Raw genomic sequence first — 108,186 nt, forward strand, 5'->3', positions numbered from 1 at the left:
TGCGCCCTGGCTGCTTCGCCATTTCTACTGGGCCGTCAGGGCGGCTTTCCGGGAATTGGTGAAGGGTCCTGCGTTCGATCGCGAACTCAAGCTGTCGCACTGGCCGATCGTCGTCATGAATATGCTCGGAGCGGGCAAATTCGCGGTGCTTTTGCTGGCGAGAAGACCAGAGACGCCGCAAGTGCGGCAGGATCGACAAGCAAACGCCGAGGCGAGGGTGAATACGCCATAATGCGACTGTTGCCGCCAAGCCTGCCCATGCTGTACCGCGCGCTCGGAAAGAGGCAGCTGCGCCTGCTTCCCGCCGTGGTGGTACTTGGTCTTGCCAGCGCGGCCCTCGAAGGGTTCGGCATAGGATTGATCATCCCCTTGCTGAACATCATCATGGGGCAGCAGGATCAAGCCGGAATGGCCGGTTTCTCCGCCGTCTTCCAGCATGTTGGATCTGACCTGAGCGAGCGCGACCGGTTGATCGTCATTTCGCTCGCCATCCTCGGCTTGATCCTCCTGAAGAACATTCTCGCCTTCGCCAACACGCTGCTGACGACCTTCATCCATGGCAAGGCAAGTCATTCGATCCGCAGCGCGCTTTCGGAGCAGCTCCTGAAGGTGGGTTACCCATTCTTCCTGCAGCAAAGCCCCGGCCGGCTGCTCAACATCATCTCCAACGAATCCTGGCGGGCGTCGGATGCGATCCAGATCATGCTGGCGGCAATCGTCAACGCATCGGCGGCAATCATCCTGCTGGCTTTTCTGCTGCTGCTGTCGTGGCAGATGACATTGCTGGTCACATTGGGGCTGGCTCTGGTCCAGATCGCGCACGCCATGCTGTCGGCCAATCTGAAAGCGCCCAGCCGTAGCGTCGCCTCCCGCAACAGCAATCTCGCCTCGCAGATGCTCCATCTCGTGCATGCCGGACGTCTGATCCGCATTTTCGGACAGGAGGAGCGCGAGAAGGCGGTATTCGACCAGGCATCCGACGCGGTTCGCCGGGCTGGCTTTGTCCTGCTTACCCGTCAGGGAGCGTTGCCGCCGCTGACCGAGGTTCTGCACGCGATGCTGTTTCTGGCGGTGGTGATCGGCGCCTGGTTCGCGGATATGAATTTCCCGCTGATCGTGGCGTTCGTCATACTGCTCTACAGGCTGCAGCCCTATATGCGGGCCCTGCAAATGGCCTGGAGCCAGCTGCAAGGCCTGAGCGGATCGCTTGAAGAGGTTCAGTGGATGCTGGATCCGTCCGACAAGCCCGAGCCTCCGCAAGGGAGCGGACCGTTCCACGGCCTGCATCAGGGAATCAGCTTCGACGACGTGACCTTTACCTATTCTGGCGCGGACCAGCGCGCGGTCGTGCTGCATGCGGCGACGTTCGACATTCGCAGCGGCCGCTCGACGGCGCTGATCGGTCGCTCGGGCGCCGGCAAGACGACGATCGTCAATCTTCTGTGCCGTTTCGTCGAGCCCGACGCCGGCAGAATTCTCGTGGACGGCTCGCCACTGAACCAGATCGATCCCAGCCAGTGGAGGAAGCAGATTGCATTGGCCAGCCAGGAGCTGGAACTGGTTGATGGCAGCATTTTTGAAAACATAATCTATGGGCAGGAGACGGCCTCGGCCGCCGACGCCGAGCGCGCGGCAAGGCTGGCCGAAGCGCATGAGTTCATCCAACATCTGCCGCAAGGCTACAAGACGGTGGTCGGCTACAGGGGCGTCAACCTTTCAGCGGGACAGAGGCAGCGGATCGCACTGGCGAGAGCGCTGGTACGCGATCCCGATATTCTCATCCTCGACGAAGCCACCAATGCTGTGGATGGACTGTCGGAAGCGGCAATCGTCGAGACGCTGAAGTCGAGGGCCGGCCGCCGCACGACCATCGTCATCAGTCATCATCACAGCACCATCTCGTTCTGCGACGACGTGGTGATCCTCAGCGGCGGCCGGGTAAAGAAGCAGGCGCCTTTCGCCGCGCTGGCGACGCTCAGCATGGACGAGCTTTACCAGCACGAGCCGGTCGACCGGTAAGGATGCCGCCAGCCATGGCGGCGCTCCATGCGGTGCTGGTGTGTGACGATTTCGCGCAGCGCATTATCGGTGCGGTGTTCGGCGGCATGGCCTTTGGCCAGCAGCATGGTGTTCGACGCCATTCGCGCAAAAACCCGCCCCAGCTTTCCGGGGCGGGTCTGTTGCCTGAGGCGGAACTCCACACATGGCCGCGACAATGATGGTCGCGCCAGGCTGGTGAAGATCGGGTTAACCGACAATTTGATTCAAGTCCGGCTGTGGATATTTGCTTTCGGGTAAAGCGGGTCGGCCATCCTTGGCGGACGGCGGGCAACAAGGAGAAGCTAATGAAAAGCGACTTTGCCGCCGCACACCTCCACCTGGAACGAGCCTGTCACTACCTGCGCGGCGACGACGAGACGAGCAGCGAGGTTCGGGCTGCTTTGGATCTTCTGATCGAGACAATCGTCGCGGCCCAGTACACGCGGCCAGGCGCGGACGTGGTGGAATTCCCCAGAACGGCAAGGCTGCGCTAGGCCGCGATCGCTCCGACGCGGCAGCGTGAAACCAGCCGATCAATCATACGCTTGAGTTCGCCTACCCCCTGACATTGAACGCCACCCGGCTCATGCCTTCCTGGCCCTCTGGTCCAGGCAGGCAGGGGAGCGTATCCTTGCCACGATCATCCTTTGGGATTGTCTCGGGAAGGAGATGGCGATGGCTGAGGCAGCGCGTCACGACGCCTGGCAGGCCGGGGATAGCTACGACCTCTATATGGGACGATGGAGCCGTCAGATCGCTCCCCTGTTCCTCGATTGGCTTGATCCGGCGGAAGGGCTGGACTGGCTGGAGGTGGGTTGCGGAACCGGCGCGCTTTCGGCAGCCATACTGGCGCGTTGCAACCCCGGGAGCCTGGTGTCGCTGGACCCGTCGGAGGGCTTTCTCGCCAAGGCGCGGGCAAACGTGGCGGATGAACGCGTCGCGTTTCTCGCAGGCGATGCGCAGGCCCTGTCCGTGGAATCCGCCAGCAAGGACATGGTCGTGTCGGCGCTGGTCCTCAATTTCATCCCTGACAAGGAGAAGGCGCTGGCCGAAATGCGGCGGGTCGCCCGCGACGGAGCGACGGTTGGCTTCTATGTATGGGATTATCCCGGCGGCGGCGTGGAGTTCATGCGCGCCTTCTGGACCGCCGCGAAGGCCCTCGATCCCGCCGCCGCCGACCTCACCGAGGACCGGCGCTTCCCCTTCTGCACGCCCGACGGGTTGACCGATCTCGCAGGCAAGGCCGGCCTCGTTGCCGTCGACTGCACCAGGATCGAGGTGCCGGCCGTGTTCAGGGATTTCGAGGACTATTGGCATCCCTTCACCCTGGGCGCGGGGCCAGCACCCGGCTATTGCATGAGCCTCGCGCCGGAAGCGCGCCAGAGATTGATGGAAAGCCTCCGCGACAGCTTGCCGCGCGGCAAGGGCGGATCCATTCCCATGAAGACGAGAGCCTGGGCAGTCAGGGCCAAAGTTGCCCGCTGACCGCGAGATCTCGTCGCGCTAGGCATGCAGGCCGGCGACGATATCGGCGTTTCCTTGCAAAGTTCGGGTTGACCGCTCCCGGGCGCAAAGCGACACTCCACCTTGATGGACGCGCAGGATGCAGGAGAATGCAATGGACGAGCCCGATCGTTGGCGTCACATGGCGAGCGCGCCAAGGGATGGCAGCCGGATCCTGGTCACGGTCAGACCGTCCGAACAGGGGCCGGCGGAAGTCGACCTAGCTTACTGGTCGCGGGCCGACCAGTTCGGCGCCGAGGGCTGGCGCGCCTCCGACTCCTCGCCGGGGCGCGTGGTCGAATATGCCGAGCCGGAGCTGAAATGCTGGATGCCGCTGCCGTCGGCCAATCTGAGCAGGGGGTCGATGCCTTCACCCTGGGAAGGCGAGGACGTGCCGCTGCTCGACGGCTCCGGGATCTGAGAGACCGTTTGGAAATTCTACTCTGGCGGCCATCTGATGGCGTTTTCTGCGCTTCCGGTGCTCACGGACCCAAATGTCCGCTGCGCTCCGGTTCTCGAAACCACCACCATATGAATCGCCAGAGCGAATTTCGAAACGGTCTCTAAGGCGAACGGACAAGCTCACGCAATAGGCGCTAGCCGCCGCGGCTCATTTGGGCCGGCGTACCGCTCTCACCATGCCGCCGGGTCCGCCGCCGCAGAAGAAACAATCGCCGCCATCGGATTCGAGCCCGGACACGCCTTTGCCGGCCGGCATATCCAGCCGCTGCAGAACCTCGCCGGTCCGCGGATCAACCTCCCGCACATCGCTCTGGTCGCCCTCCCAGGTGCCATGCCACAGCTCGCCGTCAACCCATGTCACCCCGGTGACGAAGCGGTTGGATTCGATGGTGCGAAGAATTGCGCCTGTCTCGGGGTCGATCTGGTGGATCTTGCGGTCGCGGTTCTGCCCCACCCAGAGCGTGCCTTCGGCCCAGGTCAGCCCTGAATCGCCGCCGCCGCCAGGCGCCGGGACGGTGGCCAGCACCTGGCCTGTGTCGGGGTCGATCTTCTGGATACGGTCCTTGGCGAGCTGGAACAGGTGCCGGCCGTCATAGGCGGTGCCGGCGTGTGCCGCGACATCGATCGTGCACAATGTCTCGCCGCTCGCCGGGTCGAAGGCGGTCAGTCTGTCACCCGAGGCAAACCATACCTTGTTTCCGTCAAAGCTCACCCCATGCACGCTCTCCACCTCCGGAAAGGGTCCGTATTCGCGCAGGATTTCGGCCGCTGCATGTTTCATGTCGCTATCCTCACCATGTTCGTGATGCTTTCTTATCCATTCGGCAGCGGCGCCGGGAGTAACAAGGTGGTCGTGAATCCGGCCACTGGCGGCGTCATCCAGCGGCGCGCCCGCCCGTGCCCGAACGACTGCACCTTGCCGGCCTCGGCGAGTTGTTCCAGCGCGCGCTGCACGCTGCGCTGGCCGGCGCCAAGCGCCAGCGCCAGCGCCGAGCTTGCCCAGGATTCACCATCGGCAAGGAAGGCAAGCACCGCCGCGTGCCGCTCTTCGATCGGCCGCGCCAGCACCACCACCTCGCCGGCATGGCGCGGCGCCAGCGCAAAGCCCCGGCTCGTCGCGCCAATGTCGGCCAGCATCCGCAGTTCCGCGCGCAGCCGGCCGATCTCGACCCGCAGCCGCGCGCGATGCGATTCATCGGCGTGCTTGCCGCCGAAGGCCCGCGCGATAAGCGTCGCCCTCGACACATCTCCAGGCCAGGCCTCGGCGAGCGCGCGCGCCAGCGCAAACAGCACCGGGCGCGTTGCCAGCGAGACCGTGGTTTCCTGCTGGCGCGCGGCATAGCGGAAGGTATCGACGACCAGCGCCGACGAGGCCTGCAACGCCTCGACTTCCTCAAGCAGCAGCGGGCGCTCCTCACCCTGTGCGACGAGCCGCGCCGCCGGCGTCTCCAGCGCCAGGAACGCGCTGTCGACCTCCGCCATAAGGCCCGGGATGCCGGCCTGGCGGGCGGCATGGCGTGCCCACTCCAGCGCCGTGCGGGCTTTTCTCGTCTTGAGACGCCGCATCGCGATGCCGGCGACAGCCAGTTCATGCGCGGCCCTGGAGGCCGGCGGAAGTGGCGCCGGATCGAGCCCGGCCAGCACATGCTCGGCCTCGTCGAGCCGGCCGATCAGCAGCAGACGCCGCACTTCGAGGTGTCCGGCATGTGCGGCGTTCAGCCGGTCGCCATGCTTTTCCAGCGTCGCCCGCGCAGTGTCGAGCGCCTTGGCCGGCCAGCCGAGGTCACGCGAGACCAGCGCGATCTCGGCCTCGGCGACGATGCATCTGGCGCGCGCCACCGCCTCCTTCGGGCCGAAGGCACGCACGGCCCGCCGCAGCAGCAGCTTGGCGCGATCGAAATCGCCGAGCTGCGCCATGGCGATGCCGCGCAAGGCGAGTGCCGGCGCGTCCTCGCGCAAGGCGACGCGGTCGAGCGCGCCGAGCGGATCACCCGCCGCCAGCGCCAGTGCCGCGGCCGTGATCAGCGAGTCCATTCAAATCCCGTCACGCCAAATCCCGGCACACCAAATCCCGTCACACTTGTAACTCCCACCTTCCAGCGCAAGGCGCCTACTCTATCTCACGAACCGCAAGCAACAACACGTCGCGCCGGTGGCACGACACAGGCTGGCAAGGAGAAGACCATGACCACGCACACCGCAATGAAGACACCACCTGTCGTTTCGCAGCAAGCCTGGGAAGCGGCGCGCGAAGAGCTGCTGGTGAAGGAAAAGGCCACGCTGCGCGCCAAGGACGCGCTTGCCGCCGAGCGCCGGCGCATGCCGTGGATGGCGGTGGAGAAGGCCTATACGTTCGAAGGGCCTGACGGGAAGGCGAGCCTGCTCGACCTGTTCGAGGGCCGCCGCCAGCTTATCGTCTACCGCGCCTTTTTCGAGCCGGGCGTGCATGGCTGGCCGGATCACGCCTGCCGCGGCTGTTCGCTTGGAGCCGATCAGGTCGGCAATCTCGCCCATCTGAACGCCCGCGACACCACGCTGGCCTACGCCTCACGTGCGCCGCAGGCCGACATTGCGCGGCTGAAGAAGCGGATGGGCTGGGAGATGCCCTGGTACACCATCACCGACAGCTTCGACGCCGACTTCGGCGTCGACGAGTGGCACGGCCATAACGTGTTCATCCGCGACGGCGACCGCATCTTCCGCACCTACTTCATCAACAACCGCGGCGACGAGGCGATGGGCACCGTCTGGAGCTATCTCGACGCGACGCCGCTCGGCCGCCAGGAGGTTTGGGAGGACTCGCCCGAAGGTTATCCCCAGACCCCGACCTACAAATGGTGGAACTGGCACGACAATTACGATGCCGCGCCCGACAAGAAATGGGACGAGGTGTCTAGTGCCGGCGAGGCGGCGTTCCGGGACAAGGACGACTAGGGCGATGGACTTGGGGGGAGCAGCCGGCGCCGTTTGCGAGTGGCGCCGGAGCTCCGCTCCCATTGGCTAGCGCCAGCGCTCTATTGCAGGAGACAGATCATGAGCACGATCCATAGAGATGTCGGCAGCGCGCTCCCCGGCGAAAACGCAAACGCAACTGGCGCGGCAGCCCCTGGCATTGCCGACTGGCTGTGCCTTGCCGCGGCCCCGACCTTCGCCCTGATGGCGCTGCTCACCATTTTTAGTGACGATGCTGCGATGCTGTGCATGGGCGCGAATGCCTCGCCGTTTACCGGCCTGCCTCTAACCGGAATGCCGGCGATGTATCTCTTGATGAGCGCCTTCCATCTGACGCCCTGGCTGAGGGTGATTTCCGGCCGGCAGGCCCGGTAGGGGGCCATCCACCCCCTTGTCCATCCGAAGGGCGACGCTGCCAATCTTCCCATAGGAGGTAGATCAGCAGCGTCGCCGTCGGCTCTCGGGCTTGACCTTCAGAACAAAAATGCCGCCGTGGCAGGGTTCGGGCCGTTGCGGCCGTCGGGCGAGTCCATGCCGCGGATGACCTCGAGGTCGTTCGGTCCCAGCTCGAAATCGAAGACATCGAAGTTGGCGGCGATCCGCTCCTGATGGATCGACTTTGGAATGACGATCAGCCCTTCCTGAAGATGCCAACGGATGATGATCTGGGCCACCGACTTGCCGTGCTTCCTGGCGATGCCCGCAAGGGTCGGGTCGCTCAGCAGCCGGCCGCTGCCCAGCGGACTCCAGCTTTCGATGCGGATGTCGTGCCGGGAGTGGTAGTCCCTGAGGTCGCGCTGCTGAAAGCGGGGATGCAGTTCGATCTGGTTGACCGTGGGCGTCACGCCGGTCTCGCCGATGATCCGCTCCAGATGGTCCTGGTTGAAATTCGAGACGCCGATCGACTTGATGCGGCCGGCTCGCCTGAGGTCGATCAATGTCTTCCATGCCTCGACATATTTATCCTGGCTGGGTACCGGCCAGTGGATCAGGAACAGATCGATCCGGTCTATGCCGAGCTTGCTCATGGTCTCGTCGAAAGCCAGCAGGGCGGCGTCACGCTGATGCGCGCCATTGCGCAGCTTCGAGGTGATGAACAGCTCGCGTCTCGGCACGCCGGCCGCGCGGATTGCCTGTCCGACCCCTTCCTCGTTCTGATAGCCCTGGGCGGTGTCGATCAATCTGTAGCCGGCCTCGATTCCCCAGCCGACGACTTGCGCCGTGATGGCTGGATCGACCTGCCACACGCCAAGGCCGATCTGGGGAATGACGGACCCGTCGTTCAAGGCAATTTGTTCGGGTCTTTTCAAGGTGGTTTGTTCAGGCATGTTCAGGTCCTTCTCCATCGTTCCGCCCGGCGCACGCTCTATCTAGTCTCAATGCCCGCCAAGGCGAGTCGCTATCAGGAAAATGTGAGGACAAGGACGCACGGCGCCGATCCACCTGCGCTTCTGGTGGCGAAGACGGACAAGACAGGACGAAACAACGCGCTCATCGAGGCCATCAAGGGCCGGCACTACGAGATCGCGGAATATTTGCTGGGCTCCGGGAGAGTGAACTTTCTCAACAAGGAGATGAGGCTGAACGCCCTGATCTGGGCAGGCAGCAGCCGTAACCGTCACCTCAGCGAAAAGCTCGAAGCGGCGATCCATACTTTCTTCGAAGGCAAGTAAGCCTCGCTTCCCACTACAGCCAACCGCCGGCGCGAAGCGACCAGCAATCACTTTCGCGCAAGCGGCGTCGACCGGCTTTTGAGGAGGCGAAAGATCTGCAGCATGTTCAGGCTGATGAAGAACATGTTCCAGGCGACCACGTTAAGCATTGGCTCTGGCTGGCTATAGAAATATGTTGCCAGGCAGCAGGCTGCCACGATAGTCAGGAGACGCAAGCGAAGCATATCCATGGTAAAATACGCGATCACATACAGAATGTTCGCAAAGTTGACCAAAAGTTCCATGTTCATGTCCTTTCCGGCGATGCCTTTGCCGGTATTCGCAGGCCTGTTGTTCCGAGGTTCTATGCAGGGCGGCGAGCAGCCGCCCTGGATAGAACAGTCGAGACCTGCTCTTATTCGCCGCCGAAATCGGCCTTGAAGGTTTCGAAATCCACCTGGAGACCGTTCAACACCGTGCTCCAGTGGCGCACATAGGCTGCCTGCACGACGGCTTCGGCGACTTCCTCGTCCGTCGCGCCTGCTTTCTTGGCGAGGCTGGTTTCGAGCCAGATGCAGTACTGGCAGGGGATCTGCGCCGCGACCGCGAGGTTGATCAGCGACTTGACTTTCGGATCGAGCTTGTTGCTTGGGTCCGCTGCAAGGCCCTTGCTCATGGCCCAGGCACCGGCGACGGCGCTCTTCGGATATGCCTTCACGTAGCCCGGCACGAAGCCGTAGGCAGCCTGAACGTCCCTGTAAGTCTGTTCGGGCGTCGGCATCTGCTGGGCCTTGGCCGGCGCTGCGAAAGCGAGAGAGGCAACAGCGAACGCTGCAGCGATGTAGGTCAGTCTCATGGTCGTTTCCTTTCAGGTTCACCCCCCCTCTTGAAGGCAGGCGAACGGGTTCGGGCGAACCTGATGGTTCGGCCGGTTTGTTAAATTCCGAAGCTTTTCAGTGGCTTCGAGCGAAGTCTGACGACGAGATCGGGCACGTCCATTTTCGAGGACGGCTGCGGGCCAGCATCGACAGATTGGTCGTCTCCAGATGGTTGCCGACGTGCCCTCCACTTGGTGTCGTTGAGCGGCGAGCCGGGTTCCACTTGGGTGGCTGGTGTCTATGCGGGAGGAGCTTGAGGGAACAGGTCAGCTTTGGAAATAAACGGTCCGAAACGGACAGGTTGGCGCACAAGCCAGTGTCAAGCTGCAAGCGGCGTGCACAATCTTTCTATCCAGCGGCAGCCTGGAAGAACGCGGCCGGAGGCGGAAGCATGCGGCGGCGGTATGCGGCCGGTGAAAGGCCGACAAGTTTCCTGAACAGGCGACGGAAACTCGACGCCTCGGCGTAGCCGACCTCGCCCGCTATGTCGTCCGGCGGCATGTCGGTGGTTTCGAGCAGATGCTTGGCTTCCTCGATGCGCAGCGTCTGGACATATTCAATGGGCGACTGGCCGGTGGCAGCGCGAAAGCGACGCAGGAAGCTGCGCTCGGTAAGCCCGCTCTGCTCAACCATCGCCGCGACCGGGGTCGCGCTTGCATAGTTGTCGGCTGCCCACAACTGCGCGGCGCCGACCAGCGGGTCCTTGTGCTGGCGCGTGACGGTGAGCGAGGCGAAGGGGAGCTGCCCGTCTGCATGCCACTGCAGCAGGAAGAACTTTGCGATGCGACGCGCTTCCTCCAGGCTGTGGACCCGCGCGATAAGATAAAGCAGCAGATCGTGCCAGGACGTCGTGCTGCCGGCCGTGATGACACGGTGGCCTTCGCCGACCGGCACCAGCACGCGCTCCTTGCGCAGCTTGATCCGCGGAAACCGGCTGCGAAAATCGTTCTCCCACGCCCAATGGGTGGTCGCATCTTGTCCGTCCAGGAGGCCGGTCATCGCAAGCAGGGTCGAACCCGTACAGACGGAACACACAATGGCGCCTTCGGCGTGGGCTCCGCAGATCCAGTCGGCGATAGCGGAATAGGTGTTGGGCACTGGATCGCCCGGCATCACCGCCAGATCCGGTATGATCACGATGTCGGGCGACGGATGATCGGCGAAACGGCCGTCCGGGTGGATCGTCGCACCGTTGAATGTACGCAATGGCTGGCCATCCATGGAGAGAACAACCGGCTTGAAAACGGGGGCAGGGTGCTGCCGGTGCAAAAGCTGCCATGCGAGTCCTACCGAGGACATGACTTCGTAGATGCCGTAGACAACCGAGGCGGCAGCCTCCGGCGTTGCGACAATCGCAATCGCCAGGGGATCGTCAGGCTTGCGTGGCTTCATGTCCGTTTTGCACCGTTTCGCGTCAAATGAAAGCTAGCATTTTACGACGAGTGCGAACAGCGCTGGCCGCACGGCAATCAGAATTGCCCTGGGGTTCTCGGCCCTTTGGGCAAGATGGAACGAAACAACGCGCTCATCGAGGCCATCAAGGGCGGCACTATGAGATCGCTGAATATTTGCTGGAATCCGGGAATGTGACTTTCTCAACAAGGAGATGCGGCTGAACGCCCTGATCTGGGCTGGCAGCAGTCGTAACCGTCATCTCACGAGAAGCTGTAAGCCGCGATCCATCATTTCTTCGAGGGCAAATAGCTGTTGCCGAAGCAAGACCTGGCCCGATGATTGCCACTTGCCGGCTTCGGCGTCTCCAACCCGTGAGGAGAATGTCGCCCTCTCTCGGCTAGAAGCCACGCGGCCCTACGCGAGGAAGTTGTACTGGGGGCATGGTGATTAGCCGGCTTCATCGTAAGTGCGTCCGTCGCCTGCGTTTTTCAATCCGGCCTCCATCTGCGAAGGTGACGGTCGTATCGCGGTTTGTGTCATTCGAACAGACGAGGACAGTGGCCAAGCCTGTGCCTAGCGTGAACTTGGCCCTATGCGCTCACAATCGGGAGAGAGGTTGAGTTTGTATCCGGCCTGTATGGGAGGCGAGGATCAAACCCTGAAAGCTCCCTTCCTGATGGCGTTGTACGAGAAGGGAGTCCGGTTATGAAGTTCAAAGCTCTGATCAAGCGTGCCGAGGTTGTGGATGGAGCGTTCGAGCAGCTCGAATCCGATCTGGCAAATGCGTTCGATGAATGTATCAGCCTGGACGATGAGTGGCCGCCGGAGGATGCGGTCGGTATCTTGGACGAGAATCTCGCGGCAAGGAATGACAACACGCTGCCTGAGAACGATGCGATGTCCGAGGACAATGCGCTGCTGCTGGAGGACAATTCGGGCGAAACCGCGCGGCGGCTGACTTCCCACGCCCAGACGCGGCTGGCCGCATTGAATGCCGTCGACGAGCTCTTCCACGATGCGCAGGACTATATGGGGGAGATCAATGCGAAGCTGTCGGAGATCGCGACCTCGCATCATTTGACCGGCGAATATTTGAAGCTTCTTCACGGCGACATTCTTCGCGCCAACGAATTGGAACTGGCGAATGCCAGCCTGACCACGCAGCAAAGAGCGCTGTCGGACCAGCTTCACGACGCTACCAAGAAGCAGCGCGAGCGCGACAGCGCCATCGAGACCCTGCAGCAGCGCGAGACAAGCCTGATCGAGGACAAGGAAGCGCTTCGCGTTGCGCTGGCCGCGGCCAGGCTGGAACTGGTCGTGGCAGGCAATGCGAGCGCAAAACGCGAGGCGGAGTTCGGCGACCTCGTCAAAACGATCTCGGCCAAGACGGTCGAGGTCGACAGACGCTCGCGCGAGAACGAGATGCTGCGGGAAAAGCAGGTCAGCCTTTCGATCGACCTCGACAAGGCGCTGAAGCGGGAAGCCGAGGCGCGGCATAGGCTGGATGAACTGTCGACGATCCACGCCAATGACGCGGCGCGGCTTGCGGACCTGCTGGCTGCGCTCGGCAAAAGCGAAAAAGAGGAAATGCGGCTGCAGAAATCGCTTGATGTCGCGCAAGCCAAGCTGTCGGAAATGACCGAAGCGGCGCGTATCAGGGAAGGCGACAAGGAAGCCGAGCTGCAACGCAGCCTGGCCGAGATGAGCGGCCTGCGGTCTGAAATCCAGGGCCTGCAATCGCGATTGCAGCTTGCCTCGCACGAGAACAGCGAAGCCGCCGGCGAGATCGCCAGTCTCAAGGCTCGATGGAACGATGCGGTTGCCGAAAAGCAGATCGCGGAGCAGAAATTGTCCGCGCTCGTCAAGGAGAACGAGCACGACAAGATGAGCCTTTCGACGGTGAGCGCCAACCTTTCGCAGCTTTCCCTGCAGCAGGCTTCCGAACAGATTCAGCACGATGTCCAGAGGCAGGAATGCGAGGATCTGCGCGCCGAGGTGGCAATGCTCAACGCCCGGGTCAAGGAACTGTTGCCCTATGAGCGGCTCCATAAGGTGACAAACGCCAGGTCGCGCGAAGACACCGTGGTCGAGATCACCGGCGCGGTGGCGGAGAAGGCGCGCGCCACCAGCAGGCGGCGCGTCCGTCCGAGCCTGCGCGCCGCGTCATAGGCAAGGCGCGGCGCCGAGCGCGTGACGATCGTGATCGCCGTGGACCGGGCCGGCTGCTCATGGCTTGGCCTCAACTCATCGCGTAAACGTCTCGACGGTGATGCGTGCGAAGGGGCGGGCACAGGAGGGGCTCGCCCGTGATAATTCGTGTTGCTGCCGAGAAAGTTCGGCGGATGCGGCTTTCGCTGCGATCAGATAGCCGGCCTATTCGGCAAGCCGTGACAGCACGAGGTAGGCGGCCTTGACCCGCGCATCGTTCGGATAGTTCTTGTTGGCGAGCATCACGATCCCGATTTTCCTGGCCGGGATATAGGCGACATAGGCGCCGAAGCCGTTGGTGGACCCGGTCTTGTTGAGGATCACATCGCCTCTTGGAGCCATCGGCGGGTCGATCGCGGTCGCCGGGACAGAGCCCAGCATTTTCGTCGAGTTGCCGGCGACAATCTTTGCCAGCTCGACCGGATAGGGATATTGCTCCCAGATCAGGTCCTGGATGAGTTCACCAGAGCGGAAGTAGCCGGTGTGCGTGGCATCGACCGCACGCGCGATACTGTCCGGCACCTTGCCGATGCCCATGTTCACTTCAAGGAAGCGGGCCATGTCGACTGTGTTCGACTTGACCCCGTAGGCCTCGATCGCGAGCAGGGCAGGGGTGACCCTGGCCGGCTTGTCTTTGCGGTTGTAGCCCCATGCGTAGGATGCCATCTCCGCCTTGGGCACTTCGATATAGGTCCGCTGCAAGCCGAGCTTGGGGAAGAGCTGCTTTTCCATCAGCGTCCGGGAGCTTGCGCCCATCGCCCTGGCAGTCGCCATGCCGAGAAGGCCGACGCTGGGATTGGCGTAGGTGCGGTACATGCCTCGAGCAAATTGCGGCCTCCATTGGCGATAGTAGGCGATGAGTTGCTTCTGGTTCTTCACCGCAGCGGGCAATTGGAGCGGAAAGCCGCCGGCCGTATGCGTGCCGAGATCCAGCAGCCTGACATCGTCGAGGGCACTCCCTTTCAGCTCGGGCATGTGTTTGCTGACGCTGTCGCCGAGCGACAGCTTGCCCTCGACTTCGGCATAGGTAGCCAGGGTCGCCGTGAAGGTCTTGCTGACCGAACCCAGCTCAAACAGTGTGTCGTGCGTGACGGCTGCCTTGGTATCCTTCGCGGCCACACCGTACTCGATGAAATAGCGCTCGCCGTTCATCGTCACGGCGACGGCCAATCCTGGAATCCCGTATTGCGCGATCATCGGCTTCATTGCGTCGTCGACTGCCTGCCGCACCCTGTCGGCCTGATCCGCACCATAGGCGCTGGACAACCCCATCAACGCACTGGCGACGAGGTTGGAAGCGATCCTGGCAGACAGTCGGCTGGGCATGGGAGGTTCCTTTCAGTTGAACGGTTGCGGTTTATGACCCCTTCGAACCAAGGGCAAACAATGATAAATCGGATCAGCTATTAGATTATCTTGGGCATCGATGGTTCGACCTTATCTGCCACTGAACGCGCTGCGGGCGTTTGAGGCCTCGGCCCGGCATCTCAGCTTCACACGAGCCGGGATCGAACTGGCGGTAACGCAGGCCGCGGTGAGCCAACAGGTCCGATCTCTCGAACAGAGGTTGGGCATTCAGCTGTTTCGCAGACTTCCGCGCGGTCTCAAGATAACGGCGGAGGGTGAAGCGTTGCTGCCGATCGTCAGTGATGCCTTCGATCGCCTGGCAAGAACGCTCGACCGCGTTGGATCGGCGAAGGTGCGCGAACCGCTCGTCGTTGGAGCCGTCGGAACCTTCGCGGTCGGCTGGCTGCTGCCTCGGCTGGAGGATTTCCGGCGTGTCCATCCGTTCGTCGAACTCAGGCTTTCCACCAACAACAATCGCGTCGACATGGCCGCCGAAGGTTTGGATTTCTCCATCCGTTTTGGCAACGGCGCCTGGCATGGCCTTGATGCGACTGAGCTTTTCCAAGCGCCACTGACGCCGCTATGCACGCCCGAACTGGCAGCCACGCTGCATACGCCACAGGATCTGGGCGAGCTTACACTTTTGCGCAGCTATCGCATGGACGAATGGAGCCGCTGGTTCGGGGCTGCCGGCACGGACGTTCCGCCGAACATCTCAGGGGCGATCGTATTCGACTCATCGCTCGCCATGATGGAGGCTGCCGAACAAGGAGTGGGGGTTGCCCTCGCTCCAGCGCTGATGTTCTCACGGCAATTGCGGAACGGTTCGATACGGCGTCCGTTCCCGGACGCCATTTCGCTCGGCAGCTATTGGCTGACCAAACTCAAGTCGAAGACGCCGACGGCCGCGATGCTGGCGTTCGCCGGCTGGATCGCCGCGCAGGAGCCGGGGACCTTCGACGGGCTGCCTGCCGATGCGCCTTCGCCTCCTCAGCCCTGAAGCGAATTTCCGCCGTGGGTGGTGCCACGAGCGTCCGGGAGCGAATGAGCAGGAGGTGGAGCGTTGCCCGCCCTTCATCAGTCCTTTGCGGACTTCCCAGCCCCAAACCTCAAACCATCCATCAAGAGCTTGACCAACCGCCGCGAGCGGTCGCGCCAGTCCTCGGTGTCGGGCGCCGAATAGATGCCGCCGAGCGCGTGCAGGACATCGGAGGCGTCGACATCGCCGCGGATCGTGCCTGCCGCCGCCGCCGCCTCGACCAGCCGTCTGAGCGCTTGCGTCACCCGGCCCGAAATATCCGAAAACAGCGTCGAGTTGGTGGACATCAGGATGCGAAGGCTCGTCGACAGGCCACGCTTGGTGGCGATGTAGTCGACGAAGCGCTGCATCCATTGTTCCAGCGCGAGGTCGGGCGGATGATGCAAAGCGAGTTCGTCGGCGGCCGCGCACAACCCTTCCACCTCGCGGCGATAAACCACCTCGACCAGATGCTCGCGCGTCGGAAAATGCCGGTAGAGCGTGCCGATGCCAACGCGGGCCTGGCGGGCTATCTCCTCCAGCGAGGCATCGACGCCATGCGCGGCAAAGGCGGCCGCGGCGACCTCGATCAGCCGGTCGCGGTTGCGCTGCGCATCGGCGCGCAGCTTTCTTGTCGCTGCGGCGTCGGGGTTGTCTTCAATCGTTACGGACGGCTGTGAAGCCAATTTTTTCTCCACTGTCGAATATGGGGCTTGAACCCATGCGGGTCAGCCCCCACGTAATAAACGGAGGCGCCTCCGTTTTAGTGGAGCACCCTTATCATATAATCAGGGGACCCGGTATGTCACGTGTTGACAGGATAATCTCCCCCCTTGAGGGGGAGATGCCCGGCAGGGCAGTGGGGGTCGGTTCGACCGAGCGCGGCCTCCTCCCTTGCGACAGTGGAGGTTGGCGCTCCCTGCGAGACGACCCCCTCTGGCCTGCCGGCCATCTCCCCCTCAAGGAGGGAGATTAGCTCTCACCATCGCCTCGCCATTCCTTCGCCCTACCCCTCAGCGTCAAGCAACTGGAGCCAGACGCCCCATGACAAGCAAAACCCTGATCCCCATCCAACTTCAAATCAACGGACATCGCCACGAATTGGAAGTCGAGCCGCGCGTTACGCTGCTTGACGCCTTGCGCGACCATCTCGACCTGACCGGGACCAAGAAAGGCTGCGACCAGGGCCAGTGCGGCGCCTGCACCGTGCATGTCGACGGTGAGCGCGTGCTGGCCTGCCTGACGCTTGCCGCCCAGGCCGAGGGCAGGGCGGTCACCACTATCGAAGGGCTCGCTGGTGAGGATGGCACGCTGCACGCGGTGCAGGCGGCCTTCCTCGAACAGGACGCCTTCCAGTGCGGCTATTGCACGCCGGGACAGATCATGTCGGCGGTCGCCTGCATCCGCGAAGGCCATGCCGGGTCGGATGACGAGATCCGCGAATACATGGCCGGCAATCTGTGCCGCTGCGGCGCCTATCCGCACATCGTCGCCGCCGTGCGCCAGGCAGCTACGGAGGTCGCGTCATGAGGGATTTTTCCTATCTGCGCGCCAGTTCGGTCGACGCTGCACGACAGGCTTCGGCGCTGCCGGGCGCCATGCTGCTTGCCGGTGGCACCACGCTGATCGATCTCGCCAAATGCGGTGTCGCCGAGCCTGATACGCTGGTCGACATCAGCCATCTCAGGGGGTTCGACGCAATCACGGTCAATGACAGTGGCGCCACCATCGGCGCGCTGGCAAAGATGAGCGGCGTTGCCGACCATGCCGATATCAAGAGCCGGTATCCCGCCGTCTCGGAAGCGCTGTGGCAGGCGGCCTCGGCGCAGATCCGCAACATGGCGACCATCGGCGGCAATCTGATGCAGCGCACGCGCTGCCCCTATTTCCGCGATGGCGAAAACTTCCCGGCCTGCAACAAGCGCAGGCCCGGCAGCGGCTGTTCGGCGATCGGCGGGGTGACGCGCGGCCATGCCGTGCTCGGCACCAGCGAAGCCTGCATCGCCACCTATCCCGGCGATCTCGCCGTTGCACTGGTCGCCTTCGATGCAATGGTGCATCTCGGTGACCGTCAGGTCGCGGTCGACGACTTCTTCCTGCTGCCGGGTGCTGCGCCACAGCGGGAACATGCGATCCAGCCGGGCGAGGTGATCACCGCGATCAGCATTCCAGCCTCCGCTGCTGCCAGACGCTCGACCTATCTCAAGGTCCGCGACCGGCAATCCTATGAGTTCGCTGCCGCAAGTGCCGCCGTCGGTATCGAATTCGAGGCGGATGGCCGCACGATCCGTGATCTGCGCGTGGCGCTTGGCGGCGTCGCCACCAAACCGTGGCGGGCGCGCGGTGTGGAAGCGGCGCTGAAGGGCAAGGTGCTGGACACGGATGCCGTCAAGCGCGCCAGCCTGCTCGCCGTCGAAGGCGCCGTCGACCATGGCGCCAACCATTACAAGATCGAACTGGCGCCGCGCGTCGTCGCCCGTGCCATCCTTAAATTGGGAGAAACGGCATGACCGTTCACATGAAAAGACATGGTGATGCTTCCGACGGTACGGAGGCTGTCGGCGGCCGGTTGTCGCGCGTCGATGGTCCGGCCAAGATCACCGGCGCCGCCAAATACGCGGTCGAGCAGCGGCTCGACGGTCTTGCCTATGCCGTGCTGGTCGAAAGCACGATCGCCGCTGGCAAGGTGCGTTCGATCGACACGGACGCTGCGCAAGCCGCGCCGGGCGTGCTCAAGGTGCTGACGCCGGACAATATTCCGCCGCTGAAAACCGCTTCGGACTGGTTGGGCACGCCGCCGCCGGATGCGCCCTACTGCCCGCTGGCGCGCGACATCACCTTCTCAGGCCAGCATGTCGCCGCAGTGGTGGCCGAGACTTTCGAGCAGGCCGTAGCGGCCGCGGCACTCGTCAGGGTCAGCTATGACGAGGCCCCGGCCATCGTCGACCTCAGCGATGGCAAGGCCGGCGACGGTATCCCGATCGACGCAATGACCAAGGAGTGGGGCGACGCGGCGGCGGCATTCGCCGCCGCCCCGGTCCGGATCTGCGCCGCCTACAACACGCCGCGCGAATACCAGGCACCGATGGAGCCGCATGGGCTGATCGCGCGCTGGGAGGGCGACCAGCTGACGGTGTGGGAGCCGAGCCAATGGCTCGACGGCATGGCGCGCACCTATGCCGAATGGTTCGACGTGCCGTTCGAGAATGTGCGGCTGGTGTCGCCCTATATTGGCGGCGGCTTCGGCTCCAAGGCGCTGGCGCTTGGCCATGGCGCGGTGGCGGCGATTGCCGCAAGGATGCTGGAACGGCCGGTGAGACTGGTGATGACGCGGCCGCAGACCTTCACCGGTTATGGCGGCCGGGCGGCGACGCGGCAGACGGTGACGATCGGCGCCGACGCCGATGGAATAATCCAGTCGATCGTGCATCGCGGCGTCAATGAAACATCCATCGACGGCATGTGGGTCGAGCCGTTGGGCTCGACCACCTCGATCATGTATCAGGCGCCCAATTTCTCCTCGCGGCAGAATGTCGTGCGGGTCAATTCGGTGGTGCCCGGCGCGATGCGCGCACCGGGCGAGAACCCGAGCGCCTTCGGCATTGAAAGCGCCATCGACGAGCTTGCCTACGAGGTCGGCATCGATCCGCTGGAGATCCGGCTGCGGAACTATGCCGAAGAGGATCCGCACGCCAAGAAGGCGTGGTCGACGCGGCAGTTGCGCGAGGCCTATGCCGCCGGCGCCGAACGTTTCGGCTGGTCGAAGCGCAGCCCGCAGCCGCGCTCGATGCGCGACGGCAACCAGCTGATCGGCTGGGGCGTCGCCGCCGGCACCTATCCGGTGCGGCGCGCCTACGGCGAGGCCATGGTGCGCATCCTGGCCGACGGCTCGGTCGAGGTCGAAAGCTCGTCGATCGACATGGGGCAGGGCACCTACACGATCCTGGCGCAGACCGCCGCCGAAACGCTCGGCGTGCCGGCAGACAATGTTGTCGTGAAGCTCGGCGACTCGCGCTTTGCCCGCGCGGGCGTCACCGGGGGCTCGCGGCTGGCCGGGGTGATGACCGGGGCGGTGCACAAGGCGGCGAGTGCGGCGCTCGACGAGCTGGTCGGGCTGGCGATCTCCGATCCGCGCTCGCCGTTCCATGCGCTGCAGGCCAACACGCTGGTCGTCGCCAATGGCCGCATCGCCTCGCCGCGCGGCGAAGGCCCGGAGGTCTCGATCGCCGAGCTGCTGGCCAGCGTCGGGCGCGACCGGATCGAGGCGAAGGGCGACACCATGCCGGCCAATTCGACGGCCGAGGAGCGCTACAAGAACTACACCACCATCGCCATGGCGCTGCCGCACACCGAGGGCGATTATTCCAGGTACAGCTGGTGCGCGCATTTCATCGAGGTGCGGGTCGACGAGGATTTCGGCACGGTCAGGGTGTCGCGCGTGGTGTCGGCGCTGGATTCGGGCCGGCTCTACAATCCCAAGCTCGCCGAAAGCCAGTGGAAGGGCGGCATCATCATGGGCATCGGCCAGGCGCTGCTGGAGGAAGGCATCGTCGACCGCCGCCATGGCCGCATCGTCAACAACAACCTCGCCGACTACCTCGTGCCGACCAATGCCGACATTCCCGACATCGAGGTGATTTCGGTCGGCATTCCCGACCTGCATTCCTCGGCGCTCGGCGGCAAGGGCGTGGGCGAACTCGCCATCGTCGGCGTCGCGCCGGCGATCGCCAACGCGGTGTTCCATGCCACCGGCAAGCGGATCCGGGATCTGCCGATCACGCTTGAGAAGCTGATCTAAGGTTGTCGGTACGGCTGCCGATCTTTCCAACAAGGGAGTTCGGCAGTTTTACCGCTGCGATAGCACCGAGCGCTATGTCCAGTCGATTTCGCCGTGGTCGGTTTTGGTTGTCATCGCTTCCGGCGGCAGCCGATCGCAAAAGGCAATGACATTCAGGCAATCATATCGAGCGCTCGGGACGATCAGGCCGTCATAGTCGAGGAAATGTGCAACCTCACCGATATCTTGCGACCTGGGATATTCAGCATTCTTCTCTTGATAGGAAAGTTGCCCATAGCGCGCGGTGTCCAGACCAAGTGCCTGCAACGCAGCGAGGTCGAGCAGTCGGAGAGCCCGTTCCAACGCCAGATCAATCTCAAAAAGATTGTACTTGACGCGTGAGGGGACCACCGGTTGCCCGCGCGTGAGGTGGAATCTCATTTCGCTTAGTGCGCCCTCCCGCCTTTCGGAGGTGTAGAGCACGTCAAATGTTCCATCATCCCAACGGCCACCTGAGCTCGAGCACTGGGTCGGATCGCGGCCCTGGCGCACCACGCGCCAGACCGTTCCGGAGTATTCGACCGGAGCGATCGCCTCGATGGCGTCAATGAGCTGGTTATCGCGTCGTTTCCTTCCGGCGGTCATCAATTAAAGGAAGACCTCGTTCTCAAGCCGATCGATCACCTTGAGGACGTCGATGCTACGGTCATCGTGAATAAGGTCGATCGCTCTTTCCCCGTTCAACTGGGGGTGCCGGGCATAAAGCCATGTCCTGATTTCGCTCGCCTCGTAGAATTCCTGCAGACGGCCGACGATGTAATGCAGGTCCGACAGGATAAGCTCGCTTCGCGGCTGCGGCTTGATGTCTCCGGCCTTCCATCGGGAAACCGTGGCTTTCGAAACCTCGGTGATGTTTGCAATATCAGTACCCTTGAGGCCACCAAGAGTGCTCAATTCGTCGAGGAATCTTGGGACTGCCCGCAACGCCATGCTCATCTTTTTTAGACTCCTGTTTGGCAATGCGCAAATGCGTTTCACGAAAATGAAATATGAAACCATAATGTTAATGTCAAGGCAGGTTGTGCTCGTGAGCGAAGCAAGGAGGCGCCACCGATGCTTGAATTTACGGACCCGACACCTCTGTTATGCGCGGCCGGTTGGCAGGAAACGGGTGGTTCGCGGGGGTTGTTTCGCCCATCTCTGATGGCAGAAGAAGCCATTGGAGGCAAAGCCATGACCATCCATTCGATAGGTTCGAAAGCGGCGGTTCGGTCGGCGCAAACGCGGGTCGCCGGATATGATTGGAAAATGCTGGCCGGCGAGTTGAGCAACCACGGCTGCGCGGTGATGGAAAAGCTGCTGACGCCGGAAGAATGCCAGGAGATCGCCAGTCTTTACCCGCATGAGGAGCATTTCCGCAGCCATGTCCACATGGCGCGGCATGGTTTTGGCAAGGGCGAATATCGCTATTTCCGTTATCCCTTGCCCGACCTGATCGGCGGGTTGCGCAGCGCGCTCTATCCGCAGCTTGCCGCGGTCGCCAACGACTGGAACGAGCGCATGGGCATCGCCCAGCGCTACCCGGCCGAACATGGCGCGTTCCTCCAACAGTGCCACGAGCAGGGCCAGACGCGGCCGACGCCGCTGTTGCTGCAATACGTTCCCGGCGACTTCAACTGCCTGCACCAGGATCTCTACGGCGACCTTGCCTTTCCACTGCAGGTGGCGATCCTGCTTTCGGAGCCGGGAAAGGATTTCACCGGCGGCGAGTTCGTGCTGACCGAACAGCGGCCGCGCATGCAGAGCAGGGCCGAGGTGGTGCCGCTCAGCCAGGGCGACGCGGTGGCCTTCGCGGTCCACAACCGCCCGGTGCAGGGCACCAAGGGCAATTACCGGGTCAATCTCAGGCACGGTGTCAGTCGGCTTCGCTCGGGTATGCGCCACACCGTCGGCATCATCTTCCACGACGCGAAATGACGCCTGTCGGCGACGGAGGAGCGGTGCAGACGCGATGGCCCGTTTTCAAGCGCGAAACAGCGCCAGCTCTTCGGCCGTGAGATGGCGAGCCTTGCCCTTGGCGAGGTCGCCGAGCTGCAAGCGGCCGATCGCCACCCGCAGCAGGCGGAGCACCTCGATATCGCAGGCGTCCAGCATACGGCGGATGTGGCGGTTGCGGCCCTCGTCGAGCGTGATTTCCAGCCAGGCGGTGCTGGTGCCGCTGCGCAGGATGCCGATCGAGCGCGCCGTCAACAGCTCGCCATCGACCGTCACGCCGGCGCGCAGCCGCGCCAGCAGGGCCGCGTCGGGCTGGGCGGCGACCTGCACGTGATAGATCTTGGCGACGTGCGAGGCAGGGTCGAGCAGGCGCTGGGCAAAGCGCGTGTCGTTGGTCATCAGGAGCAGGCCTTCGCTGGCCTTGTCGAGGCGGCCGACCGGCGAGACGAAAGGCAGGTCGAGCCCGGCCAGGCAATCATAGACGGTGCCGCGATCCTGCGGATCGTCGCGGGTGGTGACCAGGCCGCGCGGCTTGTTCAGCATGAGGTAGACCTTGCGCTCGGCAACGACGCGCCTTTCGTCGAACTCGATGCGGTCGCGGCCGGGATCGACGCGCATCGAGCCGTTGCGCACGATCTTGCCCGCGACCTTGACGCGCCCTTCGGCGACCAGAACTTCCGCCTGCTTGCGCGAGCACAGGCCGAGCTTCGACAGCGCCCGGCAAAGGCTCACTCCCGGGGGGCTTGCTCCCTGAGAGGTGGCTTCGCGGCGCGGTCGGCCGCTGTTTGGTCGCGGCGTCATGGGCTTGCGTGATCGTTCCCGCAAAGATCAGGGCTTTCTCGCCGGCCCGGCCTGGGCGAGCGTTGCCATGCCGTCGCCGAGATGCTTGCGCAGGACGCGGACGGCCGCGGCGGCATCGCGGTGGCGGCAGGTCGTCAACAGGTCGCGGTGCTCCTCCTGCGATTGGCTGCGATAGTTGAGGTTCGACAGGAGAACACGCACGTAGCGGTCGGCGGCATTGTGATGGGCCTCGATCAGGCCGAGCAGCCGGGCGTTGCCGCAGGCGCTGTAGAGCGCCAGATGGAAGATACGGTTCAGCGTGCCCCAGCGGCCGACATCCGGCTCGGCGTCGATCTGGTTGAGCACATGGCCGGCCTCGTCGAGTTTTTCCCTGGTGAGGTTAGGGACCGAGAGCCGCAGCGCTTCGCTCTCGAGCAATTCGCGGACGGCGAAGATCTCCCTGATCTCGGTCGTGTCCATCCTGGCGACATGGGCGCCCTTGGTCGGATGGATCGAAACGATGCCTTCGGCCTCGAGTTGGCGTAGCGCGTCGCGGACCGGCATGCGACTGAAGCCGAAGCGCTCGGCAAGGTCATCCTGGCGCAGCGGCGTGCCCGCCGCCAGGCTGCCGTCGGCGATCGATTCGCGCAGCACATTCGCCACCTGTTCCGCCACCGTCAGCGGTTTCTGCACCAAGCCTTCGCCCAGACCACGCAATCGATGCCTCCCTGTTACGTCGACCCCTGTTTACGTCAACCCATGTCACGCGCCGGCCTTGCCTAGCAGAAAGCCGCTTGCCTGGATATGTGGATTCCCGTATACGAGTATACGAGACGGCTTTGCATGTTATGCACGGGGGAACGCCATGGCGCTTACACCGGGTGGCAGGAAATCGGGCTCCAGACCGGTGGATGCGATCGTCATCGGCGGCGGCATTGCCGGCTGCACGCTGGCTTACGAACTGGCGTCGCGGGGCGTCAAACCGATCATTCTCGAGCAGGGCGTGATCGCCGCCGAATCATCGGGACGCAACACCGGCACCTTGCTCAGCGGCCCGCAAAGCGAAGTCGTCGAAATGCTCGATGCCTGCGCGGCGATCTATGCGGAGCTGGCCGAAGGGCCGGTGCCTTTCGAGTTCGGCAGGATCGGCCACCTTCTCATCTCGGAGGACGAGGCCAGTTTCGAGGCGGCCGGCGTGGTGGCGGATCGCTACCGGGCCGCCGGCATTGCCATGGAAAAGCTCACCGGCGCGGAACTCGCGCGCGACCATCCCCGCATCGGCTTCAAGGTGGCTGGCGGCTATAGCGTCGGCCGCGCCTGGACGCTGGAGCCCATGGGGGCGACCCATGCCTTCGCGCATGCCGCCCGCGAGGCGGGCGGCACAATCCGGACAGGGCTTCGCGTCGCCCAGATCTTCTCCAAGGGCGGCAAGGTGCAGGGCGTGCTGACCGACCAGGGCATCATATCAGCCGATCTTGTCTTCATCGCCAACGGGTTGTGGATGAGCGACCTGCTCAGGCGCACCGTCGGCGACGGGCCGCTGCCCGGCCTGCCGTTCACCGCCGGCCGCGGCTGGCTGATCCAGCTCGGCAAGCTCGACTTCGAGCTGCCATGGATCGTCGAGGAACTGACCTGGCCGGATCAGGAGGAACTGGGACGGCGGATGCGCCTCGAAGGCCTTGCCGATGTCGCCGCGCAGCGCGACGACCAGCCGGCCGTGGAAGCCATCTGCCTCAATCCGATGCGCGGCGGCGATGCCCGGCTCGGCGCGTCGGTGCAGCCGGCCTTCCGCGATCTCGTCCGCAATACCGACATGGCCAGCCGGATCGCCGGCCGCACGCTGCGCATGCTGCCCGGGCTCGGTTCGCCGCGGGTTAGCAACGTCTATCCCGGCAACCGACCGATGCTCCGCGACGGTCTTCCGGTCGCCGGCAGGACCGCCGTCGAGGGCCTGTTCGTGCATGGCGGCATGGGCTCCATCGGCATGCACGCGGCACCGGCCACGGCGCGCTGGCTGGTGGAAGCCGTGCTTGCCGGCGGCGGTAACCCGGCGCAGGAATGGCTGCGCCCGGACCGTTTTCCCGGCTGGGGGAAATGAGCGGCCCGCCTCTCAAACAGATTCACCCCTGGTGCGCATCCCTTTGAGAGTAAAGAGGATTCTGTTGCCTAAGCGCGTCGTGTCTGCTGCGTGGGACGGAGAGGCCGGCGGGACAGAGTCGGCGTCGTAGAGCGTCGGCTTCGGCGAGCAGGCCTTGACGCGACAGGCAGTGTTCCGTCTGATGCCGCAAGCAGCGCAACGCCAGCCGGGAGATCGCTTGATACACTCTCGTTTGCTTCGCTATCTCGACGAAGTGGCCCGCTGCGGCTCGATCCGCAAGGCGGCGGTGACGCTCAATGTCGCGGCGTCGGCGATCAACCGGCAGATCATCGCGCTGGAGCAGCAACTGGGAACGCCGCTTTTCGAACGGCTGCCCGGCCAGATGCGGCCGACCGCGGCCGGCGAGGTGCTAATCACCCATGCCAGGGAGACGCTGAAGCATCACCGGAAAGCGATCGAACGGATCGAGACGCTGAAGGACGGGCGGTTCGCCAGCGCCTCGATCGCCACGGTGGGCGGGCTCTCCAACGACATGCTGTCCTACGCGCTGGCCGAATATCGCCGCGAACGGCCGTTTACGCGGTTTTCCGTCAGCGTGCTGGCGGCCGACGACATCGCGGTGCAGGTCGCCGCCGGCGAGATCGATCTGGGTTTTGCCTTCGATCTTCCCGAAACGCCCAATCTGACGGTGGGCGCCTCGATGCTGAGCCCTTGCGGCGCCGTCGTCCTGCCCGACCATGCGCTTGCCTCGAAAGCCGTGCTGCGCCTCGGCGACCTCAGGCGGTTTCCGCTGATCATGCCGCCGCAGGGCGTGATGCTGCGCGACCATTTCGACCATGCCTGCGCCACCGCCGGCCTGTCGCTGGAGCCGGTGCTGGAATCCAACAGTTTCGAACTGCTCAAGCATTTCGCGCTGCTCGACCAGGGGGTCGCCATCCTCAACCGGATCGACGTGCTGCACAGCCATCTGTCGGGGGCGGTCTCCTTCATCCCGATCGCCGAGCTTTCCCGCTTCACCCAGCGGCTCAGCGTCGTGCACCGCGCCCGCGGCCGGCTGGCGCCACTGCCCAGCCATCTGCTGGAAAGGTTGTGCAGCCTGATCACCAGCCAGAGCGGATCGTGAAACGCAAGAGGTGCTTGTGGCTTAGAAACCCGTCGTTCGCGGCGGTGGTGTCAATAGTGGAACCGGCACTGTGCAATCAGCAGGCCGTCCTCGGTCGGCCGGTACACCAGCCGGTGTTCCTGCGTGAGGCGCCGCGACCACCAGCCTGACAGCGGCCCGCGCAATGGCTCCGGCTTGCCCGTGCCGGTGAAAGGCGTGCGCAGGCATTCCTTGATAAGCCCGTTGAGGCGCAGCAGCAGCTTCGGGTCGGTGGCCTGCCAGTGCAGGTAATCCTCCCAGGCCTGCTCGTGAAAGACGAGCTTCACTCGGAAAGCTCGCGCTCGCTTCCCTTGCCCTGGTCGAGATCGGCGATCGCGCCAAGCAGCCGCTCGGCGTTCGCCGGGTTGCGCAGCAGGTAGCGCGTTTCCTCATAGGAGGCGAAATCCTCCAGCGACATCAGCACCGCTGCCGGCTTTCCCTTGTCGCGGGTGATCAGCACGGGGGCATGATCCGCCGTCACGCTGTCGAGCATGGCGGCAAGGTTCTTCCGTAGATCGCTGTAAGAGGTGGTACGCATGGCCTCATATGTACGTATTTGAGTACAATATGCAAGAGAGGATTGCCTGCCCGCGTCGGACGGTAGTCAGGTCCCAACCTGTCCCCGTTGCCTTTTAGGCATCGGGGCGCGCGCGCTTTGATGCTTTGAGGCGTACGCATTTTCGGTCACATTCCCCATGGGAACACAAAGCATGTCGCCCAGAAGTGCGCAGCGAGTTTGGGGCAACGACTTGCATAAAAAGCGAGCAACGCCGCGCAGGCGACGCGTTGCGACCAGCGAAAACGCTGCTCAAACAAGGGGAACAACAATGACAGCCGATGCTCCGCAACCTCGCAGTCTGGTCACGACGGGAGGCGTCTCGATCGGAGGCGCGCCCGTATCCTACACCGCCATCCTGGCGGCACTCGTCGCCGTGCTCGCCTTCATACCGGCCTCGATCGTGGTCGGCGGCATGGGGGGAGGGTGGCCGCTGCACGACGTCATCCATCCGCTGCTCGGCCTGCTGCTTGGTCCGATCGCCGGGCCGATCGCCTCGGTCGTCGGCATCGTCATCGGCAACGTCATCGCGCCCTACACCAATCTTGGACCCTGGAGCCCGCTGATGGGCGCCATGAGCGCCTTTGCCGTCGGCATGGTCATGTATCCAAAGCACTCGCTCTGGTATGTGCCGTGGATCATCACGCTGGCGGCGAACCTGATCTACCTCTGGCAGTCGCTGTCCTTCGGCATCGGCTTCTGGCTGTGGCTGAGCAATGTCTTCACGGTCGACGTGGCGCTGATCCTGATCGCCATTCCACAGATCAGGAACTGGGCGATCGACCAGATCCGCAATGGCGCGGCCAGCCTGTCGCTCTATGGCGCCTATTTCGTGGTGTTCTTCTTCGGCTCGACGGCGGGCATCCAGCTCAACTGGGTGCCGTCCTTCGCGACCAATCCGTGGCCGGCCGAAGTGTGGCCGCCGCTGGTCTTCATCATCTTCGCCGAGCGCGTCGTCTTCACCGCCGTCGGCGCGCTGGTCGCCTTCGCGCTCATCGCCGCCATTCGCCGGTCTCCCATCGCAAAGGCGAAGCTGGCGGGTTACTGATGCCGCAGGCCAAGACAGTGCCGGGGGAGGATGGGCAAATGCCCATCCGGGATGGACATCCGCCCATCCCGGATGAAGCACCGCTCATCCGCTTCGACAATGTCAGCTACCGCTATCCCGGCGCCGACCGACCGGCGCTGGACAAGATCAGTTTGACGATCGGCCGCGGCGAGATCGTCGGCGTGATCGGACCGACCGGCGCCGGCAAGACGACGTTCTGCCTGGCGCTGAACGGAATCGTGCCGCAATTCTTCGGCGGTGAATTCTATGGCAGCATCCATATTGCCGGCCTCGACGCCATCGAGACGCCGACCAGCCGGCTGGCGCAACTGGTCGGCATGGTGTTCGAGGACCCCGAAACGCAGATCACCGCGACCACCGTTGAGGGCGAGGTGGCCTTCGCGCTGGAGAACCTGAAAGTGCCGACGCCCGAAATCGTCCGTCGTGTCGGCGAGGCGCTGAAGGCGGTCGGTCTCGCCGGACAGGAAACCCGGCATCCGGCCAATCTGTCGGGCGGCCAGAAGCAGCGGCTGTCGATTGCCGCGGCGCTGGCGCTGTCGTCCGACATCATCGTGCTCGACGAGCCGACCTCGCAGCTCGACCCCGTCGCGTCGGCGGAAGTCTTCGCCATCCTGCTGAGATTGAATCGCGAGAACGGCCTGACGGTCGTCATAGCCAGCCACGCCAGCGAGGAGCTCGCCGAAATCGCCAACCGCGTCCTGCTCATCTCCGACGGCAAGATAGCGGCCGAAGGGCCGCCCGAAACGGTCTTTGCCGCAACTGACATGCTGGCCGAGCATCGCGTGCGCCCGCCCGACATCGTGCGCAGCTTCGAGGTGCTTGTCCGTGATGCCAAAAATTCCAGTGCACCTGGCCGCCGCAAACCGCCCGCCCTGCCGGTGACGCTCAGTGCGGCCGAAGCGGCGATCAAGGCATATCCGCTGACTGTCTCGTTGCCGGCCACCGCCCCAATGGAGACGCGACGCGATGTCTCCGAGGCCAGGATTGCGCTGGCGGTCAAGGGGCTGACCCATATCTATCCCGATGGCACGCAGGCGCTGCGTGGCGTCGATTTGACGGTCGCCAATGGCGAGTTCCTCGGCATTGTCGGCCGCAACGGCAGCGGCAAATCCACGCTGGTGCGGCATTTCCTGCATCTGCTTTCGCCATCCTCGGGCGCGGTGCGCGTCGGCGGCGAAGATGTCTCGACGCTCAAGGTGAGCGAGCTTGCGCAGCGCATCGGCTATGTCTCGCAGAACGCGCATGCCCAGGTCTTCTGCGACACGGTGGCCAAGGAAGTCGGCTTCGCGCTGTCGATGATGAAGCGGCCCAAGAGCGATATCGATGCCGCCGTCAGCCGCTCGCTGGTGGCGATGGATCTTGCCCAGGCCGCCGACCAGCATCCGATGTCGCTCAGCCGCGGCGACCGGCTGCGCGTCGTCATCGCCGCCGTGCTGGCGCTCGAACCTGAAATCCTGATCTTCGACGAGCCGACCACCGGCCAGGACTGGCGCGGCTCGCTGGCCATCCTCGACATGCTGCAGACCCTGAACCGGATGGGCAAGACGGTGGTGCTCATCACCCATCATCTCTATCTGCTGCCGGGCTATGTCGACCGCCTCGTCGTCATGGATGGCGGCAGGATCGTCGGTGACGGCGCGCTGCGGGACGTCTTCTACGACAATTCGGCGATGGAAGCCGCCGGCCTGGTGCCGCCGCAGACGGTGCGCTTCGCCGGGCATATGCCGGCGCTTGGCGTCGCCCGCCCGCTTGGTCCGGACGATCTGGCGGCAATGCTCGGCGCCCGGCTGGAGGTCGCCTAGATGGTCAGCTACGCCATCCAGCTTTTGCCGGCCGAGACCATTTTCGCCCGCGCCGACATGCGGGTGAAGTTCGCGCTGCTTCTGCTGGCAAGCTCGCTGATCTTCGTCTGGAACAGCATTGTGCTGCAGGCAGCGTTCCTGGCCGTCATTGTCGGGCTGATGTTCTCGGCGGGCATCACCGCCGCCACCATCCGCAAGCTCACTCTTATCGTGTTGCCGGCGCTGGTGCTGATCACGGTGGTCCAGGGCCTTTGGAGCCCGTTCGGCAAGACGCCGGTCTTCGCCGTGCCGGCCGGCGTGCCGCTCATCGGCTCGCTCAACATCTTTTTTTATGTCGAAGGCCTGCTGTTCGGCCTGGTGGTCTGCTGCCGCGTGCTGATCCCGATGCTGGCGTTTCAGCTGGTGTTCATGACCAGCCAGCCCAACGATATCGTGCTCGGGCTGGTGCGGATCGGCGTGCCCTACCGCATCGCCTTCCTGTTTTCGACGACATTCCGTTTCGTGCCGCTGCTGTTCCAGGAACTGGAGGGGATCAAGGAGGCGCAGCGGCTGCGCGGCATCGACATCGATGGCATCGGCATGCTGCGCAAGCTGATCGCGCTCGGCCGCATGCTGGTGCCGCTGATCATGATCTCGCTGACCAAGGCCCAGCTGATGGAGATCGCGCTGCAGGCGAAGGCGTTCAGCGGCTCGGCCGACCGCACCAGCCTGCATCCGTCTCGCGAAAGATTGTCGGCCGGCGAAATTGTGGCCATCGGCGCCTGCTTCGCCGTCTTTGCAGCGGCGCTGGCCAGCCGGTTGCTGTTCGGTTTTGGAGGTGAGGTGCTGTGAGCATATTGGCCCCCGACGCCAGGATCGATTGCGATGCCGCCACGCTCGCCATGCTCGAGCGGCAGGCGTATGCGTGGAAATCCGGCGACTTCTCTGCCGCGGCCGCCGACTGGCATCCTGACGGGGTGCTGACGGCGCCGGGCAACCGGGTGCCCTACCATTGGCTGGGGCGCACCATCGCCGATTTTTATCGCGACTATGGCGATCTCAGCGTGACCATCACCACCGCCTTTGCCTCCGCCGACGGCAGGCGGATCGCGCTGGAATGGCTGTGGGAGGTGACGCGGCGGCGCGACGGCGCCCGCAGCCTGAGCGAGGACGCCATACTCATCGATCTCGACAGCGACGGGCGCATCCTGTCGTGGCGCGAATATTTCGACACGGCAAGCGCCGTGGAAGACCACCACCACAGACCCCAGAGTTCAGCATGAAAGTCCTTGTCGTCTATTGCCACCCTTGTACCGACAGCTTCAACGGCGCCGTGCGCGACACCGTGCTGGAGACGCTTGCCGAACGAGGCCACGCGGTTCACCTCCTCGACCTCTATGCGACCGGCTTCGATCCGGTCATGCGCGCCGACGAGTGGCGCGGCTATGGCGACAAGGCAGGCAACCTCGAACCGGTCATCGACCGGGCGCAGGAATTGCTGTGGGCGGAGACGGTCATCTTCATCTACCCGACCTGGTGGTACGGGCTGCCGGCCATGCTGAAGGGCTGGCTGGAGCGGGTGCTGGTGCCGGGCTTCGCCTTCGACATGCCGACGGCGCAGCGCGGCCCGCGACCCAAGCTGCGCCACATACGCCGGGTGTTGGTGATGACCACATGCGGTGCGACGCCGCTGATGAGCTGGATCATGGGGCAGCCCGGCCGGCGAACCCTGCTGCGCGGCTTCCGCTCCGTCTGCCATCCGCTGTGCTCGACCAAATTCCTGGCGCTCTACCGGATGGACACCGTCTCGGCGGCCGAGCGCCAGGCGCATCTGCAGCGTGTCAGGAAGGCCGTCGCCAGTCTGGGGCATGCAGCATCTGCACCTTCAGACGCGGTGCAGAAGGTGCATCGCGTCTGAAGAGGTTTCAGGTGCGCTCCATGTTAGCGCGTCCCGATAGCCGCGCCGCATCCAATCGGCCGATCGGCAGGAGAAGCGCGACAAAAGTCAATTCGACGCGGGATCGCTCAGCGTCTCGACAACGAAAGACGCGGCGATCAGGTCGTCGGCATCGAGCCGGAGCGAGCCTTCACCTCCTCCCATGATGGCGGCGACCTTCTGGAAGGTCTTCATCTCGTGCCTGGAGATATCGGCGTCCTGCATCCTGGCTTTGAGATTGGCGACGCGCAGACTTAGCGTGTGGGACGTTCCAATTTCACGGTTCGACATAATGCTGTGCTCCTCCCCAACCCGTGCTGATGTGCCCGCCCGCCAGGTATTCGGGTCTGCCCTTTCTGCCTAAATATAAGGCATCGCGAATACAGCGGCCCGAACGCGCGGTGAAAGCGAAGGTTCCAGCGCTAGACGGTCACGAAATAATACGGGGCGGGCGATGGCCGGCGCGACATCGGCCGCGGGATTGCGGAAAGGTTACTCCGAAAGATTGACTCTATCCCCTGGGGGAGGATACGAAACAGGCATGTCCGAAGGCATTCACCATTCGCATCCAGCCATCATCAAGCGCCTGAAACGCGCGCAGGGCCACCTTGCGGCGGTGCTGTCCATGTTCGAGGCGCATCGCCCCTGCGTTGATCTGGCGCAGCAGCTCCACGCCGTTGAAAGCGCCATCAGCAGCGCCAAACGCGAGCTGATCCACGATCATATCGAACATTGCCTGACAGACTCCGCGGAAACCGGCACCGCGGAAACGGGCGGCAACTCCCTGGCGGAACTCAAGCAACTGGCGAAATACCTGTGAGTGATCGAGGCGCACGCATTCTCGACTGGTTAGGCTTCGGACCGCATGATCATGCCGCCTCCAGTCACGGTCACCACAACCACGGCGGCGGGCCGCATGGCCATATCCACGGGGTCGTCGATGCGACCATAGCGACGACTGACCGGGGGATCTGGGCCATAAAATGGTCGTTCGTCATCCTGGCGATCACGGCGGCATTGCAGATGGTCGTGGTGGTCCTGTCGGGCAGCGTCGCCTTGCTGGCCGACACGATCCACAATATCGGTGACGCGGCAACCGCCATTCCGCTGTGGATCGCGTTCTTGCTCGCCCGGCGCAAGCCGTCGCCAACATTCACCTACGGTCTAGGCCGGGTCGAGGACCTCGCCGGCATCGTCATCGTGCTGATTATCCTGTTCAGCGCCATTGTCGCCGGCTACCAGGCGATCGATCGCTTGATAGATCCGCAAGTGGTGACGCATCTCGGCTGGCTGACGGCGGCGGGTATTGTCGGTTTTCTCGGCAATGAGGCCGTCGCGGTGTTCCGCATCCGGGTCGGCCGGGAAATCAACAGCGCCGCGCTCGTTGCCGATGGCTACCACGCCCGCACCGACGGCCTGACCAGCCTTGCCGTGGTCCTCGGGGCACTTGGCGTCTGGCTCGGCTTTCCGCTGGCCGACCCGATTGTCGGCCTGCTCATAACGATCGCGATCTTCGGCATCGTCTGGCAGTCGGCTCGCGCGGTGCTGACCCGCATGCTGGATGGCGTGGAGCCGGGCGTCATCGGCGAAATACACCATGCCGCCGAACATGTGGCGAGAGCGCGCATTGTCGATGCCAAGGCGCGATGGATCGGTCACAGACTGCACGCCGACATTGCCATTGCCGCGGACGAAACCTTGCCATTGTCCGAGGCGAACAAGATCACGACAGCGCTGGAGGACGAGCTGTTCGAACACATGCCGGCGCTTGCGGCAGCCAACATCCGGTTTTCGGCCGGGCATGAAGAGCTCGACCTTCCGCCCTCCCATGGACATGGCGAACATGACGGCCACAGGCACTAACCGTCGCTGCGGCCGGCTCGTTTCTGCTACGCTGCCGTGATGTTCCAGACGCTCGTCGAGTTCCAGCGCACGATCTATCTGGCGCTTGCCGAGCAGATCAAGCTGCTCTCGGCCGGAGGTGATTGGCTGGCGTTCCTGGCCTTCCTGCCGATGGGCGTCGTCTTCGGCGCCGCGCACGCGCTGACGCCGGGTCACAGCAAGGCCGTGCTGGCGACCTATCTTGCCGGGTCGGATGCCAAGGTTTCGCGCGGGCTGCTCGTATCCGTCACCTTGTCGCTTACCCATGTGACGATCGCGGTGCTGATTGCCGTCCTTTCCCTGCCGCTGGTCTCCATCGCGTTGGGCAGCGTCGGCCGTGCTCCGCTTCTGGAAGATATCAGTCGTGGGCTGCTTGGCCTGATCGGTGTCTGGATGCTCTGGCGCGCCTTGAGCCACGGCCATCACCACAGGCATGAGGGCGAGGCGGTCGGCGTCATGGCGGGCCTGATCCCATGTCCGTTGACGCTTTTCGTGATGACTTTCGCGATCTCCAGAGGCGTTCCCGGCGCCGGCATTCTGTTTGCAATCACCATGATGGTCGGGGTGGCGCTGACGCTGTCCTGCGTCGCGATCCTGTCGATCCTGTTTCGCGAACGTCTGGTGGATTTTTTCGCCAGCAAGCCACGCCTGTTCGAAACCATTTCCCGAACCATCGAGGGTATCGCCGGACTTGTTCTCGTGGGCGTTGCAGTTTGGCAGATCATATTCGCGCCGTGATCCCGGCGCCGCGGTGTCAAACAGGCAGGCGCGCGCATGGCGGTGCATCTGCGCGACGTGCTGCGCACCGTGCAGCGGCTGAATGTGGCGCGGCTTGATTTGTTCGAGCGGTGAGGGGCGAAGTTCGGGTGCCCGCCTAGCGGCTGGCGAGCACCATGCGGTTGCCCTCGCTGTCGCGAAACTCGGCCACGATGCGGCCCGGGTCCCATGGCGCCTCTTGCGGCTCGGTGATGATCTCGACGCCTCCGGACTTCAAAGCCGTGATCGTCGCCTCGACATTTTCGTCGACCAGCACCAGCACCGGCCCGGTGCTCGGCGTGTCGTCGGCGCGCCTGACCAAATGCAGGTTCGTCACCGCGCCGGGAAACGCCAGCTCGATCCAGCGCCAGCCGCTATCGCCCATTGGCTGGTCGGCCGCGACCTGGCAGGCGAGATGACTTGTGTAAAACGCCTTGGCGCGGTCCTGGTCGAACACCGGCAATTCGGCAAACTGGATATGCATGGTGGAATCTCCTGTCTTTGGTGGCTGCCTAGGGGCCGCCCTCGGGTAAAAGACGATGCGGGTGGCCAGAAAGATTCGCCCTGCCCGAGAATCTTTTCGGCAACTCCGGTCGTCTTCTGCTCAGGTCAAACATTTAAGGAAATGAACCATGGGCTTCAAACTCATCCGCTACAGCGTGAAGGACAACGAGCTGGAAGCGAACCGCGCGCTGGTGGCAAAGGTGTTCGAGGCGCTGGACGAGACCGCACCGCAAGGCCTGCGCTATCTCGTGTTCGAACTCGATGATGGCGAGTTCATCCATATTGTCGGCGAGAGGCATGTCGTCGGCGAGGGCGATGACGCATCTGGGCTGACCGGGCTTGCCGCATTCGAGGCGTTCACGCAGAACCATGCGGAGCGGCGCTCGACCCCGGTCCAGCGATCGCCCGTCAAGATCATCGGCAACTACCATGTCCTCGAGGCCGGGAAAGCCGGATAGAATGGATGCCATGAACACTGGAAAGTTCGACCGCCCGGCGCTGGAGGCGATGCTCCCGGGCTTGCGCCCGAAACTGCATCGCTACTGCGCCCGCATGGCCGGCTCGGTGATCGACGGCGAGGACATCGTGCAGGAGACGCTGCTCAAGGCGCTGCAGGCGGTCGACGGCCGTGCGGCGGTCGAGCGGCCGGAGCAATGGCTGTTTCGCATCGCCCACAATGCCGCGCAGGACCATCTGCGCCGGCGCCAGCGGGAGCGGTCGCGCATCACCGAGGCCGACATGACCACGATCGAGGATCCCTCCGGCAGTGCCGACGCACGGCTCGCCACGGCTGCCGGCCTGCGCAGCTTCATGCGGCTTTCGCTGGCGCAGCGTAGCGCCGTGATCCTGGTCGATGTGCTTGGCCTTTCCCTGCACGAAACCTGCGAGGTTTCAGGCGCGACGCTGGCCGCGACCAAGGCTGCGCTGCATCGCGGGCGGGCGCAGCTGCGCCTTTTGGCATCAGAGCCCGAACAGGCCGCCGTGCCAAAACTCGATGCCGAGGACGAGCGGCGCCTGCGCCGCTATGTCGACCTGTTCAACGCGCGCGACTTCGACGCGGTCAGGGCACTGATCGCCGAGGATATCCAGCTCGAAGTCGTCAACCGCACCCGCATGCGCGGCAAGGCGGAAGTCTCGACCTATTTCGGCAATTACGACCGCGCGAGCGACTGGGCGCTGTCGCTGGGCATCGTCGACGGCCGGCCGGCGATCCTGATCCGCAACCCTGGAGAGCCGGATGGCGCCGTGCGCGGCTTCATGCTGGTCGAATGGTCGGGCGAGCAGATCGTCCAGATCCGCGATTTCCGCTACGCAACTTGGTGCCTGGTCGATGCGGAGATCAGCGCGGTGGAGGGGTGAGGGGAGGGCTGGAATAGCGGGATATGTCGCGAAGTCGACATGGCCAAGGTTGCGCCACCGGCTGCCCTATTTATCGAGGTGGCATTTGGCACAGCTGCGGTCGCGGGTAGAACCTTCCGCCGTGACCGGAGGCGACTTCCCTGGTGGAGCTTCGAATGGCCGCTTTGCGCCGCCTTGAAGTCATTAGCCTGATAACGGCCGCATCCTGAAAGCGGACATTCCAGAGAGGGCACGTTTTGATGGGTTGGCTGCCGCCATCCTACGTCCCGCTGTCGTTCGCCATCGCGGCGCCGCTACCAACATCGAGAACATACTTCACTCATTGCGCCTGTCGCCGACACAAGTCGTCAGCTCGCCTCGCTTGTCCTTTCGCTGGACCATGTGAGCTTCTCCTTGGCTTGCATCGCCAGCTAGGCTTCGCCTCGGGAGAGGAATTCGACCTGATGTTCTATTTGTTTGCCCCGCTCTCTCGCGATGCGGAGCTGCGTCGCGACCTACGACCTACGCCACCCTGTACGGCATCTTCGTGGTGGGCGCTTTCGTAGGGCCCAGCCTGTTCGGTTACGCGTTCGACAGCACGGGCACCTATTCGGGACTCCTCGAAGCCTGTGCGCTGCTGCTCATCGGAGGCGCGGCAACGGTTCTTTTCCTGAGCCTTATCCGGAACCTGAGGCATTCGCGTAACGCCGCCGGGCCGATCCCTGCCATCGCGACCCGCTCCGTTTTTTACCTCATTTAACCAGCCGCCTTGCAGTTCCCACCCTATCGTCTTCGGAGTTTCAGGATGACCGGCTTCGGTCCTCCTACCACCGCGAAACATCAGGAGGCTTTCATGAGCAAGGGAAAAGTGGTGGTGCTGGGCTCGAACGCCACACGTATCGAAATTCAGGGAGGCGACACGGGACCGACAGGACAGTATCTTAACGAGACAGTGGTGCCGATGATGGCGCTTGTCGGGGCAGATTATGAAGTTCTGCTCGCCACTCCCTCAGGCGCCAAGCCATACATCGACCCGGCGTCCGATGCAGTCCAGCATTTCGGCGGCGATGAGGCGGCGTATCGGCGTGGCAAAGATTTCTTCGCCAACGATCCGTCGACGAACCAGGGCCGCACCTTGCGATCGGTGATCGAGGAGGGACTGGACAACTATGCGGGCGTGTTCGCCCCGGGAGGCCAAGGGCCGGTCGTCGATCTGATGCAGGACCCTGACGCGGGCGAGATACTTCGGCATTTCCATGCCGCCGGGAAGCCGACCGCACTGCTCTGCCACGGCCCGATCGTTTCGATCTCCGCCTTGCCTCGGGCGAAGGAATTTCGCGAGGCACTGATTCAGGGCAATCGCGCCGAGGCAGCGGAACTTGCGAAGGGATGGCAATATGCCGGCTACAGGATGACAGTCTATTCGGCCAGCGAGGAAAAACCCATTGAGGACAACATTCTCCACGGCAAGCTCTATTTCTACATGCCAAAAACTTTAGACCTGGCGGGCGCCAAAACGACCGTAGGCCCAGATTTCGAGCCCTATGTGATCGAGGATCGTGAGCTGATCACGGGCCAGAATCCGCGCTCAGACCATCCGATCGCCGCCGCCCTGATCGCTGCGCTGAACCGGAAGCGCGCGCGAGCTTGACAGGCAGGCACGCCGGTTCGGCCGCCCAGACGCAAGTTGTAACAAGAAACTGATGGAGACGATTATGAAACGATCAATTTGGGGATTTCTCGCTGCCATGATTATCGCATCTTCAGCCGCCTCTGCTGCCACTGACAAACCCGTCTCGATCGTCCTGGTGCATGGCGCGTTCGTCGACGGCTCCGGCTGGCAAGCAGTGTTCGACATCCTGGCCGGCGACGGGTACGAGGTGCTGGTCGTGCAGAACCCGACGATCAGCCTAAGCGGCGACGTTTCAGCCACCAATCGTGTGATCGCCGCGGCAAGCAAGCCTGTCGTCCTCGTAGGCCATTCCTATGGCGGGATGGTCATCACCGAGGCAGGCGACAATCCGAAGGTGCAGAGCCTGGTCTACCTTGCCGCCTTTGCGCCCGACGCCAAGGAATCGGTGGCATCGCTCGCTGAGCAACCCGTGCCAGCAGGAGAGTCGGGAGCGCCCCTGCTGCCGCCGAAAGATGGCTACCTGCTGGTCGATCCCTCAAGATTTCCGACGGCTTTCGCAGCAGATGTTGATGCGGCGGTAACCAGCTTCATGGCCGTAGCCCAGGTTCCGTGGGGCTTGGAAGCGGTGCAGACTCCGGTCGACAAGGTGGCGTGGAAGTCCAAGCCGTCGCATTTTATGGTCACCAAAAAGGACATGATGATCCCTCCGACGTTCCAGCGGGCTTTCGCCAAGCGGTCCGGCGCCACAACCGTCGAGATCGACAGCAGCCATGCGGTGATGCTCTCGCATCCGCGCGAGGTCGCGGCTTTCATCGAGAGCGCGGCAACCGCGAAATAGTGAAACGGGAGAATTGGAACATGTCTCACGTCAAGATTATGGCGACGTTTCTGGCACGGCCTGGCAAGGCTGGACAGCTTGAAGCGCTGCTGTTCAACATGGCGCCGGACTGCAGGGCAGAGCCGGGAAACCTGCGATGGGATGTCTGGCGGGACCAGGCCAAAGCAGACCGCTATGCGCTGGACGAACTCTATGTCGACAACGCGGCGGTGGCGGCACACCGGGAGACGCCGCATTACAAGAACTACTTGTCGATTATCAACGACGTCGCCGAACGAAACGCTTTTGTCCTCGAGCCTGCCCTGGTCGCCAACAAGAATGGCTAGCACAGCCTAGGATGCGTCACCCATTGCTTTCTCGCCGAAGAGAGCGACGGCTTGCGTCTTATGCTTTTGTAGCCCGGTCGGGTGTTAGGGCTGGTAAGATCCGGTAAATTGGTCCTGCGGCATTAGGTCGGCGACGAGCGCGTCGTTGGGCTTCGTGCTGCGGCCTTGGATCCTACCGCTTCGTAATGCTCGGGGAGCTGTTTATGTCCTTTCCTCCTATCCACCGCGTCGTCACCGGACACCATGCCGATGGCAAGTCTATTGTGGCAAGCGACGGCCCGCTGCCTACCGTTGTTGACATGGCCTCTATTCCCGGGATGATCTTCCATGAGGTTTGGGAGACTCGCGGCACGCCGGCACCGGTCGACAATAGCCCAGACCCAACTATCGGTCCGCTGATGCACCAGCCGCCGGAGCACGGTACCCGTATTCGCTTCGTCGACATGCCGCCAGACGAGGAATACCTAGCGGATGGTGAGTCGCAAATGAAGGAGTTGTTCGAGGAGGTCAACGACGCCAAGGGGTTGACCACAAAATCCGATTCACCCCACCCGATGATGCATCGCAGTGAGGCGGTCGACTATGGCATCGTCATCGAAGGCGAGATGACGCTGGTGCTCGATGATTCCGAGGTGCAGCTGAAGCCCGGCAGCGTCGTGATCCAATGCGGCACCAACCACGCTTGGGCGAACCGCTCCGGAAAGCTTTGCCGTATGTTATTCATCCAGATCGACGGGAGGTACGAGCCTTCGATCGCCGCCGCGCTCGCACGAAGGTGAGCGGGCAAACTGTCAGGACGCTTGTACCAGGGTGCCTCGAGCCGGAGGACCCCTAGGCAATCTCACCGCCCCTTGGGCGTGGGAGCGAGGCGAGAAGGGCGGCGGCGACCTGAAGATCGTGCGTGTCGGCTCCTTCTGTAAACTCGCTGAATACGGGCAGCAGCACATTGCGTGCGTCCTGCAGCCTTGACGCCGCGTGCCAGAGCCGCGCGAGATCGCTGGCTGCACGCAGCCGCCATGACAGCGCACGGGTTTCACGGGCGAGTTCTATCGAGGTGAGGAGAGCCGCCTGCGCGTCTTCGATCTTGCCCTCGGCGCTGAGAATCGCGGCGTGGACCCGTAGGAGTTCGGGCGCGCACCATCGGTCGTTCTTCGCGTTGGCCCGATCGAGCGCGGCTCCGATCGTGATCCCGGCTTCGCGGAGGCTACCCTGTCTTGCCTGCAACTCGGCCAGAACGCCAAGATAGTAGGGCAACCTGGCAAGGTGTCCGGTGGCGTGGAATTCCTCGATCGCCCGCTCGACATGCTCGATCTCATCCGTTGCCGCGTCTTCCTGCGCGCATCTCAGCGCCGCGCGATAGAACATTGCAACGGGCCGGCGGACGTCGAAGCCGTGTCGGTTCGCCTGGTCGTCGAGCATTGTGACATAGCGGGCGCACTCCTCATGCTGCCCGGTCCAGTAGAACACCGGGCAGACCCAGGACAGTGCATTGCCGAGCGAGAGGTGATGCCTGGTCCTCAGCGCGTACTCGACCGTCGCGCGAGCCGTGTTCAGCGCGGTGTGGGGCGAACCAGTCAGCCACTGGGCGTGCGACAGCAGGTTCGTCACATCGACGATCCTGTCGGACAAATATCGCACATGGTGGCGCAGGCGCTGCGCGTCGTTGATGTCTCGCAGGTTGAGCGCCTGGCGCCGCTCGAAGCGTCCGCGGACGTCCTGGAGGCGGCCGACGAAGAGCTCGCCGATACCGAGCGCGACTTCCGCCTCGAGCACCGCGGAAGGGACTTCCGCCGCCGCTATCGAGGCGAATTCCTCCAGCGTGCGGACTGCTGCGTCGTTCTCGCCGTTGAACAGCTGGAACACGCCGATCAGCCTGAGGCAGCGGACGTGACAATCGATGTCGCCGATCTCGACCGCGATCTCCAGGGCTCGTCGCATGGCGTCGATCGCCGAGGGCAGGAGGCCCTTCGTGAACATCGTCGCGCCGCCGAGCCAGACCTTGAGCTGCATCTCGAAGGACGTCCCCGCGAGCCCGGCCGAGTCCAGCTCATCGACTGCCTGCGAAACGTGAATGCGACATTCTTCGGTCAACGAGAGATGGTTCCACAGCAGAAGTCCCGCGACCGTCAGCCGGACGCGAAGCTGTCGATTGGCAGTGTCCTGCCCGGCCCAGACGAGCGCGCCGCGCAAATCGTCGATTAAGCGGCCGTAGGTGGTCCCCCATTCGCCGGCCGGGCGTTGCGTCCACTCGTCCGCGCCCCTCTCGAGCACCTTAAGCACGTGTTCCGCGTGACGCTGCCGCACGGCGGGATCCTCGCCGCTCGCGCGCAGGTGCTCAAGGCTGTAGGCGCGCATGGTTTCGAGAAGCCGGTAGGCAGTGCCGTCGGCATTGAGGTCCGTCGCAAGTAGCGATTTCGCAGCAAGCTCCGCCAGCGCGTCCGTAGCATCGGCGAGAGCCATGTTCGAGATCGCCGAAGCATCATCGACGCTGAAGACGCCGGCGAAGACGGAAACTGCGCGCAAGAGCGCTGCCTCGCGTTCCGTCAGCAGGCTGTAGCTCCAGTCCAATGTCTCCATCAGCGTGCGGTGCCGTGCCGGCCCCGCGCGACGCCCCACCAGCAGGCGGAAGCGGTCGTCGAGCTGCCCTATCAGGCCGCCGACCCCGAAGGGGTTGATGCGCGCCGCGGCCAGCTCGATCGCCAGCGCGACCCCGTCGAGCCGCCGGCACAGCTCGGCTGCCGTCGGCGCGTCGGAATCGGTCAGTTCGAAGTGCTCCAAACTCTCGGTGGCTCGCTCCACGAAGAGCTGGATGGCGGGGTAGGTCAGTGCTTCCACGGCGCCCGGCTGAGCCGAGGGCGCGGGAGTGCCTAGCCCCGGCAGTCGGCGCACGCGCTCTCCCTTGACGCGAAGTGGCTCTCTGCTGGTGACGACGATCTTAACGCCTGCCGCGCCCGCCAGGATTAGGTCCGCGCACTGGGCAGCCGCCTCGATGATGTGCTCACAACTGTCGAGCACGATCAGCATTTCGCGGTCGCGCAGATGCTCGCGCAACGTGGCGAGTGCGTCCGCGGAGTGCATGGCCAAGCCTATCGCTGTCGCTATTGCGTTGGCGGCAAGCGTCGGGTCTCTAAGTAGCGCAAGATCGACAAGCCAGACGCCATCCTTGAATGACCCGAGCGCGTGTTCGGCGGCAGCGAGTGCTACAGTCGTCTTGCCAATGCCGCCGGCGCCGACAATCGAAACAAGCCGCGATTTATCTAGATCCTGCCGAATAGTGTCGATCGCCTCTCTTCGACCGAAGATTCTCGTTGACGCGATCGGCAAATTGTTGCTGCGAGGCGTTGACCAGGAGGCCGACTGATAGACGAACGCCGCCCTGGGTTGAACGAGTGCAATGAACCGATAACCTCGCCCTGTGACCGTCGCAATGTACTCTGCTGCGCCTGGCCCGTCGCCGAGAACTCGTCTTAAGGCGGCTATGTTGACCTTCAGATTACTGTCATCGACGTTGATGCTCGGCCAAGCGCGCACCATCAATTCGCGCTTGCTGAGCACTTCGCCGGGACGCTCGACGAGTGCTGTCAGGATATCAAGCGCGCGGCCGCCAATCCGAACCGGGACTTCGCCCTGCAGGAGCAACTGGCGATTTGGTACAAGCGTGAAAGGACCGAACGAGAAAGACGTTGGAGCCCGTTCGGCTAAGCTGTCGTCAGTCACATTCTTCCCCTCGGGACTCCTGTCCTCCCCTTGGAACTCCTTCGCGGCTACCATCTGTAGTATCGCGCAGTTGCCAGCCTACGGAAAGAGGAAGGAGTTCCGCCCCTGGAACTTCCGATACGCGGGGTGCGCGCATTGCTGAAGGGTTGAGGAAGGCTCTGGACCCCGCCAGATGATACTCCTCTCAGTCAGGTCGTCCTGCGCCATCAATCGTCAGAAGGTGCCAAACCCAGATACACGGCACGATACATCAGCTTTGGGCCAAACTCCCCCCAGAAGCCGACAGTCCGCTTACGGCCCCAATCGAGACGTTGAGAGCTTTGCAGCAAAGCGTCCGCTTCGGGCGCAAAGTCGCCCGCGGCGGTGTGCCCGCCGCAGCCCCTTGATCGAGCTTGCGAAGGGGCGCCAGCCCTCTCCGCAAGCTTTCGGATCAGGCAGATCCGAACGCAATTGCCACATGGCAGCAAGTTATTAGTCGACACGCACGCGGCGCGTCACCTGGCCATTGCTTTCCCAGTATGTGTGTTTCTTGGCAATCAAGGGATCGTCCATTGCCGGTTGAATTTGTCCCGTGGTGCTGACCGCGCGCGAGGTCACCGTGTGTTCTCCAGGCGAGGGATTTGCCCAATCCAGGGACCAAATCTTCCAGGCGTGTTCGGCCTCCTCACTGTGGTCGATGGCCGCTGGTGCCCAAGGCGCTTGATCGATTTGCACTTCGACCCGGTCGATCGGCGCCCCCCAGGCTGCTCCAATGATGGAGTAATCCGAGTCTTTCCGGGTGACCTTCGCAGGCGCGGACTTTATCAGCGCTCGCCCGACTGAAGTCTCGGTCCACACGGTCTGGCCATTGTGGTCTTCCTCCCGGATGGTGACATAATCACGGGCCATCAGCAGGCTCATGAACCGCGTATCGCGAACCTCGATGCGCTTCAGCCACTTGACGTTGGCGATCCCGTACCAGCCTGGAGCAATGAGCCGCAGCGGGAAACCATTGGGGGCCGGCAAGGCGGCTCCGTTCATTTCATAGCAGAGGAGATTGGCGGGGTTCATAGCGTCGGCGAGCGACATGCTGCGAGCGAAGTTCTGCTTCATCTTGACGTCGCGTATCGGGATCTCGCTTTCGTCAGTTCCGAAAAAGACGACCTCGATGCCCTTCTCCAGCACGCCGGCTTCCTCGAGGATCGGGGCGAGCGGCGTCCCTGCCCAGCGAGCATTGCCGATGCCGCCGGTGAAAAAGGGAAAACCGTGGTTGCCCGAGCATTCCACCGTGAAAGCGACCTCCTGCCGCGGTCGTGCCTTGATGTCGGCGAGTGTCAACTTCAGGGGCTTCTTGACCAGGCCTCCGATCTCCATCGACCATGTCTTCTCGTCGATCGTTGGTCGATTGAAATGCGAGATGCTGAAAAACTTGTCGTTTGGAGTTATCCAGCTATCCAGATCCTCCCACACAAGCTGGGTCTTGATACCTTCCGGATTGGGATTTTCGGTCGGCTGATCCAGCCACGGAACGACTTCCTCGCCTGCCTGCTCCGGGAAAGCGTAAGCCCGACGCGAGGTGTAGAGAGCAGCAACAGCGGCAAGTGCCGCGCTTCCTTGAACAAGAATTTCTCTGCGTTGAAAACTATGCATGTTTACCTCCCGGTTGATCCGGAACAGGCTGCAACGCGCGTTAGGCCGTAGCCTGATCACGGATAGGCGATGCTATGGAAGTTCTGCCAAGTGATTCCACTTGGCCGCAAAATGCACTAGGGGCGGGCCTCCAGCACCATGTTGAACGGCGTCTCCGCGGCGCGACGGAATCGCTTGAAGCCGCCGCTGGTCACCACCTTGCGCAGCCTCGCCTCGCCGGCCTGGGCGCCGAGCCCGAGCCCGACTTCCTGCGACAGGGACGCGGGCGTGCACACGAACGTGGAGGCGGCATAGTAGACGCGTCCGACGGGATTGAGGTTCGCCGCCAGATGATCATGCGCGAACGGCTCGACGATCATCCACGTGCCATCCGGTTTGAGCGATTCGTGGACATGGGCGGCGGCGCCCGCTGGGTCACCCATGTCGTGAAGGCAATCGAAGAAAGCGACGAGGTCATAGGTGCCGGGATAGGTCTTGGCGGTTGCGACCTCGAAGCGCGTGTTGGCGCCGACGCCGGCTTCCTCGGCGGCCTTGCGGGCGCGCTCGATCGAAGGGGCGTGATAGTCGAAGCCGACGAAGCGCGAATTGGGGAAAGCACGTGCCATGAGCACAGTCGATGCGCCATGACCGCATCCGACATCCGCCACATCCGCGCCGCGTTCGAGCTTCTCGACAACGCCCTCCAGAGCCGGCAGCCAGGAGTCGATCAGATTGGCATTATAGCCTGGACGGAAGAACCGTTCCGTGCCGCGAAACAGACACGCGCTATGATCGTGCCATGCGACGCCCTTGCCGGACTGGAATGCCTGCCTGACCTTTTCTTCATCGAGCCACAGCGAGGATAGGACCTCGAATGCGCCAGCCATGAAGGCCGGGCTATCTTCATCGGCAAACACCAGTTCCTGCTCGTCGTTGAGATAGAACGCGTCCTTGGCTTCATCGTACTCGACGTAGCCCGCAGCCGCCTGCCCGGAAAGCCATTCCCTCACCAGGCGTTCCTGGGTGCCGGTGCGCGTCGAAAGTTCGGCGGCCGTCATCTTGCCGCCTTCGCGCAGCGCCTTGAACAGGCCGAGCCTGTCTCCCAGCAACACCCCCGCGCCCGTAGCGATCGCACCGAGATCACCGACCATTTTCCCCAAGAATGCGTCCAACTTTTCCTGACTGGCTTCAGACATCGCAATCTCCCTTTGGGCTGGATCTCCTCAACCGCGTTCGGTGACGCCGATCCCAATTCAGATCGGCTCCGGCAGCGGCCAAGCTGCCATAAAGGCTGCTGAAGTTTACTTGGGCGTGAGGGAGGCGGATAATGCCGAATTATCATCGCGGCGATGCAGACGGGACATCGGCGGAGATTATTATGGAGATGCATGAAATCCGCTATTTTCTGGCGGCCAGCGAGACCCTCAACTTTCATCGCGCGGCGGACCTCGTTCACGTCGGCCAGCCTGCGCTGACGCGGGCCATACAGAAGCTGGAGGCGGAACTTGGCGGCTATCTTTTCCATCGCGAGAAGACCCGAGTCCGGCTCACCGATTTCGGCTGTCTGATGCGGACCCATCTTGACGAAGTACTGCAGCGTTCGGAGACTGCGAAGAGGACGGCCAGGAGCTTCCTCTCGCTGGAAACCGCGTCGCTGACGCTCGGTGTGATGTGCACCATAGGCCCGCTGCGCTTCATCGGTTTCCTCAATGCCTTTCGAGAGCGCTATCCAGGCATAGAAGTGACCGTGATCGAGGGCGCGGCAAGCCATCTCACCGACCTTCTGACCGAGGGCAAGCTTGACGTCGCCCTGCTGGCAAGACCCGAACCATTCGACCATGGCCTGAAGGCGGATCCTGTTTACCGGGAGCGCTTCGGTATCGCCTTCTCGACCGGTCATCCTTTCGAGATGCGCAATACGCTTCATCTTGCCGACGTTCGCGGCGAAGCCTATCTCGAGCGCATCAATTGCGAATATGGCGATCACATAGACGGGCTCTGCCGGAACATCGGCTTCGATATCCGCAGCGCCTTTCGCAGCGAGCGCGAGGATTGGATTCTGGCGATGATCGCCGCGGGCATGGGCGTCTGCTTCATCGCGGAATACTCGGCCAGCCATCCCGGGGTCTGTCACAGGCCCGTCGTCGACCCTGAAATCATACGCGAGGTGTCGCTCGTTTCAGTGACCGACCGCTTGCCTTCACCTGTTGTCTCGGCTTTTGCCGAAGCGGTGAGGGAGCACGACTGGCAAATGGCCCAATAGGAGCTCCGGTCAAAGCGCATCCGCGTGGCCGGGAGCGCGGGGCGGACCATTCACAGGCGGATGCGGTTCGTCAACCGGGCGCGGATGGCGAAACAGCGATCACCCGCGCCGGTTCAGAGCTCCTTTTCCGCCAGTTCGCGAAACGCGTCGGGAACCGACCGCCGCGGCCCGAGCGCCACCGAGGCATAACCGACCGCTTCCCAGCCGAAACGGTCGCGGATCTTGTCGATGGCGCGGTCGGCGGTCCAGCGTGCGGCACCCTTGTGCGTGCCGGGGCGGCGCCGGTCGTCGTCGAGGCCGAGCGGCAGTTCCAGTTGCAGGCCCGCCTGCTGCTCCAGATGCGAGACGGCGATCGCCAGCAGCGAGATGGTCTTTTCGTGCGGATGATCGACAAGCACCTTGCGCACCAGCGCCTCGGCGATCTCGGCCAGCATGGCGGTTGCCGAAATCGGCTGGTCGAGAGTGATCGAGCGCGTCACCGAGCGCAAATCGGCGAAGCGGACGCGCACCGTCACCGTGCGGCCGGGCCGCGATTTCGCCCGCAGCCGCGTGGCGACCCGGTCGGCCAGATGCAGCAGCGCCGGCACGAAGACATTTTCGGCGGCGGGCTTCCTGCCGAGCGCCGACTGCGCGCCGGCCGAGCGCGCACGGCGCTGCGTCTCGAGCTTGCGCGGATCGCGGTTCCACGCCAGCGCGTTGAGCTTTTCGCCAGCCGCTGGCCCGAGCAGGCGCTCCAGCGACCATCCCGGCGTCTTCGCCAGCTCGCCGATGGTGTTGACGCCGATGCCGGCCAGCCGCTGCCTGGTGACCGGGCCGACGCCCCACATCAGCTCGACCGGCAAATCGTGCAGGAACTCCAGCTCATGGCGCGGATCGACCACCACCAGCCCGTCGGGCTTGGCCACTTGCGAGGCGATCTTGGCCAGATGCTTGGTGCGCGCCACGCCGACCGAGATCGGCAGGCCGAGTTCTTCGCGCACGCGGCGGCGGATGGAAGCGGCGATCTCGGCCGGCGGACCGAACAGATGGGTGCAGCCGGCGACATCGGCGAAGGCCTCGTCGATGGAAATACGCTCGACCACCGGCGTGAAATCGCCAAGCACTTGAATAGCCGCGTCGCCCAGCCGCTGGTAGTCCCAGAAGTTGCCGCCGACGAAGATCAGCCCGGGGCAGAGTTCGCGCGCCCGCCGCCCCGGCATGCCGCCGCGCACGCCGAAAGCCCTGGCCTCATAGGAGGCGGCCAGCACGACGCCGCTACCGACGGCGATCGGCTTGCCGCGAAGCGACGGGTCAAGCAATTGCTCGACCGAGGCATAGAAGGCGTCGAGATCCGCGTGGAGGATGTTGGCTTCCATCCGAGCCGTTCGCCCGCGGCGATTGGAACGCCGCATTGTCTTGAGGGTGGCTGACCGGAACATACAGAGAACATTGCAGGCGGATTGTCAAGGAGCGCCATGGATGAGCCAAGCACCCCCCTCTGTCCTGCCGGACATCTCCCCCGCAAGGGGGGAGATCGGATGTCATCTCGGCTTTCGCCAACTATCAACGCGGGAAGGCAGGCGGGACGTCGAGACTGCCAATCTCCCCCTTTGCGGGGGAGATGTCCGGCAGGACAGAGGGGGTGCCTCGCGCGACCGTTGCGTCAAGTCATTGTTCAGCGTGGACTCCTGCAGTCGCTGTCGCGGGAAACAGAACGATAGCCTACCGCCGTCCGCCAATAAACGCCGCCGCGCGCGCGACATGCGTGTCGCGGTGCGTGCGGGCGGCCAGCGCCAGCCATTCACGGCCGATGGCGTCGGCGACCTCCGGTCGGCCCTGGCGCAAGGTGATTTCGACCTGGCTGGCCAGGATCTCGACCTGGAGCGCGGAATAAGCGTCGGTGTCGCGACCGCAGCGGCGGTGTGCCTCGCCAAGCCACTCCATCGCTTCGGGCAGTGCCCCGTGGGCGGCATAGGTCAGTGCCAGCGCACGCGCCACCGCGCCTTCCCAGCAGGGATCGTTCATCTGGCAGCTCAGCGCAAAGGCTTCTTCCAACCCTGGCCGCAGCTCCCTCGGGTTCGCCTGCTGGCGGGTTCGGGATTCGCTCAGCACCGCGACCGGCCACGGCCGGAAGGAAATCCAGCGCTGTTCCTCGACCAGCGCCAGGCAATCGCCAAGCCAGCTATCGGCTTCCGGCAGCCGGTCCGCCGCAAGCAGGCCCCAGCCGCCCAGCCCCAACGACCAGATCTCGCGGCGGCGGTTGCCGGCGGAGCGGGCGTGCTCCAGCGACAGGGCGTAGTTGTCCAGCCCTTCTTCGATGCGGCCCCAGTCGATGAGGTTGAAGCCGATGACGCCGTGGATGCCGGCGAGCGCATCGCTATCCTCGGCCAATTCGACGGCCTGCGCCAGATAGGTGGCGGCGGTCGGGCGGCGGCCGGCCAGCGCCTCGACATAGCCAAGTTCGCGAAAGCCCGCCGAGGCGACGTCGGCGCTGCCCGACCGACGGGCCAGCTCGGTGCTCTGGCGAAGCAGGATCGAGCCCTCGTCGTCATAGCCCCTGACCGAATGGACCAGCGCGGTGCCGAGCTCGAAGGTGGCGGCGGCCGTGAGATGCGGGTCATTGGTCTTCTCGGCGTCGCGGACCGCGCGGCGCAGGCAATCGATGCCGGCATCCGCGGCACCGGCCGAGAGCGCGGCAAGGCCGGATTGCATCAGCGACCTGACGAAGGCTTCCGGCGAAATGCCGCCGGGCGGCGAGGCAATGGTGCGGCGAGCCGCGCTGCGCAGTGCCGCCGACGGCTTTTCGCCGAGCTCGGCCAGGAACACGGCTTCCGCCGCCTCGACCTGGCCGAGTGCGGCGTCATAGCGCCCGGCCAGCGCCAGGCTTTTGACCAGCAGGATATGGGCGCCTTCGTCATACGGGCTGCGCCGCACACCAAGCTCGGCCAGCCGCGTGGCGCGGCCATGGTCGTCGATGGACATTGCCCGGATGGTCTCTTGCCTGATCCGCGCTTCGACGATGCCGGCAATGCGTTCGCGCTCGACCAGCAGCCAGGTCGAAAATTCCGGGCTGCAGCGGGGCTCCATGCCGCCCAGCAGCGGGCCGGCCTGCTCGACATCGAAATCATCGCGGTCGAGGTTCCAGACATCGACCTCGATGTCGGCGGCAAAGCGGCACTCGACCGGATCGCCGTTCAGGCATTCCGACGCGTTGAGCGCCTTGCGCAGCGAAGCCAGGCACCAGCGCAGGGAGCCGAGCGGATCGACGGTTTCGGGAAACAGCTCCGCCGCCAGGCTGCGCCGGTCAAGCGGCGCGCGCGCCAGCGCCAGGCGGGCAAGTAGCGCCCAGGCCTGATGGCCGCGCACCGGCTGGCTTTGCCCGGCGGCATCGAGGATCGCCGGTTCGCCAAGGAGTTTGATTTTCCCGCCCACGCTTTTCCACCATCCGACAGCGACCGCCACAGCCTTGCGCGGCGACCGTGGGACGAAGCGTGTGACCGGTCGCGCACGTTTTTTGGTGTCGCGGCGCAGCGGGTCCAACGGCGCCCGGTTTCAAGGCCCCCGTGGACCCAACAAGTCAACGCAACAACGTAACAATGGAGACCGACAATGCCAACGTTCATCATCGAACGCGAGATTCCAGGCGCCGACAAGCTCAGCCCAGCCGAGCTGAAGGAGATTTCAGCGAAGTCCAACGCGGTCGTGGCCGGGCTCGGCGCGCCCTACAAATGGGTGACCTCCTATGTCGCCGGCGACAAGATCTACTGCGTCCATGAGGCCGACAGCGCCGCTGTCGTCGAGCGGCATGCCCGCGAGGGCGGCTTCCCTGCCAACAAGGTGACCGAGATCGCGGCGTTCATCGGACCCGCGACAGCCAGTTGAGGCGCGCCAAACCTTGATCGGAAAGATCACGCCCAAACAATGAGATAGGGCCTGATCCCTGCAAATTGAATCGGGCAGATCAATCGAGACGCGCGGCAAACGCGGCGCACGCGCCCGTTTCCGCCACACCAACGAATGGAAAGAAAATGACCATCACGCTTTGGACGCGGCGCCTTGCCGCTTCATCCCTGCTTTCGATCGCGGCCACCGCCACCCAGGCCCACGGCGCCAGCCAGCTGGCCGACAAGGTGCGGGCGGCCAACAGCCGCTTCGAGACCGTGTCGGCGGCGACCGCCGAAGGTTACGCGCCGATCCCCTGCGCCAGCGGCCTGGCCGGCGGCGCCATGGGCATCCACTATGTCAATGCAACCTATCTTAGGGATGACGCGATCGATGTCGGCAAGCCGGAAGCGGTGATGTACGAGCCGATGGCCGACGGCACGCTCAAGCTGGTGGCGGTCGAATATATCATCTCGAAGGGCCCGGCCTCGCTCGAAGGGCAGCTGTTCAACTTCAACAGCGCGCCCAACCGCTACGGTCTCGGCCCGTTCTACGAGCTGCATGTCTGGGCCTGGAAACACAACCCGACCGGCACGTTCGCCGACATGAACCCGAACGTGTCCTGCGAGGCGATGAAGGGGATGTAGCCGGCCGTCTCACATCCGCGAGGAAGATCGCACCAGCACCCGGCCTCTCTACGAGGGAGGCCGGCAGTGGCCGATAAGAGGTTTGGACCATGACTTTGATCAAGACGGGGACCATGATCAAGACGAGCGGCGATCACGCCTTCGCGGAAAGGCGCATCGCTTCGCCCTTCCTGCGTCTTGCGTTCGCCATGCTGGCGCGAATGGCGCGCGGCTGGCGGGCGCGCCGCGACCGCCGCCATCTCGAGGCGATGCCCGATTTCATGCTCAGGGATATCGGCATCAGCCGATCCGACATCGACTATGTCGCGGCCCATGGCGACACGCGCCCCACGGCGCCCGACTTCTAGAACCAACTTTGGTTCGGGGAGGGGCTTCCGCCTCGGCTTACGCGGCTTCCCTTGCCCAGAGGCGGTGGCCGTAGCGGCGGAAGAAGCGCGCCAGCAGACGCTGCTGCTTGGCGCGGGCGAGATCCTGCATACGCCGCTCCTTTCGCCAGCGCGGCATGTTGCGGTAACAGGCGATGAAGCGGGCGGCGTCCTCGATCGCCTCCTGCGCCGACAGCGCCGGACCGATCGCCGCCAGGAACAGCGCTTCGCTCTGCTTCAGCCGGTCGACCACCGCCTTGCGCTGGTCATGGCCCTGCCGGGCCCTGGCTATGCCGTCGAGGCGGATGGCCGCCAACGCGGCCAGCATGGCCGGGCTGTCGCCGGTGTAGCCGCAGTCATGGGCGAATTGGGTGTCGTCCATAGTCACGTCCTCATGCCGACGGCCGGGCCTGCCGCCCATCGGTGTCGGTGGTGACGGTGGCTTTCACGAATATAAGCATAACTCAAAAACCTGCACAAGCGAAACTTTTATACTGACTTGAGCGGAACCGACTCGACTCCCGGGGAAAAACCAATAATGTTGTGAACAAAACAGGAACACTGAGGCGAAGTGACGATGACATTGCCGGGCAAGGAGGCGACGATCGCCGATGTCGTTTCGATTGCGGTCGAATGCATCGACTGCGGTCGCAACAGATGGTGGAAGCCGGCCGAACTCAGGCGTCACGGGGTGAGCGGACAGACGCCGCTGGCGGCGCTTTCGGAGCGCCTTTGCTGCTCGGCCTGCCGCGCCGACGGCCTGCCGGGCAGGGCGGTGTCGATCCAGGCGGCATTCATCGAAGAGCATGAGCGGCGGCGCAGGGAAGCGAAGAGGCGTAACGAGCGCGAGGTGCCGCTGGAGCGATCCAGGCGGGCTTGATGGACGGATCTGCAATCTCCCGCAAGGGTGGGGCTATCGCGTATGGCGCTCCCCCTCATCCGGCCGCTTCGCGTCCACCTTCTCCCCGCTGGGGAGAAGAGGCTGGCGTCAGCGCCGGCGACCTCCTCTCCCCTCGGGGAGAGGTCGGATTGCCCCGAATTGCCCTTCGCAATTCGGTTGGCAATCCGGGTGAGGGGGGGCTATGCGATTTCCTTGCCCGCAGGGGGGCGATGGCATCGCCGTTCAATACCCCAGCAGTTCCTTGAGCGGGATGACGCGGAAGACGCTTTTGATCGCGTAGCGGTTGAAGGTCAGCGTCTTGGGCGGATTGTATTGCTCGACGACCAGCTCGCCGGCGGTGCGCTTGACCAGCTTCTTGACGAAGGCCTTGCCGTTGCGCTCGCCCTCTTCGGGCAGCGTCTCGATCACCACATGGTCGCCGGGCACGGCGTCGCGGCCGCCGCAATAGATCATGTCGCCGGGCTCGTAGCGCGGCACCATCGAATCGCTGAGCACATGCAGCGCAAACACATTTTGCAGATGCTTTATGCCCGGCGGGCGCTGGACATAGCCGGCCGTCTCGCCGTTGAAGGTGAAGTCGCCGTCGTCGCCGCCAACGGCGGCGCCGAAAATCTTGATGTCCATCGGGCCGGCGGGCAAGGGGGCGGGATCGGTGACGATCTCGGCGTCGGCGACATTGTCGGCGTCGTCGAGGAAGACGACCTCGCCCTTGCCCAGCGCCACCGGGTCGACGCGCAGGAAGGCGGCGGTCTTCAGCAGGTTCTCGGTCTTGGGCAGGTTGCGGCCGGTTTCCCAATTGCCGACGGCGGCGACATCGGTGTCGTTGTGCTCGGCAATGTGGCGCATCACCAGGCCGCGCTGCTTGCGCGCCTTGCGGATCGCCGCCCCGACCTTGATCGACAATGGGGTTTTCGTCATTGCGCCATCTGAAGCATAAGAATCGGTTTCGTCCATGCAAGAATGACTTGCATAATTTTTTGAGTTATGCTTATATATGGCGATGCACAAGCCACATCGCCCCTTTTCATTTTCGTATCCGTCCCGGCTGTCCTCCTCCCCGGCCGGGACGAAGCCCGAGGCTGACGCCTCGGATCCGGCGCCGTCTCCCCCGGCGACCGGAACGGCCGGAGGCCTCGTGCCTCCGGCCACGCATTTCGGCGACGGGCGGGCCGGCTCGCCGATCCGCGGTGCGGCAAGCACATCGTGCATCCGCACCGAGGACGGCACGGTCATTGCCCTGGACCGGCGGACGGGCAGGGCGGTGTCCGGTGCCAGCCGCGATGCGGCCGAGGCGAAGCTTGGCCGCATCGCCGGCCAAGCCAGCACCGCGCCGCCAGCCGAACGATGACCGGCCTCTGAACCTGCTACGCGCCTAACGGCGCTCGGACCGAACCCCTGAAACAGGCCTTCCCGGGCGTCTTTCGGCGCGGCCGAAGGCTGCGCAATCAACGGATCAAGACAATGGCCGGTTACACCGATACCGAACTGGAAGCGATCGCCCGCTGGCTGAAGGACGGGCTGTCGGCCTCGAAGATCTCCGACCGGCTGAGCGCGCAGCGCGGCAGCGCGGTCTCGCGCAACGCCGTCATCGGCATCGTCCATCGCGACGCCTCGCTAAGCGCCATCGGCTTTGCCAATCCCGGCGGCGGCAGGTCCGGCGGGCGGCCGAGAAAATACGCGGCAAAGCCGGGCCAGTCGGTAAAGCTAGCCAGATCCGGGGGGCGGGCAAAGCTGCCGGGGCAAGCGGAACTGCCGGGGCAAGCGGAACTGCCTGAACAGTGCGGGCTTACAGCGGTCAGGCCGTTGAAGCCGGCAAGCCACGTCAAGTCGGTTCGGCTGGCGCCGCCGGTTTGGTTGCCGCAGCGCTGCGGGCGGGACGACCCGGCGCAGAAGAGCGGGGCCGTCAAGCCGGCGACGCCGCGCCGCGCCGGGCCCCAGCCGCATGTCGCGGCCATGCGTTTCATCGACTGCCTGTTCAACCGCTGCCGCGCGCCGCTCGACCTGACGCTGGAGGAAGACCCCGAAAACGACGCACCCGGCGCCCGGCCGGGAACCGAGATGCTGTGCTGCGGCCTGCGCACGCGGGCGCTGAAGAGCTACTGCGCCCACCACGCGGCGCGCTTTTATGACCATCGCCGCACGCTGTTGGCGGATGCTGCCGCCAAGGCCTGAACCAAACCCAGGAGGACAAACCCATGAGCAAGAAGACCGCCCAGAAGGCCAAGGCCAAGCCACCGAAACTGCCCAGGGACGAGGCCGAACAGGTGCGCATCCGCAAGGAGGTAGGCCATGATTTCGCGCTGAAGGACGACAGGTTCGGCCGCAAGCGGCTGGCGGCGGGTACGGCCGAGGCACGGCGCGTCTACGAGGTCTCCAATGACGGCTATACCTCGACCGGCGGCATCGTGCGGGTGCGCACTATCGACCCGCTCACCGGCATCACCTCGCTGACGCATCAGCAGCGCGAGGCGGGCCTGCGCTACCGCGAGGATTTCCGCATCTCGCAACAGGATGGCGTCAAGGCGACCACCTGGACCGAGCGCGTCGATGGCGGCCGCATCAGTGGGGGCGTCGCCGACCGCATCCTCTCAGCCGGCCGCGCCCACGCCAACGCCACCAAAGCGCTGGCGCACTGGGAGGTGGCGGGCGTGGTGCAAAAAGTGTGCTGCATGGGTGAGTCAGTGAAAAGCGTGGCTGAGCAGACCGGCGAGGGCAGGGATGTGGTGACGAAGCTGCTGAAGGTGGGGCTGGATTTGCTGGCGGTGCATTATGGGATGATGCTGGGAAGAAGGGTGGGGTAGGAAGGACGAAGGGCGATCGTCCCCATTAACAGGCTCATCTATTTTTTGTATCCACAATAATTGTTGACGTTTCTGAATTTTTGTGTACACAATAATTGTTGAGGGGCTAGGGAATGACGTTCGAATGGGACGGCGAAAAGGCTAGGGCGAACTGGGCCAAGCATGGCGTATCGTTCGACCTGGCCGAAAAATTCGAGTTTGCCACGGCGCTCGAATATGAGGATCGGGACGCCATCGGTGAAGTGCGCTTCGTCGCTGTCGGCCTGATCGGCGACCGGGTCTACACCATGGCTTATACTGAACGCGGCGAGGCCGTCCGTGTCATTTCGCTACGCTATGCAACCAGACAGGAGATCAGAAGATATGTCGAAAATCTCTGACAGGGCGGACGCCCGCCGCCGCGCCTTGGCGGCGCTGGAAGCGATCACCGACGAGGAGGATGCGGCGATCGCCGCCGCCGCCAAAGCCGATCCCGACGCGCAGCCTTTGACTGATGCCTTGCCTAGGCGCGGCCGCCCGAAAAGCCCTCGACCGAAGCTGCATGTGCCGTTGCGTCTCGATGCCGACATTGTCGAGCGCTTCAAAGCTGCCGGGCCTGGTTGGCAGTCGCGCATGAATGAAGCGCTGCGCAAGGCCGCAGGGCTATAGCCACTTCCTTGAAGGGCCGCGCCGCAGTGGCTGAGGTCGGCAAGAGTAATATCGAATGGTGCGCTACGCGCTCCGTCAATCCTTCGCCCGCTCCACATAAGACCCATCCGCCGTCATCACCACAACCCGAGTGCCGGCTGAGATGTGCGGCGGCACTGCGGTGCGGACGCCGTTGGAGAGCAGCGCCGGCTTGTAGGACGAAGATGCCGTCTGGCCCTTGGTCACCGGCTCGGTCTCGACCACTTCGAAAGTGGCGCGCTGCGGCAGCACCAGCGAGATCGCAATGCCGTTGTGCTGCGAGACCTGCACGGCCATGCCTTCCAGCAGATAGGGCGCCATGTCGCCGACCACGCTTTCGGGCACCGCCACCTGGTCGTAGGTTTCCGGGTTCATGAAATGGAAGCCTTCGGCGTCATGATAGAGGAAGGTGTGCTCGCGCTCCTCGACATAGGCGCGCTCGACCTGTTCGGTGGTGCGGTAGCGCTCCGAAACCTTCACCCCGTCGGCGATGCGGCGCATGTCGAGCTGGGTCACCGGCGTGCCCTTGCCAGGGTGGATGTTTTCGGCAAAGAGGATCACATAAAGCTTGCCGTCCTTATCGACGACGTTGCCTTTGCGTAGGGAACTGGCGATGACCTTCACCACGATTTTCAATCCTGCACTGGTTGGTTGGCCTTGCCGGCCTGAAACGGTTGATCGGCGCAAATCGGCCGCGCGAGCCGTCGCCCTAGCGCATCTTGGCTTGAACCGCCAGCCTTCTGTGCAATTCCGTCAGGGCAGTCGCTTCAGACCAATTGCCGACCGTGACGCTGCCCCTCATCCGCCTGCCGGCACCTTCTCCCCGTATAGCGACGGGGAGAAGGGGGCTGACCGCAACCTTGGCGACCTTTCTGCAACGCTAGAGATTGGCGAAATCCTCTGCGAGAGCGTCCTTCTCCCCGTCACTATACGGGGAGAAGTGCCCGGCAGGGCGATGAGGGGCAGCGCAAGCCTGAAGCGATTCCTCTGGCAAATCGGCTGCGCATGACCGGCGCCTCGCCCTGGTGGACGCCGCACGTCCATGCCGACCGCCGGCTGCGGCTGATGCTGCGCAACCGGATCGCCGCCGCCTTTCGCGACTGGTTCGGCCGGCGCGATTTCGTCGAGGTGGAGGCGGCGGCCCTGCAGGTCTCGCCCGGCAATGAGGCGCATCTGTCGGCCTTCGCCACCGAGGCGATCGGGCCGGATGGCGCCCGCCGGCCGCTCTATCTCCACACCTCGCCGGAATTCGCCTGCAAAAAGCTGCTCGCCGCCGGCGAAAAGCGCCTGTTCAGCCTCGGCGCCGTCTACCGCAACCGCGAGCGCGGGCCTCTGCACCATCCGTCCTTCACCATGCTCGAATGGTACCGGGCCGATGAGACCTATGAGAGCCTGATGCAGGATTGCGCCGGGCTGGTCGCTCTTGCCGCGGAGCAGGCGGGCGCCCGGCGTTTTGCCTTTCGCGGCCGCGAGGCCGATCCGTTCGCCGAGCCGGAACGGTTGAGCGTCACCGAGGCTTTTTCGCGCCATGCCGGCATCGACCTGCTCGCCACGGTGGGGGCGGACGGCGGCACCGATCGCGAGGCGCTGCATGCGGCGCTGGTCGAGGCGGGCTTGCGCACCGCGCCCGACGACAATTGGGCGGATCTGTTCAGCCGCGTGATGGTGGAGAAGATCGAGCCGATGCTGGGGCAGGGGCGGGCCACCATCCTTTACGGCTACCCGATCTGCGAGGCAGCCCTTGCCCGGCCGAGCGCGGAGGATGCGCGGGTGGCCGAGCGCTTCGAGCTCTATTGCTGCGGGGTGGAACTCGCCAACGCCTTCGGCGAACTGACCGACGCCGCCGAGCAGCGCCGGCGTTTCCAGATCGAGATGGACGAGAAGCAACGCAACTATGGCGAGCGCTATCCGCTCGACGAGGATTTCCTCGCCGCCTTGGCCATCATGCCGCAGGCCAGCGGTTCGGCGCTTGGCTTCGACCGCTTGGTGATGCTGGCGACGGGGGCGGGCAAGGTGGAGGATGTTATGTGGACGCCGGTGGCGGAGTGAAAAATCAGCATCTGTCCATGCCGGCTTCGATGACGATGTGCTGGCAGACATTGTCGATGTCGCGCAGGACGTCGTCGTTCCAGAAGCGCAGGATGGTCCAGCCAAGCGCCTCAAGCCTGGCAGTTCGCGCGGTATCCAAGCTCGCAACTTCGGCATCGGCATGCTGAGAGCCGTCGAGTTCCACAATCTGCTTTTTGTCCGGACAGGCAAAATCGACGATGTAGTTGGCGATCGGCATCTGCCGCCGGAACGAAAGCCCCATCAGGCGATGCGCCCGGATCTCGTTCCACAGCTTCAGTTCGGCATCGGTCATCACCTTACGCATCTTGCGCGCATGGCCGCGGTTGACCGGAGGCACAGGATAGTGGCTCATCGCCGGCGACCCCCCTCTGCCCTGCCGGGCATCTCCCCCTCAAGGGGGGAGATTGGCCGGCCGCGATGCCGCACCTTGTTCTTCAACGCCGGCGATTGAGGCCGGGACGATGCGGAGGCGTAATCTCCCCCCTTGAGGGGGAAATGTCCGGCAGGACAGAGGGGGTGCCTCGCGCCATCCTCACGATGCTACCTTCCCATCAGCAGCCCGACGATCAGCCGCTGCATGTTGCCGCCCTGGCCGAATTCGACGCGGTCGAAGTCGCGGCTTGCCTGGCGCTGGGCCTGGGAGAGTTCGGAGAGCCGGCTGGTCAGCTCGGTCCTGATCTTCTTGCAGCCGGGGTCAGCGGCCACGGTCAGGCCGACGCTCGTGGCTTCGATCTGGCGCACCATGTCGACGATGGCCTCGCCATGCACCTTTTCGTGGGCAGCGATGCCTGCGGCGAAAACCTGCCAGCTCTTCTGGACCGCGGCCGGCAGCGGCTTGGAGGGCTTCGGCAAGGTGTAGGTGACGATGAGCTTCGGCCGCGCCGAAGCCAGCACGCAGGCATCGCCGCGCGGCTGATAGTCCCTGACCCAGGTCAGCTTGAAATTGGTATGCGCGATGACGCGGTGCTTGCTCTTGCCGATCGTGGGGCCGCGCTCGCCGATCGAGGCATAGAGCTCCGGCCCAGTTTGCCCCGAGATGGCGTAGGTCTCGACCTTTTCGACCGGCTTCCATTGTGCCGTCTGCGCCTGGGCAACCGGCGGCGCCAGCAGACAGGCCGCAAGCAGATATCTGAGAGGCTTCATGCGAATTTCCAGACCCACAACGGGAAGTCGCCCGTAGCAGGGATCGTCAATTCGGTGAAGTGCGTGCCCGCAGATTTCGGTTTGCTGCCTGGTCCGGCAAGGAAGATGGCGAGCGTTCGGCCCGCTATTTCCGTCCGGCAATTCGGCAAGCGGAGGTCAGTTCGCGCCGCCGAGCCTCTGGCCGATCCGCTCGCGCCGCCGGCAATTTCCCTTTGCTTATTGCCGACCGCGCCATCAGGCCCAGATTCCATGTGTTGCCAGCTTGCAGGATGCCGGTTTCCGGCACTGTCCCGTGGAGGTGACCCACATGGAGGTGAGCATGACACGCGACGACATCATTTCGGTATTGGGGCCGGTCGACGAGGCCGTCATCGCCGACATCGTTTCGACCGGGGCGACGATCGAGGAACTGCGCGAGGCCTTTGCCTGGATAGGCGCCGACGAGGCGCTGGTGAACGAAGGCCGTCAGCTGCCCTCGGCAAGGGTGGCGGCGCTGATCGAGCTGCTCGAGACGCCGGACGACGAAGACCTGGCGTAGAAAGCCTGCCGCGGCGGCGGGGCGCCTGGGTCACTTCAGGGCCGCGGTCATCCCGGTTGAGAACAGCGCGCGCTCGAGAGGCCGTTCCAGCGTCTGCGCAAAGGGCGTCGCCAAATGGTGGCGGTCGCGATAGGCCAGTCTGCCGCCGATGAAGACATGGCAGGTCCGAGCGTCGCAGAACTGGTCGGTGATGTCGACATAGGTGGCGTTCGGTATCGAGCGCACGATGTCGCGCTCCACCGCGGCAGTGGCGTCGTTGGCGGCATAGGCCCGCGTCTGGTCGCACAGCGACGGTGTCTGCCCCCGCCACAGGGCGCGGGCCACGCAGGTGTCGACCTGCTCGTCGTTGAAGGGCACGTCGCGGATGAAGGCGACCTTCAGCCCGGCCCGGCTGAACGCCTCGATCGTGGCGCGCAAGCCGGCGCGCCATTCCGCATCCTGGCTGTCGGATACCTTGGCGTCGGGCGACATCTTGCGCGAGCTCGCCAGCGCGATCTCCGAGATCACCACCAGGCTCGGTCGCGCGGCGATGATCTCCTTGATCGACTGCGCGCGCCATTGGTCGCACTCGGTGTAGTCGCGCTTCAGCTTGGTGACCCAGATCGTCAATTGAGAGGCCCGGCAGGAGGATTTGAGCCAGGTGAGGACCCGGTAGTTGTGCTTTTGCGCCGCCTCGATCAGCGGCGTCGACCAGTGGTCGGCATGTGAATCGCCGAACAGTGCGATCGAACCTTCTGCGTTTTTGTCGCCGAACACGCAGTGTTTTGGCGTGACATCCTCGAAGTCGATAATGCAGCCTCCGGCGCGGGCCGTGGAGGGCAGTGCAGCGCTTTCGGCGATGATGCGCTGTTCGGGGGCGATATCGTGCACGGCAAGGCGCGCATTGGCGTAAGCGGCTGCGACGCCGGTGCCGGTCAGGAGGACGGCCGGCACCAGCGCCCGCGCCGCATTGGCCATCAGCCAGCCGTTGCGACGGATCGGGTTCTCGATGAAATTATAGGTGAAGATCGACAGCACCAGCGTCAGCGCCAGGCAGCCGAGCCGATCGGCAAGCGACATCTCCGGAATCATCATCGCGGCATAGACGATGACCGGCCAGTGCCAGAGATAGAGCGAGTAGGAAAGTTTCCCCAGCCACTGCAGAGGCGGCAGCGACAGCACGGCGCTTGGCCCGCTTTGCGTAGTGCCGGAGCCGCTCAGCAGCAACAGCACCGCGCCGGCCACGGGCACCAAGGCCATCACGCCTGGGAAAGGGGCGTCCTCGCTGAAGGTCAGATAGGCGCCGGCGATCAGCGCCAGGCCAAGCCATGCGCATGCCGCGCCAAGTTGCGGGCGCTGCCGCCAGAATCCTGCCGGCGCCATCGTCGCCAGGCCGCCGGCCGCGAACTCCCAGGCCCTTAGCGGCGAGAAATAGAAGGCCCAGGGCTGCGAGACCGTAGTCAGCCAGGCGCAGACGGCGAAAGACACCGCGCCGGCGATGCCGATCACCAGGATTGCCGCGCGCCTGCCAGGGCGCAGCCATGCGGCAAGCAGCAGCAGCGCCGGCCAGGCGAGATAGAACTGCTCCTCGACCGAGAGCGACCAGAAGTGGATGAAGGGGTTGTTCGCCGCATCCGGGGCGAAATAGTCGAACGACCAGCGGATCAGCCAGAAATTGATCGCATAGGCCGACGCGAACATGGCGCCTTTCGAATAGAGCGACTGTTCCTCCGGCGCCAGGATGAAATAGCCGGCGACGAGCGTGACCAGGATGACGAACAGCGAGGCCGGCAGCAGGCGCCTGGCGCGCCGGGCATAGAAGCGCCACAGGTCCAGCCTGCCGGTGTCGTCGATTTCCCGCAGCAACTGGCCGGTGATCAGATAGCCGGAGATGACGAAGAAGATGTCGACGCCGGTGAAGCCGCCCGGCAGCTCCGACAGGCCGAAATGAAACGCGACGACGCCTAATACCGCGAGCGCCCGCAGCCCTTCGATATCAGGCCGGAACGATGCTGACACGACGAACCCCCGTGTTGGTCGTTGACAGCCCACCCGTTGCAGAGCCTCGACTCTATGTGTCGATACCGCAATGCAACAAATCTAACGCAGTGCAACATAAAGGGAAGTTAAGGCAGCGTCGGCCGACGGGCCAAGGACCCGCGCCGTCATGCCTTCTTCAGGAACTCGGTTTTCAGCACAAGGCCCTTCACCTGCCTGGTGCTGCACTCGATCTCGCCGGGATTGCCGGTGAGGCGGATGTTCTTCACAAGCGTGCCGCGCTTGATCGTCTCAGACGTGCCCTTGACCTTCAGATCCTTGATCAGGGTGACGGAATCGCCCTCGTTCAGCTGCGTGCCGTTGCTGTCTCTTACGATCACGTCCGTCATGTCGGGTCTTTCATCGGGCAGGTGAGGGGCGCCGGGGACCGGCCCTATCTCGCGGATGGCGCAAGGTCAAGCGGACCGCCGGCAGTGCGAATGCAGGGCATTCTCGTTGCCGATGTCCGGGGCATCGGCTATTGACCGGCAGCCAATGCCGGCGCAGTTCAAAGGGAGCCCGACCATGACAGACAAGACCATCCTGAAATTCGGCGCCGTCGAAAACGCCGAGGCCGGCGACCTGGCGGGCTGGGTCGTGGTCGCCGGCAGCCCGACCATGAAGACCGCCGTCCAGCACACCACCGAAGACGGCAAGGTCATGTCGGGAACCTGGCAGGCCACCCCCGGCACCTATCACGCGACCTATACCGATTACGAATTCGTGCACATGATTTCGGGCCGCATCGTCATCACGCCCGACGGCGGCACGCCCGTCGAAGTCGGTCCTGGCGATGCCTTCGTGGTCGAAGCCGATTTCAGGGGAACGTGGAAGATCATCGAGCCGGTAACGAAGCACTTCGTCGTCAGGGTCGGTTGAGGCCGGAGACGCGAACGAGCAATCCGATCGCGGCCCAGCCACGACGTGTTAGACCGTCATTGGCTGCGCCAGTCGGACCAAGCCTGACCTCGTCTTCTGCTTTCGCGGAACCGATCAGTACGTCAGTTGTTGTGTTCGGCGACCGAGCGCCCGTCTGGCCGCAAGGCGCCGGCCCCTGCGGCTCGCGTTTTCGAACTCGCCGGCGCGAAGAAGCGAAGTTGCACGCCGGCTCAAGATGCCCGATCATGGCTGTGGCAGGGGAGGTATCAAGTGGCGGCCAATCGTCGAAACGGCATGCAGCCGGCCGAGCCCGGGCTGATGGGCATTGTTTCTTCCGCCAGAACCATTCCGCGCATGTCGTTGCCCACCATCGCGACTGTTGTGGCGGCGGTTGCGGCCCTCTATTTCGGGCGCGAGGTTTTTCTGCCGATCGCAATCGCCCTGCTGCTTACCTTCGCGCTCGCGCCCATGGTTTCGGCGCTCAAACGAGTGGGCATTCCCCGTCTTCCTGCGGTCATCGCCAGCGTGCTGGGCGCCTTCACGGTTCTGGCGCTGTTCTCCTTCATTGTCGCCACGCAGGTCAGCGAACTGGCGCAGAACATCCCGCTTTACCAGTCGAATATCCTGACCAAGGTCAGGTCCCTGAAGGAAACCGGCGTCGGCGGTGGCATCGTTGCCAGACTGAGCACGGTGATCGAACGCGTCGGTCAGGAACTCGACAGGCAGGACGTCGCACAGCCCTCCGCGGATGAGCCCGGGCGCGTGCCGGTGCCTGTCGAGATTGTCGCGCGCGAACGGCCGCTCCAAGTGCTCCAGAACCTGATCGGCCCCTTGATCAGCCCGCTGGCATCGGCTGGCCTGATCATCGTCGTCGTGATCTTCATGCTGCTCGAGCGCGAGGACCTGCGCGATCGTTTCATACGCCTCGTCGGGTATGGCGATCTTCATCGAACCACGGAGGCGCTCCAGGATGCCGGCAAGCGGGTCGGCAGATATCTGCTTATGCAATTGGTGGTGAACATCGTCTATGCCGTGCCGATTGCGTTAGGGCTTTGGGTTCTGGGCATACCCAACGCACTGCTGTGGGGATTGCTGGCGCTGGCACTGCGCTTCGTTCCCTATATCGGCCCGGTCATTGGCGCGCTGCTGCCTTTGTTCCTGGCGCTGGCCGTGGCGCCCGGCTGGTCGCTTGTGCTGTGGACCGCCGGGCTGTTCGTGGTCATGGAAATGATCACCGGCAACGTCGTCGAACCTTGGCTCTATGGCTCGCGCACCGGGCTTTCACCTTTGGCCATCATTGTCGCGGCGATCTTCTGGACCTGGCTCTGGGGGCCGCTGGGTCTGGTTCTGTCGACGCCGCTCACGGTCTGTCTCGTTGTGCTCGGCAGGCATGTGCCGCAGTTCGAATTCCTCGACGTCCTGTTCGGCAACGAACCCGTACTCGAGCCGCATGCCCGGCTCTACCAAAGGCTGCTGGCCGGCGACCCCGATGAAGCCACGGATCATGCCGAGGAGATTCTGGAAGAAAAATATCTGGTCGAATTCTACGACAAGGTCGCCATTCCGGCACTTCTGCTCGGCGAGCAGGACCGCATGCGGGGTGTGATGGGCGAAGAGCAAAGACGGCAGGTGGCGGCCAGTGCGCAGACGCTGGTGGCGAACCTGGACGACAGCGCGCAGGAAGAAGCGGAGGAGGAAGACCCGGCTGCCGCCGAGGAAGCCGGCTCACGCAAGGACAAGGAGGCTCAGGAAGGCGAGGACGACATCGAGTTGCCTGATGGCACGGACATGGCGGTGCTGTGTGCCGGCGGACGCGGCGAGCTCGACGATGCCGCCGCCGCCATGCTGGCGCAGGTGCTCGAAGTCCAGGGCGCAACGATATCGAAGGCGAGCTTTGCCGACATGGATCCGGCGAGCATTCGCCGGCTCGAACTCGACGCTGTCGACACGGTTGTGGTCGGATTCCTGAACCGCGACTCCGTCAAGCACGCCCGTTTCCTGGTCCGCCGGCTGAAACGTGTCAAAACGGCGCTGCGGGTCGGCATCGTGTTCTGGTCGGAGAACGGCGCCGCCAACAAGGAAACAGCCGCTAAATTGGCCAATGACATCAATGCCGATTTTGTGGCCCATGGCATGGTCGAAGCCGTGCTGGGCGCCTTGTCGAGCGATCCGCCGGTTGCACTGAAAGCCGCTGCCAGGCGCCGTATTCGCCGCCGCCCGACGGCTGCCAAGAAAGCGCCGCCTGCTGCTGCAAGCAAGGCTGTCGTTCGCCCTCACGTCCAGAAGTAGCGCACTGTGTGGAAGAACACCGGGGCGGCGAAGACCAGGCTGTCGGCGCGGTCCATCATGCCGCCATGGCCCTCGATCAGATGGCCCCAGTCCTTCACCCCCTGGTCGCGCTTGATGGCCGACGCCACCAGCCCGCCGAGGAAGCCCATCAGGCAGGCGATGAAGGCGACACCGGCCGCCTGGACGACCGAGAAAGGTGTCAGGAACGACAGCAGCGCGCCGAGCAGGCTCGACGCCGCGAGCCCGCCGATCAGCCCTTCCCAGGTCTTTGAGGGCGAGACATCAGGCGACAACAGATGTCTGCCGAACAGCTTGCCGAAGATATACTGCAGCACGTCGCTGCCTTGCACGGTGATGATCAGGAAGGCGATGAGCAACAGGTTGCGACCTTCGAAGCCGGGAACCTCCAGCGTCAGCAGCGCCGGCACATGGCTGACGCAGTAGACCGAGATCATGACCGCCCATTGCTGCGCCGAGACGCGTTCGAGAAAGCGCTCGGTGTCGCCGTGCAGCGCGGTGATGGCCGGCATCAGCAGGAAGCAATAGACCGGAATGAAGATGGTGAAGAGGCCGTACCAGGCGGTCCACACCAGCCAGTACTGGAACGGGATGATGATGCCGAACATGCCAAGCAGCACCCAATGATCGCTGCGCCGGCTGTGCGTCAGCGTCACGAATTCGCGTAGCGCCGCAAACGAGATCAGCGCGAACAGGATAGTCATTGCGCGGCGGCCCAGGAACATGGCGACGGTGATGGCCAGGACCATCACCCACCAGGCATTGATGCGCTGGTTGAGGTTGACCAGCGTCGGGGAGAGCGGCTTCGGGGCGCGCCACGACAGGACGCCGGCGATCAGGTTGGCGATGGTCAGCACGGCGGTGAGGCCGATGACCAGGATCAGGGTTTCGCGCATCGGCATATTGGCTAGTCGTCTCCTGGCGCGTCGTGCCGGATATCGGATCGCGACCGGTGCTCTAAGCTCTTAGGGTCGCGTGATGTCTTCCGGATAGCCGGATTCCGCTTTTCCACATCCTGCTTCGGCGGGCGGGGGTTCAGCGCAAGCAGCGTCTGGCGGGCGCGATCGAGAAAGGCGCGGCGTTCCTCGCCAGGCGCGATGGCCACCGGCGCACCGAAGACGACCCGACAAAGCAGCGGCACCGGCACGAACTGGCCCTTGGGCAGCACCCGCGACATGTTCTCGATCCAGCAGGGGATGAGTTCGACATCGGGCCGCGCCATCGACAGATTGTAGAGGCCGGAGCGGAACGGCAGCAGCGCTTCGTCGGTCATGTTGCGCGTGCCTTCGGGGAAGATGATCAGCGAATGACCTTCATCGAGTACCGAGAGCATGATGGAGATCGGGTTCTGCGCCTCGTCGGTCCACTGCCGGTGGATGAGCACGGAGGACAGCATATCCTGCGCGATAAAGCGGCGCAGCCGCGACTTGCCCCAATATTCGGCCGCGGCGACGGCATGGGTGCGGGCGCGCTGCTTTTCGCTGAGGCAGGCCGACAACAGGATAAAGTCGCCGTGGCTGGCATGGTTGGCGAAGTAGATGCGCTGGCGCTGCGACGGCTCGCTGCCGCTCCAGATCGGCCTGACGCCGGTCACCGCCCAGGCGAGCGCCGACAGGCCGACAGAGGTCGTGGTCTGCAGCAAGGTGAAGGTGTTGGCGCGGATGTGGAGCTTCGTCATCGACGGATCAGACAAATGCCGCGACGAGCGACGTCGCAGCAAACAGGCAGAAGGCGATGCGCTGCCTCAGTAGCAGGCGGCGCGTGCCCGCGACCCGCTCTTCGAGCGAGCGCTGAGCGGCAGGGGCATGCTTCAGCCGCATGCGCGCCAGCACATCGTCGACCGCTGCACCGCCGGCGGTCTCGCTGGCATGGCTCGCCATCAGCCGGAACAGCAGCGCGTCGAAGAGAAGCAAGACAAAATAGGCGAGGGTGGTCGCCGCGCTCGCTGCCGCGATCAGCCAGGCCGCCACCGACACTGGCGTCGCCTGTGGCGCGGCCACACCGCCAATGACAGGTGCTGCCATCACGGCGACCGCGATCAGCAGTACCGGCCATGTCGCCTGCACCATCAGCCCGGCGGCGAATGCCGTGGCTCTGTCCTGATGGGTCTTGCCACTCATGCCGGTTCGTCCGACTCGATCCGAAGATGCACCGTACGGCCCGATGCGGCCAGTTTATTTCGTGCCTGCGCCGGCGTGTGCGAACGGCCGGTGGCGACCAGCCATGCGGCGACGACGCCGGCACTGCGCTGGAAGCCGAGCGCGCAGCAAACCAGCACGGTGCCTTGGCGGCGCGCGTTCTCGACCGCCGCCACTGCCTCCGCGAGCCTGTCGCGCGACGGCGGCAGAAGGTCGAGCGTGGGAATACTGGTCCAGCGGCAGGTGGTGCCGCGCGGCCTTGCCAATTCGCCGGCAAGGTCGATCACCGCGCCGAAGGCGTCAGCTTCGGCCGCTGTCGGAAAGCGGCCGAGCGAGACACCGTCGGCCACCGCGATGTCAGGCGCAAGCTTGCGGGTCCATGCCCACAGGTTGATCCTGGCGCCGAGCCGGTATGGCCAAAGCAGGATGCGGCTCGCCAGCGAAACGCTGCCGCCGGCGGCCTTCTGGAACACTTTGGTCCCGGCCCCGGCATAGGCGAAGGCGACGATGGCCAGCGCCAGCGCCGGCCATAGCAGGACGAGCCACAGCGCCGAGACGAAGGCGCCGGCAGCCGCGCCTGCCAGCGCCAGCACCGCGCCCAGCGCATAGAGCCGCGCCAGCCGCCTGGCCCTTGGATCGGCGGTCCGCCGAAAGCCGGCGAACGGCAATTCGCCCTTGGCCGGAAACAGCCACAGCGCAAAAAACCCAAGCAGCGCGCCGGTGGGGATGTCGATGAAGTGATGCTGCCAGGTTGTCAGCACCGAGGCGCCGATCAGGAAACACCAGCCGTGCCAAACCGTCCGGGTCATGCCGCCCAGTTTTAGGCGCCAATGATCCCAGATGATCACCAGCAACGCGATGTGCAGTGACGGCGCCTGGTTGAACGGTTTGTCGAAGCCGCCAAGCACCGCGAACAGGAAGCCCGGCAGGCCCGATGTTTGCGGCCGCACGAAGGTCGCGGTCAACGGGAACGCGATGAAGCAGGTGACAGCGACGATCTGCGCGGTGAGGTAGCGGCCGGCGAGCCGGTCGACGCCGCTCTTGGTATCGTTGAGCAGCAGCGACAGGCCGTAGAAAAGGTTGATCGACCAGTAAGGCACGATCGTCCATGCCATGAACGGTATAAAATGTTCCCAGCCGAAGACGATGCCGCCGACATGGTCGCGCCGCGATGCCAGCCAGTTGGCGAAGCCGTAGGTGGAATAGAAGAACGGCGCCAGAAAGGCGAGCCACAGCGCTGCCCGCAGCACGACGCCGGCATAAGGCTCGCGCACCGGTACCGACAGGGCAGGGTCTGCGGCAGGCACGGCCATGCTCAGACGCGCCGTGCGACCGAGACGGTGAAGATGCCCCACTGGTCGATGCGCTGGTCGATCTTCTCGAAGCCGGCGGCAGCCACCAGCTGGTCCATCTCGCCCTGCGTGCGCCGGCGCATCACCCAGGCCTGGCCGCCGCGATGCGAGGTCAGGCTGCGCGCGATCATTTCGAGCTGGGGGTGCCAGGGCTGGTTGGTGTAGACGATGAGGCCGCCGGGCTGCATCGCCTTGGCCAGCCCAGCAAGCGACCAGGCGATCATGGCGTTGTCGGCAAACAATTCGTAAAGCCCGGAGACAATGGCAAGGTCCGGCGCCGGATCGAACCCTGCAAGCATTTTGGCGTCGAAGGCGTCGGCCCGATGGAACGAGACGGTTCCCGGCAGCTTGCGGTCGGCGATCAGCTTCTGGCCGAGCGACACGTTGAGGTCGGAATAATCCTGCAGCCGCACGCTGTCCGGCGGATCGGCGCACTTGGCGACGGCGTCGAGCACGTAGCGGCCGTGGCCGGCGGCGATGTCGACGATGTGCACCGGCCGCCCAGTGGCCTTCAGCGCGGCGACCGCATTGCCGATCAGCTCTTCCAGATGAAGCTTGCGCTGGCGGATGCCGCGCCAGCCGATGGCGTCGAGAAAGATGCGGTCGATACTGCGGCCGAGCGCAGTGTGACCCCGCGCGACGTTCTCGTAGACATAATCGAGCGTCGAGCCGGAATCGAAGCCGGTGGCGATCCCGGTCTTCAGACCCGACGACAGCCAGGCGCCCATCCGGATCGAGGCGCGGCTCATCGCCCAGTAAAGACCCCTGGGCGACAGCAGCGGCAGCGGCGAAGCCAGCCGGTCGGCCTCGTCGCGCGTGTAGCCGGCGCGGTCGGCGCCGGTGAGATCGACCGGCTTTTCCGGCGCCGCGAACTGTCTTTCGAGGAACGGCCGGATCAGCTCGAGCGCCTGGCCGCGGTCGCGCTCGCCCAGCGTGTCGTGGAAGAAGCCGGGCAGCACGTGCCGCTCCTTGGCTGGGCTCGCCAGATTGACGAAGAACTCATGCTGCGGTCCGTGCCGCACCACCCAGTCGGCTCCGGAGATCAAAAGCTGCGTCGGCACGGTGATGGCGCGGGCGTCGGCAACGATGCGCGCGGCGTGATCGTAGAGCTCGACCAGGATGTTGGAGGCGATCGGCCGGGTGATCAGCGGGTCGGCTTCGAAGGAGGCGATGCGCTCCGGGTCATGCGTCAGGAACTTGGCCTTGACATAGGAATTGACGAAGAAGCGGCCCTTGAGCTTCTGCCACAGCGCAATGCCTTCCTTGGCGAAGGGCACGTAGAGCTTGACCGAAAAGGCGGGCGAGGCCACCACCAGCGCGCGGATATCGGGCGCATAGTCATGCACCCAGGCGGCGGCGAGCACGGCGCCGAAGGACTGCGCGATCAAGGCGATATCGCTGTGGCCAAACCCATCCCTGGCGATCTCGCGCACGAAACAGTCGATGTCGCGCACCAAGGCCGCAAAGGAAGGCGCATAGCCGCGTTCGCCGGCCGAGCGGCCATTGCCACGCGCGTCCCAGGCGTAGAAGGCATGGCCGGGCATCGCCAGTTCATCGACCAGATGCGCCATGCGGCCGCCATGCTCGTGGCCGCGATGGAACAGGAGGATGGCGCCCCTGGCGGGTTCGCCGACGGCCGGCCAATAGCGGTAGAAGATCTCGGTGCCGTCGTGGCTCCTGAAGGTCCGCTCCTCGGCCACGCGCTCAAGTCCCGCCGGCGCGGCGGTAATGTTGTGTTGGTGAAGCATGGCGGTTCCCCCGAGGCTGCTCATCAGCCGCCGCTCCCCCTAAGGCCGCTGCGTATCCGGTTGATGGCGGTCGCCAGCGACAGTGTAGCCATGGCCGGAAACACAAACGGCGCAATCGCCTCGACCCACAGGCCGCAGGCGATCAGGATGCCGATGACGCCGAGCGCCAGCGCCCGGTCGCTCTTGCCGAAAGGCCCGGCATAATTGCGGCCGGACCCGGCAGCCACGCCGAGCACGCCGGCATATTCCGCTATGATCGCCGTGATGGCGAAAGCGACGACGCCCCAGGCCGGGAAAACGGCGGCAAAAGCCAGGATCAAAGCCAGATCCGAGACGATGTCGCAGAGTTCGTTGAGGTACATGCCGAGCTTCGAGGCCTGGCCGTGTTCCCGCGCGAGCATCCCGTCGATGGCGTTGAGCGCCATGCGGACGAACAGCACCACAGGCATCAGCAGGAAGACCGGGGAATGGCCGGCAAACCTTGCAACGACAAGGCCCGTGGCGACCGAAAGAGCGGCGGCGAGAAGGGTGATCTGGTTGGCTGTGACGCCGGCCCGTGCCAGCCGGTCGGCAAGCGGCCGCAGCTTGGCCTGGAAGGCCGGTTTCAGCGCATAAAGCGTCGGCATGTGCGAGCCCCCCGGCCACAGCGCAAGAAGCGCGCGGGCGAGGATGGCCAATTGGCGGGCAAGACGCAAGAGCCGTGCGTGCGGTGTATATGGCTACCGTCCGCAAACGCGACGGGAGTTGTTACCGTTCTCGCGAAAATGGTAACAACTCTTGCTTTAGGATGCGGCCGTAGGCCGAGAAATCGCTGCCGACATCCATCGAGGGATCCTGACGAAAACCCCGGCGGAGAGACCTCCGGGGTTTTCAGCACAACTGGTTAATACACCCAGTACCAGACCCAGGCACGCTCACGATAGCACCGGCGACGCCACCGGCCGTGACGCCAATAGCGACGGCAGACCCGTCTCCAGACGCGCCGCCTGCGCCGGCGCCTGCGCCCTGGCCAGTGTCCCGGCCGATGGCGGATCGGTTCCAATTCCGCCTGAGCGTCGCCGTCCTCGAATACTTCCTTATCCTGCGCCTCGAGTTCATCGAGGATGCCGCTTCTGGCGGCTGGAACGCCGGCCACCGCGTTGACGGGCCGAACCGCGCTCGCGAGCGCCGCCGCCCCTGCAATGCCAAACATTCCTGTCAGAAATAGTCGCCGATCCATAGAAACCCTCCAATCACCTTTGAGCGAGACAAGGTCTACATCTGGAGAATAGCGCGACGGATACAAAAACCAAGGGGTCGCAGCAGAAGTGGTAAACACCTCATGTGTCGAGCGGTATCATCGGAATGGCCTCGGAGCGCTGCAGCCCCCGTCCACAACCGATTAGAGGCTGCTCAATCGTAATGGACATCTTGAACAATGCCCCGGTCCTTCGGCGCAATATCGACGATCGATTGCGAGAAGGTCCAGCCGTGGCCGTCCGGGGCGCTCGGTCGCCGACCCGGCGCCCCGTCAACTCAACTATAGGGCGACCAGCACTGCCGGCGAGGGCCGGAATAGGGCTGGTAACTGTTGTCCCAGGCGCGGTACGAGACATAGCGGTCGTAGCACCAGCGGACATGGGCGGCGGCCAGCCGGGCCGCAGGGCGCGGTGGCGGAGCGACAGTCGCGACCGCGACGCCTGTGGCGAAAGCCGCAGCGGGGAACCAATAGCCATTGTAGTAGCGATAGCCGGGCCGCAAGCGCACATAGCCTCGGTAGCCATTGTAGTAATAGGCGCCGCCGACGACGTACAAGCCGCGCCGGTAGCGGACGGGCTCAGGCGTGGCTGCAGCCGATGTCGGGCTGGAAGCGGGCATGATCGGCAAGGCGCTGGCCGGCGAAGCAAGAGCCGAAGCGCCGAGCATCAATGCGCAGAACGCTGTGATTGTCTGTTTCATCGTGTTGTCCTCTTGATGTCGAAGGGTGCTGGTCAGCGACGCCTGAGCGCCCGCAATTCGGAGATGGAGAGCGCGCGGTCACCGTTCTTGTCCGCCCGCAGCAGCCGGTCGGGAATGAAGCCCGCAAACTCGTCGCGCGAAATTCTTCCGTCGCCGTTGCGATCCATGCGGTCGGCCTGTGTCTTGAAGTCCGCGACCTGCGCGCTGCGGAAATCGCGTCTTGATTTCACCTGCTCCAGGGCGTCGCGCACCTCGCCCGGATCGAGCAGGCCGTTGTGATTGGCATCCATCCGGTCGAACATCTGCGCCCGCACAGCCTGGATCTCACCGAATTCGAGAATCCGGTCTCCGTTCGTGTCGATGCGCTGGAAGAATTGCCTTGCTCCGGACCCGTCCGCCGCCAAAGCGCCATTTGCCCCAAGCAGCAGGCCCGCGCAGGCCAGGGCGATCTTTTTCATGCTGGTCTCCAGTCTTGGTCGGGGACCCGCCACGGGCGCCCTTGCAAAACCTTGTACGCAGCACCTTGCCTGCCCCTACGCAGCCATGTGGCATTTTTTCATGGATGAGCGAACCGCCGGACGGCCGGGGGCACGCATAGTTGGCGGGACTTAGTGGGGCGCACTGCCGGCAAGGTGTCGAATGCCGTTGGCCGTCATCCAGCGGGCGCGAGCCAGATGCGTCGCCCAGGCCCGGAATGCCCTCTCGGGTTCCCGGATCGGGTCGATGTGCAGAACGGCCTGGGCAACCTCGCGCCAGTCTGCTCCGTCGGCTGAAGCATCGAGCAGCCGAATATAGGTCAGCATGCAGCCTTCGTCATACACGGTCGGCACCGACGACATCGGCGCCACGTCCGCTATGTGAGTCTGCTTTGACATTGCGACCTGCCAACGGTGACCAAGGCGGCATCATGACACGCGATAGTGTTGACAGCGCCCTGTGTTCGAAGGACGCCGACTAACCGGAATTGTAGTTTAGTGGAACCTAATCTTAACGATGCGATTACCATGCATGGGTAAACATGAGATCCGGAGCGTTGCTGAACACTGGCTGACGGCAGCTCAGCTGGCAGAGGATCCAATGATTGCCGTCAAGGACCGGATACTGGAAGCAGCCGAGAACGATACGATTTCTTTTGTCGTTGCCAGGGTTGAGCAACCAGACGCCGAGCTCGTCAAAGCAGGCGACCCCGTTGAGGAAGCCGATACCGTAGAGAAAGTCGAGCCTCAACAGATCAGGCTCGCAATGAGCTTTTTCCATGATCTGGAAGTGTCGATCCTTGTTCTCTACATTGTCTACGCCATCGCAGTAGCGGGTGTGGCCGCATTCCTGTTGCTGCAATGGGGGCAGGCCCTCTAAATCGGTCATCGTTTCGCGGAAACGCCGGACCGCGCTATCTCCTTGTTTTGCGCAATTTCCCAATGAATGTCTGCAAAAGTGTGCGTTGCCCTGGGCGCGCCACGGCAGCTACGTTTGCAACTGATGCTCCCGTGGGTGTTCAATCCGCGGTCGCCGCCGCTTCGCGCATCGGCAAAATAAATGAAGGCCCGCGCTCTGGCGAGGGCGCGGGCCGATCGGGTTGCAGCCCGATCCGCAGGGGAATCCGAAGATTCCGCTGCTCAGGGATAATTATTAGATGCGACTAATGTTCCTGCATCGGCCGAACGAATGATGTGACCGCGCTCGAGCACGAGCACGCTGGCTAACGATTCCTTTCGCGCAAGGCAGTGCGTCCGGCAACTTTCTCAGAATGGCGCTCGTGTGTGCAGGGGGCTCGCTTTCGGGGGGAAGCCATGCACAGGAAGCAACGTGTCATCTTCATGGTGGCGGTCTTTGCGGCTGTTCTGGGCTTTGCGCTGTTGTTGGTGATCCTGCAAATACTCAGTTCGTTCGATTAGACCTCAGCACCGGAAATCTTTGCGGAACCGATGTTGGACCATCAGCACGAGCCGCTTTGAGCGAGAATTTTTCGCCGGCGAGCGTAGGGGCGAAGTCCTTCCTGCGTATCGGTCAGCAGTTGCCAACGACAGGGCGACCGATGACAGCGAAAGGACCACCATCATGAAACGTCCAGCACTTGTTGCGACCCTGCTTCTGGGGCTTGCACCGCTTTGCGCCGCGCAGGCCCAGGACATGCCGGGCAAAGACGCAGGCAAGCACATCCTGCAACGCGTCGACACCAATGGCGACGGCGCCGTTTCGAAGGACGAGATGACCGACGCCCGCGAGCACGCCTTCAAGAAGCTCGATCGCAATGGCGACGGCGTCATCGACGAGAAGGAAATCGAAGGCGCGCGCGATGCCATCATGGATCGCGCCGACGCCGCGCAGGCCATGCTCGGCACGCGCTGGCGGCGCATGGATACGAATGGCGACGGCAAGGTCTCGGAGGACGAGTTCCGCAGCCGCATGCCGCTGTTCTACCTCGCCGACCGCAATGGCGACGGCAGGCTTTCAGCGGACGAGATCGCCGTCATCCGCAAGCTCTTCGCCGATCGCGCCGGCTGACGATCCCCATCGCCACCCTTGTTCGACAAGGGCTCGGCCTTTCCGGCGACATGCCTTGGTCTTTTCCAAGCAAAATCAAGGAGTACGACATGCTTTCTTCAGCGAAGATTCACCTATTCTGCGTTGGCGCGATACTTGTAGCGTCAACGCCCGCGCCGGCTGCGGCCGAGGAATGGAAACGGCCGACCGCGCATGGTGGCGAGATCGGCCGCAGCGTCACCGGCGATGGCGGCGTCTATACCGGTTCGACCACGCGCACCGGCCCCAATGGCGGCACCTATACCTCCACATCCAAATGCATGGCAGGCGTTGTTGACCGCTGCTCCAGAAGCTATTCTGGCACTGGGCCGGACGGGCAGTTCTTCTCCGGAAAGCGGGTGTCGGCGCGTGGGCCGTTCCACGGCCGCTCGGCCGGCTCTTTCACCGGGCCGAACGGCAAGACGGTCTACGGATTCCGCCGCTGGCGCCGTTGACGTTCAGGAGCTTCGCCAGTTGGTGCCCGTCGCAGTGCAGCATGAGAAGGCCCGTGAGGACGACGAATTGCTGGCGCGCGTGGCGGCGGGCAACCAAGGCGCGCTGTCCGAACTCATCGCCCGTCATGGTCGGGGTTTGCGGGTGTTTGCCGCCCGCTATCTCGGCAATGAAGGCGATGCCGAGGATTTGGTGCAGGAGGTGTTCGTGACCGTCTGGAAGCAGGCCGCGCGGTTCGATCCCGCCCGGGGGCGTGCCTCGACCTGGCTCTACAGGATCACCGCCAATCGCTGCATCGACCAGCGCCGGCGGCGGGCGCTGCGCAGCTTCATTTGGCTCGACGATGTCAGGGACGAGGTGCCCTCGCTGGAAGCCGATGCCGAAGCGACGACCGCTGCGCGGCAGGAGTTGGCGATCGTGCGCGATGGCTTGTCGCGCCTGCCGGAACGGCAGCGCATGGCTGTGCTGCTCAGGGCCGTGGGCGACCTCGACATCGCGGCAATCGCCGAAATTATGGGCGGCAGCGCCGGATCGGCCGAGCAATTGCTTGTGCGCGGGCGGCGGGCGCTGCGGGATCATCTGGCAATGGCGGCCGCGGGCCGTGAAAGGAAGTCCTCATGACGCGGGACGAGTTCGAACGAAATAAGCGCCGGTTCGGCGACACCGTCGAGAGATGGCCGGCTCCCTTGCGGCAGGAGGCGCGGGCCTTCATGGCGGACGAGGCGGGGCTCCACGACGATCCCGACACCGCGCTCGACCGTCTCGTGCTCGAGGCGTCGCTGGTCGAGGGCGACGACCAGGCGTTGGCGCGCAAGGTGCTGGACCGCATCGACAGCGACAGGACACGGTCATCCTTCCTGCCGCGCTTCTTCCTGGCTCCGGCGGGGCTGGCGGCCTGCGCCGCGGCCGCGCTCCTGGCGGTGACCGTGGTGGGCTACCAGGTGGCGCGCCAGCAGGACGACCTGCAGGATTCGGAGCTTCTGGCGCTGGCCTCCGGCGCGCGTCTGACCGACGACGGCGGGTCTGGCATCCTGGACGAGCCAGGCATGGGAGCCGATCCGACAGAGGAGGATTCGCTTTGACGAAACGTTCCTGGATATGGACGGCAACGCTGGTGTTGCTCGGCCTGTCGCTCGCCGTCAACTTCTTCCTGATCGGCTATGCGGCGCATGGGCTACGGCAGGGAGGGGCGGCGCGCATGCTGATATCGGAGATCGCGGGCAACTATTCGCCAGCGGTCAGGAAGGAGTTCCGCGGCATCCTGCGCGACAACCGGGCGCGCACCTTTCAGGCGATGCGCGAACTGCGCACCGCGCGCGCCAATCTGGCGGCGGCGCAGAAGGCGACGCCCTTCGACGAAGCCGCGGTGAAGGATGCGATGACGGCGGTGCGCGCCGCCACGACAAACCTTCAGGCGACGATGCAGGACTACCTTCTCACCGCGCTGAAGAACGTCAGGGCAAAGCCCGCTACCGGAAGCTAGCTCCGGCAGGGTCAGCTGACGGCTGGATCGCAAGCGCGGCTTGCGGAATTTCACCATCAAGCGCAGCCGGACGCGATTGCGCCCGGCCGCCAACGCGGTCAGTGCTTGCTCTCGCCGGCAGAACTGGCGCCGCCGCCACTGATGGCGATGCGCCGGGCCTTCGCCTGTGCGCGCTGGGTCTTGGGGAGCGTCACGGTGAGCACGCCGTTGTGGAAGGCGGCGTTCACCTTCTCCTCCTCGACCTCGTAGCCAAGCGGAATGCGCCGTTCGAAGCGGCCGTAGAACCGCTCGGAGAAGTGCCTGTCCTTGTCCTCGGTCTCGGACCGCTTCTCGCCACGCAACGTCAGCACGCCGTCGTCGAGCATAAGCTCGACGTCTTTTTCATCCATGCCGGGGATTTCGGCAATTACGCGGATCTCCTTCTCGCCATCGGAGATTTCAACGCTTGGCCAGTTGGCGCGCGCCGACGAAAATCCGCGGAGCGAGGGCATCCGCGTTTCGAAACCGCGGAACGCCTCGTCGATCATGCGGTTCATCTCGCGATGCAACGCCATGAACGGATCGCGGTCGTCGTCACGATAGAGGGTGGGAACCGGACTATTCTCCCGGCCCCATGGGATGAGATCACGAATAGCCATTGGTGTTTTCCTTTCTCGATTGGTTGTGTCGAAGGCGTCGTCAGACCGCCTTCTCTCAGGCGGCCTGCTTCTCGACCTGTCGCGCCTTCGGCGCACTGTCCTCCTTGGCGATTGCGATACGACGCGGCTTCATCTCCTCGGGTACTTCGCGCACGAGGTCGATCGTCAGCAGGCCGTTGTTTAGCGAGGCGCCGGTGACCACCATATGGTCGGCAAGCTCGAAGCGCCGTGTGAACGGCCGCAACGGCAGGCCGCGATGCAGATACTGCACCTTGTCCTGTTCCTTGCGCTCGCCCGACACCACGAGAAGGTTCGGCTCGTGGCTGATATCGAGATCGTCTTCAGAAAAGCCGGCGACGGCGATCTTCACGCGATAGCTGTTCTCGTCGCTTCGCTCGATGTCATACGGCGGCCAGCTGTCAACTGCCTGAGGCGCGTTTTCCAGCAGGTTGAAGACGCGGTCGAAGCCGATGCTCGACCGATAGAGCGGGGAAAAGTCAAATGCGTTTCTCATAGCTACATCCTCCATTGAGCAACATAGGTACGAGGAGCGCCAAAGAGCTTTGGCGCCCCTTGGGTTTCTGCCGGCCCCGTTGGGCGGCCGGCACTGTCGATTTGGATATTGTGAGCCCGGAATCAAGACCAGATTCAATGCCGCTGGACGATTTTTTTGTTGCAACATTGTGGCCGGCAATGCCGGTCTCAACCGTCATCAAGGATCGCGCCGGCACGCTGCATGGAGGATATCAAGTCCATGACACGCGACGACATCATTTCGGTGCTGGTGGACGACGCCGTCATCGCCGACATCGCCCCGACCAGTGTCCTCTGCCGCCGCCAAAGAGTGGCTGATCGGGCTCCTCGAACCCATGCCGACAACATATAAAAGTTGGCGCCAGGAGACTTGAAGCGCACCGAGGAAGGAACCATCTCGTCGACCGGTGCCGACATCGGCCACCGGTTTACTTGCTCTACTTGCTCTAGAAACGGAAGAAGAAGGAGGAAGTGATGAACGACGTCCCGTTTTCCGAGCCGATCACGCTCAAGCTGCAATCCGACGGAGAGCGCAAGGTCGCCAGCAGCTGGGAAGCCATCGAATGCATGCAGCAGTGGCCGCAATGGGCGCGCGACCGAAGCTGGCGCGCAGCCTATCGCGCCTGCCGCGACGCTCTCGACGGCTGGCGTACGGGGCGCGAGGCCCGCACAGCCTTCGTCAAGGCGGCTCGCGCGGCCGGATTGCTTGTCCGCGGCCGTAAGTCTGCCTGACCGGCCATTGCCCGCATCGCGGGGGGCGGCTGACGCCGCCGGATCCGTCCTCAGGCCATTTGGCAATTATTGAAGGGTGACTACACCGTCCACAGACCGCCATTCGGAAGGTTGAATCAGGCGGTGATGGGCGACGCGCACGGAATGCAGCGGACCTTCGATCTCGCGCTCCCAATACTCGAGGAAATGTTTCAGCGTCGGGAAATCGGGGGCGATGTCGTATTCCTGCCAGACGAAAAGCTGCAGCAGGCTCCGATGGTCGGGAAGGCGGTAATGGATCTCCGCCGTCGTAAGTCCGAAGCCCTGCATCTGAAGCTGGAACTCCCTGCTGACCATACGCGTCTCCTTTCAACATCAACTGAAGTTGTCGGCGCTCATACCGCCGAAAATCGAACAACGCTCCGGCTCGGCGGGCCGTTCCATGCCATTCCGGTCAAGCTGCTGCAGGGCTTCCATGATTGTGTCGAAAAGTATCGGCCGTTCGGCGCCGGGCGGTTGGCGCAGTGACGGCATGCATTCGACCGCGCAGGCGTCGGATGCCCATGATGCGAGAATGGCGCGCTTTTCGAAGACATCGAGATTGCCGTCGCTCAGCACATCCGTCGGGTGCTTGAAGAATCGTGCCGGATCCAGAAGGCGGTTCAGATCCGATGTTTCAGTCGACATGGAAGGGACGATTGTCGAGAGGTGGTCTTCCATTGCTATTCTCCGCTCGCAATAAACTCCTCGGCTTGGGTATATCGGGGCCGTCGCGCCGGCTCCGCTTTCGGCAATATCTTGCAATGCGCCGGGCCGATTTCAAGTCGCCAAATGACAAATAACCGCATGATTACAGTGCATTGGCACTCGACCATACCGAGTGCCAAAAAATTTTCGAAATCCTCTTGAAACCCGTTATTGGCAGACTAACTCGATATGCGCGCGATGCCCGAACAGGGGTCACGCACCGTCGCGTCGACCGTTGTGCCGGTCGGCCGCGAAGGGAGGTCCAAGAAAACCTGTTTGTCCTATGAGGAGAACAACATGACGTTCCGCCCATTGCATGACCGTATCCTAGTTCGCCGCATCGAGGTCGACGAGAAGACCGCCGGTGGCATCATCATTCCCGACACCGCCAAGGAAAAGCCGCAGGAGGGCGAGGTCATCGCCGCCGGATCGGGCGCGCGTGACGAGGCCGGCCAGCTACAGCCTCTCGATGTCAAGGTCGGCGATCGCATCCTGTTCGGCAAGTGGTCCGGCACCGAGATCAAGCTCGACGGCGAGGACCTGCTCATCATGAAGGAGAGCGACGTGCTGGGCGTGATCGACGCCAGCGCCGAAGTGAAGAAGGCCGCCTGAGCGGGGCCGGACAAGCAATCAGTCAACGAAAAGCTGCCTAATCGAAGGAGTGATCCATGGCTGCCAAGGAAGTGAAATTCCATACCGAAGCCCGCGAGAAAATGCTGCGCGGCGTCGACATCCTCGCCAACGCGGTGAAGGTCACGCTCGGCCCCAAAGGCCGCAACGTCGTCATCGACAAGTCGTTCGGCGCCCCGCGCATCACCAAGGACGGCGTCACCGTCGCCAAGGAAATCGAGCTTGAGGACAAGTTCGAAAACATGGGCGCGCAGATGGTGCGCGAAGTCGCTTCGAAGACCAACGACATCGCCGGCGACGGCACCACGACCGCGACGGTTCTGGCGCAGTCGATCGTCAGGGAAGGGGCCAAGGCGGTGGCCTCGGGCATGAACCCGATGGACCTGAAGCGCGGCATCGACAAGGCGGTCGACGCCGTTGTCGCCGAACTCAAAGCCAATGCCAGGAAGGTGACCAGGAACGACGAGATCGCCCAGGTCGGCGCCATCTCGGCCAATGGCGATGCCGAGATCGGCCGCTTCCTCGCCGAGGCGATGGAAAAGGTCGGTAATGAGGGCGTCATCACGGTCGAGGAGGCCAAGACCGCCGAGACCGAGCTCGAAGTCGTCGAAGGCATGCAGTTCGACCGCGGCTATCTCTCGCCCTATTTCATCACCAACCAGGACAAGATGCGCGTCGAGCTCGATGAACCCTATGTGCTGATCCACGAAAAGAAACTCTCAAACCTGCAGGCCATGCTTCCGGTGCTCGAAGCTGCCGTGCAATCGGGCAAGCCGCTGCTGATCATTGCCGAGGACGTCGAGGGCGAGGCTCTGGCGACGCTCGTCGTCAACAAGCTGCGCGGCGGGCTGAAGGTCGCGGCCGTCAAGGCGCCGGGCTTCGGCGATCGCCGCAAGGCCATGCTGGAGGACATCGCCATCCTGACCGGCGGAACGGCGATCTCGGAAGACTTGGGCATCAAGCTGGAGAACGTGACGCTGGAGATGCTTGGCCGCGCCAAGAAGGTGGTGATCGAGAAGGAGAACACCACCGTCGTCGATGGCGCCGGTCGCAAGGGCGAAATCCAGGGACGCATCACCCAAATCAAGGCGCAGATCGAGGAGACCACCTCCGACTACGACCGCGAAAAGCTGCAGGAGCGGCTGGCCAAGCTCGCCGGGGGTGTCGCCGTGATCCGCGTTGGCGGTTCGACGGAGGTCGAGGTCAAGGAGCGCAAGGACCGGGTGGACGACGCCTTGCACGCGACCCGCGCGGCGGTCGAGGAAGGCGTTCTGCCCGGCGGCGGCGTGGCGTTGCTGAGGGCGGCGAAGGCGCTGGACGGAATCCTGGTCGACAACCCCGACCAGAAGACCGGTGTCGAGATCGTGCGTCGCGCGATCGAAGCGCCGGTGCGCCAGATCGCCGAGAACGCCGGCGCCGAAGGCTCGATCATCGTCGGCAAGCTGCGCGAAAAGACCGATTTCGGCTATGGCTGGAACGCCCAGACCAATGAGTTCGGCGATCTCTATGGGCAGGGCGTGATCGACCCGGCCAAGGTCGTGCGCACGGCTCTGCAGGACGCCGCGTCCGTCGCCGGACTGCTCGTCACCACGGAGGCGATGGTGGCCGAGAAGCCGAAGAAGGAAGCGGCTGCTCCGGCGATGCCCGGCGGTGGCGGCATGGACTTCTGAGGTCCAGACTTCGAGGACAAACGGGCCGTGCCCGCTGGTGGGCACGGCCCTGCGTGACCAATATCTGCAGGTGTTGCCATGGATATGATGAACAGTTTTGGACACATCGCGGCGCCAACCCTTCCGAAAACCGATTTCAACTATGAGACGGAGTGCAAGACGGCGCTGGCGCCGCTTGTCGACGGATTGCTGGACGCGGTGGAGTCGGCCGGCTGGGACCGCCGCAAGGCGACCTACACGCTAATGTTTCTGTCGGCTCGGCGATTGGGAACCGGCAAGGAGGAGCGAAAATGATTGCGGCGCGCATGCGTGAATGCCTGCGCCTGCTGAGGTGGTCGGAATCCGATTTTGCCGAAGAGGTTGGCTATCCGGTTGCAACGGCAAGAAACTGGCTCTGGGGGCGCGAGCGTCCACCGCTGGGCGTGGTGGCCTGGCTGGAGGCGCTGGTCAAGGCGCATCGATCGCTGCCGTGGCCGGGGATGCCGGCAACTCCGGCGAACCAGCGCGCCGGTGCCACGTCGGCCGGGATGTCGGCCACGCCCGAAATTCGTACGGCATCTGCAATCGAAACCGGTCCGATACCGAGAAACGGCCCGATTTTTGACCGTGGCCCGATTTTTGACCATGGAATGCAGACAGTTGAACACCGAAAGGAGAGTGTCATGGATCGTTCTTCTTTTGAAAAGCCGGTGACGATCCTCACCGGCCTCGGCATGGCGACGAAAATAGAAAGCGCGGCGCAAGCCCATGCGGTGCTGGCCGACTGGCCGACGGCGAGCCGGACGGCCGCGCATGACATCGCCGCCAGAGCCTGCCGGGCCGCGATGGACGGAGAGATCGATGCCGAGACGGCGCGGGCGACCTTCCTGGCGTTTGCCCGCCGCAACGATCTTCTTGTGCCGCGGACGAATGGGGCCATTGCAAGCGGGGCGATAGCGGGCCGGACGACAGCTTCTCAGCGCGTCAACGCATCGGTCTGAGGGCTTCCAGCGTTGGAAAGCCGAGGCGGGACGAGCGGTCCCGCCGGAGTCACGCCCTTGGCAACAGCCTGCGCATGATCAGCGAGGCGTGGCCGCTCACGCCATGCGCGGCCGACCGGCGCTCGACCACCTCGAACCCGTGCTTGCCATAGAAGGCGATTGCGCGGTCATTGCCCTCGATCACTTCCAGCGCGATGCTCGGGATACCCGCATGGGCGGCAAGGACGGCGTGCAGCAGGTCGGCGGCGAGGCCGGTGCCGAATTCGCTTTTGTCGATGTGGAGCCGGTCGAGCATCACGTCGCCGGTTGCATCCATCTTAGCCATGGCGTAGCCGGCAATAGAGCCGTCCGGCCGTTCCGCCACGAACGACATCTTGTTGTCGTCCGCCAGTTCCGCCGCCAACCGCTCCGGCGCGTGCTTGTCATCCGAGAGCCGTGTCGTGGTCTCTGCGCCCAGGATCGGCGAATACGTCCGACGCCAGGACTCGCCGAGCAGCCGCGACACCGCCGGTACGTCCTGTTCGGTCATGGCTCTGATCCGGGTCATTGCCAACTCACCGTCTTACCCGCGACTTCAGCCAGCGGTCGAAAGCCACGGCCAGAATAAGGATGAGGCCGATGACGATGCTCTGCGTATAGGACGAGACATTGTTGAACTGCAGGCCGTTCTGCAACACGCCGATCAATGCCGCTCCAACCACCGTACCACCGACGCTGCCGATGCCGCCGAACAGCGAGGTGCCGCCGATGACGACCGCCGAGATCACCGTCAGCTCGTAGCCGATGCCGGCGACGGCTTCCGAGGAATTGAGCCTCGCCGACAAGACGAAAGCGGCAAGGCCGGCGAAGAAGCCGACGATGACATAGACCGAGATCAGGATGCGGTCGACGCGCAGGCCTGACAGGCGCGCCGCCTCGGCATTGCCGCCGACGGCATAGACCGCCCGGCCGTAGCGCGTGTAGCGCAGCACGATGTGGCACAGGATCGCGGCAATCGCGAAGATGATCGCCGGCACCGGCACCGGGCCGATCAGCCCGGTGCCGAACCAGCGCATCGAGGCATCGAAGCCGGAGATCGGGCCGCCATTGGAGATGGTCAGCGTCAGGCCGCGAAACACGGTGAGGCCGCCGAGCGTAACGACGAAGGGCGGCACTTTCAGCCTGGTGATGGCAAAGCCCTGGACGCCGCCGGCCAAGGCGCCGACCACGACGGCGGCGAGCAGTGCGGCGAACCAGCCATAGCCCTGCGTTCCCGACGTCGACAGCGACAGCGTGTTGGCGGTGCCTCCCTTGGCCACTACCGCCGCGACCATGCCGCAGAACGCCAGGAGCGAACCGACCGACAGGTCGATGCCGGCGGTGAGGATGACGAAGGTCATGCCGAGCGCGATCAGCCCGGTGATCGATATCTGCCGCATGATGTTGAAGATGTTGATGGGGTCGATGAAGCTCGGCTTCAGCACGGTGAAGACGACGATCAGCACCGCCAGGAACATCAACGGGCCGAAGCTCATCAGCAGGCGCGCAACATTGATGCCGCCGCGCTGGCCCGGTTCGGTCGTGCTGGTCATTGCGTCGGCTCCTGCTTCCGGTCGAGCGCCATCAGTTCCATCAGTTTTTCCTCTGTCGCCTCGATGCCCGGCATCTCGCCGGTGATGCGGCCGCGCCGCATGGTGACGATCCTGTCCGACACCGCAAGAACCTCGGGCAATTCCGACGAGATCATCATGATGGCGATGCCGCGCGCGGCGAGCTGCACCAGGATCTGGTGCACCTCGGCCTTGGCGCCGACATCGACGCCGCGCGTCGGCTCATCGACGATCAGCACCTTGGGGTCGCGCGCCAGCCAGCGGGCAAGGATGACTTTCTGCTGGTTGCCGCCGGACAGGCCCTCAATCGCCTGCTCGGGCGAGGCCATGCGGATCGACAGCGTCTTCCTGTAGCCCGCCAGCGCCGCGCGCTCGCGCCGCTCGGCCATGAAGCCGGCGGCGTTGGAGTAGCGGCCAAGCGCGGCGATGGAGAAATTGTTGAGGATGCCGAGTGCTGCAAAGATCGCCTGATGCTTGCGGTCTTCCGGCACCAGTCCGATGCCGAGCGCGATGGCATCGGCCGGCGAGGCGGGCGCGATCGGCTTGCCATCGAGCGTGATGCTGCCGGCGGCGATGCGGTCGGCGCCGAAGATGGCGCGGGCGAGCTCGGTGCGGCCGGAGCCGACAAGACCGGCGACGCCGAGGATCTCGCCCGCCTTGAGGTCGAGGTCGACGCCTTCGAGCACGATGGCATGCGGCGCCTGCGGATCGCGCACCGTGCGCAGGCCGCGCACGGTGAGCCTGACGTGACCGGCGACATCGCGCTGCGTCGGTCTGGCATAGAGTTCGGAGGCGGCGCGGCCGACCATCTTCTCGATGATTTTCGGTAGCTTGATCGGTCCGCCCTCGCGGTCGAGATGGCCGGCCAGCCTGCCGTCGCGCAGCACCGTCATGCGGTCGCAGATGACGGAGGCCTCTTCCAGCCGATGGGTGACGAACATGATGGCGACGCCGTCCTTGCGCAGGCGGTCCATGATCGACATCAATTTCTGCACCTCGGTCTCGGTCAGCGCCGAGGTCGGCTCGTCCATGATGATGAGGCGGCTCTTAAGGGACAGCGCACGCGCGATCTCGACGAGCTGCTGCTCGGCGACCGAGAGCGCCGACACCGGCGTCGCGGGATCGAGGTCGAGGCCGACGCGGGCGATGATCGCGCGTGAAGCTTCCTCCATCCTGCGCCAACTGACCAGGCCGAGCGGCCCGAGCGGGGCGCGGCCGATGAAGATGTTTTCCGCTACCGTCAGCGTCGGGATCAGGCTCAGTTCCTGGTAGATGGTGACGATGCCGTGGCGCTTGGCATCCTGCGGATTGTGCGGATTGAATTCGGCGCCATCGAAGACGATGCGGCCGCTGGTGGGTGGCATGACGCCGGACAGGATTTTCAGCAGCGTCGACTTGCCGGCGCCATTCTCGCCGAGCAGGCCAAGGATCTCGCCGGGACGCACCTCAAGCGAGACGTCGCTAAGAGCCGTGACGCCGGCGAAATGCTTGGTGACGCCCTCGACGAGGAGGAGGGCGGGGCTCTGTGATGGCTCCAAGGCTTCGGCTGGCAAAGGATGCTCCTTGAATTCCAATCCACCCGAAAGGCTGGCGGGACAGCGCCCCCCTCTGTCCTGCCGGACATCTCCCCCTCAAGGGGGGAGATCGGATGTCACCCAGGCTTTCGCGAATCTTCGGCGTCGAAGAGAGGGCAATGCGTTGAAACTGCCAATCTCCCCCCTTGAGGGGGAGATGCCCGGCAGGGCAGAGGGGGGCGCGACAGAACGCTACTTTATCGTTGCGCGCCCTTCGTTGCCCTACTTCGTCTCGCCGAGCCTTTCAGCCTTGTCGAGATTGTCCTTGCCGATGACGATCGGCGTCAAAAGCACCAGCTTTTCCTTCGGCTCGGTCTTGTCCCTGGCATAGGCGACCGCGATCTGCACGGCGGTGCGAGACTGTTCGCCGGGGAACTGTTCGACCGTGCCGGCGAGCTTGCCGTCGCGCACGGCGACCAGTGCTTCGGGCAGCGCGTCGAAGCCGTAGATCTTGACGTCGGTAAAGTTGCGCGCCGCGCAGGCTTCGAGCGCGCCGAGCGCCATGTCGTCATTGGCGCAGATGATCGCGTCGGGCTTGCCGTTGGCGGCAAGGCCGGCCTCGGTCACCGAGAGCGCCTCAGCGCGGGCGAAGTTGGCGGTCTGCTCGAAAATGATCTGGTATTTGTCCTTCAGCGGATCGAGCACGTTGTGCACGCCCTTGTTGCGGTCGATCGCCGGACCGGCACCTGGCTGGCCTTGCAGATGGAACAGCTTGGCGCCGTTCGGGAACGCCGCCACCATGGCCTGCGCTTCGGCCTCGCCGCCCTTGGTGTTGTCGGCGCCGACATGGGCGAGGATACCCTCGACGCCGTCGACGCGGCGGTCGATGGTGACGACGGGAACGCCGGCCTTGACCGCTTCCTCGATGGCCGGGGCCAGCGCGTTGACGTCAAGCGGCGAAATGACGATGGCGTTGACCTTCTGCACGAGCGCGGCTTCGATATCGGCGGTCTGCTTGGGCGCCGAGTTCTGGCCGTCGCTCTCGATCAGGTTGACGCCTTGCGCCGCGGCCTCGGCCTTGATCTCGTTCAGCATGTGCACGAAGAACGGGAAGCCGAGATTGGGTATCGAGCCCAAAATGGTCAGCTTGTCCTGGGCGAAGGCCGAGGGTGCGGCCAATGCCAACGTGCCCACCGCTACGGAAGACAGCAGGAATTCGCGTCTGTTGATCAATGTCGTTTCCTCCACATGAGCGCATGACCCCGAAAACCGATTGCGGTTTTGGAAGATCATTGCGTCGATTCAAAAATGGAGTGTCCTGTGAGCGCCCAAGGGGACGCAATGGCGCTCCAGCCGGTCCACCGCGACGTTCTCCTCCGCTCGGCGCCGGCCGGCGGATGCTAGCCAAGGCCGGAGGTTTGCGCAAGAACGGGTGGGGTCAGCGCGCTGCTCGTTCCTGCAATGTTAGAGATTGGCGAAAGCCGGGGTAACGGGCGCCTCACCAGCCTCCCTTTGTGCCACCCTAGCGATCGATGATCGCCATGATGCGCTCGTTGTAGCGCTCACCCGAGACCTTGCCCGGCGCCAGTGCAGCGTCGAGCGCCTGCATCGCGGCGGCATCGAGCTTGATTGCCATGGCGGCGACGTTTTCCTCGAGATATTTTCGGCGCTTGGTGCCGGGGATCGGCACGATGTCGATGCCGAAATCAGAACCCTTGTGCGCCAGCCATGCCAGCGCGATCTGGCCCGGCTTGACACCCCTGGCCACAGCAATGTCGCGGACAACTCCGGCGGCCTGTACATTGGCGTCGTAGTTGGCGCCCTGGTAACGCGGGTCGCCGCGCCGGAAATCGCCTTCCGGATAATCCTCGGCGCGTTTGACGTCGCCGGTGAGGAAACCCCGGCCAAGCGGCGAGAACGGCACCAGGCCGATGCCGAGTTCGGCAAGCAGCGGGATGATCTCCGGCTCCAGATTGCGTTCCCACAGCGAATACTCGCTCTGCACCGCCGACAACGGATGTACGCCATGCGCCCGGCGGATGTTGGCAGCACCCGCCTCCGACAGGCCGAAGAAGCGCACCTTGCCCTCGGCTACCAGCTCGCCCACCGCCCCCGCGACATCCTCGATCGGCACCGCCGGATCGATGCGGTGCTGGTAGAGCAGGTCGATATGGTCGGTGGCGAGCCGGCTGAGCGATCCGTCCACCGCCTCGCGGATGTGTTCGGGCCGGCTGTCGCGATCGGTGCCGACCTGCTTGCCGTTTTCGATACGGAAGCCGAATTTGGTGGCGATGGTCACCTGGTCGCGCCGGCCTTTCAGCGCCCGGCCGAGCAGTTTCTCATTGGTGTAGGGGCCATAGACTTCCGCGGTGTCGAAAAAAGTGCAGCCGAGTTCGATGGCGCGGTGCAGCGTGGCGATCGATTCCGCTTCGTCGGCCGGGCCATAGGACTGGCTCATGCCCATGCAGCCGAGGCCGATCACCGATACCTGCAGCCCCTGGCTGCCGAGTTTGCGTGTGCTCAAGGTCATTTGCAGTGCTCCAACAAGGACGATGAAACTATATTGGCCGCGCACTCCGTTTGCACAGCCGTTCGGCGGTGTCGCCTTGGGATCAGGCTGCGGCCTTGACGGGGGTTAGCACGGGCTCTCCATCAAAGAAGGCGTCGAGGTTTGCACACACGAGCGCAGCCATGCGGCTCACGGCCACATCGGTAACGCCGGCAATGTGGGGCGATAGAAACAGGTTGGGAATGTCAGCCCAGTGCCCGGGTGAGGCCGGCTCATCCTGGTAGACGTCCAGCGCGGCAGCTCCGAGCGCACCGTGCGTGAGCGCATCGATCAGCGCACCCTCGTCGACCAGCGATCCCCGGGCGACATTGATGATGGCGCCTTGGGGGCCAAGCGCCTGCAGCACGCTTGCCGAAATCAGTCCGCGGTTGTCGTTCTTGGCGGGCGCGGCGACCACCAGCACATCACTTGCCTGTGCCAGCCCGAGAATGCTCGCTGCTTTCGGCCAAGGGGCGCCAGGCTTGTCATGTGGGCCCCACCACGAAGTCACCATGCGCAGCACATCCGCCCTATGAGCGATCGCACGTCCGATGCTGCCCAGTCCGACGATGCCGAGCCGGAGCCCCGCGACGGAACGCGTTATCATCTTCCGGCCTGATCGCCATGCGCCGCTGCGAACCCAGCGATCGCCGATGGAGATACTCCTGTAGATGTTCAGTATCTGCGCGATCGCAAAGTCGGCCACGTCCTCGTGGTTGACGTTCTGGGCATGCGTCACAATGATGCCGTGCTGTCGGGCCCAGTCTACATCTATTCCGTCATAGCCCGCGTTGAAGCAGGCTATCAGGTCAAGGTTCGGCAGGACATGCAGCACGTTCGTATCAAACGGACGGCTTCCATCGACGATGACGGCACGGGCGGAACACGAACCAGCCTCCGAAATCGGAGAGGCAAGCTCGACGATTTGATACCTGGCTCCGAGCGTGTCGCGCAGAAACGGCGCGAGATAGGGGTGCGCCAGAGCCACCAACTTCTTTTCCATCGCAGACTTGCCTCCGATTGGGGATTTCCAAGCGTCGGCAAGTCTGGCTGGCTTTGACCGATCTGCGAATAATCTTGGAGCGCTGGCCGAAGGATACATCCGATGGGTCAGGCCCATACACATGGATGAGGCGATGAGCGCCAAAAGGCAATGGTCGGGGCGACCTGGCGCCGCATCGGCGCACTCATCGCAACCATCGAACCCGCAGAGTGCGCCAACTGTCCCGCAAATGCTGGCTACGCTTTCGTCAAAACAGGAAACGCTCCAGGCGGTTCTTATCTCCAGGGCGGAGGAACTGTTGTGACTCGCTATCCACCATGCGGATGCGGCTCACTTGTGCCCGATCTATGCCGGCCGGTGGAGCCGAAGTTTGCTTGCCATCATGTTCAGCGCGGGCAGCAGCAGCGATATCAAAGGCTTGCGTATCGGCTTTTCGAAATAGAACGAGACCACGAAGGAGGCTGACAGGACCAGCGCGAGGACGATTGCGAGGGCCGGCCATCGGCCAACCGTTGGCGACAGCGCGTTGAGCCCGAGCATGCCGATATGCTGATGCAGAAGATAGAGCGGATAGGTCAGCCCGCCCAACACGAGCACCAGGGGTGACGGCGCGATGCGATGACGCCAGAGGAGAGCTCCGCCAAAAAGGGCATAAACGACGATATTTGCGAAAAGCAGCTGTGAGAACGGCAGCGAGGCCCCGTAATTTTCCTGCATCCAATCGGCCTCGATATGCAGGTACTTGCAGGACAGCACGAACGCTGCACCAAGCAGCACCAGCGCCTCTATTGACGCACCCTTCGCGACCATGTGCTGGGCAAGGATTCCGGCGGCAAAGAATGGCGCATATTGCGTGGCGAACACCATGTGCAGTGCCATGCTGTGGATGACCGTTTCGTTGATCACGGAAATCAGCAGCCATGTCGCCACGATTTGCAGCTTCCAGCGCGAGAAGACGCCGAAGAACAGGGTGATCGCAATCCAGCCATAGAAAATAATCTCGAAGACGATCGACCAGTAGACACCGTCCATGAAGGGTTTGTTGAGGGCGGGAGCGACGATAATGAGATTGGCGACCCACGTCATCGGGTCGTATGGAAGGTTCGGATCGCGGACCAGGAATTGGATGATGAAGGTGATGGTCATGCAGACAAGAAAGCCGGGGTAAAGCCGCGCGAACCTTGCCACGGCGAACTCCGTCCAGTTCCGGTCTTCGGCCGACCAGGCAATGACGAAACCGCTGATCAGAAAAAACAGACTGACGCCCATGTAGCCGTAGATCGCGAAGGGGTCGAGTTCGGGATAGCCGTTCACCAGCAGCGGCGGTGTGTGTGATGCCCTGAAAAAGTAGTGGAAGCAGACGACAGCCAAAGCCGCCACCAGACGCAATAAATCGAGCGAACCCATGCGCTCGGATTTGCCGCTTGTCGATCCAGATGCCATTTGAACCACCCCGCCCAATTGCTGTGAACGCTAGGCGAGGGCGAAGCTGCATTCTGTGAAAAACGACACTTTCCTATGAAAATTGGTCCCACAAATCCGATTTCGTGAAATATGAGAACAAATTGCATCGATCAGACCATGCCCGGCCGTCATTCTCAGTGGACCATCCGTGTGGCCATCCGACCATGCGCGAAAATTGACAGGCCTCCCGGTCTCGGCATCCTTGTTCCCAGCGCGCTCTGTTGTGGCGTCGAGCGTATGAGCGAGTCATGGCCAGTTTCGTCACTGCCCAAAGATCCAAGCGCGCTGCGGTGCGCCAGGCGCTCAACCGCCATAAGGTCTGCCTCACCACGCAGCGCTTTTCCGCCGGCGCCTACAGCGCGCGGGTTCTGGTCGACGGCGAGGCCTCCTGGGTCGACGAGTTTCGGTTGAGCCAGCTTCAGCCGGGACTTTCGCCCGCCGAGCTCGAATTGACACCGGCTACCGACCATTGAGCCGCGTGGGCGCGACACCTGTCTGCCGCACGCTGACAAAATGATTCAAGCGATGTGCGTCAAGTCCTTGTTTTTGCGCGGTCCACCGCGACGTTCTCCTCCGCTCGGCGCCGGCCGGCGGATGCTAGCCAAGGCCGGCGGTTTGCGCAAGAACGGACGGATGCGTGGACGAGCTATGCCGGCCTATGGAGCCGAAGCTTGCTTGCCATCACGTTCAGCGGGGGCAGCAGCAGCGATATCAAAGGCTTGCGTATCGGCTTTTCGAAATAGGAACTAGAACGAGACCACGAAGGAGGCCGACAGGACCAGCGCGAGGACGCGCGCGAAGCTTGAGGCAATTAAGCCGAATGGGCTACTGGCTGTCTGGCAATGGCTGCCCGATGTCGGCGACAGTCCCACTTCGCGTTTGATCTGGGTCAACACGCCGTTTTTCCAATGCGCTTATACAGCCTATTGTCTTGGGAAGGACGCAAGGCGGGCGGGTGGTCCGAGCCGAACTGAAACGGGCACAAGAGCGGCCCCGACGCGGACCACCCGCAACCTTGAGGAAAGCGATCGCCACCTGCCCAAACCGGCAGGGCGCGCCTTCGGACCAGTGGTTCGGTGAGGCGTCAAACGCGACCGATGGCGCAATGGTTTCCCACGGCCATTCACCAACCGACTGTTTCAACTGGCGCGTTAGAACCGTCTCAAAATTGACAGGACACTCGGTCTCGGCCATTTTGAAGAGGTTCTCGGGCTGCGATCAGGCCCCGACCCGGCGTATGAGCGAACCCATGGCCAGTTCCGTCACTGCCCAGAAATCCAAGCGCGCTGCGGTGCGCCAGGCGCTCGACCGCCACAAGGTCTACGTTACCGCGCAGCGCTTTTCGGCCGGCGCGTACAGCGCGCGGGTTCTGGTCGATGGCGAGGCCTACTGGGTCGACGAGTTCCGGTTGAGCCAGCTTCAGCAGGGACTTTCGCCCGCCGAGCTCGAATTGACTCCGGCCACCGACGATTGAGCCGCGTGGGCGCGACACCTGCCTGCCGCATGCTGACAAGATGATTCAAGCGATGTGCGTCAAGTCCTTGTTTTTGTGCAGCATCCTGACCGGCACGCAGACATGACCACCTCTCCAAAACTCAAGGCCTATCGCGCCAAGCGCGAATTCAGCCGCACGCCGGAACCGGCAGGCGGCCTGCTCGGCGACGATGGCAACCGCTTCGTCGTTCACAAGCATCACGCCACGGCCGACCATTACGATCTGCGCCTGCAGGTCGGCGATGTCCTGAAAAGCTGGGCGGTGCCGCGCGGTCCCTCGCTCAATCCGGCCGACAAAAGACTGGCGGTCGAGACCGAGGACCATCCGTTCGACTATATCGACTTCGAGGGTGTCATTCCCGAGGGCGAATACGGCGGCGGCCCGATGATCGTCTGGGACACCGGCACCTGGGCGCCGATGGACGATGTCGAAAAGAGCCTGCGCACCGGCGCCTTTAAGTTTCGCCTGGCCGGCGAGAAGCTGAATGGCGGCTGGATGCTGACGCGGCTGAAGCCCAAGCCAGGGGAGGATGAGGGCAAGAAAAACTGGCTGCTGTTCAAGGAGCGTGATCTCGCCGCCGATACCAAACTCGATATCCTCGGCGAGCGGCCAGAAAGCGTCAAATCCGGGCGTCGCATCGAGGAGCTGGTAGCGGCGCCAAAGCCTGCCGCCAAGCCTGCAAAGCCGGTCGCGCTGAAACCGGGCGCCTTGCCGGGCGCGGCCAAGGCGCCGGCGCCCGCCCGCGTCGAGCCGCAGCTGGCCACGCAGGCCCCGAGGCCGCCGAATGGTGTCGATACCGGCGAATCCTGGCTGCATGAAATCAAGTTCGACGGCTACCGCACCATAGCGCATCTGGCCGACAAGCAGGCGCGGCTGATCACCCGCGCCGGCCTCGACTGGACGAAGCGCTATGGCGACCTTCCGCACGCCTTCGCCAGGCTGCCGTGCCGCGAGGCAGTTATCGACGGCGAGGTCGTCGTGCTCGATGCCAAGGGCATCAGCCGCTTCGCGCTGCTGCAGGACGCGTTGGCGGAAGGCGCCGGCAACAAGCTGCACTTCTACGCTTTCGATCTGCTTTATCTCGACGGCTGGGATCTGAGGAAAGCGCCGCTCATCAGGCGCAAGGCGCTGCTGTCGCAATTGCTGTCCGGGCTTGGCGCCAATTCGGCCATCCAATTCTCCGACCATGTCGAGGGCGATGGGCAAGGGCTCTATGACCAGGCCAGTGACCTCGGACTGGAAGGCGTTGTGTCCAAGCGCGCCACCGCGACCTACCAGAGCGGCCGCACCAAGAGCTGGACCAAGACCAAGGCGCTGAAGAACGGCGACTTCGTCATCGCTGGCTACACCACATCGCACGCCGCCGAAGGGCTGGCGGCACTTGGCATGGCGGAATTCGACGGCGAAGAATTGCACTATCGCGGCAAGGTCGGCACCGGCTTCGATGCCGGGATGGCCAGCGAATTGCTGGCGCGGCTTGAACCGTTGCGCGAAGGCGCCACCCCGCCCGAAGGCGTGCCGCGCGAGATCATGCGCGAAATGAACTGGGTGCGGCCATTGTTGTCGGCGCGCATTCACTACGCCAACCGAACGTCGGACAATGCGCTGCGTCACGGCGTGTTCCGTGGCCTGAGGAATGTCGGCCTGTCGACGCCGGTCTCGGCGAAACGCAAGCGGCTGATCGCCGAGGCCGATCTGGCGACGATCTGGGTGACCAACCCGACGCGGCGGCTGTTCGGCAAGACCGGGCCGACCAAGCTCGACATCGCGGTCTATTACGCGCTGGTCGGCGACTTCATGCTGCCGCACATTCTCGGCCGTCCGGTGTCGCTGGTGCGCTGCCCGACCGGCAAGCCGCAAGACTGTTTCTTCCAGCGCCATGCCTTCACCGGCATGCCGCCTTCGGTCGTCACCTTCGAGGCGACCAACTCCGAGGGCGAGACCAAGTCCTATCTGTCGATCGAGGGCGCCAAGGGCTATCTGGCGCTGGCGCAGTTCGGCGTGGTCGAGTTCCACACCTGGGGCACCCATCGCACAAAACTGGACAAGCCCGACCTGATCGTCTTCGACCTCGACCCGGGCGAGGGGATTGCGTGGCGCGAGGTGGTGGAGGCCGCGGTGCACATCAGGGGTGAGCTGGAGGGTCTCGGGCTGATACCGTTCGCCAAGACCTCCGGCGGCAGCGGCATCCACATCACGGTGCCGGTGACGCAAAAGCAGAACTGGAAGAAGCTGCATCAGGCAAGCAGCGCCATCTCCACGCATCTGGCCGCCACCGCACCCGATACCTTCACCACCACCATGGGCAAGGACAACCGCAAGCGGCGCATCTTCATCGACTATCACCGCAATGCGCGGGGCCACACGTCCGCCGCACCCTATTCGCTGCGCGCCCGCACCAATCTGCCGGCGTCGACGCCGGTGAGCTGGTCCGATCTGGAATCCATCGACGCTCCGCAGGATTTGAATTATTCTTCGCTGCCGGGCCTTCTGGCTACCTCCGGCGACCCTTGGGCGGACATGGAAGATTTCGCTAGGGATTTGCCGGTATTGTGAGGGCTCGATGTAGGATTTCGGCGCTGTCATTCGTCCTTTGGACGAACAGCGCTGCAACAGTTCGACAGTGCACGGCCGCGTAGGAGAGAATTCATGGCGCCCAGGGCAAGTTGGAAAGGTTACCTCAAGCTCAGCCTCGTCAGCTGTCCGGTCCGGCTCTATCCGGCGACGAGCGCCAGCGAACGCATCAGCTTCAACCAGCTGCATAAGAAGACGCATAATCGCATCAACATGAAGCCGGTCGATCCCGAACTCGGGCTGGTCGAGCGCTCGGACCTGGTCAAGGGCTACGAATACGAGGACAAGCAGTACATCATCATCGATGACACCGACCTCGACGCGGTGCGCATCGAATCCAACCATACGATGAACATCGAGGCCTTTGTCGACGAGGGCGAGGTCGACGTCATCTATCAGGACGCGCCCTATTATCTGGCGCCCGATGGCGCGATGGCCGAGGAGACCTTCGCCGTGCTGCGCGAAGCCATGCGCAAATCCGGCAAGCTGGCGATCGCGAGGCTGGTGCTGTCCAGCCGCGAGCGCGTGGTGACGATCGGCGCGCGCGAGAACGGCATGTTCGTCTGTACCTTGAGGAATCCCAACGAAGTGCGCGGCACGGCTGAATATTTCGGCAACATCCCGGCCGGCAAGCCCGATCCGGAAATGCTGCAACTGGCCGAAGCGCTTATCAAGCAGAAGGAAACCACCTTCGATCCGAAGAATTACGAGGACCGCTACGAGATCGCGCTGATGGCGATGATCCGCGAGAAGCTGAAGGGCCACAAGCCGATCATCGCGGCGGCGCCCGAGCGCGGCAATGTCATCAACCTGATGGATGCGCTGAAGGCGAGCCTGTCGCAATCGGCCAAGCCGCCGGCCAAGTCGAAGAGCAAGGCCGATGAGGCTGCGAAGCCCGCAGCCAAGAAGGCGGCAGCAGGCGGCGCTGCCAAGGAAAACCCGTTGAAGGCCAATCTGCTGAAGGCCGTCGGCAAGAGCAAGGCGTGACGGTCCCCGCCGGCGGCATCCCCGGCGCCGTCTTCGGCGTCGTCGGCGCGCTGGCGGCGTTTCCGCTGCGGCTGGCCGCGCGCGAGGTCGCGCGCCAGCAGGGCCAGTTGCGGCGCGGCGTCACCAGGCGCACCAGCCATGTCGTGGTTGGTCGCGCGCTTCTGGCCAAGGCAGGCGATGCCGAGATCGAGCGCCGAGCCGCTGCCGAGCGCCGGGCAGGGCGCACGCTTCTCAGCGAAAACGGTTTTTTGCGCCTGCTCGGGCTTATGAAGGCGCCGGAGGCTTCGGCGCTGTCGCGGCAGTCGCTCATCGACCAGTCGCGGCTGTCAGGCGTCGATCTCGATCTTTTGTCGCTGTTCGATGCCTTTGAGCATGACCGCGAGCCTTATTCCTTCCGCGACCTCATTCTGGCCCGCAAATATGCCGGGCTGATATCAGGTGGTGCGAGTTGGGGCGCGATCGCACGCTCCGTCCACCGCTCCGGTCCAGTCGCCTCGCTCACCGCCAAGTCGCTCGCCGTCGGCTCCCAGCACGGCCGCCCCGACGTGATCTATCTCGAGGGCGGCCAGAGCGAACTCGACGGCCAGTTGCTGTTCGATTTGGGCGCGCCTGATGACGACACGCTGGAAGAATTGTTCGGCGAGGCGGAGGCGGCGGAAGAGCAAGGCGATCACGAGCAAGCTGCAGTACTCTACCAGCGCTGCCTTTCGATCGATCCCAGTGATGCCATCGCCGCCTTCAACCGAGCCAACTGCCTGCGCGGCGCCGGCCGAGTGGCGGAAGCCGCGCATGACTATGCCCGCGCGATAAAGCTCGATCCCGGATTCGTCGAAGCCTGGTTCAATTTGGCGGGACTTATGAGCGACGAGGGCCGCGTGGCCTCGGCGCGCCGGCATTTGCAAAGGGCGATCGCGCTTGACAAAACTTATGCCGATGCGGTGTTCAACCTCGCCCGGCTGGAGTTTGACGCCGGCAATCTGGCGGAGGCACGGCGGAACTGGGTGCGGTATCTCGAACTCGATGCGGATTCCGAATGGGCGCGGATGGCGGCGAAGGGGATACAGTTCGTGGATCTGCAGCTGGCGCGGACGGCGGGGTGAGGTCTTCATTTGGTCGCGCTTGAACACCCCCCTCTGGCCTGCCGGCCATCTCCCCCGCAAGGGGGGAGATCTGCAGCTTCGACTGCCGGCTCACTCCTGCAACGTTGGAGATTGGCGAAAGCAGCCGAGCGCTTAATCTCCCCCCTTGCGGGGGAGATGGCCGGCAGGCCAGAGGGGGGTGGGACGGAGTGCGGCCTCCCCAGAAAGGCCGCTGCCCCATGACCCACTTCCTCTTCGACGGCTCCGAAACCGCTGACATCACCATCCTGCTCGCCCATGGCGCCGGTGCGCCGATGGACTCGGCTTCGATGGCGGCCACGGCCAAGGCGCTCGCCGCCGCAGGCTTCCGCGTCGCCCGCTTCGAATTCCACTATATGGCGGCCCGCCGCTACGGCCATCGCAAGCCGCCGCCGCGCGCCGAGACGGTCAACCCGGAATATGTCAAGGCGCTCGCCGATCTCAGGGCGAAGGGCGTGACCGGTCCGCTCGTCATCGGCGGCAAGTCGATGGGTGGGCGTGTCGCCTCGATGATCGCCGACGAGATGTTTGCCAAGGGCGAAATCGCCGGGCTGATCTGCCTGGGCTATCCCTTCCATCCGCCTGGCAAACCGGAGCAGTTGCGGACGAAGCATCTCGCCGATCTCAAGACGCCGACGCTGATCTTCCAGGGCACGCGCGACGAGTTCGGCACCAGGGAAGAGGTCGCGACCTACGGCCTTTCCGATGCAATTGAGGTGATCTGGCTGGAGGACGGCGATCACGATCTGAAACCGCGCAAGAGCGTTTCGGGCTTCTCCGCCGCCGATCACCTGAAGTCGCTCGCCGAGGCAGTGAAGGCGTGGACGGGAAGGATCGTCGGCTGAGGCGCCCGATGAAACTCGCCACCTTCAATATCAACAACATCAACAGCCGGCTGCAAAACCTGCTGGCGTGGCTGACCGTGGCCAAACCTGATGTCGTCTGCCTGCAGGAGCTCAAGGCGAGGGACATGCAGTTTCCGCGCACGGCACTCGCGGATGCCGGCTATGGCGCGGTGTGGAAGGGCGAGCCGACCTGGAACGGCGTCGCCATTCTCGCGCGTGGCTCGGAGCCTGTGCTGACCCGCGAGGCGCTGCCCGGCGACGATGCCGACAAGCAAAGCCGCTACATCGAAGCTGCGGTCAACGGCATCGTCATTGCCTGCCTTTATGCGCCGAACGGCAATCCGCAGCCCGGCCCGAAATTCCAGTACAAGCTGGCCTGGCACGACAGGCTGGAAGCGCATGCCGCCGAATTGCTCGACACCGGCCTGCCGGTGGCGCTGATCGGCGACTACAACATCGTGCCCGAGCCGCGCGACATCTACCCGACCCGCTCCTATGACGACAATGCGCTGGTGCAGCCGGAAAGCCGGGCTTCGTTCCAGCGTCTGCTCGACCAGGGCTGGACCGATGCGCTGCGCAAGAAATACCCGAAGGAAACGCTCTACACATTCTGGGATTACCGCCGAAACCGCTGGCCACGCGACGCCGGCCTGCGGCTGGATCACATATTGCTGTCGAAGAAGCTGGTGCGCCGCCTCACTGCCGCCGGCATCGACCGCGAGGTGCGCGGAGAGGACGGCGCAAGCGATCATGTGCCGGTATGGGTGGAATTGAAGGGGTGAATAGTGAATAGTGAATAGTGAATAGTGAATAGTGAATAGTGAATAGTGATTGCCGCTGTCATATGGCCATTCACCATTCACCATTCACCATTCACCAGCTCAACTGACCGCCAGCACCCGTCCTGTATCAAGCTGGCGCACGAAGTCCACGCCGGCGCCGTTCCAGTGGTAGCTGTAGTGGCGGCCCTGGATGGGGATGGGGATAACGTCGGGCCAGAAGATGCCGATGCAGCGTCCGCCGGTCAGGCGCACGCTGGCCCAGCTGAGCCCGTCGCTTCCGGCTGCGCGCAGGCCGCGTCCTTCCGCCTGCGAGGCGCTGTAATCGTCCGGGTCCAGTACACCGGGCACCGCGTCGACATCGTCGAGGTCGCGGTCGACGCTGCCGACCAGCACGCGGAAGTCGGCCGTCCAGCCGGGCTCCTCCTTGGTGGCGCGCATGAATTTCTGGTGGTGATGGATGGTTTCGGCCAGCGCGACGTCTTCGCTGTCGCCGGCATAGTAGATCCCATAGCTGCCGTCCGAGAAGCGGCCGGGCCGCAGGGTCGAGCAATGCACGAAGGGCGCCATCACCAGGCTGGCGCCCGGGCCGGAAACCCGTCTGCCGGCCGGGACCTTGCCGAGGTCGCCGATCTCGAGCCGGATGCGCGGATTGGTCTTTTCCTCGACGGAGGCAAGCGCCTCCCAGTCGCGCGGATCGGCGATGTCCTCGAAGAGATCGATCGGCGGATAGATGGAACGGATGATGCGAAAGGTCTGCTGCCAGTGAACATGGCGGCGAACCGCAAGTCCACTCACCATGCACCGCGTTCCGCATCGATCCATTCGCGCATCGCGGCAAGATCGGACATTTCCCCGCGCAGCATGAGATCAAGCGCCGATTGGCCTGCGAAGGCCGTGTTGGGCTTGCGGATCCAGGCATAGCCGCGCGACGGCTCGCTGAACAGATAACGCAGGCCTTTGTGGATGCCCATCAGGTGCGCCATCCTCATCCTGAGATCGCGGTCGATCCTGCCGATGAGCCCTTCCTTCCAGCGCGCCCAGGTGCGGGGCGACATGCCGCCGAGAAGAATGCAGGCCTCGCCATCGGTGAGGGACCAGGCCTTGAACAAATTGACCGTGGTGCGCGCCAGGGCGCCCGCTTCCTCCTCGGTAATGGCGGCCGCTCCGGCCGCGGACGGCGTGGTGACAATAGGCTGAAGCTGCATCGAACCTCACTTTCTGGCAGATATATAGCACATGTTTGCCAATTGGCAAGGATTGTCCCTGGTCACTGAGGGAGAGAGCAGCGTCCGCGTCGCCGCAATTCTTGCAACGATGATGATCGGCAAAAATGAAGGCGACATTCGATCTCCCCCCTTGCGGGGGAGATGCCCGGCAGGGCAGAGGGGGTGTGACGGAGCGCAACCAATCATGCCCAATCTCCACATCGTCGAGGCGTCGATCGCAGAGCTGCGGCAAGCGCTGGAAGGCGGCACCGTCACCAGCGTCGAACTGGTCGGCGCCTATCTCAGGCGCATCGCGCACTACGACCGGCACGGCATCGCGCTGAACGCTGTTCCTGTGCTCAACCCTGGTCTGTTCGAAGAGGCTGTCGCGTCCGACCGGCGCCGCAGGGCAGGCGCCGTGCTCGGGCCGCTGGACGGCATCCCCTACACCGCCAAGGACAGCTACAAGGTGAAAGGCCTGACGGTGGCCGCAGGCTCGCCGGCGTTTGAGCATCTTATCGCCAATGAGGATGCCTTCACCGTCGCTCGACTCAGGGCTGGCGGCGCGGTGCTGATCGGGCTGACCAACATGCCGCCGATGGCCAATGGCGGCATGCAGCGCGGCGTCTACGGCCGGGCGGAAAGCCCCTACAATGCCAATTATCTGACTGCGGCCTTCGCTTCGGGATCATCCAACGGCTCAGGCACCGCCACCGCCGCCAGCTTCGCCGCCTTCGGGCTCGGCGAGGAGACATGGTCGTCCGGCCGGGCGCCGGCCTCGAACAATGCGCTGGTCGCCTACACGCCGTCCCGCGGCGTCATTTCGGTGCGTGGCAACTGGCCGCTGGTGCCGACCATGGATGTGGTGGTGCCGCATACGCGTAGCGTGGCCGACATGCTGGAGCTGCTCGACGTGATCGTGGCGGACGATGCTGAGGCCAGGGGTGATTTCTGGCGCACGCAGCCCTGGATCGAACTGCCGAAGAGTTCGGCGGTGCGGCCGCCACGCTATACCGGGCTAAAGCTCGAAGGCTCGCTCAAAGGCGTGCGGCTTGGCGTGCCCCGCATGTATATCGGCCGCGATACGGAAGCGACCGCACCGATCGAAACCCGCGCGTCGGTGCTGGCGCTGTGGGAGCGGGCGGCCAAGGATCTCAGGCGGCTTGGCGCTGATGTCGTCGAAGTCGATTTTCCCGTCGTCTCCAACTACGAGCGCGACCGGCCCGGCGCCCAAAATATGGTCGATCGCGGACTGGTGCCACCCGAATTCGCCAATAGCGAGATCTGGGATCTCTGCGTCTTTGCCTGGGATGACTTTCTGCGCGCCAATGCCGATCCCGCCATCCCCGATCTCGCCGCGGTCGACGGGCCAAAGATCTTTCCGCAGCCGCCGGGCGCGCTGCCGGACCGCTATGGCGACGATGGCTTCGATCTGGCGGACTATGTCGAGCGGGCGAAGCTGGGCGTGACGCCGCTCGCCGATATTCCTGCGCTGGAAGAGGGGCTGAAGGGCCTGGAGGCGACGCGGCGGATCGATTTCGAGGATTGGCTGGACGCGCAAGGACTTGGCGCGGTGGTGTTGCCCGCCGTCGCCGATGTCGGGCCGGCCGACGCGGATGTCAATGAGGCGTCGGCTGCACTTGCCTGGCGCAACGGCACCTGGGTCGCCAACGGCAATCTGGTGTGGCGGCACTTGGGCATCCCGACCGTCACCGTGCCGATGGGCACGATGGCCGATATCGGCATGCCGGTCGGGCTGACTTTTGCTGGCAAAGCCCACAGTGACACGAAACTGTTGTGTCTTGCCGGCGATTTCGAGCGGGCTGGCCAGCGCCGCACCCGGCCGCCGCGCACACTGGAACTTCCCGACGATCTCTTTGCCGCCCGGCCTGGCGTCACCAGGCCTGGCGAGGCGCTGCTAACCGTCACGCTTGCCGCCGAAACGCGCCGTGCGGGTGATCAGGACGAGATAACAATCACACTCGATGTGCATGGCGAGGTCGGAGCCGCGACGGCCGTGAAAGTCCACGTCAACGGCGAGCTTGTCGCCTTGTCGCGGACCGGCACGCGATTCACCGGGTGTGCGGTCGTACCGGCCCACGAGCATGAGAGGATCCACAGCGTCTGGCGCGGCTCATACGGCTCGATCGTCACCGCCGTCGTGCGCCTTGAGGACGGATGGGTCGCCGGCGGCTATGCGGTGACGGGCGGGATTGCGTAGCATCGCGCTTCGTCTTGTGCCGCGGCATACAGCGCTCCTGCGGCCCGCCCCTCAATCCGCGTCAATCCTGCTAACAGGCGTCTGCCTTGGCGGCTGCGGTCTTGTCGCTCTTTCTAAACTGCCGGCGGTGTCCGAGTTCCGCCAATTCAGTTCAAACCTCGAAACTGAAGGCTCAGCGGATCCTTGCGGACCGCTGGTCTATGTGGCGTCTTTTGGCGGTTCAACATCGCCAGCCCACCGGGGGCCTCTGGTTGGCGGCGTCGAGACAGCCGCGCCACGTGGTTTAAATCAAAAGTTGTATGGCGCAGCCGTTACTCGACGGGTACTTGCGCTATTTCTAAAATAATGGGATGCTTATTCGGGGTTGGGTATCCAGTTTTGGGGTAGGGGGAGAAGGCGTCTCGGCTGTTGTGCGTTCCGGGACGGCTTGAAATCATGAATGTCCTGCAATTCCTGGTGGGCACGCTCACCGTCTCATCCATCGTCGCGACCTCGACTTATTGGGCAACGGGTTCGATCTGGAAGGCGCTCGGCTGGACGATCATCAGCTTGATCGTTTTGCAGGTTGCGTCTTTTGTGTACATCCTCTGGGCGGTCTACGGGCCCAGTGCGGAAGCCGCAGAACCTGATCCCCCCGAAAGCATTGCCTGGCTCGACCATGGAGCTGGCATCTGGCTTTAAAAGCGCGTCGCGTTTGACCGGCGATGCGGCCAAGACCGCAGCGATGAGGATTTGAAGGAAGGCCAGGGTTGCGCAGGACAGGTCGCTTTCGATTATGACGGCAGCGAGGCCAACCACGCATCCCAAAATTGCTGTTGCATGTGCACGAACACAGGCACCACGTCGTAGCCCTCGTCGAATATGTTGACCAGATCAGTTCTCTGAGGCGGCTGCCCCATTTTCACCTTGCAGACTGTCAGTCCGCGGCTCATCTGCGTCACCGCGCCTTCGGGATAGATATTTGCGCTGGCGCCGTAACAGAAGGGCAGCAGCCCATCGACTTCGAGTTGCTGACGAATCTGGAACAGGGCCTCGAAATAGTCGTCCTCCTCGGCCTCGATCACCTTGTTTCGATAGCTGCAGGTGAGCCGGCACTTTGTTCCCACATCTTGCAGCGCAAACGTCGCCTGTTCGTCGCCGCCCGCGCCGCCGCCGATCAGGAACACGGTATGTTCTTCGTTCATGCACTCGCCCCTGTGCCAATAGCAGGCCAAGCTAGCGCTGCTGCAGGCGGATTTCTACACACCCCGAACGCCAACCTCTTGCGATCGCCGTGCCCACGCTGCCTGATCCTTGATCGGCCTGCCTGCCGTGCTATGTAAAAACCATGTCAGAACCCAGCCCATCCGTCACCGCGCCGCTCATCGTCATCGACCTGCAGACCGGCATGTTCGATGGCGTCGCCGAGCCGCCTATCCACGATGCCGAGGGCATTGTCGTCCGCGCCCGCGCGCTGATCGATTGGGCGCGGCGCGGCGGGCGGAAAATAGCCTTTGTCAGGCATGACGGGCCGGCGGGCGATCCGCTGGCGCCGGGCGAGCCGGGCTGGCCGGTGTGGCCGGCGCTTGGCCAGGCCGGCGACGAGCCGACCTTTGCCAAGGGTGTGGGCGACGCCTTCAGCAATGCAGCGCTTGGCGAATGGGTGGCCGGGCAGGGCGCGAGCGAGGTCGTGCTCATCGGCGCACAGAGCGATTTTTGCGTGGCCGCGACGGTCAAGGGCGCCTTTGCGGCGGGCCTGGGCGTCACCGTGGTTTCCGACGCCCACAGCACGCTCGATACCGCCAGCGAGACCGCGCCGCAGATCATCGCCCGGCACAATGCCGCCTTCGCCGATGCCGGCGTCAATCTGGTGACGACGAAGGCGCTGACCGGCGGCTGAGTTTCAAAAGCAAGACCTGGAGGAGCCCCGCGTGAAAAACCTGACCTTGCCTGCCGAAGGCGGGTGCCGCTGCGGACGGGTGCGCCTGAGGATTTCCGCGCCGCCGCTGCTGACCATGGCCTGCCATTGCACGGGCTGCCAGCGTATGTCGGCCAGCGCCTATTCGCTGAGTGCCGCCATCCCATCCGAGGCGTTCGCCGTCACGCAGGGCGAGCCGGTGATCGGCGGGCTGCACGGCGCCTCGCATCACTTCTTCTGCGCCTACTGCAAGAGCTGGATGTTCACGCGGTCGGAAGGGCTGGACTGGTTCGTCAATCTGCGCCCGACCATGCTCGATGACCCCGGCTGGTTCACCCCGTTCATCGAGACGTGGACAAGCGAGAAACTGCCCTGGGCCAGCACGCCGGCGGTGCACAGCTACGAGGCGTTGCCGGCGATGGAAGAGTACGAGAAGCTGATTGCCGAATTTGCCGGCAGCTTCGGCGGTGCAGGCAACGCTGGCGGCTGACCTGTCCGGCTTCGGGCGATTTGGCGCAGGCATTGATGATTTGCGGGCTTCCTCTGGCGCGGCCGATCGCGTAAGGCGCGGGGAATTCCCCTGAAGCCTCGCGTGGAAGCATGATACGTCTCGAAAATATCAGCAAGCAGAACGGCCGCCAGATCGTCTTCATCGAGGCGTCCGCCGCCTTGCAGAAGGGCGAGAAGGTCGGCCTCGTCGGCCCCAACGGCGCCGGCAAGACGACGCTGTTTCGCATGATCAATGGGCAGGAGCAGCCCGACGAAGGCCAGGTGTCGGTCGATCGCGGCGTCACCATCGGCTATTTCAGCCAGGATGTCGGCGACATGGCGGGGCTGAGCGCGGTGGCCGAAGTGATGAACGGCGCCGGGCCGGTGAGCGCGGTGGCGGCCGAGATGCGCGAGCTCGAACACGCCATGGGCGACCCTGACCAGGCCGACCAGATGGACGACATCATCGCCCGCTACGGCGAGGCGCAGCATCGCTTCGAGGAACTCGACGGCTATGCGCTCGACGGCCGCGCCCGCGAAGTGCTCGACGGCCTCGGCTTCTCCCAGGAGATGATGGACGGCGATGTCGGCAAGCTCTCCGGCGGCTGGAAGATGCGCGTCGCACTTGCCCGCATCCTGCTGATGCGGCCCGACGTCATGCTGCTCGACGAGCCGAGCAACCATCTCGACCTCGAAAGCCTGATCTGGCTGGAGCAGTTCCTGAAGGGATATGAGGGCGCATTGCTGATGACCTCGCATGATCGCGAGTTCATGAACCGCATCGTCAACAAGGTGGTGGAGATCGACGCCGGTTCGCTCACCGCCTATTCCGGCAACTACGAATTCTACCAGCAGCAGCGGGCGATCGCCGACAAGCAGCTGCAGGCGCAGTTCGAGCGCCAGCAGGCGATGCTGGCCAAGGAGATCGCCTTCATCGAGCGTTTCAAGGCGCGGGCCTCACACGCCGCCCAGGTGCAGAGCCGGGTGAAGAAGCTGGACAAGATCGACCGTGTCGAGCCGCCCAAGCGCCGCCAGATCGTGAATTTCGAGTTCCAGCCGGCGCCGCGTTGCGGCGAGGACGTGGTGACGCTGAAGAACGTGCACAAAGGATATGGCAGCCGCACCATCTATGCCGGGCTGGACTTCCAGGTGCGCCGGCGCGAGCGCTGGTGCATCATGGGCGTCAACGGCGCCGGTAAATCGACGCTCCTGAAGCTGGTGGCCGGCGCTGCCGCACCCGACAATGGCACGGTGGCGCGGGGTCCCAGCGTCAAGATGGGCTATTTCGCCCAGCACGCCATGGAGGTTCTGGAGGGCGAGCGCACCGTGTTCCAGACGCTGGAGGATGCGTTTCCGCAGGCAGGCCAGGCGCCGCTGCGGGCGCTGGCCGGCTGCTTCGGCTTTTCCGGCGACGAGATCGAGAAGAAGTGCCGGGTGCTGTCGGGCGGCGAGAAGGCCCGGCTGGTGATGGCGCTGATGCTGTTCGACCCGCCCAATCTCCTGGTGCTGGACGAGCCGACCAACCACCTGGACATCGCCACCAAGGAGATGCTGATCAACGCACTCTCGCAGTACGAGGGCACGATGCTGTTCGTCTCGCATGACCGGCATTTTCTCGCAGCACTCTCCAACCGCGTGCTGGAACTGACGCCGGAGGGCATCCACACCTATGGCGGCGGTTATACGGAGTATGTCGAGCGTACCGGGCAGGAAGCGCCGGGGTTGCGGGGTTAAGCGGCCCTTCCGCCTGAGCACGGGCTGAGGCCACCGCGCCGCCGGCCGGCGCTCCAGCCGATCGATGGATCACTAACGGACGTACTCATCCGAACCTGTGCCGCTGGCCGCGACTTGAATGTCTCTGCCAGGGCGAAGCCTTGGATTTCGGTCTGAGATCGGCTTGAATGTGATCAATTTCATTCAGCGCGTCGCTGGAATCATGTCACTGGCCTAAGGAGGAGCAAACGCTTCTTGCCTGTGGCACGCTGATCGGCAGCCTGCCGCTCATCCCGATGGGTTGGCGCTGCCGCCCATCAACGCCTGACGGCTCTTCGAGCTGATCAGGCCGGGGCTCAGCCAGGACCGAAGACGAGACGAGGAACCCAGACATGCTTGACATGACCATGCTTGAGAACAACACCACCATCATCCGGCCAGCGACCGGCAAGCAACTTCCGGATCTTTCGGTCATGATCGCCAAGGCGTTCGAGACCTATCGGGGCGCGATCCCGGACCGGGCACTGTTCGAATACATCGCGGACTCCGCCGATCTCGAACAGCACAAGGGCCACGGCGACATCATGGTGCTTGAAAGCGCCGGCAAGGTCGTCGGCAGCGTCGTCTACTACCCGAGAGCCGGCGACGAGGGGCTCGGACTGCCGGCGGGCTGGGCCGGTATCCGCACGCTCGCGGTGCATCCGTCAGCACGCGGGCGCGGCTTCGGCCGCAGCCTGATCGAATACTGTATCGATCGCGCGCGCCGGGAAGGGCATGGGACCATCGGCCTGCACACCGCGGACTTCATGAAGCATGCCGTCGCCCTCTACCAGGCGCTCAGCTTCGGACGCTGCCCGCAATATGATTTGTGGGCCTCGGACATCCTCAACACCGATCTCGGCGGCGGGGACATACTGGTCACCGCCTTCAAACGCACGCTCTGACATTCGTGCAAACCGCTTTGGGCTGGCTTGGCCAAAGCATCCATTGACGAATGGCGAGCCTATCGTCAGGTTGGGTTCCCCTGCGTCAGGCCCGGGCTTGGCCGTGTGCATGCAGGCGATCCGAGGGGGCTCGACCATGCGACTGAACCGGACTCTGCGCCATTGGCGGATCTGGGCTTTCATCACCGCCATCGTGCTTTGGCCGCATGCGGCGTTGGCCGACGACATCGCGCCTGACCGCATGGCTGCTGCCCTGTCGAAGCTCGAGGCGCTTGCCGAAGGTGCGGTCGCGGATGGCGAGGTGCCTGGTCTCGCCATCGGCGTCGTTCATGACGACAAGGTGGTCTTCCTCAAGGGGTTCGGGCGTCGCGAAACCGGCAAGCCGGAGGCCGTCGATGCCGACACGGTGTTCCAGATCGCCTCGCTCTCCAAGCCGGTCTCGGCCACGATCGTGGCGGCGCTGGTCGGCGAGAAGATCGTTTCCTGGGATTCCAAAATTGCCGACCTCGATCCGGCGTTCCGGCTGTCACAGCCCTATCCGACCAGCGAACTGACGGTTCGCGACCTGTTCTCGCACCGCAGCGGATTGCCCGGCACCGCCGGCGACGACCTGGAGAGCATCGGCTATGACCGCGCCGAGATCCTGCATCGGCTGCGCTTCGTGCCGCCACTATCGAGCTTTCGCGCCGGCTATTCCTACAGCAATTTCGGACTGACCGGGGGCGCGACAGCGGCGGCGAAGCCGACAGGCAAGCCCTGGGAGGAGGTCGCCGAGGAAAAGCTCTATCGCCCGCTTGGAATGACCTCGACTAGTTCGCGTTATGCGGACTTCCTCAAGCATGCCAACCGCGCCGAACTGCACGTCAAGGCCGATGGCGTCTGGGCCGCCAGGATAAAGCGCGATCCGGACGCGCAGGCGCCGGCGGGCGGCGTCAGTTCCACCGCGCGCGATCTCTCGCAATGGGTGCGCCTGGTGCTCGGCAAGGGCGTTTATGACGGCAAGCCGCTGATAGCCGCCGAGGCGCTGGCCGAGACGCATGTGCCTTTGATGACGCGGGGCAGGAACCCGGTCTCCGGCAGCGAGTCGTTCTATGGCCTTGGTTGGAATGTCGAATTCGGCCGGCACGGCCTGAGCTGGGGGCATGCCGGCGCCTTCAGCGTCGGCGCCCGCACGCTGGTGACGCTGTTTCCCGAGAAGAAGCTTGGCATCGTCATCGTCGCCAACGCCTTTTCGACGGGCGTGCCGGAAGGCCTGTCCGAGAGCTTCGCCGACATGGCCTTTGACGGAAAGGTCGAGAAGGACTGGATCAAGGCCTGGGACGATGCCTATGCGAGCCTGTTCGGCCCGGCGGTCGCGGCGGCCAAGGCGACCTATGCCGCGCCGCCGTCTCCGGCAAGCCCGGCCAGGCCGGCCAGCACCTATACAGGACGCTATTTCAACGACTTCATCGGCGATGCGGTTGTGTCGGGTGAAGGAGACGGCCTGGTGCTCAAGCTCGGGCCGGGCGGCGCCCGTTCCTATTCACTGGAGCATTTCGACCGCGACATGTTCCTGACCTATCCGGACGCCGAGACACCGGACGCGCCGTCCGGCGTAAGCTTTGTCC

The 108,186-nt window shown here is 64.0% G+C and carries 123 protein-coding genes (2 of these 123 running past the window's edge); 71 read left to right on the forward strand and 52 right to left on the reverse strand.

The features are described from left to right. The 6 genes from AC0L2H_RS10915 to AC0L2H_RS10940 form a co-directional block, all read left to right on the forward strand. On the forward strand, positions 1-232 hold the 3' end of the coding sequence (locus AC0L2H_RS10915; RefSeq protein ID WP_473590199.1) for a glycosyltransferase family 2 protein. It extends 815 nt beyond the left edge of the window; only the last 232 of its 1,047 coding nucleotides appear in the window; its start codon lies off the left edge, out of view; the stop codon is at positions 230-232. Then, the gene (locus tag AC0L2H_RS10920) at positions 232-2,019 is read left to right on the forward strand and encodes an ABC transporter ATP-binding protein (RefSeq protein WP_473590200.1); all 1,788 of its coding nucleotides are present in this window, start codon (positions 232-234) and stop codon (positions 2,017-2,019) included. Before AC0L2H_RS10915 ends, AC0L2H_RS10920 begins: the two co-directional genes overlap by 1 nt. 14 nt (positions 2,020-2,033) lie before the next feature. Next, entirely contained in the window at positions 2,034-2,219 is a 186-nt protein-coding gene (locus AC0L2H_RS10925) for a hypothetical protein (RefSeq protein ID WP_473590201.1), read from the forward strand. 126 nt (positions 2,220-2,345) lie between these two features. Next, a complete protein-coding gene (locus AC0L2H_RS10930) occupies positions 2,346-2,534 on the forward strand; it encodes a hypothetical protein (protein ID WP_473590202.1) in 189 nt (62 codons plus the stop codon). 181 nt (positions 2,535-2,715) lie between these two features. Beyond that, a complete protein-coding gene (locus AC0L2H_RS10935) occupies positions 2,716-3,525 on the forward strand; it encodes a class I SAM-dependent methyltransferase (protein ID WP_473590203.1) in 810 nt (269 codons plus the stop codon). Between the two features lie 133 nt (positions 3,526-3,658). Continuing rightward, complete coding sequence (locus AC0L2H_RS10940; RefSeq protein ID WP_107650992.1) at positions 3,659-3,964, forward strand: hypothetical protein; 306 nt, start codon at positions 3,659-3,661, stop codon at positions 3,962-3,964. A gap of 189 nt (positions 3,965-4,153) precedes the next feature. On the opposite strand, the gene AC0L2H_RS10945 is transcribed toward AC0L2H_RS10940, so the two are convergent. Both AC0L2H_RS10945 and AC0L2H_RS10950 read right to left on the reverse strand, forming a co-directional pair. Next, positions 4,154-4,786, reverse strand: a complete 633-nt coding sequence (locus AC0L2H_RS10945; protein ID WP_473590204.1) for a Vgb family protein — start codon at positions 4,784-4,786, stop codon at positions 4,154-4,156. Positions 4,787-4,818: 32 nt separating this feature from the next. Beyond that, on the reverse strand, positions 4,819-6,039 hold the full coding sequence (locus AC0L2H_RS10950; RefSeq protein WP_473590205.1) for a helix-turn-helix domain-containing protein: 1,221 nt from the start codon (positions 6,037-6,039) through the stop codon (positions 4,819-4,821). A gap of 150 nt (positions 6,040-6,189) precedes the next feature. Between AC0L2H_RS10950 and AC0L2H_RS10955 the strand changes: the two genes are divergently transcribed. Both AC0L2H_RS10955 and AC0L2H_RS10960 read left to right on the forward strand, forming a co-directional pair. Continuing rightward, positions 6,190-6,939 (forward strand): DUF899 domain-containing protein, encoded by a 750-nt coding sequence (locus AC0L2H_RS10955; protein ID WP_473590206.1) that lies wholly within the window; start codon positions 6,190-6,192, stop codon positions 6,937-6,939. A gap of 99 nt (positions 6,940-7,038) precedes the next feature. Further along, on the forward strand, positions 7,039-7,332 hold the full coding sequence (locus AC0L2H_RS10960; protein WP_473590207.1) for a hypothetical protein: 294 nt from the start codon (positions 7,039-7,041) through the stop codon (positions 7,330-7,332). Positions 7,333-7,430: 98 nt separating this feature from the next. On the opposite strand, the gene AC0L2H_RS10965 is transcribed toward AC0L2H_RS10960, so the two are convergent. Next, positions 7,431-8,285 carry an aldo/keto reductase gene (locus AC0L2H_RS10965; RefSeq protein ID WP_473590208.1) on the reverse strand — a complete coding sequence of 285 codons (855 nt, stop codon included), beginning with the start codon at positions 8,283-8,285 and terminating at the stop codon, positions 7,431-7,433. 84 nt (positions 8,286-8,369) lie between these two features. Between AC0L2H_RS10965 and AC0L2H_RS10970 the strand changes: the two genes are divergently transcribed. Continuing rightward, on the forward strand, positions 8,370-8,630 hold the full coding sequence (locus AC0L2H_RS10970) for a hypothetical protein (RefSeq protein WP_473590209.1): 261 nt from the start codon (positions 8,370-8,372) through the stop codon (positions 8,628-8,630). Positions 8,631-8,677: 47 nt separating this feature from the next. Here AC0L2H_RS10970 and AC0L2H_RS10975 read toward each other — a convergent pair whose 3' ends face one another. The 3 genes from AC0L2H_RS10975 to AC0L2H_RS10985 form a co-directional block, all read right to left on the reverse strand. Next, positions 8,678-8,920 carry a hypothetical protein gene (locus AC0L2H_RS10975; RefSeq protein WP_473590210.1) on the reverse strand — a complete coding sequence of 81 codons (243 nt, stop codon included), beginning with the start codon at positions 8,918-8,920 and terminating at the stop codon, positions 8,678-8,680. 104 nt (positions 8,921-9,024) lie between these two features. Next, positions 9,025-9,465, reverse strand: a complete 441-nt coding sequence (locus AC0L2H_RS10980) for a carboxymuconolactone decarboxylase family protein (protein WP_473590211.1) — start codon at positions 9,463-9,465, stop codon at positions 9,025-9,027. Between the two features lie 370 nt (positions 9,466-9,835). Beyond that, entirely contained in the window at positions 9,836-10,879 is a 1,044-nt protein-coding gene (locus AC0L2H_RS10985) for a GlxA family transcriptional regulator (RefSeq protein WP_473590212.1), read from the reverse strand. Positions 10,880-11,587: 708 nt separating this feature from the next. Here AC0L2H_RS10985 and AC0L2H_RS10990 point away from each other — a divergent pair. Then, the gene (locus AC0L2H_RS10990; protein WP_473590213.1) at positions 11,588-13,051 is read left to right on the forward strand and encodes a coiled-coil domain-containing protein; all 1,464 of its coding nucleotides are present in this window, start codon (positions 11,588-11,590) and stop codon (positions 13,049-13,051) included. A gap of 204 nt (positions 13,052-13,255) precedes the next feature. Here AC0L2H_RS10990 and ampC read toward each other — a convergent pair whose 3' ends face one another. Then, on the reverse strand, positions 13,256-14,416 hold the full coding sequence (gene ampC / locus AC0L2H_RS10995) for a class C beta-lactamase (RefSeq protein WP_473590214.1): 1,161 nt from the start codon (positions 14,414-14,416) through the stop codon (positions 13,256-13,258). Between the two features lie 100 nt (positions 14,417-14,516). Between ampC and AC0L2H_RS11000 the strand changes: the two genes are divergently transcribed. Further along, on the forward strand, positions 14,517-15,437 hold the full coding sequence (locus tag AC0L2H_RS11000; RefSeq protein ID WP_473590215.1) for a LysR family transcriptional regulator: 921 nt from the start codon (positions 14,517-14,519) through the stop codon (positions 15,435-15,437). A gap of 77 nt (positions 15,438-15,514) precedes the next feature. Here the strand turns inward: AC0L2H_RS11000 and AC0L2H_RS11005 are convergent, their stop codons facing one another. Then, complete coding sequence (locus AC0L2H_RS11005) at positions 15,515-16,141, reverse strand: TetR/AcrR family transcriptional regulator (protein WP_473590216.1); 627 nt, start codon at positions 16,139-16,141, stop codon at positions 15,515-15,517. Between the two features lie 358 nt (positions 16,142-16,499). Between AC0L2H_RS11005 and AC0L2H_RS11010 the strand changes: the two genes are divergently transcribed. From AC0L2H_RS11010 to AC0L2H_RS11020, 3 genes are read left to right on the forward strand one after another with little or no spacing between them, the layout of a single operon-like run. Then, a complete protein-coding gene (locus AC0L2H_RS11010; protein WP_473590217.1) occupies positions 16,500-16,985 on the forward strand; it encodes a (2Fe-2S)-binding protein in 486 nt (161 codons plus the stop codon). Then, positions 16,982-17,965 carry an FAD binding domain-containing protein gene (locus tag AC0L2H_RS11015; RefSeq protein ID WP_473590218.1) on the forward strand — a complete coding sequence of 328 codons (984 nt, stop codon included), beginning with the start codon at positions 16,982-16,984 and terminating at the stop codon, positions 17,963-17,965. Before AC0L2H_RS11010 ends, AC0L2H_RS11015 begins: the two co-directional genes overlap by 4 nt. Further along, positions 17,962-20,253: a xanthine dehydrogenase family protein molybdopterin-binding subunit gene (locus tag AC0L2H_RS11020; protein WP_473590219.1), complete on the forward strand. Its 2,292-nt coding sequence runs from the start codon at positions 17,962-17,964 to the stop codon at positions 20,251-20,253. Before AC0L2H_RS11015 ends, AC0L2H_RS11020 begins: the two co-directional genes overlap by 4 nt. Before the next feature lie 72 nt (positions 20,254-20,325). On the opposite strand, the gene AC0L2H_RS11025 is transcribed toward AC0L2H_RS11020, so the two are convergent. Both AC0L2H_RS11025 and AC0L2H_RS11030 read right to left on the reverse strand, forming a co-directional pair. Continuing rightward, positions 20,326-20,877, reverse strand: a complete 552-nt coding sequence (locus AC0L2H_RS11025) for an RES family NAD+ phosphorylase (protein WP_473590220.1) — start codon at positions 20,875-20,877, stop codon at positions 20,326-20,328. A 3-nt stretch (positions 20,878-20,880) separates the two neighbouring features. Next, the gene (locus tag AC0L2H_RS11030) at positions 20,881-21,228 is read right to left on the reverse strand and encodes a hypothetical protein (RefSeq protein WP_473590221.1); all 348 of its coding nucleotides are present in this window, start codon (positions 21,226-21,228) and stop codon (positions 20,881-20,883) included. 237 nt (positions 21,229-21,465) lie between these two features. On the opposite strand from AC0L2H_RS11030, the gene AC0L2H_RS11035 reads away from it, so the two are divergent. Continuing rightward, complete coding sequence (locus AC0L2H_RS11035) at positions 21,466-22,209, forward strand: 2OG-Fe(II) oxygenase (protein ID WP_473590222.1); 744 nt, start codon at positions 21,466-21,468, stop codon at positions 22,207-22,209. 45 nt (positions 22,210-22,254) lie between these two features. On the opposite strand, the gene AC0L2H_RS11040 is transcribed toward AC0L2H_RS11035, so the two are convergent. After that, positions 22,255-22,959: a pseudouridine synthase gene (locus AC0L2H_RS11040; RefSeq protein WP_473590223.1), complete on the reverse strand. Its 705-nt coding sequence runs from the start codon at positions 22,957-22,959 to the stop codon at positions 22,255-22,257. Positions 22,960-23,055: 96 nt separating this feature from the next. After that, positions 23,056-23,724, reverse strand: coding sequence for a GntR family transcriptional regulator (locus tag AC0L2H_RS11045; protein WP_473590224.1), 669 nt, complete (start codon positions 23,722-23,724; stop codon positions 23,056-23,058). 148 nt (positions 23,725-23,872) lie between these two features. Between AC0L2H_RS11045 and AC0L2H_RS11050 the strand changes: the two genes are divergently transcribed. Continuing rightward, a complete protein-coding gene (locus tag AC0L2H_RS11050; RefSeq protein WP_473590225.1) occupies positions 23,873-25,105 on the forward strand; it encodes an NAD(P)/FAD-dependent oxidoreductase in 1,233 nt (410 codons plus the stop codon). A 217-nt stretch (positions 25,106-25,322) separates the two neighbouring features. Continuing rightward, entirely contained in the window at positions 25,323-26,228 is a 906-nt protein-coding gene (locus AC0L2H_RS11055) for a LysR family transcriptional regulator (protein WP_473590226.1), read from the forward strand. Positions 26,229-26,278: 50 nt separating this feature from the next. Here the strand turns inward: AC0L2H_RS11055 and AC0L2H_RS11060 are convergent, their stop codons facing one another. After that, positions 26,279-26,533 (reverse strand): Txe/YoeB family addiction module toxin, encoded by a 255-nt coding sequence (locus AC0L2H_RS11060; RefSeq protein ID WP_473590227.1) that lies wholly within the window; start codon positions 26,531-26,533, stop codon positions 26,279-26,281. Further along, entirely contained in the window at positions 26,530-26,784 is a 255-nt protein-coding gene (locus tag AC0L2H_RS11065) for a type II toxin-antitoxin system Phd/YefM family antitoxin (RefSeq protein WP_473590228.1), read from the reverse strand. The genes AC0L2H_RS11060 and AC0L2H_RS11065 overlap by 4 nt, the downstream gene beginning before the upstream one ends. Positions 26,785-27,073: 289 nt before the next feature. Between AC0L2H_RS11065 and AC0L2H_RS11070 the strand changes: the two genes are divergently transcribed. Genes AC0L2H_RS11070 through AC0L2H_RS11090 form a run of 5 tightly spaced genes read left to right on the forward strand, consistent with a single transcriptional unit; the run spans position 27,074 to position 31,570 of the window. Next, entirely contained in the window at positions 27,074-27,850 is a 777-nt protein-coding gene (locus AC0L2H_RS11070) for an ECF transporter S component (RefSeq protein WP_473590229.1), read from the forward strand. Between the two features lie 38 nt (positions 27,851-27,888). Next, positions 27,889-29,673: an ABC transporter ATP-binding protein gene (locus AC0L2H_RS11075; protein WP_473590230.1), complete on the forward strand. Its 1,785-nt coding sequence runs from the start codon at positions 27,889-27,891 to the stop codon at positions 29,671-29,673. Beyond that, entirely contained in the window at positions 29,674-30,504 is an 831-nt protein-coding gene (locus tag AC0L2H_RS11080) for an energy-coupling factor transporter transmembrane component T family protein (protein WP_473590231.1), read from the forward strand. Beyond that, complete coding sequence (locus tag AC0L2H_RS11085) at positions 30,501-30,935, forward strand: nuclear transport factor 2 family protein (RefSeq protein ID WP_473590232.1); 435 nt, start codon at positions 30,501-30,503, stop codon at positions 30,933-30,935. Before AC0L2H_RS11080 ends, AC0L2H_RS11085 begins: the two co-directional genes overlap by 4 nt. Beyond that, the gene (locus tag AC0L2H_RS11090; RefSeq protein ID WP_473590233.1) at positions 30,932-31,570 is read left to right on the forward strand and encodes an NAD(P)H-dependent oxidoreductase; all 639 of its coding nucleotides are present in this window, start codon (positions 30,932-30,934) and stop codon (positions 31,568-31,570) included. Before AC0L2H_RS11085 ends, AC0L2H_RS11090 begins: the two co-directional genes overlap by 4 nt. Before the next feature lie 87 nt (positions 31,571-31,657). Here AC0L2H_RS11090 and AC0L2H_RS11095 read toward each other — a convergent pair whose 3' ends face one another. Continuing rightward, positions 31,658-31,879 carry a hypothetical protein gene (locus tag AC0L2H_RS11095; RefSeq protein WP_097572505.1) on the reverse strand — a complete coding sequence of 74 codons (222 nt, stop codon included), beginning with the start codon at positions 31,877-31,879 and terminating at the stop codon, positions 31,658-31,660. Positions 31,880-32,129: 250 nt separating this feature from the next. On the opposite strand from AC0L2H_RS11095, the gene AC0L2H_RS11100 reads away from it, so the two are divergent. Genes AC0L2H_RS11100 through AC0L2H_RS11110 form a run of 3 tightly spaced genes read left to right on the forward strand, consistent with a single transcriptional unit; the run spans position 32,130 to position 34,207 of the window. Further along, entirely contained in the window at positions 32,130-32,408 is a 279-nt protein-coding gene (locus AC0L2H_RS11100; protein WP_473590234.1) for a metal-sensing transcriptional repressor, read from the forward strand. Beyond that, complete coding sequence (locus AC0L2H_RS11105) at positions 32,405-33,451, forward strand: cation diffusion facilitator family transporter (protein ID WP_473590235.1); 1,047 nt, start codon at positions 32,405-32,407, stop codon at positions 33,449-33,451. The genes AC0L2H_RS11100 and AC0L2H_RS11105 overlap by 4 nt, the downstream gene beginning before the upstream one ends. A gap of 39 nt (positions 33,452-33,490) precedes the next feature. Then, entirely contained in the window at positions 33,491-34,207 is a 717-nt protein-coding gene (locus AC0L2H_RS11110; RefSeq protein WP_473590236.1) for a HoxN/HupN/NixA family nickel/cobalt transporter, read from the forward strand. Between the two features lie 136 nt (positions 34,208-34,343). Here the strand turns inward: AC0L2H_RS11110 and AC0L2H_RS11115 are convergent, their stop codons facing one another. Beyond that, positions 34,344-34,709 carry a VOC family protein gene (locus AC0L2H_RS11115; RefSeq protein WP_473590237.1) on the reverse strand — a complete coding sequence of 122 codons (366 nt, stop codon included), beginning with the start codon at positions 34,707-34,709 and terminating at the stop codon, positions 34,344-34,346. A gap of 148 nt (positions 34,710-34,857) precedes the next feature. Here AC0L2H_RS11115 and AC0L2H_RS11120 point away from each other — a divergent pair, with 148 nt between their 5' ends. The 6 genes from AC0L2H_RS11120 (at position 34,858) to AC0L2H_RS11145 (ending at position 39,643) form a co-directional block, all read left to right on the forward strand. Then, positions 34,858-35,187, forward strand: a complete 330-nt coding sequence (locus AC0L2H_RS11120) for a hypothetical protein (RefSeq protein ID WP_473590238.1) — start codon at positions 34,858-34,860, stop codon at positions 35,185-35,187. Between the two features lie 10 nt (positions 35,188-35,197). Then, entirely contained in the window at positions 35,198-36,088 is an 891-nt protein-coding gene (locus tag AC0L2H_RS11125; protein WP_473590239.1) for a sigma-70 family RNA polymerase sigma factor, read from the forward strand. A 784-nt stretch (positions 36,089-36,872) separates the two neighbouring features. Next, positions 36,873-37,718, forward strand: coding sequence for a DJ-1/PfpI family protein (locus tag AC0L2H_RS11130; RefSeq protein ID WP_473590240.1), 846 nt, complete (start codon positions 36,873-36,875; stop codon positions 37,716-37,718). Between the two features lie 64 nt (positions 37,719-37,782). Then, on the forward strand, positions 37,783-38,538 hold the full coding sequence (locus AC0L2H_RS11135; RefSeq protein WP_107651271.1) for an alpha/beta fold hydrolase: 756 nt from the start codon (positions 37,783-37,785) through the stop codon (positions 38,536-38,538). 20 nt (positions 38,539-38,558) lie between these two features. Next, entirely contained in the window at positions 38,559-38,864 is a 306-nt protein-coding gene (locus AC0L2H_RS11140) for a putative quinol monooxygenase (RefSeq protein WP_107651270.1), read from the forward strand. Positions 38,865-39,067: 203 nt separating this feature from the next. Continuing rightward, positions 39,068-39,643 carry a cupin domain-containing protein gene (locus AC0L2H_RS11145; protein WP_473590241.1) on the forward strand — a complete coding sequence of 192 codons (576 nt, stop codon included), beginning with the start codon at positions 39,068-39,070 and terminating at the stop codon, positions 39,641-39,643. Positions 39,644-39,695: 52 nt separating this feature from the next. On the opposite strand, the gene AC0L2H_RS11150 is transcribed toward AC0L2H_RS11145, so the two are convergent. The 3 genes from AC0L2H_RS11150 to AC0L2H_RS11160 all read right to left on the reverse strand — a co-directional run bounded on the left by AC0L2H_RS11150 (position 39,696) and on the right by AC0L2H_RS11160 (position 45,385). Beyond that, positions 39,696-42,581 carry an ATP-binding protein gene (locus AC0L2H_RS11150; RefSeq protein WP_473590242.1) on the reverse strand — a complete coding sequence of 962 codons (2,886 nt, stop codon included), beginning with the start codon at positions 42,579-42,581 and terminating at the stop codon, positions 39,696-39,698. A gap of 471 nt (positions 42,582-43,052) precedes the next feature. Then, complete coding sequence (locus tag AC0L2H_RS11155; RefSeq protein WP_473590375.1) at positions 43,053-44,210, reverse strand: sulfite oxidase; 1,158 nt, start codon at positions 44,208-44,210, stop codon at positions 43,053-43,055. 116 nt (positions 44,211-44,326) lie between these two features. Continuing rightward, entirely contained in the window at positions 44,327-45,385 is a 1,059-nt protein-coding gene (locus AC0L2H_RS11160; protein WP_473590243.1) for a class I SAM-dependent methyltransferase, read from the reverse strand. Between the two features lie 131 nt (positions 45,386-45,516). Here AC0L2H_RS11160 and AC0L2H_RS11165 point away from each other — a divergent pair, with 131 nt between their 5' ends. Then, the gene (locus AC0L2H_RS11165; RefSeq protein ID WP_473590244.1) at positions 45,517-46,452 is read left to right on the forward strand and encodes a LysR family transcriptional regulator; all 936 of its coding nucleotides are present in this window, start codon (positions 45,517-45,519) and stop codon (positions 46,450-46,452) included. A 113-nt stretch (positions 46,453-46,565) separates the two neighbouring features. Here the strand turns inward: AC0L2H_RS11165 and dinB are convergent, their stop codons facing one another. Both dinB and AC0L2H_RS11175 read right to left on the reverse strand, forming a co-directional pair. Continuing rightward, positions 46,566-47,807 (reverse strand): DNA polymerase IV, encoded by a 1,242-nt coding sequence (gene dinB, locus AC0L2H_RS11170; RefSeq protein ID WP_473590245.1) that lies wholly within the window; start codon positions 47,805-47,807, stop codon positions 46,566-46,568. A 346-nt stretch (positions 47,808-48,153) separates the two neighbouring features. Beyond that, positions 48,154-49,863, reverse strand: a complete 1,710-nt coding sequence (locus AC0L2H_RS11175; protein ID WP_473590246.1) for an AfsR/SARP family transcriptional regulator — start codon at positions 49,861-49,863, stop codon at positions 48,154-48,156. 177 nt (positions 49,864-50,040) lie between these two features. Between AC0L2H_RS11175 and AC0L2H_RS11180 the strand changes: the two genes are divergently transcribed. The 3 genes from AC0L2H_RS11180 (at position 50,041) to AC0L2H_RS11190 (ending at position 51,307) form a co-directional block, all read left to right on the forward strand. Further along, positions 50,041-50,313, forward strand: a complete 273-nt coding sequence (locus AC0L2H_RS11180; RefSeq protein WP_107651080.1) for a DUF4242 domain-containing protein — start codon at positions 50,041-50,043, stop codon at positions 50,311-50,313. 146 nt (positions 50,314-50,459) lie between these two features. Beyond that, positions 50,460-50,960 (forward strand): hypothetical protein, encoded by a 501-nt coding sequence (locus AC0L2H_RS11185; protein WP_473590247.1) that lies wholly within the window; start codon positions 50,460-50,462, stop codon positions 50,958-50,960. Between the two features lie 89 nt (positions 50,961-51,049). After that, on the forward strand, positions 51,050-51,307 hold the full coding sequence (locus AC0L2H_RS11190; RefSeq protein WP_473590248.1) for a DUF1127 domain-containing protein: 258 nt from the start codon (positions 51,050-51,052) through the stop codon (positions 51,305-51,307). A 37-nt stretch (positions 51,308-51,344) separates the two neighbouring features. On the opposite strand, the gene AC0L2H_RS11195 is transcribed toward AC0L2H_RS11190, so the two are convergent. Further along, positions 51,345-51,707 (reverse strand): hypothetical protein, encoded by a 363-nt coding sequence (locus AC0L2H_RS11195; RefSeq protein WP_473590249.1) that lies wholly within the window; start codon positions 51,705-51,707, stop codon positions 51,345-51,347. 195 nt (positions 51,708-51,902) lie between these two features. On the opposite strand from AC0L2H_RS11195, the gene AC0L2H_RS11200 reads away from it, so the two are divergent. After that, on the forward strand, positions 51,903-52,205 hold the full coding sequence (locus tag AC0L2H_RS11200) for a hypothetical protein (protein WP_473590250.1): 303 nt from the start codon (positions 51,903-51,905) through the stop codon (positions 52,203-52,205). A gap of 243 nt (positions 52,206-52,448) precedes the next feature. On the opposite strand, the gene AC0L2H_RS11205 is transcribed toward AC0L2H_RS11200, so the two are convergent. Further along, positions 52,449-53,144: an XRE family transcriptional regulator gene (locus AC0L2H_RS11205; RefSeq protein WP_208866443.1), complete on the reverse strand. Its 696-nt coding sequence runs from the start codon at positions 53,142-53,144 to the stop codon at positions 52,449-52,451. 217 nt (positions 53,145-53,361) lie between these two features. Between AC0L2H_RS11205 and AC0L2H_RS11210 the strand changes: the two genes are divergently transcribed. From AC0L2H_RS11210 to AC0L2H_RS11230, 5 genes are all read left to right on the forward strand, one after another. After that, the gene (locus tag AC0L2H_RS11210; RefSeq protein ID WP_473590251.1) at positions 53,362-53,574 is read left to right on the forward strand and encodes a hypothetical protein; all 213 of its coding nucleotides are present in this window, start codon (positions 53,362-53,364) and stop codon (positions 53,572-53,574) included. A gap of 113 nt (positions 53,575-53,687) precedes the next feature. Continuing rightward, on the forward strand, positions 53,688-54,398 hold the full coding sequence (locus AC0L2H_RS11215; RefSeq protein WP_473590252.1) for a GcrA cell cycle regulator: 711 nt from the start codon (positions 53,688-53,690) through the stop codon (positions 54,396-54,398). 23 nt (positions 54,399-54,421) lie between these two features. After that, a complete protein-coding gene (locus AC0L2H_RS11220) occupies positions 54,422-55,027 on the forward strand; it encodes a DUF6456 domain-containing protein (protein ID WP_473590253.1) in 606 nt (201 codons plus the stop codon). A gap of 113 nt (positions 55,028-55,140) precedes the next feature. Continuing rightward, positions 55,141-55,407, forward strand: a complete 267-nt coding sequence (locus AC0L2H_RS11225; protein ID WP_107651028.1) for a BrnT family toxin — start codon at positions 55,141-55,143, stop codon at positions 55,405-55,407. Continuing rightward, positions 55,391-55,675: a BrnA antitoxin family protein gene (locus AC0L2H_RS11230; RefSeq protein ID WP_473590254.1), complete on the forward strand. Its 285-nt coding sequence runs from the start codon at positions 55,391-55,393 to the stop codon at positions 55,673-55,675. Before AC0L2H_RS11225 ends, AC0L2H_RS11230 begins: the two co-directional genes overlap by 17 nt. 75 nt (positions 55,676-55,750) lie before the next feature. On the opposite strand, the gene efp is transcribed toward AC0L2H_RS11230, so the two are convergent. Then, positions 55,751-56,317 (reverse strand): elongation factor P, encoded by a 567-nt coding sequence (gene efp / locus AC0L2H_RS11235; protein WP_473590376.1) that lies wholly within the window; start codon positions 56,315-56,317, stop codon positions 55,751-55,753. A 381-nt stretch (positions 56,318-56,698) separates the two neighbouring features. Between efp and epmA the strand changes: the two genes are divergently transcribed. Next, entirely contained in the window at positions 56,699-57,742 is a 1,044-nt protein-coding gene (epmA, locus tag AC0L2H_RS11240) for an EF-P lysine aminoacylase EpmA (protein ID WP_473590255.1), read from the forward strand. A 4-nt stretch (positions 57,743-57,746) separates the two neighbouring features. Here the strand turns inward: epmA and AC0L2H_RS11245 are convergent, their stop codons facing one another. Next, entirely contained in the window at positions 57,747-58,115 is a 369-nt protein-coding gene (locus AC0L2H_RS11245) for an endonuclease domain-containing protein (protein ID WP_473590256.1), read from the reverse strand. A gap of 188 nt (positions 58,116-58,303) precedes the next feature. Further along, entirely contained in the window at positions 58,304-58,906 is a 603-nt protein-coding gene (locus AC0L2H_RS11250; RefSeq protein WP_473590257.1) for a DUF922 domain-containing Zn-dependent protease, read from the reverse strand. Positions 58,907-59,225: 319 nt separating this feature from the next. On the opposite strand from AC0L2H_RS11250, the gene AC0L2H_RS11255 reads away from it, so the two are divergent. Beyond that, positions 59,226-59,444 (forward strand): RNA-binding protein, encoded by a 219-nt coding sequence (locus tag AC0L2H_RS11255; RefSeq protein ID WP_473590258.1) that lies wholly within the window; start codon positions 59,226-59,228, stop codon positions 59,442-59,444. 30 nt (positions 59,445-59,474) lie between these two features. Here AC0L2H_RS11255 and AC0L2H_RS11260 read toward each other — a convergent pair whose 3' ends face one another. Beyond that, positions 59,475-61,442: an acyltransferase family protein gene (locus tag AC0L2H_RS11260; RefSeq protein ID WP_473590259.1), complete on the reverse strand. Its 1,968-nt coding sequence runs from the start codon at positions 61,440-61,442 to the stop codon at positions 59,475-59,477. 146 nt (positions 61,443-61,588) lie between these two features. Next, positions 61,589-61,810: an alkylphosphonate utilization protein gene (locus AC0L2H_RS11265; protein WP_473590260.1), complete on the reverse strand. Its 222-nt coding sequence runs from the start codon at positions 61,808-61,810 to the stop codon at positions 61,589-61,591. A 175-nt stretch (positions 61,811-61,985) separates the two neighbouring features. Here AC0L2H_RS11265 and AC0L2H_RS11270 point away from each other — a divergent pair, with 175 nt between their 5' ends. Further along, positions 61,986-62,339: a cupin domain-containing protein gene (locus AC0L2H_RS11270; protein WP_473590261.1), complete on the forward strand. Its 354-nt coding sequence runs from the start codon at positions 61,986-61,988 to the stop codon at positions 62,337-62,339. 270 nt (positions 62,340-62,609) lie between these two features. Next, positions 62,610-64,628, forward strand: a complete 2,019-nt coding sequence (locus AC0L2H_RS11275; protein WP_473590262.1) for an AI-2E family transporter — start codon at positions 62,610-62,612, stop codon at positions 64,626-64,628. Here the strand turns inward: AC0L2H_RS11275 and AC0L2H_RS11280 are convergent. The 9 genes from AC0L2H_RS11280 to AC0L2H_RS11320 form a co-directional block, all read right to left on the reverse strand. Beyond that, on the reverse strand, positions 64,613-65,542 hold the full coding sequence (locus tag AC0L2H_RS11280; RefSeq protein ID WP_473590377.1) for a phosphatidate cytidylyltransferase: 930 nt from the start codon (positions 65,540-65,542) through the stop codon (positions 64,613-64,615). The genes AC0L2H_RS11275 and AC0L2H_RS11280 overlap by 16 nt on opposite strands. 11 nt (positions 65,543-65,553) lie before the next feature. Then, complete coding sequence (locus tag AC0L2H_RS11285) at positions 65,554-66,324, reverse strand: lysophospholipid acyltransferase family protein (protein ID WP_473590263.1); 771 nt, start codon at positions 66,322-66,324, stop codon at positions 65,554-65,556. 7 nt (positions 66,325-66,331) lie between these two features. Next, complete coding sequence (locus AC0L2H_RS11290; RefSeq protein ID WP_473590264.1) at positions 66,332-66,766, reverse strand: hypothetical protein; 435 nt, start codon at positions 66,764-66,766, stop codon at positions 66,332-66,334. After that, positions 66,763-68,097, reverse strand: coding sequence for a phosphatase PAP2/dual specificity phosphatase family protein (locus tag AC0L2H_RS11295; protein WP_473590265.1), 1,335 nt, complete (start codon positions 68,095-68,097; stop codon positions 66,763-66,765). The genes AC0L2H_RS11290 and AC0L2H_RS11295 overlap by 4 nt, the downstream gene beginning before the upstream one ends. A gap of 2 nt (positions 68,098-68,099) precedes the next feature. Further along, positions 68,100-69,908 carry a bifunctional alpha/beta hydrolase/class I SAM-dependent methyltransferase gene (locus AC0L2H_RS11300; RefSeq protein ID WP_473590266.1) on the reverse strand — a complete coding sequence of 603 codons (1,809 nt, stop codon included), beginning with the start codon at positions 69,906-69,908 and terminating at the stop codon, positions 68,100-68,102. Continuing rightward, a complete protein-coding gene (locus AC0L2H_RS11305) occupies positions 69,908-70,510 on the reverse strand; it encodes a CDP-alcohol phosphatidyltransferase family protein (RefSeq protein ID WP_473590267.1) in 603 nt (200 codons plus the stop codon). The genes AC0L2H_RS11300 and AC0L2H_RS11305 overlap by 1 nt, the downstream gene beginning before the upstream one ends. An 889-nt stretch (positions 70,511-71,399) precedes the next feature. Then, positions 71,400-71,822 carry a BA14K family protein gene (locus AC0L2H_RS11310; protein ID WP_473590268.1) on the reverse strand — a complete coding sequence of 141 codons (423 nt, stop codon included), beginning with the start codon at positions 71,820-71,822 and terminating at the stop codon, positions 71,400-71,402. 32 nt (positions 71,823-71,854) lie between these two features. Continuing rightward, positions 71,855-72,280 carry an EF-hand domain-containing protein gene (locus tag AC0L2H_RS11315; RefSeq protein ID WP_473590269.1) on the reverse strand — a complete coding sequence of 142 codons (426 nt, stop codon included), beginning with the start codon at positions 72,278-72,280 and terminating at the stop codon, positions 71,855-71,857. A 150-nt stretch (positions 72,281-72,430) separates the two neighbouring features. Next, entirely contained in the window at positions 72,431-72,697 is a 267-nt protein-coding gene (locus tag AC0L2H_RS11320; RefSeq protein WP_473590270.1) for a hypothetical protein, read from the reverse strand. A gap of 133 nt (positions 72,698-72,830) precedes the next feature. Here AC0L2H_RS11320 and AC0L2H_RS11325 point away from each other — a divergent pair, with 133 nt between their 5' ends. From AC0L2H_RS11325 to AC0L2H_RS11350, 6 genes are all read left to right on the forward strand, one after another. Continuing rightward, positions 72,831-73,178 (forward strand): hypothetical protein, encoded by a 348-nt coding sequence (locus AC0L2H_RS11325; protein WP_473590271.1) that lies wholly within the window; start codon positions 72,831-72,833, stop codon positions 73,176-73,178. A gap of 702 nt (positions 73,179-73,880) precedes the next feature. Further along, positions 73,881-74,327 (forward strand): EF-hand domain-containing protein, encoded by a 447-nt coding sequence (locus tag AC0L2H_RS11330; protein ID WP_473590272.1) that lies wholly within the window; start codon positions 73,881-73,883, stop codon positions 74,325-74,327. Positions 74,328-74,416: 89 nt separating this feature from the next. Then, positions 74,417-74,800: a hypothetical protein gene (locus tag AC0L2H_RS11335; RefSeq protein ID WP_473590273.1), complete on the forward strand. Its 384-nt coding sequence runs from the start codon at positions 74,417-74,419 to the stop codon at positions 74,798-74,800. A gap of 67 nt (positions 74,801-74,867) precedes the next feature. After that, complete coding sequence (locus AC0L2H_RS11340; protein ID WP_473590274.1) at positions 74,868-75,419, forward strand: RNA polymerase sigma factor; 552 nt, start codon at positions 74,868-74,870, stop codon at positions 75,417-75,419. Beyond that, positions 75,416-75,880 carry a hypothetical protein gene (locus AC0L2H_RS11345; protein ID WP_473590275.1) on the forward strand — a complete coding sequence of 155 codons (465 nt, stop codon included), beginning with the start codon at positions 75,416-75,418 and terminating at the stop codon, positions 75,878-75,880. Before AC0L2H_RS11340 ends, AC0L2H_RS11345 begins: the two co-directional genes overlap by 4 nt. After that, positions 75,877-76,281, forward strand: a complete 405-nt coding sequence (locus AC0L2H_RS11350; RefSeq protein WP_473590276.1) for a periplasmic heavy metal sensor — start codon at positions 75,877-75,879, stop codon at positions 76,279-76,281. The genes AC0L2H_RS11345 and AC0L2H_RS11350 overlap by 4 nt, the downstream gene beginning before the upstream one ends. 98 nt (positions 76,282-76,379) lie before the next feature. Here the strand turns inward: AC0L2H_RS11350 and AC0L2H_RS11355 are convergent, their stop codons facing one another. Together AC0L2H_RS11355 and AC0L2H_RS11360 are read right to left on the reverse strand one after the other, a co-directional pair. Beyond that, positions 76,380-76,919: an Hsp20/alpha crystallin family protein gene (locus AC0L2H_RS11355; protein ID WP_473590277.1), complete on the reverse strand. Its 540-nt coding sequence runs from the start codon at positions 76,917-76,919 to the stop codon at positions 76,380-76,382. A 55-nt stretch (positions 76,920-76,974) separates the two neighbouring features. After that, entirely contained in the window at positions 76,975-77,433 is a 459-nt protein-coding gene (locus AC0L2H_RS11360) for an Hsp20 family protein (RefSeq protein WP_473590278.1), read from the reverse strand. Between the two features lie 240 nt (positions 77,434-77,673). Between AC0L2H_RS11360 and AC0L2H_RS11365 the strand changes: the two genes are divergently transcribed. Next, the gene (locus tag AC0L2H_RS11365) at positions 77,674-77,805 is read left to right on the forward strand and encodes a hypothetical protein (protein ID WP_473590279.1); all 132 of its coding nucleotides are present in this window, start codon (positions 77,674-77,676) and stop codon (positions 77,803-77,805) included. 122 nt (positions 77,806-77,927) lie between these two features. Beyond that, complete coding sequence (locus AC0L2H_RS11370; RefSeq protein WP_473590280.1) at positions 77,928-78,185, forward strand: DUF982 domain-containing protein; 258 nt, start codon at positions 77,928-77,930, stop codon at positions 78,183-78,185. Positions 78,186-78,251: 66 nt separating this feature from the next. Here AC0L2H_RS11370 and AC0L2H_RS11375 read toward each other — a convergent pair whose 3' ends face one another. After that, the gene (locus tag AC0L2H_RS11375; RefSeq protein ID WP_473590281.1) at positions 78,252-78,521 is read right to left on the reverse strand and encodes an usg protein; all 270 of its coding nucleotides are present in this window, start codon (positions 78,519-78,521) and stop codon (positions 78,252-78,254) included. Between the two features lie 18 nt (positions 78,522-78,539). Beyond that, positions 78,540-78,968: a hypothetical protein gene (locus AC0L2H_RS11380; protein ID WP_473590282.1), complete on the reverse strand. Its 429-nt coding sequence runs from the start codon at positions 78,966-78,968 to the stop codon at positions 78,540-78,542. Between the two features lie 240 nt (positions 78,969-79,208). Here AC0L2H_RS11380 and AC0L2H_RS11385 point away from each other — a divergent pair, with 240 nt between their 5' ends. From AC0L2H_RS11385 to AC0L2H_RS11400, 4 genes are all read left to right on the forward strand, one after another. Next, positions 79,209-79,523, forward strand: coding sequence for a co-chaperone GroES (locus AC0L2H_RS11385; protein WP_473590283.1), 315 nt, complete (start codon positions 79,209-79,211; stop codon positions 79,521-79,523). Positions 79,524-79,579: 56 nt separating this feature from the next. Further along, positions 79,580-81,211, forward strand: a complete 1,632-nt coding sequence (groL, locus tag AC0L2H_RS11390; protein WP_473590284.1) for a chaperonin GroEL — start codon at positions 79,580-79,582, stop codon at positions 81,209-81,211. 78 nt (positions 81,212-81,289) lie between these two features. Beyond that, positions 81,290-81,505: a hypothetical protein gene (locus AC0L2H_RS11395; protein WP_473590285.1), complete on the forward strand. Its 216-nt coding sequence runs from the start codon at positions 81,290-81,292 to the stop codon at positions 81,503-81,505. After that, positions 81,502-82,191, forward strand: a complete 690-nt coding sequence (locus AC0L2H_RS11400) for a DUF982 domain-containing protein (protein ID WP_473590287.1) — start codon at positions 81,502-81,504, stop codon at positions 82,189-82,191. Before AC0L2H_RS11395 ends, AC0L2H_RS11400 begins: the two co-directional genes overlap by 4 nt. Before the next feature lie 49 nt (positions 82,192-82,240). Here AC0L2H_RS11400 and AC0L2H_RS11405 read toward each other — a convergent pair whose 3' ends face one another. The 7 genes from AC0L2H_RS11405 to AC0L2H_RS11435 all read right to left on the reverse strand — a co-directional run bounded on the left by AC0L2H_RS11405 (position 82,241) and on the right by AC0L2H_RS11435 (position 90,288). After that, a complete protein-coding gene (locus AC0L2H_RS11405; RefSeq protein WP_473590288.1) occupies positions 82,241-82,738 on the reverse strand; it encodes a GNAT family N-acetyltransferase in 498 nt (165 codons plus the stop codon). A gap of 7 nt (positions 82,739-82,745) precedes the next feature. Beyond that, positions 82,746-83,762 carry an ABC transporter permease gene (locus AC0L2H_RS11410; RefSeq protein WP_473590289.1) on the reverse strand — a complete coding sequence of 339 codons (1,017 nt, stop codon included), beginning with the start codon at positions 83,760-83,762 and terminating at the stop codon, positions 82,746-82,748. Continuing rightward, positions 83,759-85,333 carry a sugar ABC transporter ATP-binding protein gene (locus AC0L2H_RS11415; protein WP_473590290.1) on the reverse strand — a complete coding sequence of 525 codons (1,575 nt, stop codon included), beginning with the start codon at positions 85,331-85,333 and terminating at the stop codon, positions 83,759-83,761. Before AC0L2H_RS11415 ends, AC0L2H_RS11410 begins: the two co-directional genes overlap by 4 nt. Positions 85,334-85,576: 243 nt before the next feature. Further along, complete coding sequence (locus AC0L2H_RS11420) at positions 85,577-86,524, reverse strand: substrate-binding domain-containing protein (protein WP_097577093.1); 948 nt, start codon at positions 86,522-86,524, stop codon at positions 85,577-85,579. A 292-nt stretch (positions 86,525-86,816) separates the two neighbouring features. Then, entirely contained in the window at positions 86,817-87,824 is a 1,008-nt protein-coding gene (locus AC0L2H_RS11425) for an aldo/keto reductase (RefSeq protein ID WP_473590291.1), read from the reverse strand. Between the two features lie 82 nt (positions 87,825-87,906). After that, positions 87,907-88,845, reverse strand: a complete 939-nt coding sequence (locus tag AC0L2H_RS11430) for a 2-hydroxyacid dehydrogenase (protein ID WP_473590292.1) — start codon at positions 88,843-88,845, stop codon at positions 87,907-87,909. A 345-nt stretch (positions 88,846-89,190) separates the two neighbouring features. Continuing rightward, positions 89,191-90,288 (reverse strand): acyltransferase family protein, encoded by a 1,098-nt coding sequence (locus AC0L2H_RS11435; RefSeq protein ID WP_473590293.1) that lies wholly within the window; start codon positions 90,286-90,288, stop codon positions 89,191-89,193. 269 nt (positions 90,289-90,557) lie between these two features. Between AC0L2H_RS11435 and AC0L2H_RS11440 the strand changes: the two genes are divergently transcribed. Next, positions 90,558-90,782 carry a hypothetical protein gene (locus tag AC0L2H_RS11440; RefSeq protein WP_473590294.1) on the forward strand — a complete coding sequence of 75 codons (225 nt, stop codon included), beginning with the start codon at positions 90,558-90,560 and terminating at the stop codon, positions 90,780-90,782. Positions 90,783-91,055: 273 nt separating this feature from the next. Here the strand turns inward: AC0L2H_RS11440 and AC0L2H_RS11445 are convergent, their stop codons facing one another. Then, entirely contained in the window at positions 91,056-91,202 is a 147-nt protein-coding gene (locus AC0L2H_RS11445; protein WP_473590295.1) for a hypothetical protein, read from the reverse strand. A gap of 356 nt (positions 91,203-91,558) precedes the next feature. Between AC0L2H_RS11445 and AC0L2H_RS11450 the strand changes: the two genes are divergently transcribed. The 6 genes from AC0L2H_RS11450 (at position 91,559) to AC0L2H_RS11475 (ending at position 98,110) form a co-directional block, all read left to right on the forward strand. Next, the gene (locus tag AC0L2H_RS11450; RefSeq protein ID WP_107652946.1) at positions 91,559-91,783 is read left to right on the forward strand and encodes a hypothetical protein; all 225 of its coding nucleotides are present in this window, start codon (positions 91,559-91,561) and stop codon (positions 91,781-91,783) included. Positions 91,784-91,885: 102 nt separating this feature from the next. Continuing rightward, positions 91,886-94,360 carry a DNA ligase D gene (gene ligD / locus AC0L2H_RS11455; protein ID WP_473590296.1) on the forward strand — a complete coding sequence of 825 codons (2,475 nt, stop codon included), beginning with the start codon at positions 91,886-91,888 and terminating at the stop codon, positions 94,358-94,360. Positions 94,361-94,453: 93 nt separating this feature from the next. Next, positions 94,454-95,365, forward strand: coding sequence for a non-homologous end joining protein Ku (gene ku, locus AC0L2H_RS11460; protein ID WP_263787520.1), 912 nt, complete (start codon positions 94,454-94,456; stop codon positions 95,363-95,365). Continuing rightward, the gene (locus tag AC0L2H_RS11465; protein WP_473590297.1) at positions 95,362-96,465 is read left to right on the forward strand and encodes a tetratricopeptide repeat protein; all 1,104 of its coding nucleotides are present in this window, start codon (positions 95,362-95,364) and stop codon (positions 96,463-96,465) included. Before ku ends, AC0L2H_RS11465 begins: the two co-directional genes overlap by 4 nt. Positions 96,466-96,683: 218 nt before the next feature. Further along, positions 96,684-97,328 carry an alpha/beta hydrolase family protein gene (locus AC0L2H_RS11470; RefSeq protein ID WP_473590298.1) on the forward strand — a complete coding sequence of 215 codons (645 nt, stop codon included), beginning with the start codon at positions 96,684-96,686 and terminating at the stop codon, positions 97,326-97,328. 8 nt (positions 97,329-97,336) lie between these two features. After that, a complete protein-coding gene (locus AC0L2H_RS11475) occupies positions 97,337-98,110 on the forward strand; it encodes an exodeoxyribonuclease III (protein ID WP_473590299.1) in 774 nt (257 codons plus the stop codon). A 99-nt stretch (positions 98,111-98,209) separates the two neighbouring features. On the opposite strand, the gene AC0L2H_RS11480 is transcribed toward AC0L2H_RS11475, so the two are convergent. Both AC0L2H_RS11480 and AC0L2H_RS11485 read right to left on the reverse strand, forming a co-directional pair. Next, the gene (locus tag AC0L2H_RS11480; RefSeq protein WP_473590300.1) at positions 98,210-98,908 is read right to left on the reverse strand and encodes an RES family NAD+ phosphorylase; all 699 of its coding nucleotides are present in this window, start codon (positions 98,906-98,908) and stop codon (positions 98,210-98,212) included. Next, a complete protein-coding gene (locus AC0L2H_RS11485; RefSeq protein ID WP_473590301.1) occupies positions 98,902-99,315 on the reverse strand; it encodes an antitoxin Xre-like helix-turn-helix domain-containing protein in 414 nt (137 codons plus the stop codon). Before AC0L2H_RS11485 ends, AC0L2H_RS11480 begins: the two co-directional genes overlap by 7 nt. 205 nt (positions 99,316-99,520) lie before the next feature. Between AC0L2H_RS11485 and AC0L2H_RS11490 the strand changes: the two genes are divergently transcribed. Beyond that, positions 99,521-101,536: an amidase gene (locus tag AC0L2H_RS11490; RefSeq protein WP_473590302.1), complete on the forward strand. Its 2,016-nt coding sequence runs from the start codon at positions 99,521-99,523 to the stop codon at positions 101,534-101,536. 435 nt (positions 101,537-101,971) lie between these two features. After that, on the forward strand, positions 101,972-102,217 hold the full coding sequence (locus AC0L2H_RS11495) for a hypothetical protein (protein WP_473590303.1): 246 nt from the start codon (positions 101,972-101,974) through the stop codon (positions 102,215-102,217). Between the two features lie 92 nt (positions 102,218-102,309). Here AC0L2H_RS11495 and AC0L2H_RS11500 read toward each other — a convergent pair whose 3' ends face one another. Then, positions 102,310-102,720, reverse strand: a complete 411-nt coding sequence (locus AC0L2H_RS11500; protein ID WP_473590304.1) for a hypothetical protein — start codon at positions 102,718-102,720, stop codon at positions 102,310-102,312. A gap of 143 nt (positions 102,721-102,863) precedes the next feature. Between AC0L2H_RS11500 and AC0L2H_RS11505 the strand changes: the two genes are divergently transcribed. The 5 genes from AC0L2H_RS11505 to AC0L2H_RS11525 form a co-directional block, all read left to right on the forward strand. After that, positions 102,864-103,415 carry an isochorismatase family protein gene (locus tag AC0L2H_RS11505; RefSeq protein ID WP_473590305.1) on the forward strand — a complete coding sequence of 184 codons (552 nt, stop codon included), beginning with the start codon at positions 102,864-102,866 and terminating at the stop codon, positions 103,413-103,415. Between the two features lie 31 nt (positions 103,416-103,446). Continuing rightward, positions 103,447-103,923, forward strand: a complete 477-nt coding sequence (locus tag AC0L2H_RS11510; RefSeq protein ID WP_473590306.1) for a GFA family protein — start codon at positions 103,447-103,449, stop codon at positions 103,921-103,923. Between the two features lie 110 nt (positions 103,924-104,033). Then, the gene (locus tag AC0L2H_RS11515) at positions 104,034-105,656 is read left to right on the forward strand and encodes an ABC-F family ATP-binding cassette domain-containing protein (protein ID WP_473590307.1); all 1,623 of its coding nucleotides are present in this window, start codon (positions 104,034-104,036) and stop codon (positions 105,654-105,656) included. A gap of 371 nt (positions 105,657-106,027) precedes the next feature. Beyond that, complete coding sequence (locus AC0L2H_RS11520) at positions 106,028-106,579, forward strand: GNAT family N-acetyltransferase (RefSeq protein WP_473590308.1); 552 nt, start codon at positions 106,028-106,030, stop codon at positions 106,577-106,579. A gap of 136 nt (positions 106,580-106,715) precedes the next feature. Continuing rightward, on the forward strand, positions 106,716-108,186 hold the 5' portion of the coding sequence (locus AC0L2H_RS11525) for a serine hydrolase (protein ID WP_473590309.1). 86 nt of this gene lie beyond the right edge of the window; 1,471 of the gene's 1,557 nt are visible here — the first part of the coding sequence; its start codon is at positions 106,716-106,718; the stop codon falls past the right edge of the window.

The organism is Mesorhizobium sp. WSM4871, from assembly GCF_055811295.1.

Excerpts from the sequence above, each read along its gene's own strand:
- AC0L2H_RS11185 (WP_473590247.1), top strand. The coding sequence starts at position 50,460 with ATGACCATCACGCTTTGGACGCGGCGCCTTGCCGCTTCATCCCTGCTT.
- AC0L2H_RS11265 (WP_473590260.1), bottom strand. The coding sequence starts at position 61,810 with ATGACGGACGTGATCGTAAGAGACAGCAACGGCACGCAGCTGAACGAG.
- AC0L2H_RS11220 (WP_473590253.1), top strand. The coding sequence starts at position 54,422 with ATGAGCAAGAAGACCGCCCAGAAGGCCAAGGCCAAGCCACCGAAACTG.
- AC0L2H_RS11325 (WP_473590271.1), top strand. The coding sequence starts at position 72,831 with ATGGGTAAACATGAGATCCGGAGCGTTGCTGAACACTGGCTGACGGCA.
- AC0L2H_RS10920 (WP_473590200.1), top strand. The coding sequence starts at position 232 with ATGCGACTGTTGCCGCCAAGCCTGCCCATGCTGTACCGCGCGCTCGGA.
- AC0L2H_RS11355 (WP_473590277.1), bottom strand. The coding sequence starts at position 76,919 with ATGGCTATTCGTGATCTCATCCCATGGGGCCGGGAGAATAGTCCGGTT.
- AC0L2H_RS11155 (WP_473590375.1), bottom strand. The coding sequence starts at position 44,210 with ATGCATAGTTTTCAACGCAGAGAAATTCTTGTTCAAGGAAGCGCGGCA.
- AC0L2H_RS11075 (WP_473590230.1), top strand. The coding sequence starts at position 27,889 with ATGCCCATCCGGGATGGACATCCGCCCATCCCGGATGAAGCACCGCTC.
- AC0L2H_RS11395 (WP_473590285.1), top strand. The coding sequence starts at position 81,290 with ATGGATATGATGAACAGTTTTGGACACATCGCGGCGCCAACCCTTCCG.
- AC0L2H_RS11180 (WP_107651080.1), top strand. The coding sequence starts at position 50,041 with ATGCCAACGTTCATCATCGAACGCGAGATTCCAGGCGCCGACAAGCTC.
- AC0L2H_RS11010 (WP_473590217.1), top strand. The coding sequence starts at position 16,500 with ATGACAAGCAAAACCCTGATCCCCATCCAACTTCAAATCAACGGACAT.
- AC0L2H_RS11195 (WP_473590249.1), bottom strand. The coding sequence starts at position 51,707 with ATGGACGACACCCAATTCGCCCATGACTGCGGCTACACCGGCGACAGC.
- AC0L2H_RS10940 (WP_107650992.1), top strand. The coding sequence starts at position 3,659 with ATGGACGAGCCCGATCGTTGGCGTCACATGGCGAGCGCGCCAAGGGAT.
- AC0L2H_RS11520 (WP_473590308.1), top strand. The coding sequence starts at position 106,028 with ATGCTTGACATGACCATGCTTGAGAACAACACCACCATCATCCGGCCA.
- AC0L2H_RS11020 (WP_473590219.1), top strand. The coding sequence starts at position 17,962 with ATGACCGTTCACATGAAAAGACATGGTGATGCTTCCGACGGTACGGAG.
- AC0L2H_RS10925 (WP_473590201.1), top strand. The coding sequence starts at position 2,034 with ATGGCGGCGCTCCATGCGGTGCTGGTGTGTGACGATTTCGCGCAGCGC.
- AC0L2H_RS11095 (WP_097572505.1), bottom strand. The coding sequence starts at position 31,879 with ATGTCGAACCGTGAAATTGGAACGTCCCACACGCTAAGTCTGCGCGTC.
- AC0L2H_RS11205 (WP_208866443.1), bottom strand. The coding sequence starts at position 53,144 with ATGACGAAAACCCCATTGTCGATCAAGGTCGGGGCGGCGATCCGCAAG.
- AC0L2H_RS11025 (WP_473590220.1), bottom strand. The coding sequence starts at position 20,877 with ATGACCGCCGGAAGGAAACGACGCGATAACCAGCTCATTGACGCCATC.
- AC0L2H_RS11215 (WP_473590252.1), top strand. The coding sequence starts at position 53,688 with ATGGCCGGTTACACCGATACCGAACTGGAAGCGATCGCCCGCTGGCTG.
- AC0L2H_RS11140 (WP_107651270.1), top strand. The coding sequence starts at position 38,559 with ATGTCTCACGTCAAGATTATGGCGACGTTTCTGGCACGGCCTGGCAAG.
- AC0L2H_RS11300 (WP_473590266.1), bottom strand. The coding sequence starts at position 69,908 with ATGAGCAGCCTCGGGGGAACCGCCATGCTTCACCAACACAACATTACC.
- AC0L2H_RS11225 (WP_107651028.1), top strand. The coding sequence starts at position 55,141 with ATGACGTTCGAATGGGACGGCGAAAAGGCTAGGGCGAACTGGGCCAAG.
- AC0L2H_RS10945 (WP_473590204.1), bottom strand. The coding sequence starts at position 4,786 with ATGAAACATGCAGCGGCCGAAATCCTGCGCGAATACGGACCCTTTCCG.
- AC0L2H_RS10955 (WP_473590206.1), top strand. The coding sequence starts at position 6,190 with ATGACCACGCACACCGCAATGAAGACACCACCTGTCGTTTCGCAGCAA.
- AC0L2H_RS11480 (WP_473590300.1), bottom strand. The coding sequence starts at position 98,908 with ATGGTGAGTGGACTTGCGGTTCGCCGCCATGTTCACTGGCAGCAGACC.
- AC0L2H_RS11270 (WP_473590261.1), top strand. The coding sequence starts at position 61,986 with ATGACAGACAAGACCATCCTGAAATTCGGCGCCGTCGAAAACGCCGAG.
- AC0L2H_RS11430 (WP_473590292.1), bottom strand. The coding sequence starts at position 88,845 with ATGGAAAAGAAGTTGGTGGCTCTGGCGCACCCCTATCTCGCGCCGTTT.
- AC0L2H_RS11160 (WP_473590243.1), bottom strand. The coding sequence starts at position 45,385 with ATGTCTGAAGCCAGTCAGGAAAAGTTGGACGCATTCTTGGGGAAAATG.
- AC0L2H_RS11365 (WP_473590279.1), top strand. The coding sequence starts at position 77,674 with ATGACACGCGACGACATCATTTCGGTGCTGGTGGACGACGCCGTCATC.
- AC0L2H_RS11110 (WP_473590236.1), top strand. The coding sequence starts at position 33,491 with ATGTTCCAGACGCTCGTCGAGTTCCAGCGCACGATCTATCTGGCGCTT.
- AC0L2H_RS11090 (WP_473590233.1), top strand. The coding sequence starts at position 30,932 with ATGAAAGTCCTTGTCGTCTATTGCCACCCTTGTACCGACAGCTTCAAC.
- AC0L2H_RS11370 (WP_473590280.1), top strand. The coding sequence starts at position 77,928 with ATGAACGACGTCCCGTTTTCCGAGCCGATCACGCTCAAGCTGCAATCC.
- AC0L2H_RS11515 (WP_473590307.1), top strand. The coding sequence starts at position 104,034 with ATGATACGTCTCGAAAATATCAGCAAGCAGAACGGCCGCCAGATCGTC.
- AC0L2H_RS10985 (WP_473590212.1), bottom strand. The coding sequence starts at position 10,879 with ATGAAGCCACGCAAGCCTGACGATCCCCTGGCGATTGCGATTGTCGCA.
- AC0L2H_RS11435 (WP_473590293.1), bottom strand. The coding sequence starts at position 90,288 with ATGGCATCTGGATCGACAAGCGGCAAATCCGAGCGCATGGGTTCGCTC.
- AC0L2H_RS11475 (WP_473590299.1), top strand. The coding sequence starts at position 97,337 with ATGAAACTCGCCACCTTCAATATCAACAACATCAACAGCCGGCTGCAA.
- AC0L2H_RS11190 (WP_473590248.1), top strand. The coding sequence starts at position 51,050 with ATGACTTTGATCAAGACGGGGACCATGATCAAGACGAGCGGCGATCAC.
- AC0L2H_RS11125 (WP_473590239.1), top strand. The coding sequence starts at position 35,198 with ATGAACACTGGAAAGTTCGACCGCCCGGCGCTGGAGGCGATGCTCCCG.
- AC0L2H_RS11400 (WP_473590287.1), top strand. The coding sequence starts at position 81,502 with ATGATTGCGGCGCGCATGCGTGAATGCCTGCGCCTGCTGAGGTGGTCG.
- AC0L2H_RS11310 (WP_473590268.1), bottom strand. The coding sequence starts at position 71,822 with ATGAAACAGACAATCACAGCGTTCTGCGCATTGATGCTCGGCGCTTCG.
- AC0L2H_RS11495 (WP_473590303.1), top strand. The coding sequence starts at position 101,972 with ATGAATGTCCTGCAATTCCTGGTGGGCACGCTCACCGTCTCATCCATC.
- AC0L2H_RS10965 (WP_473590208.1), bottom strand. The coding sequence starts at position 8,285 with ATGCCTGAACAAACCACCTTGAAAAGACCCGAACAAATTGCCTTGAAC.
- AC0L2H_RS11330 (WP_473590272.1), top strand. The coding sequence starts at position 73,881 with ATGAAACGTCCAGCACTTGTTGCGACCCTGCTTCTGGGGCTTGCACCG.
- AC0L2H_RS11470 (WP_473590298.1), top strand. The coding sequence starts at position 96,684 with ATGACCCACTTCCTCTTCGACGGCTCCGAAACCGCTGACATCACCATC.
- AC0L2H_RS11295 (WP_473590265.1), bottom strand. The coding sequence starts at position 68,097 with ATGGCCGTGCCTGCCGCAGACCCTGCCCTGTCGGTACCGGTGCGCGAG.
- AC0L2H_RS11280 (WP_473590377.1), bottom strand. The coding sequence starts at position 65,542 with ATGCGCGAAACCCTGATCCTGGTCATCGGCCTCACCGCCGTGCTGACC.
- AC0L2H_RS10930 (WP_473590202.1), top strand. The coding sequence starts at position 2,346 with ATGAAAAGCGACTTTGCCGCCGCACACCTCCACCTGGAACGAGCCTGT.
- dinB (WP_473590245.1), bottom strand. The coding sequence starts at position 47,807 with ATGGAAGCCAACATCCTCCACGCGGATCTCGACGCCTTCTATGCCTCG.
- AC0L2H_RS11120 (WP_473590238.1), top strand. The coding sequence starts at position 34,858 with ATGGGCTTCAAACTCATCCGCTACAGCGTGAAGGACAACGAGCTGGAA.
- ligD (WP_473590296.1), top strand. The coding sequence starts at position 91,886 with ATGACCACCTCTCCAAAACTCAAGGCCTATCGCGCCAAGCGCGAATTC.
- AC0L2H_RS10960 (WP_473590207.1), top strand. The coding sequence starts at position 7,039 with ATGAGCACGATCCATAGAGATGTCGGCAGCGCGCTCCCCGGCGAAAAC.
- AC0L2H_RS10950 (WP_473590205.1), bottom strand. The coding sequence starts at position 6,039 with ATGGACTCGCTGATCACGGCCGCGGCACTGGCGCTGGCGGCGGGTGAT.
- AC0L2H_RS11230 (WP_473590254.1), top strand. The coding sequence starts at position 55,391 with ATGTCGAAAATCTCTGACAGGGCGGACGCCCGCCGCCGCGCCTTGGCG.
- AC0L2H_RS11035 (WP_473590222.1), top strand. The coding sequence starts at position 21,466 with ATGACCATCCATTCGATAGGTTCGAAAGCGGCGGTTCGGTCGGCGCAA.
- AC0L2H_RS11250 (WP_473590257.1), bottom strand. The coding sequence starts at position 58,906 with ATGAAGCCTCTCAGATATCTGCTTGCGGCCTGTCTGCTGGCGCCGCCG.
- epmA (WP_473590255.1), top strand. The coding sequence starts at position 56,699 with ATGACCGGCGCCTCGCCCTGGTGGACGCCGCACGTCCATGCCGACCGC.
- AC0L2H_RS11245 (WP_473590256.1), bottom strand. The coding sequence starts at position 58,115 with ATGAGCCACTATCCTGTGCCTCCGGTCAACCGCGGCCATGCGCGCAAG.
- AC0L2H_RS10980 (WP_473590211.1), bottom strand. The coding sequence starts at position 9,465 with ATGAGACTGACCTACATCGCTGCAGCGTTCGCTGTTGCCTCTCTCGCT.
- AC0L2H_RS11490 (WP_473590302.1), top strand. The coding sequence starts at position 99,521 with ATGCCCAATCTCCACATCGTCGAGGCGTCGATCGCAGAGCTGCGGCAA.
- AC0L2H_RS11410 (WP_473590289.1), bottom strand. The coding sequence starts at position 83,762 with ATGACCAGCACGACCGAACCGGGCCAGCGCGGCGGCATCAATGTTGCG.
- AC0L2H_RS11405 (WP_473590288.1), bottom strand. The coding sequence starts at position 82,738 with ATGACCCGGATCAGAGCCATGACCGAACAGGACGTACCGGCGGTGTCG.
- AC0L2H_RS11145 (WP_473590241.1), top strand. The coding sequence starts at position 39,068 with ATGTCCTTTCCTCCTATCCACCGCGTCGTCACCGGACACCATGCCGAT.
- AC0L2H_RS11200 (WP_473590250.1), top strand. The coding sequence starts at position 51,903 with ATGACATTGCCGGGCAAGGAGGCGACGATCGCCGATGTCGTTTCGATT.
- AC0L2H_RS11030 (WP_473590221.1), bottom strand. The coding sequence starts at position 21,228 with ATGAGCATGGCGTTGCGGGCAGTCCCAAGATTCCTCGACGAATTGAGC.
- AC0L2H_RS11080 (WP_473590231.1), top strand. The coding sequence starts at position 29,674 with ATGGTCAGCTACGCCATCCAGCTTTTGCCGGCCGAGACCATTTTCGCC.
- AC0L2H_RS11070 (WP_473590229.1), top strand. The coding sequence starts at position 27,074 with ATGACAGCCGATGCTCCGCAACCTCGCAGTCTGGTCACGACGGGAGGC.
- AC0L2H_RS11305 (WP_473590267.1), bottom strand. The coding sequence starts at position 70,510 with ATGCCGACGCTTTATGCGCTGAAACCGGCCTTCCAGGCCAAGCTGCGG.
- AC0L2H_RS11100 (WP_473590234.1), top strand. The coding sequence starts at position 32,130 with ATGTCCGAAGGCATTCACCATTCGCATCCAGCCATCATCAAGCGCCTG.
- ku (WP_263787520.1), top strand. The coding sequence starts at position 94,454 with ATGGCGCCCAGGGCAAGTTGGAAAGGTTACCTCAAGCTCAGCCTCGTC.
- AC0L2H_RS11360 (WP_473590278.1), bottom strand. The coding sequence starts at position 77,433 with ATGAGAAACGCATTTGACTTTTCCCCGCTCTATCGGTCGAGCATCGGC.
- AC0L2H_RS11345 (WP_473590275.1), top strand. The coding sequence starts at position 75,416 with ATGACGCGGGACGAGTTCGAACGAAATAAGCGCCGGTTCGGCGACACC.
- AC0L2H_RS11485 (WP_473590301.1), bottom strand. The coding sequence starts at position 99,315 with ATGCAGCTTCAGCCTATTGTCACCACGCCGTCCGCGGCCGGAGCGGCC.
- AC0L2H_RS11440 (WP_473590294.1), top strand. The coding sequence starts at position 90,558 with ATGGCCAGTTTCGTCACTGCCCAAAGATCCAAGCGCGCTGCGGTGCGC.
- AC0L2H_RS10990 (WP_473590213.1), top strand. The coding sequence starts at position 11,588 with ATGAAGTTCAAAGCTCTGATCAAGCGTGCCGAGGTTGTGGATGGAGCG.
- AC0L2H_RS11000 (WP_473590215.1), top strand. The coding sequence starts at position 14,517 with ATGGTTCGACCTTATCTGCCACTGAACGCGCTGCGGGCGTTTGAGGCC.
- AC0L2H_RS11130 (WP_473590240.1), top strand. The coding sequence starts at position 36,873 with ATGACCGGCTTCGGTCCTCCTACCACCGCGAAACATCAGGAGGCTTTC.
- AC0L2H_RS11065 (WP_473590228.1), bottom strand. The coding sequence starts at position 26,784 with ATGCGTACCACCTCTTACAGCGATCTACGGAAGAACCTTGCCGCCATG.
- AC0L2H_RS11500 (WP_473590304.1), bottom strand. The coding sequence starts at position 102,720 with ATGAACGAAGAACATACCGTGTTCCTGATCGGCGGCGGCGCGGGCGGC.
- AC0L2H_RS11375 (WP_473590281.1), bottom strand. The coding sequence starts at position 78,521 with ATGGTCAGCAGGGAGTTCCAGCTTCAGATGCAGGGCTTCGGACTTACG.
- AC0L2H_RS11505 (WP_473590305.1), top strand. The coding sequence starts at position 102,864 with ATGTCAGAACCCAGCCCATCCGTCACCGCGCCGCTCATCGTCATCGAC.
- AC0L2H_RS11385 (WP_473590283.1), top strand. The coding sequence starts at position 79,209 with ATGACGTTCCGCCCATTGCATGACCGTATCCTAGTTCGCCGCATCGAG.
- AC0L2H_RS11285 (WP_473590263.1), bottom strand. The coding sequence starts at position 66,324 with ATGACGAAGCTCCACATCCGCGCCAACACCTTCACCTTGCTGCAGACC.
- AC0L2H_RS10975 (WP_473590210.1), bottom strand. The coding sequence starts at position 8,920 with ATGAACATGGAACTTTTGGTCAACTTTGCGAACATTCTGTATGTGATC.
- AC0L2H_RS11115 (WP_473590237.1), bottom strand. The coding sequence starts at position 34,709 with ATGCATATCCAGTTTGCCGAATTGCCGGTGTTCGACCAGGACCGCGCC.
- groL (WP_473590284.1), top strand. The coding sequence starts at position 79,580 with ATGGCTGCCAAGGAAGTGAAATTCCATACCGAAGCCCGCGAGAAAATG.
- AC0L2H_RS11425 (WP_473590291.1), bottom strand. The coding sequence starts at position 87,824 with ATGACCTTGAGCACACGCAAACTCGGCAGCCAGGGGCTGCAGGTATCG.
- AC0L2H_RS11320 (WP_473590270.1), bottom strand. The coding sequence starts at position 72,697 with ATGTCAAAGCAGACTCACATAGCGGACGTGGCGCCGATGTCGTCGGTG.
- AC0L2H_RS11255 (WP_473590258.1), top strand. The coding sequence starts at position 59,226 with ATGACACGCGACGACATCATTTCGGTATTGGGGCCGGTCGACGAGGCC.
- AC0L2H_RS11290 (WP_473590264.1), bottom strand. The coding sequence starts at position 66,766 with ATGAGTGGCAAGACCCATCAGGACAGAGCCACGGCATTCGCCGCCGGG.
- AC0L2H_RS11335 (WP_473590273.1), top strand. The coding sequence starts at position 74,417 with ATGCTTTCTTCAGCGAAGATTCACCTATTCTGCGTTGGCGCGATACTT.
- AC0L2H_RS11450 (WP_107652946.1), top strand. The coding sequence starts at position 91,559 with ATGGCCAGTTCCGTCACTGCCCAGAAATCCAAGCGCGCTGCGGTGCGC.
- ampC (WP_473590214.1), bottom strand. The coding sequence starts at position 14,416 with ATGCCCAGCCGACTGTCTGCCAGGATCGCTTCCAACCTCGTCGCCAGT.
- AC0L2H_RS11315 (WP_473590269.1), bottom strand. The coding sequence starts at position 72,280 with ATGAAAAAGATCGCCCTGGCCTGCGCGGGCCTGCTGCTTGGGGCAAAT.
- AC0L2H_RS11135 (WP_107651271.1), top strand. The coding sequence starts at position 37,783 with ATGAAACGATCAATTTGGGGATTTCTCGCTGCCATGATTATCGCATCT.
- AC0L2H_RS11015 (WP_473590218.1), top strand. The coding sequence starts at position 16,982 with ATGAGGGATTTTTCCTATCTGCGCGCCAGTTCGGTCGACGCTGCACGA.
- AC0L2H_RS11050 (WP_473590225.1), top strand. The coding sequence starts at position 23,873 with ATGGCGCTTACACCGGGTGGCAGGAAATCGGGCTCCAGACCGGTGGAT.
- AC0L2H_RS10935 (WP_473590203.1), top strand. The coding sequence starts at position 2,716 with ATGGCTGAGGCAGCGCGTCACGACGCCTGGCAGGCCGGGGATAGCTAC.
- AC0L2H_RS11165 (WP_473590244.1), top strand. The coding sequence starts at position 45,517 with ATGCCGAATTATCATCGCGGCGATGCAGACGGGACATCGGCGGAGATT.